The sequence below is a fragment of the Nocardia sp. CNS-044 genome (genome assembly GCF_059570515.1).
Genome location: NZ_JCANSX010000007.1, coordinates 457,922 through 573,264, shown reverse-complemented (window position 1 = coordinate 573,264; position 115,343 = coordinate 457,922). Strand labels below are relative to the sequence as shown.

The window sequence follows — 115,343 nt, the reverse complement described above, 5'->3', positions numbered from 1 at the left end:
CGGGCGCTGGCCGCGACGCTCGGCGAGGAATTCGACTTCCGCAAGCTGGTCGGCGTGATCGCGGTGCTCGGCGACAAGGACGCCGCGGGGATTCTGGAGGCGCTGGAGCCGGTGTTCGACGAGATCGTCGTCACAACCAACGGCTCACCGCGCGCCATGGACGTCGACAGCCTGGCGAACCTGGCGGTGCAGCGCTTCGGCGACGAGCGCGTGGTCACCGCCGACACGCTGCCCGACGCGCTGGAGACCGCGATCGCCATCGCCGAAGAGGTCGGCGATCCCGGCGAGGCTGTCTCGGGGGCGGGTGTCATCGTCACCGGTTCGGTCGTCACGGCGGGGGCGGCGCGCGCACTGTTCGGAAAGGATCCCGCGTGAGTGGCGGCGAAAACCACGAAGGGGCCGGTGAACACGGCATGAGTGAGCCAAGCGAGCGCGACAAGGACGCGGCCGCGCCCGAACAACCGGCCGCGGCGTCCGCGCCCGATCCGTGGAAGGGTCTGCGCGGCGTCATGGCGGGCACGCTGGTCCTCGAGTCCATCGTGGTGCTGCTCGCGCTGCCGGTCGTCGCCGACGTCGGCGGCGGGATCAGCTGGCTCTCCGGCAGCTATCTGGTTGTCCTCGCGCTGCTGATGATCCTCGGCGCCGGTCTGCAGCGCCGTCCGTGGGCGCTCGGGTTCAACCTCGGTCTTCAGGTGCTGGTGATTCTCGGCGCGTTCATCCACATCTCCATCGGCGTCATCGGCTTGCTGTTCTTGGCCGTCTGGGCATTCATTCTGATCCTGCGTTCCGACGTCAAGCGCCGTATGGACCAGGGGCTGCTGCCCAGCCAGCGGATGAACCGGCGGGCGTAACCGGCTGCGCTGCTATAGTTTTCGCCGTACCGTCCCCCTGGCGGATCCCCCTCGTCGAGCGTTCTCGACCGAACACCGGAGATTCGTCATGCCCGATTTCGTCATCCGTTCCTTCCGCCGCGACGATCGCGACCAGCTGACCAGGCTTGTCAACGCGCACATCGCGGCCGTCATCCCCGGCGTATCCGTTTCCGTCAACACCGTGTTGAGCCAGATGGAACGGCGTCCGACCGAAACGATCATCGATCCGTGGGTCGTCGAACGGGTCACCCTGGTCGCCGAACAAGCCGGTGCGGTGGTAGCCGCGGCGCATCTGCTGCGGTACGGCGTGGGCTCGCAGGTGTCCGACAGTTACCGCGATGCCGGAGTACTGGAGTGGCTCGTCGCCGCCCGTATCCGCCGATCTCGCGGTCCGGCGCAGCATGGGCGAACTCGGCACTCGCTACACCGCGCACCGCGGCGGCGCGGATCTCGGTTACCTCGAGATCGACACCGATCTGGCGCCGCCGGAGCGGATCTCGCGGCTCGGCGGCTGGGCAGACGTGTGTCGGACAGAGGGTGAGCCGGAGGTAGTCCGGTGGCTGTTCGGCCAGGTCGCGTCCTGGTTGCGGCTCGGCGGGATCGACCGTCTGCTCGATTACCTCGACCCCGGCGACGAGTCGCTGCCGCTGCTGCTGGACTGCGGTTTCGTCGAGCTGACGCGCACGGAACGGGGATGGGAGCATCGCGGCTGACGCTGGTTCGGTACCGGGAGTAGTAGTCAATTAGGCTGTGCGCCGTGACTGAGCAGACGTTGGTACTCATCAAGCCGGACGGCGTGGCCCGTGGCCTGGTCGGCGAGGTGCTGGCCCGTATCGAGCGCAAGGGCCTGAAGATCGCGGCCCTCGAGCTGAAGCAGGTGTCCGAGGAACTGGCCGGGGAACACTACGCCGAGCACGCCGAGAAGCCGTTCTTCGGCTCCTTGATCGAGTTCATCACTTCCGGCCCGGTCGTCGCCGCAGTCCTGGAAGGCCCGCGTGCCATCGCCGCGTTCCGGCAGATCGCCGGCGGCACCGACCCCGTGGAGAAGGCGGTGCCGGGCAGCATCCGCGGCGATTTCGCCCTCGAGACCCAGTACAACCTCGTGCACGGCTCGGACTCCCCGGAGTCGGCCAAGCGCGAGATCGGACTCTGGTTCCCGGAGTTCCCCGCCTGAGCTTCCCCGCGTAACTCGCCGCGCCGCCGCACCACGTCGGCGCGGCGAAGCCCGCACGGCCCGCGCACCGCATCGGCCCTTGTCGCACTGGGTCGAAGCGAGGTGGCAAACCCCGAGCATCGGGCCGCTCACGCGCCGATGGCGAACCACTGGCGCGCGGTGTGGGATACTGGCAGTGGTCGTCAACGACACCGGCAGTTCGCGCAGGTACGCGAATCGTGGGTGGCGATGCCGACCGGATGACACCGCGGTTCGATGCCGATCATCGCTGCCACGGACAGCCGCGCCCGGTTGCTGAGGGTGTGGGAGTTCGCGTCGGCACGCTGGATGAGCGCTCGTTTCCGCGGAGTTCAGCCAACAGCCAGGCGCCGCGTGACCAGTTAGCCCGAAGACGAAGAACCAGGTGACTACCGGGCACGCGGGGCGAGACCACAGGACCTCGCGTCGACGGCGTGAGGTGTACGGACAGCGCCCCCGCGTTGGCCGCGTCACTCCGTACCGGGAGGGACGCGCCCGGGGGCTCGAGGAGACTTCGTGGCCGATCAAGAGCCGCTGGAAACAACATCACAGGATGCCGATCAATTGCCGGAGCGAATCCGAGTTCACGCGCTTGCCAAGCGGCTGGGAGTGACGAGCAAGCGCATCCTGGCCAAACTCACCGAGCTGGGCGCCGACGCGCGCAGCGCGCAATCCAATGTCGACCGGGCGGTCGCGGAATCGGTACGCGACGCACTCGTCGCCACCGAACCCGAGACGACGACGCCCGCCGCGGCAGCCGAACCTCCGGCCCCAGCAGCCGAGGCGGCCGACGCGGCCGAGCCGGAGCCGGCCAGGCAGCCGAGCGGGTTGCTCTTCTCCGCACCGGATCAGCAACACACCGGACACCCGACCGCGGCGAGCACGCCGGCACAGCCGACCCAGCTGTTCACTCACGCCGCCCAGCGCGAGCCGCAAGTCGAGGCGCCGCCGGTCTTCGAAGCGCCGTCCGTCGCCGCGCCGCTGTTCCTGTCGCCCGACGCGGCGGTCGCCGAGGATATGCGCAAGCGTCGCCGCGCCGAACGCGAGGCCAAACGCGCCGAGGAGACCGCGGCCCCCGAGGTGGTCGAGGAGGAACCCGACACCACCGAGGACGAGCAGGACACCGCCGAGCAGCAGGGCGAGGGTGACGGGCAGCCGCGCCGCAGGCGACGGGGCAGGCGTGGTCGTGGCCGCGGCCGTGGCGAACAGCACGCCGACTCCGACGTCGAGGGCGACGAGGGCGAGCAGGCCGAGACCGACGCCGAGGACGAGGGCGGCGCCGAGACCGCCGAGGGCGCGGAAGCCGCCGAGCCGACCGACGAGGCCGACACCGACACCGAGTCCGACGAGTCGGTGCCGGAGGGCGCGAGCCGCCGTCGCCGTCGCCGTCGCCGCAGGAAGGTCGGCGGTGAGGGCGGCGACGCCGAGCCCGCCGACGACGACCCGCCGAACACGGTCGTGCACGAGCGCGAGCCGCGTAACAAGAGCCGCAACCGCGCCGCCTCGGACGAGGTGCAGGGCATCACCGGCTCCACCCGCCTGGAGGCGAAGCGTCAGCGTCGCCGCGACGGTCGCGAGGCCGGTCGCCGCCGCCCGCCGATCCTGACCGAGTCGGAGTTCCTGGCCCGCCGCGAGGCGGTCGACCGGGTGATGGTGGTGCGCGAGAAGTCGTTCTCCGAGCACCCCACCGCCACCCAGGTCGCGGTGCTCGAGGACAACGTCCTCGTCGAGCACTTCGTCACCAACACCGGCCAGGCGTCCATGGTCGGCAACGTGTACCTCGGCAAGGTGCAGAACGTGCTGCCCAGCATGGAGGCGGCGTTCGTCGACATCGGCCGTGGTCGCAACGGCGTGCTGTACGCGGGCGAGGTGAACTGGGAGGCCGCCGGGCTCGGTGGCAAGGAGCGCAAGATCGAACAGGCGCTCAAGCCGGGCGATCAGGTGCTCGTTCAGGTCTCCAAGGATCCGGTCGGCCACAAGGGCGCCCGGTTGACGACTCAGATCAGCCTGGCCGGTCGCTTCCTGGTGTACGTGCCGGGCGGCACCTCCACCGGCATCAGCCGCAAGCTGCCCGACACCGAGCGCAAGCGGCTCAAGGAGATCCTGCGCGACATCGTGCCCGCCGACGCGGGCGTGATCATCCGCACCGCCTCCGAGGGCGTCAGCGAGGCCGAGCTGGCCCGCGACGTGGAGCGGCTGCAGAGCACCTGGCGCAGCATCGACGAGCAGGCCAAGAAGGACGGCGGCGCGCCGAAGACCCTGTACGAGGAGCCCGATCTCCTGGTCAAGGTCATCCGCGACCTGTTCAACGAGGACTTCTCGCGGCTGGTCATCGAGGGCGACCGGGCGTGGAGCACGGTCGAGAACTACATCCGCACCGTCGCGCCGGACCTGCTCGCGCGGGTCTCCCGGCACGAGAACAACGGCGTGGACGTGTTCGAGACCTTCCGCATCGACGAGCAGCTGGCCAAGGCGCTCGATCGCAAGGTGTGGCTGCCTTCCGGCGGCACCCTGGTGATCGACCGCACCGAGGCCATGACCGTCATCGACGTGAACACCGGCAAGTTCACCGGTTCGGGCAACAGCAACCTGGAGGAGACCGTCACCAGGAACAACCTGGAGGCGGCCGAGGAGATCGTGCGCCAGATGCGGCTGCGCGACATCGGCGGCATGATCGTCGTCGACTTCATCGACATGGTGCTGGAGTCCAACCGCGACCTGGTGCTGCGCCGCCTGACCGAGGCGCTCGGCCGGGACCGCACCAGGCACCAGGTCTCGGAGGTCACCTCGCTCGGCCTGGTCCAGATGACCCGCAAGAAGCTGGGCACCGGTCTGGTCGAGGCTTTCTCGACCACCTGCGAGCACTGCCACGGTCGCGGCATCCTGGTGCACACCTATCCGGTGGAGCCGTCGGCCGCCGAGGACACCTCGACCCGTCGCGAGAGCGGTTCGCGTCGTCGCCGCGGCAAGGACAAGAGCGCGGCGGCCGTGTCCGCAACCAACGGGACGCCGCAGCCGAGCGAGTCGCTCGAAGAAGAGGCCGCCGTGCGGCGGGCGCACCCGGTGGCGCTGGCCATGGCCGCCCACACCGCCACGGACGCCGAGCCGGAACAGGCCGAGGTCGCCGAGGTGGAGGTCGTCGCGACCGATGCCGACGCGGTGGCGGCGAACGTGGCCGACGCCGTGGCCGCCGCGCAAGAGACGCTGGCCGAGGAAGCCGCCGAGGTCGAGACGGTGTCCGAGCCGGTCGCCGAGGTCGAGGCGCCGGTGTCCGAGCCGGTGGCGACGGTCCCCGCCGAGACCGGTCCGGTTTCGGTGGCGGAGGTCGAGCAGCCCGCGGCCGAGCCGGCGCCGCCGGTGCGGGAGGAGCCCGCGGTCGCGGAAGCCGCTGTCGCCACCGCCGATAGGTCGGTTGCCAACGGTGAACCGGCGCCTCCGCAGACGGGTCGCCGTCGCCGCGTGGCGCGTTCGGCGGCCGCTCCTTCGGCAGACAGTGCCGGAGCGGTCTTCGTGCTGTCGAGTGGCGATCAGGACACCGCGCCCGCCGTCGACTACTCGGAACCGGAGCCGGTCGAGTTGCCGCAGCGCGCACGTCCGCGGCGCAGGGCCGTCGGCCGTCCCGCGGGCCCGCCGCCGGTCGATACGCCGAACTGAGAAGAGCATGGCGATTCGGCCGGTCGGACCCGAGAGGGGCGACCGGCCGAAACCGTTCCGGCGCCGGTCCGCTCGGTGGAAACCGCGCGTGGCGTAGGTTGCCGGGAGGCTGCCGACCAGCGAATTGGGTCGTAGACCTGGGGTCTGGTAGCCTTGGACGGTCGCTGCCTGGCGATGCGCCCGAAGCTGCTGACGCAGCGAGGTATGCGCCCCGTGCAGCACCAGCCAAGAGAATTCACGTCGCGACTTGCGGCGTGAGTGAAGCACGAGAAGACATCGAGTGGAGGAAGCCGACCGATGGCAACGTACGCGATCGTCAAGACCGGCGGAAAGCAGTACAAGGTCGCGGTCGGTGACCTGGTGAAGGTCGAAAAGATCGAGGGTGCGCCGGGTTCCGCCGTCGAGCTCTCGCCCGTCCTCGTGGTGGACGGCGCCGAACTGACCACCGACGCGGCCAAGCTGGCCGAGCGTTCGGTGACCGCGGAGCTGGTCGAGCAGACCAAGGGCCCCAAGATCCGCATCCACAAGTTCAAGAACAAGACCGGCTACCACAAGCGCCAGGGTCACCGTCAGCCGCTGACGGTCCTGAAGGTCACCGGCATCAAGTAAGACATCCCGAGGAGACTCAGCTATGGCACACAAGAAGGGCGCGTCCAGCTCCCGGAACGGACGCGATTCCAACGCCCAGCGACTCGGCGTCAAGCGCTTCGGCGGCCAGACCGTCAAGGCCGGCGAGATCCTGGTGCGTCAGCGTGGCACCCACTTCCACCCCGGCGTGAACGTCGGTCGCGGTGGTGACGACACCCTGTTCGCCCTCGAGGCGGGCGCGGTCCAGTTCGGCACCAAGCGCGGCCGCAAGACCGTCAACATCGTCGTCCCGGAGCCGGTTCAGGCCTGACCGCCTAGCCGTCCAGACACAAGCCGAGCGGGTCAGGGTATGTCACCCTGGCCCGCTTTCGCGTTCTCGTGGCGGCGACCGCCGAAGAATCAGCGCGAGCCCTCGAAGAACGACCAGCCCAGAAGGAGGATGATTCGACCATGTCGAAATTCATCGACCGTGTCGTGCTGTACGTGCGTGCCGGGAAGGGCGGTCATGGGTGCGCGTCGGTGCACCGCGAGAAGTTCAAGCCGCTCGGCGGACCGGACGGCGGCAACGGCGGCAACGGCGGCGACGTCATCCTCGAGGTCGACGCGAACGTGCACACGCTGCTCGACTTCCACTTCCACCCGCACGCCAAGGCGGGCAACGGCAAGCCGGGCGAGGGCGGCAACCGGGACGGCAAGACCGGCGGCGACCTGTTGCTGAAGGTGCCCGACGGCACCGTCGTGCTGGGCAAGGACGGCGAGATCCTGGCCGACCTGGTCGGCGTGGGCAACCGCTATGTCGCCGCGCGCGGCGGACGCGGCGGACTCGGCAACGCGGCGTTGGCTTCGAAGGCGCGCAAGGCGCCCGGCTTCGCGCTGCTCGGCGAGGAGGGCGAGGAACGCGATCTCGTCCTGGAACTCAAGTCGGTCGCCGACGTCGGCCTGGTCGGCTTCCCGTCGGCGGGCAAGTCGTCGCTGGTCTCGGTGCTCTCCGCGGCCAAGCCGAAGATCGCCGACTACCCGTTCACCACGCTGGTGCCCAACCTCGGCGTGGTGGCCAGTGGCGACACCACCTTCACCATCGCCGACGTGCCCGGCCTGATCCCCGGCGCCAGCGAGGGCCGCGGCCTCGGCCTGGACTTCCTTCGCCACCTGGAGCGCTGCGCGGTGCTCGCCCACGTCGTCGACTGCGCGACCCTCGAACCGGGCCGCGATCCCGTCTCCGACGTCGACGCGCTCGAGGCCGAGCTTGCCGCGTACAAGCCCGCGCTCGCCGCCGACGCCGGTCTCGGTGATCTGGCCGACCGACCGCGCGTGGTGATCCTGAACAAGACCGACGTCCCCGACGGGGCCGAGCTGGCGGAGATGGTGACGCCCGAGTTCACCGCGCGCGGCTGGCCGGTCTTCGAGATCTCCGCGGTGAGCCGAGCGGGCTTGCGCCCTTTGACCTTCGCGCTCGCCGACCTGGTGCGCGAGTACCGCGAGGCGCACCCGAAGGCGGCGCCGAAGCGTCCGGTGATCCGGCCGATCGCGGTGGACGAGTCCGGCTTCAGCGTGATCGCCGATCCGGAGGAGCCGGGCGGCTTCATCGTGCGCGGCGCGCGCCCCGAGCGGTGGGTGCGCCAGACCCAGTTCGACAACGACGAGGCCGTCGGCTACCTGGCCGACCGGCTGGCCCGCCTCGGTGTCGAGGACGAGTTGGTGCGGCTCGGCGCCGAACCAGGCGCTCCGGTCACCATCGGCGACGTCAGCTTCGACTGGGAGCCGCAGATCTCGGCAGGCGTCGACCACGTGCCGACCGGGCGCGGCACCGATATCCGCCTGGAGCAGACCGACCGCGTCAGCGCCGCGGAGCGCAAGCACGCCTCGCGCGTGCGCCGCGGTCTGGTCACCGAGGACGAGGATTGATCGTGCAAACCGTTGCCGCCGAACGGTTTCGATCGTTCGGCGGCGGGTTCGGGCGGACGGCCCTTCGGACAGCACATTCGGTTGCGGTACAGGGAGTTCTGTTGTGACGCAGGTGAATTCGGGGCTAGCGGACGCGGTGTCGCCCGGCGGGCTCAGCGACGCGCGGCAGGCGATCGCCGCGGCGCGCAGCGTCGTGGTGAAGATCGGCTCGTCGGCGTTGACCAGCCTGAAGGGCGGTCTGGACACGACGCGGCTGGATCGGCTCGCCGACGCCGTCGAGGCCCGCATGCGCGCCGGTTCGGACGTGGTCGTCGTCTCGTCGGGCGCCATCGGTGCGGGTCTCGCGCCGCTCGGATTGTCCAGTCGCCCACGGGATCTGGCGACCAAGCAGGCGGCGGCGAGCGTCGGCCAGCTGGCGCTGGCGCACGCGTGGGGCACCTCCTTCGCCCGCTACGGACGTACGGTCGGCCAGGTGCTGCTCAGCGCCGACGACTTCTCCCGTCGTGAGCACCACCGCAACGCCCAGCGCACCCTGGACCGCCTGCGTTCGCTCGGCGCCGTCGCGGTGGTGAACGAGAACGACACGGTCGCCACCGAGGAGATCCGGTTCGGCGACAACGACCGGCTCGCGGCCCTCGTCGCGCACCTGGTCGGCGCGGACGCGCTGATCCTGCTCTCCGATGTGGAGGGCCTCTACGACGGCGACCCGCGCAAGGGCGCCGCCAACTTCATCCCCGAGGTCCGCAGCAGCGCCGACCTCGACGGCGTCATCGCGGGCAGCGGCGGCGCGCTCGGCACCGGCGGCATGGCCTCCAAGCTCTCGGCCGCACGACTGGCCGCCGACGCGGGGGTCCCCGTGCTGCTCGCGGCCGCCGAGGAGGCCGCCACCGCGCTCGCCTCCGGCACCGTCGGCACCGCGTTCGCCGCGCGCCCGGTTCGCCTGTCGGCCCGCAAGTTCTGGGTCCGCCACGCCGCCGACAGCCGCGGCGCGCTCGTCCTCGACGACGGCGCCGTGCAGGCCGTCGCCCACCGCCGCCGCTCCCTGCTCGCCGCGGGCATCACCGCCGTTCGCGGCCGCTTCTACGGCGGCGACGTGGTCGACCTCCTCGCCGCCGATCACCGCCTGATCGCCCGCGGCGTAGTCGAATACGACAGCACCGAACTCTCCACCATGCTCGGCCGCTCCACCACCGAACTACCGGACACCATGCAGCGCCCGGTGATTCACGCCGACGACTTGGTGAAGGTCTGAGTTTCCCGCGAGGCATGCAGCGCCACACACCGTTCGTACTCCTCACATAGGCAGCGGCTTTGTGAGGCGTGCAAGCGGTGTGTGGGACCTCGGTGGCGGTGGTCATGTTGGGGTGGCGAGTCTTTCGTGCGCGCCATCACTGGGGAGTGGTGTGGATCCGGCGCGCTAGCTGGTTGCGCCGGATTGGGGAACCACGCCCGGTTGGTCGGTGTGGGAGGAGCCTTGGTTCTGCCCCTCCGGGATGGGACCGGTGACGCCGGGCTGGCCGCCCGGGTCGGGGAGCGGTCCGGGTTCGCCGGGCGGCGGAGCCGGTTCCGGTGACGGCGGGGGAGGTGGTGCCTCCTGGGTCGGCGGGGGCGCAGGCATCTCTTGGGTGGGCGGGGGTGCCGGGGTTTCTTGGGTCGGTGGTGGTACTGGCGATTCTTGGGTGGGCGGGGGTGCCGGGGTCTCTTGCGTGGGTGGTGGCACCGGCGGCTCTTGGGTAGGTGCGGGCGTCTCCTGCGTGGGCGGAGGGACGTCCTGCGTCGGCGGCGCCTCGGTGGGCGACGGTGCCTCCTGGGTGGGCGGCGGTGTCGGAGCTTCCTCCGTGGGAGGCGGTGCGTCCGAGGTCGGTGGCGCCGGGGTCTCCGGGGTCGGCGAAGGCGTTTCCTGTGTCGGCGGCGCGGGGGTCTCCTGCGTGGGCGGAGGAGTCTCCTGGCTCGGCGGCGCGTCCGGGGTCGGCGGCACATCGGGTGTCGCGTCCGGGGTCGGTGCGGTGGGGGCGTGGGATTCCGGCGGCGACGGCTCCGGCGTGGCGTCGGTGGGTGGCTCCGGCGGCGAATCCCCGCCCGGCGGAACGTTTTCCGGCACGTTCGGCGAATTTCCCGTCGACCCGTTCGACCCATCGGGCCCGTACTTCGACGACCCATTCGGCGACTGCGGAATCGCCTCCGCGTCCGAAAGCGTCGACAGCACAGGCGGTTCCGGCAGCGCGGGCACGCCATTCCCCGCCATCGAATAGGCGGGCTTGTAGACCATGTTCATCGCGAGCACGGCTTCCTGCCGCAGCGCCTCCTGCGCCATCTGCGCGTCGATGACGTTCGCCGCCTCGAGCAGTTGGGCGATGGCGCCGATCGGACCCGAGCTGCCGGGCGGCACCACGGCCAGTTTGACCGCTTCGGCTGCCGCCGCGACCCCGCCGAGACGCGCGCCGACCTGGCCCATGACGGCGCTGAGTTCGTCGATGGACGCGGCGAAGCTGCGCGTGCTCGCGTAAGCGGCGTTCGCCGCCGCGCCTTCCCATTCCATGCCGTTCATGACGCGGTCCGCGCTGCCGCGGGTCAGCGGCATGGAGGTGGCCAGCGCGGCGGCGACCTCGAGCCAGGTGACCGAGGCGCGCAGGATCTCCCCGGCGTCGATCTGCTGGGTCTTGGCGTAGATCTCCTCGTGCGGCATCGACTCGAAGTGCTCCATCGAGTTGATGTAGGTGGGGTCGGTGCCGGTCATCGGGGCAGCCTCGTTTCCACCGCGCGCAGCGCGGCCGCGTTGGCGGCGTCGGCTTCTTCGTAGAGTCCGGCGCTGATCAGGAACGCTTCCTTCATGCGGTAGGCGGCCTCGATGTAGTGATCGAGCAGCGCCGCGGCGTCGCGCGCCTTGTGCCCGAATCCGGCCTGCAGTTGCTGCGCGGAGACGAAACCGCCGAATCCGTGCAACTCGGCTGCGGATTCGAGGCGCTGCTGCAGGTAGATCAGCCGGTCGGCCTGGTTCTCGTAGATCTCGGCGCACCGCCGCGCGGCGTCCGGATCGAACTTGACGGTGCCTGCCTGCGCTTCCTGCTTGAACCGCGCTATTTCGGCTCGGCTGCTCTCGATCGTCATGCGCACCCCCCGGGGATCGGTCGGTTGGCTTCAGCCTAATGGTTACAGCCGGACGGAGTCCGCCCAAAACCCGCGCATGGCGCTCACCTCGCCTGTGCCGGAATGCGTTTCTGGAGCTGGGCGGCGATCTGTTCGGGCGATGCGGGCACGATGTGCACGGTCTCGCCCGCTTTGATCAGGTACCGCCCGTCGCCCTGCACATCGATCCAGGTGTAGTGGATCGGCGGGACGGGTTCGTCCCGATCGAGCCGAGCTTCGATGCGTAGATGTCCCTCGGCGGTGTGCGGTTTGAGCAGCAGCCTGCGGATGGGGTTCGCGGCGGGCTGGGTGGCGACGACGGTCTCGGTGTCGCGGACCGCGGCGGCGCTCGCGGCGCGGGCCGGTTCGCGTCCGGCGGGTGTCTTCGGCAGCAGCGTGGCGATGCGGCTGCCCAGCTTGCTCGCGTGTCCGATCGAGATGCGCACCCGTCCGCCGAAATCGGGGCGGGTGCCGGGTTCCTGAATGGCGAGCACCGCGCGGTCGTATACCGCGCAGGCCAGTAGCCGCAGCTCGCTGTTCGGGATGTGCGCGCCGCCGATGGCGACGATCCTGGTGTGCGGTTCGGCGAGGATCCGCAGGCAGGCGGACAGGTCCGGGTCCGCGCCGAGCGGCAGGCGCTGAGTCAGCTGGGCGCGCAGCGCCTCGGCCTCGGCCTCGGTGCGCGGCGTCTCCAGGATGCGCAGCGGATAGGGGTGGCGATCCACCTGAGTTTCCCGCCAGACGTGGGCGAACTCGTCCGGGGTGAACGTCCAACCCACGCCGAATCACTCCTCACCGAACCCACCGAACTGCCCGCAGCATATCGGTGACCCTGGCCGCGCGACGAACTGTTCGAGAACTGGTACCACTGGATCAGGGGCTAACGCCGCGGCGACAACTCGGATATACCCAGACGAACCCTTGGTTCTCGCGCGGCTGTACGCGGGCCTGGAGTGCCCGGCTCCGACGCGTCGATCAGGGGCGATGGGAGAGATGCCGTGCAGGTACTCGGGACGTGGGACCAACCGGCGACGATCGCCGCGCTGGCGGGCGGCAAGGCGCGCGGCTTGCACGTCGTGCACAACGGAGGCTTCCGTGTTCCCGAGTGGGTCGCGCTCGGCACCGACGCGTTCGAGCGCTTCCTCGCCGAACACGGGTTGGCCGAGCGAGTTTCCGCGTTGGCTATGGCGGACGATCCGGACCGGGCGCTGGCGCTTGCCGCCGACCTGCGCGCCGCTATCGTATCCGCTCCGTTGCCCGCCGACCTGCGAGAACTCGTCGCCGACGGTTACGAACGGATCGGCGGTGGACCGATCGCCGTGCGCTCCTCGACGGTCGTGGAGGACGGCGCCGAACACTCCTACGCGGGACAGTTCGACTCCTTCCTCAACGTCAACGGCGTCGCGGCGGTCACCGACCGCGTGCGGGACTGCTGGGCCTCGGCGTTCTCCGAGCGGTCGATACGGTACGCCTTCGCGCGGTCGCGCCCGGTCGGCGGCGCGCCGGGCGTTGTGCTGCAACGGCTGATAGCCGCGCGGGCCAGCGGCGTGCTGTTCACCGCCGATCCCCGTACCGGTGCGTCCGATCGACTGGTGATCAGCGCGGTGTACGGGCTCGGTGAGGGGCTGGTGTCGGGCGCGGTGGACGCGGACACCGTCACCGTCGACAAGGCGACCGGCGTCGTGCTCGACACGATCGTCGGCGACAAGGACAGCAGCTACCACCCCGCCGCGGCGCAGGGCTGCGAGGTCGGCGAGGTAGCGGCGGCGCTGCGTGAACGGGCCGTGCTAGCCGACGACGAGATCGCCGAACTGGTCGATCTCGGTCGCAAGATCGGAATCGTCTGCGGCGCATCGCAAGACATCGAGTGGGCGCTGGACGACGTGGGACTGTGGATACTTCAGTCTCGCCCGATCACCACCGAGCCCGCACCGCCCGACGCGGCGGACGCGTCGTTGCGCGGGGCGGGTGAGACGCTCGCGCCCGGCGAACTGCGAATCTGGGACAACTCCAACATCATCGAGAGTTTCAGCGGCATCACCTCCCCGCTGACGTACACCACCGCGGTGGGCATCTATGGTCGCGTGTACCGCGGCTACGCCGCCTCGCTGCGCGTGCCGCCCGCCCAGCTGCGTCAGACCGACGCGTGGACTCCGGTGCTGCTCGGCTGGTTTCACGGCCGCGTGTACTACAACCTGCTGCACTGGTACCGGATGGTGGGCATCGCGCCGGGCTATCCGCTCAACCGCCGGGTGCTGGAGGCCGCGCTCGGCGTCGCCGAGCCGCTCCCCGATGACATCGCGAAGACATTGCGGCCCTTCACCTTCCGCAACCCGCTGGCCCGGCTGCGGTCCCGCGCGGTGACCACGGCCACCTACCTGCGGCGGCTGTTCGGCATCGACGCGATGGTCGAGGATTTCCTCGCCGACTTCTACCGCGTCTACGACGAGTACGACGGACTCGACTACACGTCGCTCTCCGGCGAACAGGCCTATGCCGCCTACCGCACGGTCGATCGCGATCTCGTCGAACGCTGGGGCCCGCTGATGGTGCTCGACGCGATCCTGCTGACCTGCACCGGCCTGCTCTACGCATTGACCAAGGCGCTGCTGCCGAACGCGCCGGAGTGGTTCCTGTACGCGGTCGTCGGTCCCGGCGCCGACGTCGAATCGGCCGAGCCCGCCCGGGCGATGACCGCGCTCGCCAAGACCGTGCGGGCGGATGCGGAGCTGACGGCGCTGGTGCACGCGACCGCGCCGGACCGGCTGTACGACGCCCTCGCCGACCATCCGAAGTTCCGCGCCGAGGTCGACGCCTACCTGGACAGCTACGGCTATCGCAGCCTGGACGAACTGAAGCTGGAGACGCCGGACCTGCGCGAGGACCCGTCGGGTCTGTTCATCATGCTGCGCAGCGCGCTCGGGCGGGTGCACGAGCAGGAAGCGCCATCCGACCGGCGCGACGAGGCCGAGGCCTACCTCGACGCCCACCTGCGCGGCCCGCGCCGTCGCGTCTACGAACGTCTGCGCGCCAAGGTATCTCGGTGCGCCGCGCACCGCGAGCGCCTGCGGTTCTGCCGCACCAGGGCCTTCGGCATGGTGAAGCGGATGATCCGGGCGATGGGCCGGGACCTCGTTCAGCGCGGCGTGCTCGACGAATTCGCCGACGTGTTCTATCTGACCGTTGACGAACTGCGCGGCTGCTACGAGGGCGCCGACACCGAGCCGCTGCGCGCGCTGGTCGCCGCGCGCAAGGCGCAGCGCGCCGCCGACGCCGATCTGGTCGCGCCCGCCCGGTTCGTCACCCGGGGCGGGACGTTCGGGCGCGCGGAACTGGCCGCGCAGGGCTGGGTGCCGGTCGGCGAGACGCCCGCGGCGACCGTCGGCACCGTGCTCGGCGGTACACCGTCGGCGGCGGGGATCGTGGAGGGCGAGGCGGTGGTCGTGAGCGAGCCGAACGATGTCGCGGGCGGCATCCTGGTGGCCTACCGCACCGACCCGGGGTGGGTCGCGGCGCTGCCCTCGGCTTCCGCGCTGGTGATCGAACGCGGTAGCCCGCTCACGCACGTGGCGATCGTGGCCCGCGAGCTCGGCGTGCCGACGGTCGTTCAGGTCAAGGACGTCACGAAGAAAATACGGACCAGTATGCGAATTCGGGTGGACGGAACGGCCGGAACGGTTACTGTGCTGTCCGAAGGAGTTGACCGCGATGGCACCTGACAAAGACGTTGCGGCCGTGCGAGATTGGCTCCTGCGCCCGGCGCGGGAGACCGGCATTCACCTGGCCGCCGAGGTCGACGGCTGGGAGTTCCGCAGCTATCGGGAACTGGCCGAGCAGTCCTGGTCCATCGCCGCGCTGATGCGCGAGCACGGACTCACCGACGGTGCGGGCGCGTGCGTCGTCATGCCCACCGGATTCGCCTGCACCGCGGCGTTCTACGCGGTGTGGGCCTGCGGCGGGGTGTTCACCCCCATCGCGCCGCCGATGTTCGGCGACCTCGACCAGATCGTCGCGCATATCGCCGCGATCCTGACCGCCGCCGCGCCGCGGCTGGTGGTCACCGCACCGGAATTCGAGGATCTGGTACGCCGGGCGGCGGTGGCGGCAGGGCGGCGCGACGAGCCGCTGGTCATCGGCGCCGACATACCGCAGCCACCCGCCGAGCGCGAACTCGGCGCGCCCGCGGATTGCGCACTGCTGCAATTCACCTCCGGCTCGACGGGGACGCCACGGGGTGTGCGGGTCAGCTGGCGCAACCTGGCCAACAACATCGCCATGATCTCCGGACTCATCGATTGGCGCCCCGGCGAGGCCATGGTGTCGTGGTTGCCGCTCTATCACGACATGGGCCTGGTCGGCGCGTTCCTGACGACCGTCACGAACCAGGGCGATCTCTACCTGATGCGGCCGGACCAGTTCGTCCGCGACCCGGCGCGCTGGCTGCGCGCGATGGCCTCGGCCCAGCACTCGCCGTCGCCCTCGTTCGCGCTGGGCTATGTGGCGCACCGGGTCCGACCGGAGGAGATCGCCGATCTGGATCTGTCCGGCTGGCGCACCCTCGCCGTTGGCTCCGAGCCGGTGGAGGTCGCCGACCTTCAGGCGTTCGCCGAGCTCACCGGACCGCGCGGCTTCTCGATGGACGCCTACACGCTGGCCTACGGCTTGGCCGAGGCCACGCTGATGGTGACGTCCTCGGCCCGGCGGCGGCCGATCACCGCGCTGCGCCTGGACACGCCGAACCTGCGCTTCGGTCATCCGGTCGGAGTGCTGGCCGAGGCGCGGCTGGACGACACCCACCGCGTCGACGGCGCGGGCTGGATCACCGGACTCGGCTACTCGACGCCGGAATCGACCGTCCGCGTGGTCGACGAAGATGGGCGCGAGCTGCCCGACGGTGTGCTCGGCGAACTGGTGGTCGTCGGCGACTCCGTCGCCATGGGTTACACCGGTGCCGACGACGGCGGCGCGACCCGAATCGTGGACGGCGAGCTCTACACGGGAGACGCTGGATTCCTGTACCACGACGAGGTTTTCGTGCTCGGCAGGATGGGCTCCAGCCTCAAGGTGCGCGGCCGCTCGGTGTACATGGAAGACGTCGAATCCCGGGTGGCCGGTGAGACCGGCCTGACCAAAGGCAAATTGGCCGCCGTCGCACTCACCGACGTAGGCGCGCCGGGCATCGCGCTGTTCGCCGAAGCACGGCCCGGCGCGTGGATAGCGCAGGCGCGCAAGGTGATACGCGGTGAACTGGGTCCCGCGGCCGCGATCGCCATCGTCACCGGCCCGCGCGGCACCATCCGCCGTACGTCCAGCGGCAAGCCGCGCCGCCGCCATCTGTGGCAGCTGTTCCGGGACGGCGGACTCGTCGGGGTGCAGGTGCACGAGGCGGACGGAACAACCGCGCTGACCGCCGGTTCGCGCACGACGGAGACGGGCGGACAAGCGCTCGGCCGTACCGAGTTCCGGCCCGCCGCAGCAGCGGACCGCCGGAGACCGGTGGACATGGGCGACCCTGTCGCGATGCCCGCGCGCGATGGCCGAGGCTCCGGTGACGTGATCCCCTCGGGCGATGGCCCGGTGGTTTCGAGTGCTGACGGGGTGGTTTCCGTCGGCGACGCGGTCGCGCTGGGCGGCCCGCGAAACACGGAGCCGAAATCCGTTGCCGCCGAGGAAGGCCGATCCCCAGGCGCGGACGGCCGATCCCCAGGCGCCCCGCCTGCGGTGGGCGCGGACCGCCGGGAAACGGTTCACTCGGTCGACCCGGTCTCGGAGCTGTCCCGCGTCGGCCTTGGCTCGGAGGGCGACGCGCTGGCCTGGGGTGGGCCGCGAAACACGGTGTCGGGATCCGCTGCGGCCGAAGAAGGCCGATCCGCGGGGGACGGCCAGGGCTCCCGTCCGATGGCGTTGGACGGCTCGCGATCGACGGCGTCACCCCGCGCCGAGAACGATCGACCGGTGCCGGATACGCCGGTGCCCGCTCTGCCGATCGAGCGTGTGCGCAGACTCCTCGAAGTGTCACTGGAAACCGTTGTGCTCCATCCTGATTCGGCAGTCCTGTTCGAAGGCTCACTGGCGGAGGGCTTCGGTAACGAGGGTTCCGATGTAGATTTCCTTGCCGTCGTCCCCGGCGCCGAAGAACTCCCGACCCTCCCGACGGTCCTGTTCATCGACGGCCGTCGGGTGGAGGTCCGCACCCGCTCGGTGGCCCAGCTGCGCCGCCAGCTCGAGCGGGCGGCACGAGGCGTTCCCGCCGAGCTGGACGAGGACCTGCTCAACCGCTGCCAGCGCTTCCTGCGCGCCACTGTGGTCCGGCCTGGCGCGGTGGATATCGACGGCTTGCGCGCTCTGCTCCCGCACGACGACTTCCGAACCCTGATGGCAGAGTGGTGGACGGCTCGCGCGGTCCAGGCGCTGCGCTACGCGGTGGCGCTGCGTGCGCTGAGTGCCGCCGACGAGGCGAGCGAGTGGGCCCGCGACGGACTGCTGCAAGCCGTGAAGGCGTGGGCGGCCCGCCGTGGCGAGACCTACCTCGAGACCAAATGGCTGCCGCGCCAACTCGATCGGATCGGCGGCCACGACGTCATCGACCGTTACCGCGAGCTGAGCGATCCCGCAGCCTGGACGTTCGAAAGCCCGCAGGGGTTCGACGGCGACGCCTCGACCGAGCCGACGACCAATGGACACCGCCGCGGGAAGCCGATGGCGGTCCTGGAACCGTTGTCCGACAGAACATCCGGATCATCACCGACCCCTTCGCGCCTCGACGCCTCCGCCTTCCTCCCGGATACCCAGGCCCGCCGCTTGGCCGAAGACACCACCTGGCGACAACTCTGGCGACTCGTCGCCGATCTCGGCATCGAGGACACGACCGACGACCCACACCGCATCCTGTTCGCCCGCCGCCCGGCCGTGACGACCTGGACCATCGGCGGCCGCATCCACGTCGTGCGCGACGATCGCGACGTCTTCGCGCTCTCGGACACCGCCGCCCGCGCCTGGCGATCGGTGGTCTTCAAGCACTCCGTGCGCGACGTGCTCGCCCGAGCTCCGCGCGACATCGCCACGGAGCTGGCGGAATTCGTGCGCCTCGGACTCGTCGGCTTGCAGTGGCGGGATGCGGGCGCGATCGAACCAGCGCTCGCCATGTGCAAGCCCGTCGCGCCCTACACGCCGGTGCCGAGCGCGTGCAGTCCCGCGCTCGGTCTGGCCGGCGCGGCTCGCGACGACGCGATCGCGACCCTCGCACCGCTGCCCGCGCGTCGCTTCACCGAGTGCGCGCTGCACCTGGTCTGGTCGAACATCGTGCTGGAGAACGCCAGGGAAGATCTGGCGGGCGCGGTGAAGAACGGTCAAGGCGGCGTCGCCGACATCGCCGCGCACCGGTTGATCGCCATGGCGGTGCGAGTATTGCTGTCCGCCTTCGGTATCCACCCGCTGCCCGCCGACGTGGCGCCGTCCGCCACGGTCGCGCGACTGCTGCCGCCCGGCGCGTGGCGGCGCGCGGAGGTGCTCGCGCAGCTGGACGCCGCACGCGGGGTGCGGTTCTCGGAACCGCTCGGCCGCGGCGGCGACACCCTCGCCGGACTCGCGGTCCTCGACGACTTCGTCGCCTTGGTGCGCACCGTAGCGGGCGGCGCCGACGCGGCGCTCGTCTTCCCCGCCTCGTTCGACTCGCGTGAGCAGTGGCGGCGCACCCTGGCGATCGGCTACGACTGGCTGCGCCTCGCCGCTTATCTCGACACCGACCTGCCGCTGGACGAAGCCCGCGACCTGCTCACCACCGGTGGCCACCAGCCCCATCTCCGGGAAAGCGAACCGTCATGACCGCCGCCGCCGACACCACCCTCGCCGCCCGGGTGCGGCGCCTCGTCCAGGCCATGGCGCCGGAACCGCCCGTCGACCTGGCCGACGAGCACCGCCTCGTGGAGGATCTGGGCTTCGACTCGCTGCGTCTGATGGAGCTGACCGTGGCGCTCGAGCGGGCATTCGAGCTACCGAGGCAACGGCCGGAGGACCTGGTCGGGATCCGCCGGGTCGGCGAGGTGATCGCGCTGGTCGGCAATGGCATGCGGGGGAGCGATCATGTGTGAGCGCGAGACCGTGCTGGTCACCGGGGCGACCGGACTGGTCGGCGCGGAAGTGGTCGCTCGGTTGTCCGCGGCGAGCAGGCCCGTCGCCGCGGTGCTGCACAGCAACGCCGACATCGTGCGCAACGACGGCACGGTGCTGGAGGCGGGCACGCCCGTGGCCGGGGACATCCGCCGCCCCGGATTCGGCCTCTCGGCGCGCGACAGCGAAGATCTCGCCGAGCGGGTCGGCGTGATCGTGCACTGCGCCGCCACCACCGCATTCGACGCCGCCGACGCCGACTACGTCGAACTCAACGTGCGCGGCACCGAGCACGCGATCGCGCTCGCGCTGGCGTGGGATGTGCCGCTGGTGCACGTCAGCACCGCCTATGTGTGCGGCATGCGCGGCGGCACGATCGGCGAAGACGAACTCGACGCTGGTCAGTCGTTCGGAAATCGCTACGAGCGCAGTAAGTTCCGCGCCGAACAGCTCGTGCACGCGGCGGGCGAGCGTGGATTGCGGTGGGCCATCGTGCGGCCCGGCATCGTCACCGGCCACGCGGCCACCGGTGAGATCCGCGAATACAAGAACCTGTACACCGTCGTGAAGTTGATGGTCGAGGGCAAGTTGCGGAACCTGCCCGGCCGCTACGACGCCACCCTCGCGCTGGCCCCGGTCGACCACGTGGCCGATGTGATCGCCGCGGCTGTCTTGGATTTCGACTCGGCGGACTTCCGCACGCTGCACGCGCTCGGCCGGGACGCGCTCTCGCTGCGCGAGGTGTCCGACGTGCTCGCCGAGTATCCGTCGTTCGAGGTGGCGACCTTCGTACCGAAATCCACCTTCGCCGAGTCGGATCTGGATCCGGTCGAGCGCGAGTACTACCGCCGGATCGGCGCGCTCTACACCAGCTATTTCGAGCGCCGCCTCGACTTCGACACCACGCGCGCCCAGATACTGCTCGGCCGCCCGGCGCCGCCCACCGGCAAGGACTACCTGCGCCTGCTGCTGGACTACTGCCTGGAATCCGGCTACCTCGGCGTTCCGCTGCCCTCGATCGCTGAAGTCCTGGCCGCCAATGGTTTCGACGGGGCGATCCGATGACGGCGACGCCAGCGGAACAGAGTGGCGCGTCGCTGCACGCGCTGTTGGACCGCCTGACACCCGCCGCCGCGAAGATCGATGCCTACGCGGACGACACCTACGTGCAGGAGGCCGTCGACCAGCTCGAGCGGCTCGGCATCGATCCCGTCGCCTTCGCCAGGCAGCATTCGCTGCTGCTGCTGAAGCCGGACGCGATCGTGGCGCGCGCCGTCGAGCCGACACTGCAATGGTTGCCCGCCAATGGATTTCGCGTGGTAGCCGCGCACCGGATGCGAGTGAACCGGCACCTGGTGCGCGCGCTGTGGTACTTCGCGTGGAACATCGCCTCGCCGGAACGAAGGCGCCTCGCCGACCTGCTCGTCGACATCTCCGATGTGCTGGTGCTCGTCGTGCACGGCGCCGACGACGCGCTGCCGGTGCCGATCCGCCTCACCGAGGCCAAGGGCGCCACCGACCCGCGCAAGCGCAACCCGGGCGAACTGCGCTACGTGCTCGGCAGGCACAACTTCTTGCTGAACCTGGTGCACTCGCCCGACGACCCGGCTGACGTGCTGCGCGAACTGGCCATCTACTTCGACGAAGACACCCGCGCCCACCTGCTCGCGCAGGTGACGGCGGGACTGGATCGCACGGCGGCGGTCAGCGCGTTGGCGGCCGACCTGTACGCGCGGGTCCCGGCCCGCAGCTTCGACCGGGACGACGCGCTGCGCACCGTTCTGGCCGATCTGCGCCGCGCCGGAATCGACGCGGCGGAGGACGCGGACGGCGCGCGGCTGCTGTACTCGGCATGGGCTGCGGCCGCGGAGCTGGATCCCTGGTCGGTCTTGGTGCTCGGGTCTTATGTGCTTCCGATGCGGGTCGGTACGCGGTCGCAGACGCTGCCGCCGGTCGCCGCGCGAGAATGGTTGGAGGGCCGATCGTGACAACACACGCGGCAGTCGAGAAGACCGCCACGCACAACCGCACCATTCCCAGGCAGTTGGCGCACCGCTGCGCGGTCTCGGAGGTATTCGTCACCTCGCTGGACACCCTCGGGCCCGACGCGTTCCTGGTCGGCGCCCAGCTGCCGCGCATGCACGCCTATTACGGTGACCACGCCGGATCGCTAGGCCTGCGCCACGATCCGCTGCTGGTGATGGAGGCCGCGCGGCAGGCGGCGATCTCGGTCACCCACGAGTTCTACGGTGTGCCGGAGAATATGGCGTTCATCGTGCGAACGTTCAACGGCACCGGCTCGGACACCCCGGCGTGGGAGACCGGTATCGCCCCCGCCGATCTCGTGATGCACGTGCGGGTTCCGCGCAGGCACCGCCGCGGTGAGACGCTCCATGGCCTGGACATGGTGCTGGAGATCTTCTCCGGCGGCGAGGCGATGCTCACCGTCGACGGGTCCTTCTCCTGGACCACGCCGCGGCAGTGGACCGGGTTGCGCGATCAGTTCCGGAAAAGTCTGGGACTCGGCGCTTTCCACGGTGCGTCGGCCCTCGGCGAGCGCGCCGATGCGGCGGCGGTCGGCCGGGAGAACTGGCGCAACGTCGTGATCGCGCCGCCGGACACGGACGGTCGCGTCGCCCGTGCCGCACTGGTCCCCGACCTGTCCCACCCTTTCCTGTTCGATCACCAGCTCGACCACGTGCCGGGCAGCCTGCTGATCGAGGCGTGCAGACAGACCGCGCTGAGCATGGTCCTGCGCGATCTGCCCCGATTGGTCTGCGTGGCAAGCACCTTCGACCGGTTCGTGGAACTGGATCTGCCCGCAGAGTGCGTCGCCGAGATCACCGAACCCGGACTCGACACCACCGTCGTGCACTGCGAGATCCACCAGGCGGGCGCTGTCGCGGCGCGCCTGGATCTCGAATTCGACGTGGACGCTTTGGATTCCGAGACCATCGCCGAATCCCGATGACCGCCGACCCGATGACCGCCGCCGAGCTGCTTCGGACGACCCGCGCGTTCCGCAGACGGCTGGATCTCACCCGCCCCGTCGACCGCGCGGAGCTGCTCGGCTGCCTCGACACCGCCGTGCACGCGCCAAGCGGCACCAACCGACAGCCGTGGCGCTTCCTGGTCGTGCAGGACCAGCGCGCCCGGCAGCAGATCGCGGAGTACTACCGCAAGGGTTTCGCGGCGTACCTGTCCGCTCGCACACCGCGACCCGATCAGCTCGGAGATCTCGCCTCCGGCCGGTATCTGGCCGAGCGTATGCACGAGGTGCCCGCGCTGGTGCTGGTCTGTTCGCTCGGCCGCCCACCCGCGACCGGTTCGGCCCTGCACCTGGCGAGCTACTACGGCTCCGTCTATCCGGCTGTCTGGAGCTTCCTGCTCGCCCTGCACGAGCGCGGGCTCGGCGGCACCATGACGACCGCTCACCTGGCCTACGAGCGCGAAGTGGCCGACCTGCTCGGGATTCCGTTCGAGGAGGTCGCCCAGGTCGCGCTGGTTCCGGTCGCGCACCTGCGGCCGGGTCCGTCGAAGGCGGCGCCGCGCAGGCTGCCCGCCGCCGAGGTCACCGCGTGGGAACGGTGGGGCGGGTTATGAGAAGCGACGTGCGGTCCCCGAGCCCGCTCGGCTCCGCGCGGCGCGTCGCGCGCTTCACCGCCGTCATGTACAAGCCGCACTACCTGCTGTACGGCGTCCTCTTCGTGCTCGCCCTCGAGGGCACGGCCGCCCGTGTGTCCCAACCGGATACACCGTGGCGGCCGGGCTGGGGCACCATCCTGCGCATCGTCGTCGTGGCCTTCGTTCTGCTGTATCTGCGGATGGTCGACGAGCAGAAGGACTTGGACTACGACCGCGTCCACAACCCGGACCGGCCGCTGGTGACCGGCGCGGTGAGCGCGGGCGAACTGCGCGCGGCCATGGGCGTGATCGCGGTGGGGGCGATCGGCGCGAGCCTGGCTCTGTCGGTGTCCTCCGCCGTGGCGATCGCGGCGGTGTTGGCGTACGGGGTGTTCCTGTGGGCCTTGGAGCGGCGCTCGGCCGCGGTGCGCGACGACATTCTGCTCAATCTCGTTGTCACGTACCCGGTTCAGCTGCTGGTGGCCGCGTATGTCCTCGTCTCGGCCAGGGATACCGGGGAGGTCGCCGCCGGATGGCAGACCGGGGCTGTCGTCGCGATCTTCGCGGGCGCGTTCCTGCACTTCGAGTTCGCGCGAAAGACCGCGCGGGAAGAGCGTCCGGCGCACCTCTATTCGAATCAGCTGGGCGTCGCGGGCAGTGTGGCCGCGATTCTCGGTTTCGCCGCGCTCGCCGTGGCGGTCGAACTCGCGCTGGCCCAGCCCTGGGAGTTCAGCGGAGCGCGAGCCGCGGTCGCGTGGATACCCCTGGTGCTTTTGCTGATTCCGGCGTACGGAGAGTGGCGGTTCCTGCGATCGGACGAACCCGAGCACCCGGTCCTGCCCGCGGTCGCATTCGTTCTCGCCCTCTACCTCGCGCTCATCGCGCAGGCATTGCTCTGCGTCACCTGACAGGTCACGCACCGTAGCGCCGGATGAAGTCCTGATCGGGGTCGAAGGCGGGTAGGGCGTGGTCGGATGCGCTCGGGCCGACGTGGATCTCCTCGATGTGTGTGACGGGCTCCGGCGGCAGCTGCCGCCAGTGCGCGCGCGGGTCCTCGGCGCGATCGGCTTCGTCGTGTGCCATGGCGTCCCCCTCCTGAAGCGTCACCTCGAAGGCTACCGTTCGGCCGGGCACGCTTCGAGGATGTTGTCGGGAGACACCGTCGGAACGACGCGCAGCAGGGTGAATCCGTTGCGCGCCAAAAGATCTCGGTACTCCGACTCGGTGCGCTCGCGTCCGCCCGCGTTGACCAGCATCTCGATGTCGATGTACTTACCGGGGTGCGGCCGATCGTGTTCGGGCAGTACCAGTCGACCAGCAACAGCCGGGAGTCCCGAGGCATGGCGGCGCGCAAGGTGCGCAGGATGCGGCCCGCATCGTCCTCCGGCCAGTCGTGGATGATGTGCTTGAGCAGGTAGGCGTCCCCGCCTTCCGGCACGGCCTCGAAGAACGACCCGGCCGTCACGGAGCAGCGATCGGTCACGCCGCGCTCGGCCAGGTACGGCGCGGCGTCCGCGACCACCTCGGGCAGATCGAACAGGACGCCGCGGGAGCGCGGTGCGCGGCGCAGGATCTCGGCGAGCAGACTGCCGTGGCCGCCGCCGATGTCGACGACGGTGTCGTAGCGCGCGAAATCGTGTGCGGCCAAGAGCGGTTCGAGCGCGAGCGTGCTGATGCTGGTCATCGCGTTGTCGAACAGCTCGCCGAGCTCGCGGTCGGTCTGCACGTAGTCGAAGAACGGCATGCCGTTCAGCGCCGGGCCGACCGGCAGGCCGGTGCGCACCGCGTCGGTGAGATGCGACCAGTGCCCGCGGTGCTGGGCGGATCCGAAGAACAGGAACGCGTCGCGCAGCGAGACCGGGGCGTCCCGGCGCAGCGCCCGCGCCTGCGGGGTGAGCCGGTAGGCGCCGTCGCGCCGCCTGGCGAAGATGCCGTGGCTGATCAGCAGTCGCAACAGCCGGTGCAGCGCGTCCTCGTCGGCGCTCACCGCGGCGGCCAGCTCCGCGCCCTGCCGTGGACCGCGGGCGAGCTCGTCGGCGATGCCGAGTTCGGCGGCCGTCGCGATGGCCTGCGCCAGCCAGCCGGAGGTCATCATCTCCATCAGCGCGATATGGCCGGGAACCAGTTTTCGGTGCAGCACCGCCAGCGCGCCGCGAAAGCGATCGACCGCGCGCAGGAGGGGGAGTGGCGGCATCATGGGTCGTCCGGAGGCCATGGCGGTCCATTCCATCGGTCGGTGGTCGGCACACACTTGTCGAGCAGGGTACGTCGCCTGCCCGGTCGCGCGATGGAAAAGCGCTGGTAGATGACCGGAAACGACGCCGTTCACCGGTGGTTCAGGACCACCGGAAGCTTGGCGGGCGATGGCACGAAATCGAGGGTGGCCGGCCGCACCCGGTACCTCGGGTCCGGTTCCGGCCGCCAGCGGGCGAACAGCGCCGCCGTCGCGAGGGTGATCGTCATGACGGCGAAGTTGTTGCCGGGGCAGCGCCGCGCTCCCACGCCGAACGGCAGGATCGCCTTCTTGTCGATCTCCTCGACTCGCCCGGCGAACCACCGGTCCGGATCGAAGGTCTCCGGTGCGGGGTAGTAGCGCTCGGTGTGGTGCACCAGGTACGGGCTGTAGACCACCATCGCGCCGTCGGGCAGGGTGATGCCGCCGATGGTGACGGGGCCGTCCGCGGTCTGCGTGCTGACCCACGGTCCCCAGAACCGCAGGGTCTCCAGCACCACCAACCGCAAGTAGGGCAGTGCGACGAGGTGATCCGGCCGTACCTGTCCCGAGGCGACGAAATCATCCAGTTCCCTGCGTAGTTCGTCGCCGATATCTTGGTTTCGCATGGTCTCGTGCCAGACCCACGCCATGATCGAAGCCGTCGATCCGACGCCCGCCGCCAGCATCAGGATGAGCTCGTCGACGATCTCCTCGTCGGACAGCCGCACACCGGTGTCCGGATCGGTGTTCCGGACGAGGGCGGAGAGCACGTCGTGGAAATCCCGGTCGGCCCTGCGGTATTCGGTGACGACCGCGGAGATCTGCGCGCGCAACGCGGCGGACTTCGCGGCGAACCGGCGATTCGCGACCACCCGCAGCCGCCGTACGGATCGCGGCAGCGCGGCCCGCTGGATCACCTGACCCAGCAGCCATGGAACATTCTCGCGCACTTCGCGTTTCGCCTCCGCGCCGAAATCGGCGGTGAACAGGGTGGCCGAGATGATGTCCAGGACCAGCCGATGTGCTTCATCGACCAGATTCAGCGGACGGTTCGCGGGCAAGGCGTCGGCCCACGCATTGGCCAGATCCGCGGCCACGGCGGTGTACTCGGCCAGCCTGCGCTGGCGCAGCGCCGGGGCGATCATGCGACGGCGCAGCTCGTGCGGTGTCCCGCTGAGCACATTCGAAGCCCCGCGAATCACCTCGTGCATCGCTTCCCGCAACTCTTCGCGATGGAACGACCCGGCATCGCCGAAGCCGACTTCGCGGACGAGCTCGGGCGTGGTCAGAACGTAGGCCGGGCGCGGGCCGAGATAGATGCGCACGATCGGCCCGATCTCGGCCAGGGAGGCGACGAACGGCAGTGCGCCGCGCAGCGCGGCGAGGCTGTGGCCGAGCACCGGCAGCCTGCCCGGGGCGGTCGGGATGTCTGTGACACGCTCGTCGCCCCGTGCGGCCGTCAGCTCGGCGTACTCGGCGGTGACCTGCGCGATCAACCGGGATTGCCGCGCTGTGTCCGCATACTCGCGCAGGGCTTTCCGCATCGGGATCAGCTGCGCCGGATCGGCGGCCAGATCCCGCAGCGCCGCGGCGATCGAAGCGACCGAGGGGTCACGCGTGCGAATACCGCCGCCCGGCGGCACCGTCTCCGCGAGATCGGGGTCGCAGTACACCACGGGCAGTCCCATCGCCACGGCTTCCAGCAGCGCCATGCCTTGGGTGTCGAATCCCGAAGAGGGGAACAGTAATACGTCGTGCGCCGCCATCGCGGTGAGGCAGTCGAGCTGGGGCACGCCGCCGTGCAGGCGTATCCGATCCGCGAGGCCGCCCGCCGTGATCGCTGTCCGGGCGGCCGCCTCCTGATCGCCGCTTCCGTACACGTCCAGCGTGCAGCCCGGTGTTCGGCGGACGGCCTCGATCGCTTCCAGTAGCCGCTTCTCCGGTGACAAACGCGCGCACCACAGCACGCGCAGCGGAGTAGCCGCTTCCGGCATGAAATCTAATGCGGTACTGCGAGATTCGTCGGCGCCGGCAGCCGCTGCGGCGCGCGCCATGTCGAGTAGTTCGTCATCGATGCCGTTGGAGATGACCCGAATCGGGCGGTCCAGCCCGTGCGCGCGGAAGCGGTCGGCGAAGTGTTCGGTGGGCACGATCACCCGATCGGCGGCGCGCGCGTGGTTCACCATCGTGTGCCACGCCTGCCGGGCGGCGCGCGATTCTCCCTTGTGCGGCACCGTCTTCCGGTGCGGAACGAAGCGCCCGTGCAGCAGACGCACGGCGAGCGCGGATAGGTACGGTGTCGGCGAGGTGTGCTGGATGAACGCGTCGTCGCGACTGTGCACCGTCTGCACGACCGGAATGCCGTGGCGGCGCGCGGCGCGCAGCCCGGCGATCGCGACGCCGTAGGTGGTCTGCACGTGCACGATGTCGATCGGGCCGCGGTCGGCGAAGGCCGCGTCGATTCGCCGGGTGTTGTCCGGCGTCGGCAGCACCATCGCGAATCCGTTCACCCGCACGCCCGCGAGTGCCGAAAGGACCACGAGGTCCGGGTCGGGTTCGGTAGATTCCGGCGTGGGTGCGGCGAACACCGTGACCCGGTGACCAGCCCGTTCCAGGCCGCGCCGCAAGGCGTTCACCGAAGTCTGGATCCCGCCGAGAGTGGCGGGATGGAAGTCGGTGAACAACGCGACGTGCATGGCCACCACCGTACGGACGCAGGAGGTCCGATGAGGGTAAATCGCGCCGAGCGGGAGGCGACGGCATGAAGGTGGCGATACCGCTGACCGGCACCCGCGGTGATGTGCAGCCCGCGGTGGCGCTCGGTCTCGAACTGCGCCGCCGCGGCCACGAGGTGACCGTCGGCGCACCGCCCAATCTGGTCGACTTCACCGCCCGCGCCGGACTGACCGCGACACCGTGCGGTCCGGACGTGCAACAGCTGTACGCCTCCGACGAGGGCCAGCGGGCGCTGGCCGCGGGCAGCAGTTTCCGTCTGATGCAGCTGGTCGGCAAGCAAATGGCCGACTACGCCGAGCGGATGAACCGCGAGGTCGTCGAGGTCTGCCGGGACGCCGATGTCATCGTCTCCACGTTGCTCACCGAGGATCGGGCCGCGTCGGTCGCCGAGGCGATGGGGGTGCCGATGGTGACCATGCACGGTTTTCCCGGCCGCAAGAACGGGGCGTATCCGTTCCCCGGCGCGCTGCCGCCGCACTGGCGTCCGCCCGCCGCGATCAACCGCGCCACCTGGGCGCTGGCCGAGAACCTGCGTCGCGTGGTGTTCCTGCGCTACCTCAACCAGTTGCGCCGCGAACTCGGTCTGCCCAGGTCGGCGACGAGCCCGGCCGCGATGCTCGAACGCCGCGGCGTGCCGGAGGTGCAGATCTACGATCGCGCGCTGGTGCCCGGTCTTGCCGAGGAGTGGGGTGAGCGCAGGCCGCTGGTCGGTTTCCTGCCGCTCGAGCGGTCGGCGCGCGAGGCGATCGGTGAACTCGCCGCCGACCACAGTGCGGTGCTGGACTGGATCGCGGAAGGTGAGCCGCCGGTGTACTTCGGATTCGGCAGTATGCCCATCCGGGACACGCACGCGGTGCTGGCCATCGTCGAGCAGGTGTGCGGACGGCTCGGCAGGCGCGGTCTGGTCAGCGCGGGGTGGAGCGATCTGGACGCCGCGAAAGCCGAGACCGGTCCGAACGTGCGGGTCGTCGGACCGCTCGCGCACGACATCGTCTTCCCGCTGTGCGCCGCGGCCGTGCACCACGGCGGGATCGGCACCACCTTCGAGAGTCTGCGCGCGGGCTTGCCGACGCTGGTCTGCTCGGTGTCGTTCGATCAGCCGATGTGGGGCGGGCAGGTCGAGCGGCTCGGGGTCGGCGCGCACGTGCCGTTCCAGCGGCTGGACGCGGAGAGGTTGACCGAGGGCGTGCGCACGTTGCTCGCGCCGGAGACGGGTCAGCGGGCGAAAAGCCTCGCGGTGCAACTGCATTCGAGCTCGGACGCGACCCGGCGCACGGCCGATATCGTCGAGCGGGCGGCGGAATGATCCGGCACTCGTTCCGCCCGCTGCCGAGCCGCGCCACAGCACGGGACTGATGAGGCGGGTCGGCGCGGCCGTCGCGGATTCCGTCGTCATGTTCCGGCGCGCGGCGCGGCGCACCGTACGCGGCCGCGACACCCTGGTGATCTCGCTGGCGCTGCCGATCCTGATCATGCTGCTGTTCGTGTATGTGTTCGGCGGAGCGATCCGGGTCGGCATGCCCTACCTGGACTATGTGCTGCCGGGAATCATCCTGCTGTGCACGGGTTTCGGCGCGTCCATCACCGCGACAGCCATCTCGGCGGACATGGTCTCGGGAGCGGTGGAGAGGTTTCGGACGCTCCCCGCCTTCCGGCAGGCACTTCTCGCTGGGCACGCGGGGGAAGGGGTCGTCCGGAATCTCGCCGCCGTCGGCATCGTACTGCTGATCGCTTTCGCGCTCGGATTTCGTTCCAGCGCGGGACTGTTCGACTGGATGGCGGCGCTCGGGGTGATCGCGCTGTTCGTGCACGCGGTCACCTGGATCGCGGTCGCGCTCGGCGTAGTGGCGAAAAGTCCAGAGGCGGCGGGCGGTTTCACCTACGCGGTGATGTTCGTTCCCTACATCAGCAGCGCCTTCGTCCCGATCGACACCATGCCGAGCTGGTTGCGCGGGTTCGCCGAGAACCAGCCCGCCACGCCCGTGATCGGCACCGTGCGGGCTCTCCTCACGACCGGCGGAGGTGGGCAGGCCGTCGCCGCCGTGCTATGGTGTCTCGGGCTGACGCTTCTCGGATATGTCTGCGCCGCAGCCCTTTACGCGCGGCGCTGAGTCAGGCGCCTTTGCCGGTGCGCTTGGCTTCCCGCTCGGCGGCGGTGGCGAGGTAGTCGCCGAGCTCGCGGCGCAGCGTCACATCGAGCGAACGGGCCAGCGTGGCGTGCACCGAAGTGGTGGCAAGCTCCCGCATCTTGTTCAACATCGTTGTGGTCTCCGCGATTTCGGAGCTCGTCTGCGGCAGCCAGCCCGGGCCGTGCTCGTCGATGATGTGCTGCTTGGCGGCGGTGATCATGATGTGGGTGATGTCGTCGATCCGGTCGGCGACCTTGGCGTAGATCTCGATGAGCGTGCGCAGCTCCAGGCCGTACTCGTGCAGCTCGGCGAACGAGGCCAGCAGGTGGGTGTCGGTGAACACCACTGTCTCGCCCTCGACGCGGACCAGCTTCATCTCGGTCAACCGGTCGACGAGGTCGGCGGCCTCGGCGCCGAGCAGCGTGTCGATCAGTTCGCGCGGCACCTCGAAGGTCTCGGCCTTGGCCCACGACGCGGTGACGGCGTGTTGCAGCCCGAGCACCTCGGTCAGGTCCTTGCCGGTCTCCCAGCTGGTGATGAAGTCGGCGATGTGCGCGGTGGTGAAACCGCGCTGCAACAGCGCGTCGATCAGCCGCAACCGGTCCAGGTGCGCCTCGCCGTAGATGCTCGCCCGGCCGTCCTTGCCGATCGGCGGCGGCAGCAGGCCCCGCTCCTGGTACGCGCGCACGTTGCGGGTGGTGGTGCCCGCCGCGCGGGCCAGATCGTCGATCCGATACTCGGCCACCGCGCTCACCTCCTCGCCCGCCGCGGCGCATCGGACGGCCGCGACCTTGATCGTCGAAAGACCGAGTCTATCGAGACGAGCCCGGCGGCACCGGTGTGGGCGCGCGCCGGACTCGTGTCGTTGCGGCGGGTCGACTCAGGAGACCGCCGCGATCCGCGCCGCCCGCGTGCCCGCGTCGGCCGACACCACGTGGTAGTCCTCGAGCCGCAGGCTGCGCAACTGGTTGACGTACTGCGTCGCGAAGCCGGGATACATGGTGGCGTTGAAACCGTCATCGGTCAGATACCAGCTGTGGCAGCCCGAATTCCAGGTGGTCCCGGTGAGCCTGCGCTGGATGGTCTCGTTGTACCGGTCCTGGCGATCCCTGCGGACGTCGAGCATGCGCAGGTCGTGGTCCAGGATGGTGCCGATCGCCCGGACCAGGTAGTCGATCTGGGCTTCCATGTACACCAGCGCCGAGTTGTGGCCAGGTCCGGAGTTCGGCCCGAAGGTGAAGAACAGATTCGGATAGCCCGACACGGCGACGCTCTTGTACGCGAACGCGCCGCGCGACCACTCCTCGGCGAGCACCCGGCCGTCGCGGCCGACGATCGGAATCGGAGTCCCGGCCTTGGACACCTCGAACCCGGTCGCGAACACGATGCAATCCGCTTGGTGCTCAACACCTTCCGCGGTGCGGATACCGTGCGGCGCGAGGCGCGCGATCGGCCAGGTGATCAGTTTGCAGTTGTCGCGATGCAATGCCGGGTAGTAGTCGTCGGTCATCAGCAGGCGCTTGCACCCGGCGCGGAAGTCCGGCGTGAGCTGGCGGCGGAGCCAGGGATCGCGCACCTGCCGGTGCAGCTGGGCCCGCCCGACCAGCTCGACGACGCGGGTCAGCGGGGTGTTCCACACGACGCCGAGCGCCACCGACTCGTGCCCGTAGAACCACGCGCGCCTGGCCAGCGACTCCGCCGCGGGCACGTGCCGGTAGAGACTCTTCGTGAGCGGGTTGGTCCGCCGGTTCACCCGGGGCAGCACCCATCCCGGCGTACGCTGGAACACCTTGACCGAGGCGGCCTTCTCGACCAGCTCGGGAATGATCTGCACCGCGCTCGCGCCGGTGCCGATCACCGCGACCCGCTTGCCGGTGAAGTCGTAGTCGTGATCCCAACGGGCACTGTGGATCTTGTGCCCCTCGTAGGTCTCGATGCCGCGGATGTCGGGGAAGCCCGCGTTGGCCAGGGGGCCGGAGGCGAGCACCACGGTGCGCGCCCGCACCGGCGCGACGTTGCCCTCGATCGCTATGTCCCAGAGCCCCGCGTCCTCGTCGAACGCGATTCCGGCCACGGTGCAACCGAATCGGACGTGCGGGCGCAGCCGATACCGCGCCGCCATCGACTCGATGTAGCCGAGTATCTCCGCGCTGCCCGAATAGGTCTGCGACCAGTTCGGATTGGGGGCGAAGCTGTAGGAGTAGAGCCGCGACGGAATGTCGCATGCGGCACCGGGATAGGTGTTGTCGCGCCAAGTGCCGCCGAGCGCGGTGCTGCGCTCCAGGATGGCGAAGTTCTCGATGCCGTGCTGTTTCAACCGGATCGCAGCGCCGATACCGGCGAAGCCGCCGCCGATCACCGCGACGTCGAGCGTCTGTGCGTTGGTCATGTCGTCCCTCATGCCGCGGGTTCGTAGGTGATTTCCTTGGCCCAGCTCGGGTCCTTGCGCAGCAACCGCTTCGGCACCCGCGCGGTGATCTTGACCAGGGCGTCGGCCAGCAGGTGGTAGGGATGGTCGCGGTCGACCACCCATCCGCCGTGCATCTTCACGATCTGATACATCGGCAGCCTGCGCGCGAAATCGCTGCGCTCGCCGACATTGCGGTAGCGCTCGAGCGCCTTGTAGAGCTTGTTCTCGTCCACGCCCATCGCGACGATGTTGTCGCGCATCTTGTTCAGCAGCGGCACATAGCTCAGCACGCCGATCAGGAAGGTCGGCTTGACCCAGCCGCCGACCAGCTCGATGAGCAGCTTGCGCATCTCGGCGTGGCCGAGCAGATCCATGACCGCGAAATCGACCGCCAGATGCCGGGATTCGTCGGCGTTGATCCGCTTGAACGCCTCCTGGCAGACCGGATCGTCGATCTCGTCCATGATGAACTTCACCAGCGCGCCGTCCAGCGCCACCTCGAGCATCGGGATCACGGTGCCGAGGAAGGACAGCGACATGTCGTCGGAGTACTTGTCCAGGAAGTCGATGACGAGCTTGACGTTCACGTTCGGCTGCGGGATCTCGTCGCCCTCCAGCATGCCCCAGCGGCGCATCAGCGCCAGTTCGGCGTTGGCGTGCTTCTGTTCCTCGGCGTGGAAGTAGCGGTAGATCTCGCGCAGGGTCTCGGTGGGCGCCTTCTTGGCCATGGCGGCGAAACCGCGCGCGCCGACGTTCTCGATCCACATCAGGTCGGCCATGAAGGGCTTGAGGCGGGCGTGCAGTTCCGGGGTGATGGTCTCGGCGCCGGGGGCGTCCCAGTCGATGTCGGCAAGGGCCCACTGGCGGTCCTTGATCTTGCGGAGCATGTCCTCGAAGTCCATCGCGATGGCGGCCATGTCAGACTCCTGTTCTGTCGGTGACCGCTGGGCGGTCCGGTGTGGTCGAATCGTCTTGCGGCAGGAGCCGTTCCAGCAGGCCGAGGACGAAGGTGTACTGCGCGGGGAAGTAGCGCTTGAGGCGCCAGATCAGGTGCGCGTCGAGTTGCGGCAGGACGTAGAGGCTGCCGCGGTCGTTGGCGTCGAGGGTGACGCGTGCGACGTGTTCCGGGGTGAAACCGGTCCAGCGCATGAGGGTTTCGGCCAACTTCATGGACTGCGCGGTGATGCGACCGTCCTTGGCCACGTTGGTCTTGACGAAGGTCGGGCACAGCACGGTGACCGCGACTCCGCTGCCGCCGAGCTCGGCGGCCATGGTCTCGGACAGCGAGAGCACCGCCGCCTTGGAGGTGTTGTAGACGGCCATGGACGGCGCGGCCGCGAAACCGGCCGCCGAGGCGACGTTGATGATGCCGCCGCGACCCGCCTCCCGCAGCATCGGGGTGAAGATCTCGCAGCCGTGCACCACGCCCCACAGGTTGATGCCGAGCGCCCACTCCCAGTCGGCGAAACCGATGGCCCCCACGGGCTTTCCGCCGATGCCGACACCGGCGTTGTTGATCACCAGCGAGACCGGCTCGTCGAAGACGGACTCGGCGAAACGGGCGAGGACCTCCACGTCCGCGCGCCGGGAGACATCGCAGCGGAAGGCGTGCGCCGCGCCGGGCCGGGTGCGCTCGATGAGGGCGACCGTCTCCTCGGCGCGCGCCTGGTCGATATCGGCGCAGATCACCCGACCGCCACGAGCCGCGATTTCGACCGCGAAGGCGCGACCGATGCCGCTGCCAGCGCCGGTCACCACGGCGCGCGCGCCGTGACTGCGGCGCGCTCGAAGACTCAGCGGCACAATTCTTTCCAACATTCTCAGCTCACCTGTTCCACATCGGTGCGCGCGGCCAATGCCGCGCCGAGGAATTCCGCGGCCCGGCGCAGCGCCAGGTCGGCCTCCGGAACCAACCGGGGCAGCGCCTGGAAGACGTGCACCTGGCCCGGCCAGATCTCCAGCTCGCACGCGCTGCCCGCGGCGCGCACCATCTCGTGCAGTCGCCGGGCGTCCGCGCTGAGCATCTCGGCGCCACCGGCTTGCACCAGGATCGGCGGCAACTCGATGCCCGAGGGCACCGTGAGCCGCAGTCGCGGTGTGTCGGCGGGTAGGCCGCGGGTGTATTGGCGGGGGAGTCGAGCGGCGGCGCGTGCGGAGATGACCGGATCGCGTTTGCGCCGTTCCTGTTCCGCGGCGAGCGTCAGAGTGAGGTCGAGCAGCGGGGAGAACATCGCCACGGCGGCCGGTTGCGACACCGATCGAGTCCCGTTCTGCACCAGGAGATCCAGAGCGAGATGCCCGCCCGCCGAATCACAGGCGACGGCGATGTCTTTCGCCGCGAAGCCGTGCGTCAACAGCCAGTCGTAGCCAGCGGCCACGTCGTCGGCCGCGGCGGGGAAGCGGTGCTCGGGCGCGAGTCGGTAGTCGGTGAGGAATACCGGCAGACCGGTCTCGCGGGAGAGCCGCGCGGCGAGCCCGCGATGCGTCCGCGCCGAACACAGCACGTACCCGCTGCCGTGGATGTAGTAGATCGCCCGCTTCCCGAACTCGACACCGTCGGCCCGCACCCACTCGCCCCGCACCGCACCCGCGCGGACCCGGCTGACAGTCGTGCCGGATAGCGGTGGCCCACCGGCCGCCATGATGGTCGCGATCAGCTTGCGCGCGAACCAGATACCCGGCGTGTTCAGCGGAATCGCGCAGTTCAGCGGCCGCAATCCGTACTCGGCGGCCGCGGCGGCAAGCCCGGCGCGCAGCGAGGGCGCGGCGGGTACGCCGGGGACCGAGGTCTTCGTTGACCTTGTCATGGAGTTAAGGATCATCTTGTAATGTGCCATTTGTCAATGGCGAATTGGGAACACTGGTGTCACGGTGCGGTGGCTTCAGGTCCGAGGCAGTGCCGTGCATGTGTGGCAGCGCCATGTCGGGAGCCTCAGTAACCGCCCGGGGGCGTTCGGCCGCGGGCGGCGGCGAGCTCAGTAGCCGCGCGCGGGATCGATCGAGGCCAGCAGTGGTCGTCCCTCGACGAAGCGGACGACGTTCGCCTCGACGTGGTCGGCGAAGGCCGCGAACCGCAACTGCGGTGGGTTCGAATCATGCGGCGTCACAATCGCATTCGGCAGGACCCAGAGTGGATGTCCGTCGGGGAGTGGCTCCGGGTCGGTGACGTCGAGTCCGGCGCCGCCGATCGCGCCGGAGGCGAGCGCCGCGACCAGCGCGTCGGTGTCGACCAGGCTGCCACGGGCCACGTTGATCACCCACGAGGAGGGCTTCAGCCGAGCCAGGACGTCGGCGCTGATCAGGTGCTGGGTGTCGGCGGTCGCGGGCGCGGCTACCACCACGTGATCGGTGCGCGGCCACACCTTGGACACTTGTTCGGCGGAGATCGTCTCGACGGTCGGTGGAATGCCGGGGCCGGTGACCGGTCGTCCGGACCGATTCACCGCGATGATGTGCGCGCCGAGCGGCACCAGCATCGGGATGAGCGCGCGACCGATGCCGCCCGCGCCGACGATGGTGACCGTCTTGCCGCGCAGGGTGCCGACGTGCGGGAAGAAGTCTTGCTGTCGCCAGCTGCCCGCGCGCAGGTGTTCGGGCAGATAGCGCACACCGGCAAGCAGCATCATCAGCGCGTGCTCGGCTACGCTCGCGGCGAAAGCGCCTGCGGCGGAGGTGAAAAGGACATTCGGATGACGGGCGATCAGACCTCCGGTGAACCAGTCCTCGACGCCCGCCGCGGGCAGCTGCACCCACTCGATGGTGCCGGGCAGCTCCTCGGGAAACTCGCCGGGGCCGCCCGCCCAGATCAGCGCCCTGGCATCGGCGAGGTCGCTCAGCGTCGCGCCACCTTCGGTGACCGCCTTCTCCAGCAAGGTCGGCGCGGGCTGGGTGGGGCCGATCGCGATCGGTACTGCCATCTCATTCACGACTGCGCCTCGCTGACGCTCGGCTCCGTCGTGCGCGAGGGCACGCTGTGTCGTCGGTTCGCTCGCCGGCGCTCACCCATGATCGCGGACCTCCTTCACCCGGTACCGGCGGCCCGCGCGCGGACCGACTGCTCGCCACCGCGACGTTAGCACCAGGGAAGCTATGAGCACGCCCGTCCGCGAATCCCTACGAGTCGTCCTCCGGCGGGTCCGCTTCGATCCGGTCCCGGTCGGCCCATTCGAGCAGTGGGTCGATGGCGAACACGGCGTCGTCGATCCCGGCGTGCAGATCGCCCAACTCGGCGTAGCGAGACGGCACGGTCTTCATGGTGAAGTCGCGTGGGTCGATGTCGGGGATCTCGTCCCAGCGGACCGGGGTGGAGACGGTCGCTTCCGGCACGCCGCGCACCGAGTAGGCCGCGGCGATGGTGTGATCGCGTGCGTTCTGGTTGTAGTCGACGAACAGCAGGTTCGGATCGCGATCACGGCGCCACCAGGTGGTGGTGACGTCGTCGGGCGCCCGGCGCTCCACCTCGTGCGCGAAAGCCAGTGCGGCCCTTCGCACATCGGCGAAGCCCCACTCCGGCGCGATCCGCACGTACACGTGCAGACCCTTGCCGCCGGAGGTCTTGGGCCAGCCGACGGCGCCGAGTTCGTCGAGCACCTCGTGCACAACCCCCGCTACCCGCTGCACCCGCGACCACGGACAGTCCGGCATCGGGTCCAGGTCGATGCGCCACTCGTCGGGGCGTTCGGTGTCGGCGCGACGGGAGTTCCACGGGTGGAACTCGACCGTCGACATCTGCACTCCCCAGATCACGTCGGCCAACTCCCGCACGCACAGTTCGTCGGCGTGGCGGCCATAGCGCGGGAAGAAGACCCGGACCGTTGGAATCCACTCTGGCGCGCCCTGCGGCAAGCGCTTCTGATGCACCTTGTCGCCGGCCAGCCCCTTGGGGAAGCGGTGCAGCATGCAAGGGCGGTCGCGCAGCGCGTTGACGATGCCGTCGCCGACGCTCAGGTAGTACTGCACGAGGTCGAGCTTGGTCGCGCCGGTCTCGGGGAAGTAGACCCGATCCGGGTTCGAGATTCGCACCGTATGGTCGCCGACGTCCAGCTCGACGGCGGGTGTCGCGGACTTGCTGGCCACGGTGCGAGCTTAACGGGGCGGACCGGTCGCGGCTGGTCGAAAGCCCGCAGATCGCGGCGGTTCCGTGCGGTGCACCGTTCTGGTATGCATGAAGGTATGAGCAAGGCGACGCGCATCACGGTGACCCTGGATCCGCAGGTCGCCGAATGGGCCAAGCAGGCCGCCGAGCGCCAGAACCGCAGCCTCTCCTCCCTGATCAACGCCTCCCTGCGGACCGCTCTCGTGCACGAAAGCCTCACCAGCCTCCCCGTCGACGACGCCGCCGACCGCGCTGCCGCCCAAGACGAACTCGACCTCACCGAGTCCGCCGCCGCCGATGCCCGCCGCCGCTCCCGCGGTGCCGCATGAGGCGCGGCGAAATCTGGAGCTACGCACCGACCCTCAGCGACGGCACACCCTTCCCGCGCCGCAGCACAGTGGTGCTGGTCTCCGACCCGGCCGTCATCACCTCGCCGTACCGGTGGCTGCATGTGGTCCCGGTCATCGCTACCGATCCGGGGCACGTGCTGGGCGTCTACACCGAACACGGCTGGGCCGACGCGCTGGAACTGCATCGCGCGTACCGTCCGTGGCTCGCCGAAAAGCTGGGGAAATTGACGGCCGCGGAGACCGAGTCGCTGGATGCGAGTTTGCGGGCGACGTTGAGTTTGTAGGTGGTCGCGTGTAGCTGGTAGTCGGAGTTGCCCGCGCATGGCGGAACCTCTGGTACCGATGGCGAAATTCGGCGTGGTCGGTGGGTTTTGGCGCGCGGAAGCCTTTGGTGCCGACGGCGGGCTCCTCAACGTGGCCGGGGACTGTGGCACGCGTGGCGGAACATTCGGCGCGGGCGGCTTTCGGGGACGAGTTCCGGATGTTCGCGTGCGAGAAGGTGCGGTTTCCCCAGGTTGCCTCGAACGGTGCTGGGCGCGGTTACGTGACCGAAGCCAGGGCGAACGGAAGAACAGCAGGCGCTCCCGCGCGCCGTAGTGCGTGGGCGGCGAGTGTGAGCGTCCAGCCGGTATCGGTCAGGGCGTCGACCAAGAGCACCGGCCCGTCGAGCCCGGAAAGATCGGGCACGTCCCACGAGTCGTAGAGCCCCGCGACCCGGTGGGCGGAGTTGGCGGCCGAGACCGGCGGATGGCCGGGGCGGGTCGGGAGCGTACCGAGATCGCGCAGGCGTCCGATTTCGGCCAGGCGCGCGGCGAGGGTGGCGGTCAACACGGGGTGGCGGTCGGGGGCAAGTGCCATGACCGAGGTGGGGCGGGTGGACCAGTCCCAATCTCGCAGGACCGCGATGCAGGCGTCGAAGACGGTGTCGGGAACGGGGTCGTCGGGTGCGTCGAGAAGGGCGCGGAGGCGCTGGCCCCAGCCGAGATCGGTGAGCCTGCCGAGCACACGGCCGGTCTCCGGACCGTCGCTGATCTTGCCCGATAGCGGGATGCCGAGCTTGGCCATGCCGGTTGGCCACTGTTTGCGCGGCGCGAGGTCGAGGCCGGGACGGTCCAAGCGGGCGCGGGTGGCCGCGACGGCGTCGGCATCCACCGTGGCGTCCGGACGCGTGCCGGTGCAGTTGTCGCAGCGGCCGCAGCCCGGGGTTCGGCCGTCCAATGCGGGGAGGCCGGGGTCGTCGAGTTGGCGGCGCAGGAAGTTCATCCGGCAGCCGGTGGTCGACTGATAGTCCAGCATCGCCTGCTGTTCGACCTCGCGGGCGGCGGACAGACGTTCGTAGCGCTCGGTGTCGTAGACCCACGGCTCACCGGTGGCGATCCAGCCGCCGCGCACCCGGCGCACGGCGCCGTCCACGTCCAACACCTTGAGCACCATCTCCAGACGCGAACGGTTCAGCTCCACCAGCGGTTCGAGCGCGGCGGTCGAGAGCGCTCGGTCGTGGTCGAGGGCGTCGAGCACGCTGCGCACGATGTGCTCGCGCGGGAAGGCGACCGAGGCGAAATAGCTCCAGATCCGGGTGTCCTCCGGGCCGGGCAGCAGCACCACTTCGGCGCGCTCGGTGCCGCGACCGGCGCGACCCACCTGCTGGTAGTAGGCGATGGGCGAGGAAGGCGCGCCGACGTGCACCACGAACCCGAGATCGGGTTTGTCGAAGCCCATGCCCAGCGCGGAGGTCGCGACGAGCGCCTTCACCTCGTTGCGCAGCAGCGCCGATTCCAGCGCCTCGCGCTCGGCCGGATCGGTTCGACCGGTGTAGGCCGCGACGTTGTGGCCGTGCGAGTTCAGCACGTCGGCCAGATCATGGGCCGCGGCGACGGTGAGCGTGTAGACGATGCCGGAGCCGGGCAGCCGGGGCAAGTGACCGCTCAGCCAGGCCGTGCGTTCTACCGCGTCGTCGAAGCGCACCACCGACATGTGCAGCGATTCCCGGTCGAGGGTGCCGCGCAGGACGAGGGTATCGGTGCCGATCTGGGTCGCGACGTCGGTGACCACGCGGTCGTTGGCGGTCGCGGTGGTGGCGAGCACCGGCACATCCGAACCGAGGTCGGCGATGAGGGTGCGGATGCGGCGGTAGTCGGGGCGGAAATCATGGCCCCAGTCGGAGACGCAGTGCGCCTCGTCGATGACGACGAGGCCCGCGTCGGCGGCCAGCTTCGGCAGCACCTGATCGCGAAAGTCCGGGTTGTTCAGCCGTTCCGGGCTCACCAGCAGCACGTCGATCTCGCCACGGGCGACTCGCTCGTGGATCTCGTCCCATTCGGTGACATTGCCGGAATTGATGGTCGCCGCGACTACGCCGGCGCGCTCGGCCGCCGCCACCTGATTGCGCATCAGCGCCAGTAGCGGCGAGACGATCACCGTCGGACCCCTGCCCTCGGCGCGCAGCAGTTTCGCCGCGATGAAGTACACCGCCGACTTACCCCAACCGGTGCGCTGCACGACCAGAGCCCGGCGCCGGTGGACCGCAAGCGCCTCGATCGCGGTCCACTGATCCTCCCGTAGCCGCGCCTCTGCCCCCGCCAGCTCGCGCAACAGTGCTTCGGCCCGCTCCCGCAGGTCGGAAGTGGTGCCGTCGATCGCGAAACTCTCCTCGGCCGTGGTCACGCGCTCCATCGTGCCCCACCCCACCGACACCTTCCACGGCCCGCCCCTCCCCGGGAGACGGGACGGCGCCCGCCCGCCGCCCCGCCATCTGTGCGGCAGGCAGCCCGCCGTTCTTCGGACCGGGGGCCCGGGAGCAGGACGGCGCACCGCCCGCAGCGCTGCGGGTCGAGCGCCAGCCAGCCGCCCTTGGGCCAAGGGCTGCGGCATGCCGGTACATAGGACGGCGCATCACTCGCCGCGGGTTGTTCGTGCGGGAACCAGCACGCCGTTCTTCGGGTAGTTGCCGCGGCAGACCGGGCGACGGTCACCCCTTGACGCAGAGCACCTGACGCAGTGTCGCCACCACATCGACCAAGTCGCGCTGCGCGGCGATGACCTCATCGATGTCCTTGTAGGCGGCCGGGATCTCGTCCACGACACCGGCGTCCTTGCGGGACTCGACGCCCTCGGTCTGGGCGATCAGGTCCGCGACGGAGAACTGCTTCTTCGCCGCGGTCCGGCTCATCCGGCGACCCGCGCCGTGCGAGGCGGACTGGAACGAGTCGGGATTTCCCTTGCCTCGCACGACATACGAGCGCGTCCCCATCGAGCCCGGGATCAGCGCGAGATCACCTTCGCCCGCACGAACGGCGCCCTTGCGGGTTACCAGCATCGGCATGCCGTCGATGATCTCCTCCGCCACATAGTTGTGGTGGCACGAGATCGGGTCGTCGAAACGCACGGTGCGACCGGCGAATTCGTCGCGCACCGCACGACAGACCAGGGCCAGCATCACCGCGCGGTTGCGCGCCGCGTATTCCTGAGCCCACGTCAAGTCGTGGCGGTAGGCGTCCATTTCCGGAGTGCCGGAAAGGAATACCGCCAAGTCTCGGTCGGGCAGGCCCACGTTGTGCGGCAACGAACGCGCGACGCTCATATGCCGTTCCGCGAGTTCCTTGCCGATGTTGCGGCTACCGGAATGCAGCAGGATCCACACCGTATCGTCCTGATCCAGACACACTTCGATGAAGTGGTTGCCGCCACCCAAGGTGCCCATCTGCTTGTGCGCCTTGGACTCTCGCGCGAAGACACCCTTGTCGAGAGTGGTGAACGATCCCCAGAACCGATCCCATCCCGAACGCAACGTAGCGGTGCCCGCGCCGAAGGCCGAGGCCTCGGCGCCGATCTTGCCGACGTTGACCGGGTCGTCGTGCGCGTGGAAGCCCACCGGGACGGCGGCCTCGATCCGCGACCGCAGCGAATGCAAGTTGTCGGGCAGGTCGGCGGCGGTCAGGTCCGTCCGCACGCTCTCCATACCGCAGCCGATGTCGACGCCGACGGCCGCGGGCGCCACCGCGTTCTTCATCGCGATCACCGACCCGACCGTCGCCCCCTTCCCCAGATGCACATCCGGCATCACGCGCACTCCGTGCACCCACTCGAGTTGCGCGATGTTCCGCAGCTGCCGCAACGCGGCAGGCTCGATATCGTGCTCGTTGGCCCACATCAGCGTCTGCGCTCGGGTACCGCGCAGCTCGACGGGAAACATCGGTCTACCTTCTTTCTCTCTCGATGATTCCACCGTAAAGACTGGTTGACCGCTCCGCACTCGATTAAAACGCGCCGTCACCGGGCATCGACGCACCCGAGCGAGCGCCGGCGACCGGCAGCAACCGGGACCGATGTCGAGCGAGTCGATGCCGCCACTTCGTCGCCGGACCTACCCTGGATCGCAGGATGCCGTTCGGCGTAGGGGGATGACCTGTTCGGGAAGCTGCGACGCCTGTACCAGCGCTATGGGAATACCTGCAACGTCCTGCTGACCGATATCACCTGCCCATCGGCGTCACGCTGGCCACCTCGGGCAGCGGAGACCTCGCGACTATTATCGGTGCATTCCACCGGGGACCAAGAGGTCGCCGAATTGCACTGGCTCGCCGTGGACACCGGATGGCGCGGTCACGGCATCGGCAACGCCTTGGTACGCGCTGCCTGCGGCTTCGCGATTTCACCCGGGTATGTCCGAATGACTTCGCGTACCTAGGATTTCCGTGTCGCGGCGATCGCGCTCTACCGTGGCCTGGGCTTTCGTGAAGTATCCGAGGACGGATAGATCCGCTCCGCATTCCCATGGGCGAGACCGGAGACGAGGGCTTCGGCGTCGGCGATCGTGATCACATCGTCGCCGAGCCATTCGTCCACCAACCTGCCGAGCGCCTCACGCCACAGCGCCGCGCCGAGGTAGTGCAGTTCCGGAAGCCCGTACCCGTCCGACGAGTACAGCAAGGAGCGAAAGGGCGCGAGCTCCAGCGCCTCGCCGAGCACGGCCCGCGCGCCACGTCCGACGTGCGGGATGGCGAGGCCGAGGTCCATGTGGACGTGCTCGAACACGTGGCTGAGATAGGCGGCGTTGCGGTGGAACGGCCAGCAGTGCAGGAGCACGACGGTGAGGCCGGTGTTCGCGCGTAGGAAGTCGGTGAGCAGCAGCGGGTCGGCGCGGTGCAAGCGCAGGTCGGGGTCGCCGAAACCGGTGTGGATTTGCAACGGCAGGCCCAGTTCCGTGCCGAGCCGGGCGCCGAGTCCGACGAGCCAGCCGAGCGTAGCGGGGTCGGTGAGGCGGTGTTCGGGCGCGAGCGTGGGCGGCGGCGTGCTCGCGAGCGGGAAGTCGAGGCCGACTCGATAGGCGACGACGGTCTTGAGTCCGACCGCGCCGACGGCCCGTTCCCGCACCGCGGCTTCGATGCGGTCGAAGACCTTGGCGGTGCCACCGACCTCCGCGATGACCTGTTCGGCGACCTGTTCGAGCCGCACGATCTCGCCGACCTCGCCACCGGCCAGCGCGCCGAACTCGGGCAGATCGGTGAGCCCGCCGGGCAGTCCGGTGTCGACCAGCCAGCGCGCCGTCCCCGCCGCGCCGAGCAGTCGCGCGGCCACCTCACGCCAGCCGAGATCGACGCGGCGCGCCAGGTACGCGTCCGCCCCGGTGTGCGGCGGCAGGTCGAGCACCGGCGTGCACCAGCGCCGCACCGCGAGTCCGAGGGCGGAGTCGAAGCTGCCGCGTGGACCTTCGCCGAGCAGCGCCTCGAAGCCAGGACGGTCCAGGTCGGCTGCCGTGACTCCGTGGCAGTGGTGGTCGGTGAGCGTGACGTCATCGGTGAGCATGATCAGCGCCCTCCACGGCTCGAGCGGCCGCGCCGACCGGCAGTCGGGGATCCATGCCGTCGCGGTCGACGGGGTGGCGCGCTGAAGGCCGTCCATCGACGCCCCTCGCAGCCCGGGAGATGATCATCAGAACCGCCAGAGAGTGAGTTCGACGAGCTCTTCCGGAGTGGCGTCACGGTACCGATAGGCCTCCGCTCGCCGCACGGTGAGCAGCGCGTCGTGCAGCTCGGGCCCCAGCGCCTCGGCCAGCACGGTCGAGGCGGCCAGATGATCGGCCGCTTCCGCGGCATTGGTCGGCAGTCTGCGCACCTGATTCTTTCGTCCGAAAGTCGCTGGATCACCGATGATTTCGTTTGGCAGCGCCAAGCCTTCGGCGATGCCCGCGAGCCCGGCGGCGATCACCGCGCCGACGATGAGATACGGATTGCCCGTCCCGTCGAAGCATTTGACCTCGGCATTGGCGGCCCAGCGCTCGGTGCCACGCACACCCGTGACGAAACGCACTGCCGCTTCGCGTGTTTCACGCCCCCAGCACTGCCAGATCCCCGCCCACCGGGAGGGTTGTAGCCGCAGGAAGCTGGCCGGATTCCCGGCGCCGATCGCGACCAATGCGGGCAGTTCCCGCAGCACGCCCGCGAGGAACGACGCGCCTTGCTCCTTCATGCCATAGGGGCCCGGCCCATCGGCGAACAGCGAACCGCGTTCGTCGTGCGCCGAAAGATGCAGGTGCGCACCGGAACCCGCGCCATTGGGAGTGAGGCAGGGCGCCAGCGTCGCGCGCCATCCGTACTTCGCGCTGAGCTGCCGAATCGTGTGCCGCAGCAGCACCGCCCCGTCGGCCGCCGCGAGCGGATCGGTGGGCGCGATGGAGATCTCCAGCTGCGACGCGGCGTATTCCGGGTGGAACTGTTCGACCCGGAGGCCCTGCTGAATCAGTAAACCCACCAATTCGCGCGCATACTCCGCTACTTGGCCGAGCCGGATGATGCCGTAGCCGGGTCCGCGTATCGCGGGGGTGAAGCCGATCTCGTCCTCGGCTCGGCCCAGCGCCCACTCGGTCTCGAAGGCCATCGACAGCCGCAATCCCGCCCGCCGCGCCGCCTCCACCTGTCGCGCCCCGAAACCGCGCTGACAGGCCGCGAACCGCGTGCCGTCCTGGGTGTACTTGTCGGCGGGCGCCCACGCCCAGCCGGGCTGACCGGCGAGTTCGGTGAGCGCGGCGAGATCGGGGACGAGCCGCAGGTCTCCGTCGGGTCCGCCGAGATAGCGGCCGACCGTCATCAGATCGTCGAAGCCGAAGGTCTCGAAACACGGCGAGACGCCCACGCCGAAGCGTGCCGCGTGCGCCAGACGCGCGGCCGGTACCGTTTTCACCCGCGTGATGCCCGCGTTGTCCACGAAGGACAGCGCGACCATCTCCGGGTCGACGCGGGCGATGAGCTCCGCTGCTTCCCCGTCGGCCGGAATGCGCTCGGGCATAGTGGGCATGAATCCCAACGATAGGCGCTGTGCCGCGCGGTCGTGGGGACAACGCGGGGTGACGCGCCGGTGCCCGACGAGGCCCTTTGCGGGCTGCCGGAGCGGCGAGGGAAACCTGGCTAGGTCGTGTGTTCACCCAGTAGGGCCTCGATGTGCTCGCGGTCCGGAATCGCACTGCTCGCGCCGAGCCGAGTGGTGGCCAGAGCCCCTGCGACGCAAGCCCATTGGAGCGCATGCCGCGGTCCGCGATGCCACGCGGCGGCGAGCGCTCCGGTGAAGGTGTCGCCCGCGCCGGTCGTGTCGACGACCTCCACCGGGACGCCGGGAACCGACAGCTCCGCACCGTCCGGATCGCGATAGGTCGCGCCCGCGGCCCCACGGGTGACCACGAGGTGTGCGACTGTGTCCAGCGCGTCACCCAGCTCGGCTGCCTCACCCGAATTGACCACGGCCACATCGACGTCCTCCCACAGTTCCGGCGGAAGACGTTGCACTGGAGACGGATTCAGCATGACGACAGTGTCGTTGGCTCGCGCATGCCGCGCCGCGGCGGCGATGATCGGCACGGGAATCTCCAACTGGCACAGCAGAATATCGGACGCGGCGATCACCGCGAGATCGTCCGGCGTCAGCTCGGTCAGCGCCGCGTTGGCCCCGCCGACCACGACGATGCTGTTCTCACCCGTGCCGTCCACCACGATGGCCGCGATCCCGCTCGGCCCCGGCACCGTGCGCAGCCGGTCGGCGCCGACGCCCGACGCGGTGAGCGTCCGGCGCAGATCGCCCGCGAACACATCGGATCCGACCGCGCCGAGGAACGACACCGCGCCACCCGCCCGCCGCGCCGCGATCGCCTGATTCGAGCCCTTGCCGCCCGGCACCATGGTGAACCCGCTGCCGAGCACCGTCTCGCCGGGCGCGGGGCGTCGCCGCGTGGTGGTGACGAGATCCATGTTGATGCTGCCGAGGACGGCGATCGCGGGGGCATCAGCGGTCATACCGCCGGACGGTAGTCCCCGGTCGCCGTGCCCGCACGCAACCGAACGGTACGCCCGCGCGCCGGGTGCTCGAGCAGGTGGAAAGCGCCGCCGACCCGGTGCGTAGGCTGTACCCATGACGGTAGGAACGACGACCGAGCTGGATGTCCGCGAGGCGGTACACGACGCCGCGCGAAAGGCCCGCGTCGCGTCCAGGGCGCTGGCCCAGCTGACCACCGCGCAGAAGAACGAGGCGCTGCACGCCGCCGCCGACGCGCTGCTCGCGGCGGCCGAGGAGGTGCTCGCGGCCAACGACAAGGACATCGCGACCGCCGAGGCCGCGGGCACCGAAGCCTCGCTGCTGGACCGGCTGCGGCTGACCAAGGCGCGCATCGACGGCATCGCCTCCGGATTGCGTCAGGTGGCCGGTCTGCCGGACCCGGTCGGCGGCGTGGTGCGCGGCTCGACGCTGCCCAACGGCCTCGAGGTCCGTCAGGTGCGGGTGCCGCTCGGTGTGGTCGGCATGGTGTACGAGGCACGGCCGAACGTCACCGTCGACGCCTTCGGTCTCGCGCTGAAATCCGGCAACGCCGCGCTGCTTCGCGGTTCCTCCTCGGCCGCCGAGTCCAATGCGGCGCTGGTCGAGGTGCTGCGGAAAGCGCTGGCGGCCCAGGGCATTCCGGCCGACGCCGTGCAGCTGCTGCCCAGCCACGACCGTTCCAGCGTGACCCACCTCATCCAGGCGCGCGGCTTGGTCGACGTGGTGATCCCGCGCGGCGGCGCCGGGCTGATCAACGCGGTGGTGCGCGACGCGACCGTGCCGACCATCGAGACCGGCACCGGCAACTGCCACGTCTACGTGCACGCGGCCGCCGACCTGGAGATGGCCGAGCAGATCCTGATCAACGCCAAGACCCGCCGCCCCAGCGTCTGCAACGCGGCCGAGACGGTGCTGATCGACAAGGCCATCGCCGACACCGCGCTGCCCAAGCTCACCGCGGCGCTCGAGCGGCACGGCGTGACCATCCACGGCGACCTGCCCGGTCAGGTGCCCGCGACCGACGCCGACTGGGGCGAGGAGTACCTCACCCTGGACATCGCGCTCAAGATCGTCGACGACCTGGACGCCGCCGTCGAGCACATCAACACCTGGGGCACCGGCCACACCGAGGCCATCGTCACCGCCGAACTGGCGGCGGCGCGGGAGTTCACCAGCCGGGTCGACGCCGCGGCGGTGATGGTCAACGCGTCCACCGCGTTCACCGACGGCGAGCAGTTCGGCTTCGGCGCCGAGATCGGCATCTCGACCCAGAAGCTGCACGCGCGTGGCCCGATGGCGCTGCCGGAGCTCACCTCCACCAAGTGGATCGTCTGGGGCGACGGGCAGACCCGGCCGGTGTAGTCCGCTGCGCGCGGGCTTTTCGGAGGCGACCGCCTCCTGCTTTTCGAAGGAAGGAATGACCAGTGGCCGATGCACCGCAAGAGCCGATCTTCACCTCGGTCGACGATGTGATCGAGCGGCTCGCCACCACCGGCTATCTGGCCGACAAGGCCACCGCCACCTCGGTGTTCCTCGCCGACCGGCTGGGCAAGCCGCTGCTGATCGAGGGCCCGGCCGGTGTCGGCAAGACCGAGCTGGCCCGCGCCGTCGCGCAGACCGCGGGCGCGGAACTGGTGCGGTTGCAGTGCTACGAAGGTGTCGACGAGGCCCGCGCGCTGTACGAGTGGAACCACGCCAAGCAGATCCTGCGCATCCAGGCCTCCAGCGAAAACGATTGGCAGGAGACGAAAGCCGATGTCTTCACCGAGGAGTTCCTGCTCTCCCGGCCGCTGCTGACCGCCATCCGCCGCGCCGACCCCACGGTGCTGCTGATCGACGAGACCGACAAGGCCGACGTCGAGATCGAGGGCCTGCTGCTCGAGGTGCTCAGCGATTTCGCCGTCACCGTCCCGGAATTGGGCACCATCACCGCCAGCCGTAAGCCGTTCGTGGTGCTGACCTCCAACGCCACGAGGGAGCTGTCCGAGGCGCTCAAGCGACGCTGCCTGTACCTGCACCTGGACTTCCCGGACGAGGAACTCGAGCGCCGCATCCTGGCCAGCCGGGTGCCGGAGCTGTCCGCCGCGGTGTCGGCCCAGCTGGTGCGCATCGTGCACGTGCTGCGTGGGATGCAGTTGAAGAAGCTGCCCTCGGTCGCCGAATCCATCGACTGGGGCCGCACCCTGCTGGCGCTCGGCCTGAAGGATCTGGACGACTCCACCGTGCGCGCCACCCTCGGCGTCGTGCTGAAGCACCAGAGCGATCACCAGCGCGCGCTGGCCGAGCTGAAGCTGGCCTGAGCCGTGGTCGCGGGATCGGGCCCGGCGGATTCGGTGTCGTTGGACGCCCCGCACGGGCTGCCGGGCCATCTCGTCGGTTTCGTCGAGGCGCTGCGGGCGCGCGGTATCCCGGTCGGACCGTCGGAGACGGTGGACGCGGGCCGGGTGATGACGGTGCTGGATCTGCTGGATCGGGAGGTGCTGCGCGAGGGCCTGGCCTGCGCGCTGCTGCGTCGCACCACCCACCGGGCGACCTTCGACGGGCTGTTCGACCTGTGGTTCCCGGTCGCGGTGGGTCAGCGCGGCGTGGCCGCCGACGAGGTGGCGATCCCGCGTACGCCCGCCGGTGAGGTGGACATTCCCGCGCTGCGGGAAATGCTCGCCGAACTGCTCGCGCTCGACGATCCCGGCCAACAGTTGGAGCAGTTGGCGGGGCAGCTGGTCGAACAACTCGGCCAGTACCAGTCCGCGCGTGGCCCCTCCTTCTCGGCCTATCAGGCGCTCAAGGAGGTTCAGCCGCAGACGCTGCTGGCCAAGATACTGGCCGGGCTCGCCATCGGACCGGACACCAGCGAGTTCGACACCGAGATCGCCCGGCGCGCGGCCCGTCAGCGCATCGATGGCTTCCGCGCCGCCGTCGAGGCCGAGACGCGCAGGCGAGTGGCCGAACGCATCGGCCGCGAGCGGGTCGCCAGCTACGGTGTCGCGCGGCAGGCCGAGGACGTGGACTTCCTGCGCGCCTCCGACCGCGAGCTCGCCGAATTGCGGCGCAGCAGCCAGCGGCTGGCCCGCATCCTGGCCTCGCGACTCGCGGTGCGGCGCAAGCACGCTCGCCGCGGCGAGATCGACCTGCGGCGCACCCTGCGCAAGTCCATGTCGACCGGTGGCGTGCCGATCGATCTGGTGAACCGCAAGCCGCATCCGGGGCGGCCGGAATTGGTCCTGCTGTGCGACGTCTCCGGTTCCGTTGCCGGTTTCAGCAACTTCACCCTGCTGCTGGTGAGCGCGCTGCGCGAACAGTTCTCGCGGGTACGGATTTTCGCGTTCGTCGACAATACCGACGAGGTGACCCGGTTCTTCGACCCGAGCACGCAGCTCGACGAGGCGATGGCCAAGATCTTCACCGAGTCCGACGTCGTCGGCTTCGACGGGCATTCCGACTACGGCGGCGCGCTGACCGCGTTCGCCAGGGAGTTCCCCGACGCCGTCACCAGCCGCAGCTCGTTGCTCATCCTGGGCGATGCCCGCACGAACTACCGTGACCCGCAACTGGATACGCTGCGCGCACTCGTCGGGGTCGCCAAGCACGCGCACTGGCTCAATCCGGAACCGCGAACCCAATGGGGCTCCGGTGATTCCGCCGCCGACCGCTATCGCGAGGTGATCGACATGTACGAATGCCGTTCGGCCAGACAGCTGACCGACGTCGTCTCCCGACTCCTGCCGGTTTGAGATGGACGACGCACAACTGCTGGCTTACTGCCTCGCCAAGCCGGGGGCATGGCAGGACGAACCGTGGGAGGGCGACGTCGTCGTGAAGGTCGGCGACAAGATCTTCGCGTTCCTCGGCGGCGGCGACTCGGTCGGCCTCAAATGCGGTCGAAACCGCGAGGAGGCCGACGAACTCGTGCGCATCTACCCGGACGACGTCACCGCCTCGGCGTACATCGGCCGCTACGGATGGAACAGCATCCGCGTCGGCGGCGCCGTCCCGGCCGACGAACTGCGCGAACTCGTCGACCAGTCCTACGACGCGATCGTGAGCAAGCTGCCGAAATCCAAGCGCCCCAAGCCATGACCGAGCCCATCAGGATTCGTTAAGCGTTTCTTTGGCGGTCCCGCGAACGATGCCCCGCATGGGGAACGAAGCGCCGGAAGGCGTCGGGTCGGGGTGTGCCGAGCAGAGTGGCGACGGGGAAGGGGACGAACGGGGCGAGGAAGCCGAGCGCCTGGCCGAACTGGCCGCGGCCCGGCTGCTCGACGCGCCCGCGGAGGCGGAGGAGTACTTGCGTAAGGCGCTGGCGCTCGGCGCGGGCGCGCTACCCGCCGAGACGCTCGCGCGGTGGCATTCGCAACTGGTCATGGTGCTTTCGGGCAGGGCGGGGCGGGAGCTGGAGCTGGCGGAGACGGCCCTGCACGCCGCCGCGCGCTGGGGCGGTGTGTCCGACGCGGACGCGGTGCATCTGACCTTGGTCGCGGCGCGCGCGCTGCACCGGGCGGGACGGCATGCCGAGGCCGTCGAACTCTTCGAGCCGCCGCTCACGGTGGGAGCCGCGCCCTACCCGGCCGCCGAAATGGCGGTGCTGCGTGGGCAATTCGGCAAATCGCTGCGAGTCGTCGGCAGGTATCGCGAAGCGGGCGAGCAGTTTCTCGAAGGCGCGCGGCTGGTCCGCGCCGATCACGCGCGCGTCGAACTCCAAGCCGAGCTGGTCTGGTCGGCCGCTTCCGCGTTGGACGCGGGCGGCGCGGAGGACCAGGCCCGGCTCGCGTACCTGCGGGCCGCCCAGCTCTGGGGCGAGCTCGACCGGATCGGTCCCCGCGCGCGCTGCCTGCGTTCGGCGGCCTGGCTGCGGTATTGGTCCGCCGATTCGGAGACCGAGCGGGAGGACGGGATCGCCGCGCTCGGCGAGGTGCTCGCCGAACTCGAGGCGCTGGCCGAACGCGAACCCTCGGCCCAGGTGAGCCTCGAACTCGAATACACGCGCAACCAGCTCGCGGACATGCGCGAGCGCTGACGGCGTTCTTCAGCGGATGCTCAGCCGTTCTTTGGCGGCGTGCCGGACCGTAACCGAAGACACCGAGATCGCCTCGGTGCGTCGCGAATTCGGAGACCGGAATGAGGATCTATGCCACCGCCGCCGCCATCGTCGCGGTGCTGGCCGGGCTGCTGACCACCTGCGCGGCGGGCATCGAGCCGGACGCCGTCGCGGCGCCGCCGAGCGTCCCGGTGCGCGTCGCGACTTCGGAACTCGTGACGGGGCCGGGATACGTCCTCGACGTCCCGCGGGTCGCGGGTGACGATCCCGCCGCGGCGGCGTTCAACGCCGGTATGCGTGCGGCGGCGCGATTCTGGATCGATCAGGTGGATTCGCGGACCACGCTCGCGCCAGGTCCGGGACAGGTCACCTACGTCGGGACGCGGGTGCTGAGCGGGCTGCTGTCGGTGTCGGTGAATACCGGCGATACGCAGGTCGCCCTGCGCACGAGTCGCGTGACCGACGCGCGCACCGGTCGTACGATCACCCTCGCCGACCTGTTCACCGATCTCGACCGTGGCCTCGACACGCTCGCCACCCGGGCCGCGGCCCTTCTGCCGCAGAACGCCGAGCTACCCGTCAGCGCGCTAGAGCCCGCCGAATACAACTACCGCGTCTGGCTGGCTACCCCCGCCGGAATGGAAATACATTTCGGCGCGCCCGCCGAGCGGATTTCCGGCGACGTCGTCGTCACGGTGCCCTGGTACCAGCTGGAAACCGTTCTCACGCCGGGCATTCGGGATATCGTCGGCAGCTGAGCAACACCGTGGTCGTCCAGTCGCAAGGTATGCGGCGAAATTACTGATTGCCCGAACGAAAGATGTCGGCATTCGGCTCGCGTAAATCACTGAGCCGGAGAGTAATCCATCGATTACTCTTTGCGCTACGACCGAGGTCGCGGGGGAGATTCGTATGGATGGGGAATACGGCGGGAGCCACCGCGTCACCGTCGGCGGCAGTGTCGCGGGGCAGGTTGTGGTCGGCGAGCACAACGTCGTGATCAACGCGCACGGATCACAGGTCTTCGTGCGCGAGGGCCCGCCGCCCACGGTGCGGCGGCGCAGCAGGCCGGTCGGGATGCCGATCCCGCGGGCGCGCGGCGACATGATCGGGCGGCTGCGTGAATTGCACAGCGTGGCCACGTCACTGGATCGGTCTGTGCCGGTGGAGATCTCGGGACCACCTGGGGTCGGCAAGACGACGCTGCTTCGCCGTTTCGCGGCCGACCGTGCGCGGGGCGGTCATCCCGTCGTGTACCTGTCGGCTGCTGGGCTCGCCGTCGAGGATCTGCTCCACTCCTTGTTTCAGGCCTGCTACGACGCGGTCGACTACCGGCCGGATCCCACAGCGTTGCGCAGGCTGATGGGATCGATCCGCGCGCTGATCGTCATCGATGACTTCGAGGGTTCCGCCGCCGACCTGGAAAGCCTGCTCGACACGGTGCCCTCTGGTGATCTGATCGTCGCGACGACGACGAGAATGCTGTGGGGCCACGGATATTCGCTGGAAGTACAGGGTCTGCCCGAGCCGCAAGCCATGGCGCTGATCGCCCGCACGCTCGGTCGCGGTCTCGGCCCCCACACGGACGCGGCGAGGCGGTTGTGCCGGGCGGCGCGCGGGCATCCGCTCGCCCTGGTGCGCGCCGCCGCGTGGGTCGGGATGTCGGGTTCCGACGAGCTCTTCGCCGATCCCGGCGTGCTCCAGCGGGCGATGGTCGCCGGTTTGGCCGGTCACGTGCGCGATGCCCTCCGGGCCCTGTGCGCACTGGCGGGCGCCACGGTGACGCCCGCCGCGCTCGGCGTGCTGATCCGCAGGCCGGACGCGTCGGCGGCGCTGACCGCGTTCGAGCGCATCCACCTCGCCGAACGGTTCGCGTCGGGTTACCGGCTGACCGGCAGTCCGGCCGCGCTCACCGCCGAGTGGCAGGGGCCCCCGCCCGACCCGTCCGATTACCTTGTCCCGCTGCGTGATTGGGTGGTCGGGTCGGCGACGCCCGCCGAGATACTCGAGGTCGACATCGTCGTCGTGCGGGTGCTGCGGGCCGGAATGGTCCGCGGACGGCACGATCCGGTGCGCGAGCTGGCCAGGGCCGTCTCGCCGGTGCTCGGCCGGTCCCTGCGGTGGGGATGCTGGAAAGAGGTGCTCGCGCTCGGCTCGCAGGCGGCGACCCACGTGGGTCACGCCGCCGATCTCGCGTACTTCACCAGGGAGACGCACGTGCGCGAGCAGGCGCTCGGCATGGCGGTCGGAGCGACCGTCGGCGTCGGGGCGAGCGCGACGGTCGTCACGGCGAAGCAGGTGGGGTCGCACACGGTGCGGGAGGCGTTGCGTTCGACCGCGCTGGGTCATCCGGTCGCGACGGGCGCCGTGGTCGCGACGCTCGCGGTCGCCGCGACGGTCACCGGAGTCCGCCTCACCTCTGGCGACGCCCCGCCCGCAGTTGGGCAAGCGCCGATCACGACGGTCCTGGCCACCGCGACGACCGGTCCGCTCCCGGTCACCTCGACCCCGGAAAAAACCAGCGGCCCGGCCCAGGCTCCGCCGCGGACACCCCCACCGCCGCGGGCAGACCCCGGGCCGGGGGCCACCGACTGCGCTCCCCAGACCTATCTGGTCACCTTCGAGGCGATCGTGGGCGGGGAACCCGTGACCCGTTCGGCGGGATTTCCTTGGTTGACCTGCGACAACGAGGCGGCCGCTGCTCTCTCCGGCGATCCGGTCTTTCGGGCGACGCCCAACCCCTGCCCGCCCGTCGGAGCGGGCGGATGCGTCTACGACTTCACCTTCAGCCCCACCGAGCCCGGTGACTACGCCGCGAAGCTGGTCATCCCGTCCGACTCAGGTGGTTCGGCCATCACCTTCGAACTGCGCGGTGTCGCGGTGCTGGAACCGTCGGAGACCACCTCGCCGAGCGACACCAGCACGCCGTCCACCCCGCCTTCGACAACCACGATCCCGCCGACCACGACCACGCCGACGGTGAGCGTGCCGTCACCGTCCACCGCCCCCACTTCCGATCTGCCCTTCCCCACCAACTGAGAGGACACCACCGTGACCGAGGCATCAGGAGCCAACTACCACCTGAACGTCGGCGGCGACGTGCCGGGGCAGATCGCCGTCGGGCACCACAACACCGTCAGCCGGGTGGAGGCAGGCGGGGACTCGACCCAGAACGTCGGCGTCGACCTCGCCGGTCTGCGCGCCGAGTTCGAGCGGCTGCGCGCCCAGCTGCCCACCGACGGCCCGCTGCGGGACCAAGCCGCCGAGCGGGTGGACGAGCTGGAAGAGGCGGTCACCGCGTCCGAGCCGGACCTGTCGACCATGGAGTACGTACGCAACTGGTTCGCCCGGCGGCTGCCCGAGCTCGCGGGCGCGGTGACGGGGCTGATCGTCCATCCCGCCGTCGGGGCGCTGGTCGCCGCGGCGGGCACGGGACTGGCGGGCGAGTTCGTGCGCCGCTTCGGTTCGACCGACGGGGCGTGAGCTGCGCCGCGCCGGGGTCGTGATCCAGTCGGCCGGGTGCAGCCGCCGTTCGCGCCCGGCGCCGATGAACCGGACGCTTGCCCAGCAGTCGGGCGTCCGGACGGTGGCCGACGGCTGAGCATTAAGCTCGGCACTCATGCAAGAGACAGGCCGGACCGGACGCAAGCTGGGGGTGATGGGCGGCACCTTCGACCCGATCCACCACGGGCACCTGGTCGCCGCCAGCGAAGTCGCCAACCGGTTCGACCTCGACGAAGTGATCTTCGTCCCCACCGGACAGCCGTGGCAGAAAGCACACAAAAAGGTCAGTCCGGCCGAGGACAGGTACCTGATGACCGTCATCGCGACGGCCTCCAACCCGCGGTTCTCGGTGAGCAGGGCCGACATCGACCGGGGCAAGGTCACCTACACCGTGGACACCCTGCGCGAGATGCGCGCGCAGTATCCGGACGCCGAGCTGTACTTCATCACGGGAGCGGACGCACTGGCCAACATCCTCTCGTGGCAGGATTGGGCGGAACTGTTCGAACTGGCGAAGTTCGTCGGGGTGAGCCGTCCGGGCTACGAGCTGAACGCCGATCATCTCCAGGAACATCTGCGTGATCTTCCGGCCGATGCGGTGACGATGATCGAGGTCCCGGCCCTGGCCATCTCGTCGAGTGAGTGCAGGCGACGCGCCGCCGAGAATCGGCCGGTGTGGTACCTCGTCCCCGACGGCGTGGTCCAGTACATATCGAAGCGGCACCTCTACGTGCCCGGAGCAGCGGAAGGTAGCTAAAAGGCATGAGCGCATCTGTCGAGGCGGTCGAGATGGCGCAGGTCGCCGCGCGGGCGGCGGACGAGAAGCTGGCTGCCGACGTGGTCGTGCTCGACGTCTCCGAGCAGCTGGTGATCACCGACTGCTTCGTGATCGCCTCCGCGCCGAACGAACGCCAGGTCAACGCGATCGTCGACAATGTGGAGGAGCGGCTGCGGCAGGCCGGTCACAAGCCTGTCCGCCGGGAGGGCACCCGCGAGGGCCGCTGGGCCCTGCTGGACTACGTCGACGTCGTCGTGCACATCCAGCACAACGACGAGCGCAATTTCTATGCGCTGGAACGGCTGTGGAAGGACTGCCCGGTGGTTCCGGTGTCAGGTGTCGGTGATCCGCGCGCCGTCGAGGGTGACGAGGGGAACGGCGCCGAGTGAGCAAGTATGCCGGTGTGCGCACCCTGATCCTGTTGCGGCACGGGCAGACCGAATGGAATGCCTCGGATCGGATGCAGGGGCAGATCGACACCGATCTCACCGAGCTCGGTCGCAGACAAGCCAAAGAGGCGGCGCGCGAGCTGGTCTCGCGCAATGCCATCGCGATCGTCTCCTCCGACCTCAAGCGCGCCTACGACACCGCGCTCGCCCTCGCGGAGCACACCGCGGTGCCCGTCGTGCGGGACCCGCGCCTGCGGGAAACCCACCTCGGTGACTGGGAAGGGCTCACTCACCTCGAGGTCGACGCCGATTATCCGGGCGCGCGGGTCGCTTGGCGGCTCGACGCCACCTATCGGCCGCCCAACGGCGAGAGCAAACTCGAGGTGGGCGCGCGCTCGCTTCCCGTCGTGCGGGAACTGTTCAGCGAGCGACAGGATTGGCCGGGCCGGACTATCATCCTGGTGGCGCACGGCGGGCTGATCGCCGCCCTGACGGCCGCGCTGCTCGACCTGCCGCCGCAGAACTGGCCGATCCTCGGAGGACTGGCCAATACCAGCTGGGTGCAACTGAGCAGCCACGGTCCAGGCATCGAACAGCCCGGGTGGCGCCTCGATGTGTGGAACGCAGCGGCAAAGGTAGCTCCCGATGTCCTCTGAAGAGCCGATCAGGTCGGTGCCGGACGAACTGTTCCAGCAGGTGACCGCCAAGCCGGAACGCCGGCTTCCGGACGCGCTGTTCGGCGGTCCCGCCGACAAGCCCGCGCGGTCCGCGAAGAGCACCGCGAAGGGTGAGGAACCCCTTCGCACGGTGCCGGACGAGTTGTTCAAGCAGGTGACAGCCAAGCCGGAACGGCAGCTGCCGGACGCGTTGTTCGGTGGACCGCCGAATCGGGATGTCGAGCCTGCGTCGGGCGCGGTCGACGGTCCGTTGGGCGGAGATGCCGCGGACGCGGGGGCCGAGGACGACGTCGAATCGGGGCAGGAAACCGGTGCCGTCGAAAACGGCGCCTCGGGAACCGAAGTCGCCGAGGGTGATTCGGGTGCCGCAGTGGTGTCCGATGTCGCGGTGGGTGCGGTGGGCAGCGAGGTTGTGGCGGATTCCGGAGAGGCGGGTCCGAGCGGGTCGTCGGAGACCATCGATGGCCCGCTGGGTAGCGAGCGTTCGGACGAAGTGCGGCGTGCCGTCGAGGACGATTCGGCGACGCACGGCTCTGTCGACCCCGAGACGGAAGTAGCTGCGGGCGAGAGCGTTCCGCGCGTCGCGGAGGCCGATAGCGCGACCTCGGCCCCTGGACCGGCATCGGTCTCGGCCGACGCGCGGGAGCATGCTGGCGCGCCTGCGAATTCCGCGCTGACCACTGAATCGGCGCCGGTGGATCCTGCGAAGTCCGATGGCGCAGCAACGGTCGAGGTGTCAGCGCCGCAAACTCTGGCGGCACCGGCTGCGATGTCTGCTCCCGCTGCGGCATCGGAGTCGACTCCATCTGCGGCGTCGGCGGCGTCCGTCTCGGCGCTGATCCCGTCCGCGGCAGCAGTTTCGGGCGCGTCCGAGCTTGCGGCCGAGCGGGTGAACGCAGACGCCAGTGTGGCGACGGCCGGTGAAGTCGTTCCCGCGGCCGCGGAGGTTCCGGCCAAGCGCCCGGTGCTCTTGGTCATCGCCGACTCGCTGTCCTACTTCGGTCCGAACGGCGGCCTGCCCGCCGACGATCCGCGAATCTGGCCGAATCTCGTCGGCGCCGAACTGGATTGGGACGTGGAGCTGGTCGGCCGGATCGGCTGGACCTGCCGCGATGCCTACTGGGCGCTGATCGGCGACCCGCGGGTGTGGGCGGCCGTGCCGAACGCGGGCGCGGTGGTCTTCGCCGTCGGCGGCATGGACACCCTGCCGTCGCCGCTGCCGACCGCGCTCCGCGAGCTGATCCGCTATGTGCGTCCGCCGGGTCTGCGCAGGCGCGTCCGTTCCCTGTACAACTGGCTGCAACCGAAGCTGTCGAAGCTGGGTCGCCCGGTCGCGCTGCCGCCGAAGGTGAGCGTCGATTACTTGGAGCAGTCCCGCGAGGCGCTCGCGCAGTTGCGTCCGGATCTGCCGTTCGTCGCGGTGCTGCCCTCGGTGCACAACTGCGAGGCTTATGGGCGGGTGCATTCCGGCAGGCCACGCGCGGTGAAGGCGCTGCAGGCGTGGTCGGCGCGGAGTTCGGTGCCGCTGGTGGATCTCGGTGAAGCGGTGCGGGAGAACATCTTCTCCGGCGACGCCAATCCGGATGGGATCCACTGGGGTTGGGCCGGGCACACCGCCGTCGCCAACGCGATGGTCAAGACCTTGCAGGAGGTTCGGTAGTCCGTGGCCGTCGTGGTCGTCACCGATTCCTCCGCGAGCCTCCCTGCCGAACTCGTCGACGAGCTGGATATCGCCGTCGTTCCGCTGCACGTCCTGGTCGGTGACCGCGCCATTCGCGAGGGCGTGGAACCGATCGACATCGACTACGCCGCCGATACCGTGACCACGTCGGCGGCCTCGCCCGGCGAGTTGCGTGAGGTCTACGAGCGGGCGTTGGCGCGCAGCGGCGGCGATGGGGTTGTCGCCGTGCACCTTTCGCGTCAGCTGTCCGGAACCTGGGAGGCGGGCAGGCAGGCCGTGCGCGACATGGACGCCGCCGACCGCGTTCGTCTCGTCGATTCCCTCGGCGCGGGCCTCGCCACCGGACTTCCCACCCTCGCGGCGGCACGTAGGGCGCGGGCCGGTGCGCCGCTGGACATCGTCTACGACACCGCCGTCGCCACCGCCAGCCGGGCGCGCACCTTCTTTCTGGTCAACCGCACCGAGCAGCTACGCCGCGGCGGGCGGCTGAGCAGCGCGGCGGCGTTCTTCGGCAGCGAGTTGGTCACCAAACCGCTGTTGCAGATCGTCGAGGGTCGGCTCGAGCTGCGTGAGAAAGCGCGGACGCGTTCCAAGGCGTACGCGAAACTCCTCGCCGCGGCGGTGGACGCGGCCGGGGAAGACGGCGCCGCGGTGGCCGTGCAGCACCTGGAGGCGGCCGAGGCCGCGGAGACCCTGGCCGGGCAACTGCGCGAACTGATTCCGGGAATCCGCGAACTGATCGTCGCGGAGTTCGGTCCGGTGCTCGGCGTGCACCTGGGTCTCGGCGCGGTCGGTGTGCTCGTGGTGCCCGGCGGGTGCGCGTGAATGCCGATCACGGTGATCGCAACCGGTTCGCCGAGCCGCCGCGCCGGATAACGTCGCGACGGTGACGAGTTCGACACTGACCGTGGCGACGGTCGACTGGGCGCATCCCGACGCGGTCACCCTGCGCGAGGAGATGGCCGCCGAGGTCGGACCGCGCTACGCCGATCTCGCCCGCTCGGTGCGCGGCAATCCGAACGCGGTCGACGAGGCCACCGTGCATCGCACGTTCGTCGCCTATTCGGACGGGGCGGCCGGTCACGCGGCGCTGCGCTGGAACGCGGGCGAACTCGAGCTGAAACGAATGTTCGTTCGCCCCGCCCACCGCGGCTCGGGCGTCGCCGCCGCGCTCCTCACCGCGGCCGAGGACGCCACCCGCGCCGCCGGTCTGCCCCGGCTGATCCTGCAGACCGGACATCTTCAGCCGGAGGCCGTGCGGTTCTATACCCGCAGCGGGTACCACCGAATTCCGATCTTCGCGCCGTACGAGGTGCTGCCTCTGTCGAATTGCTTTGCCAAGCGGTTGAACTGAGCGTCAGGCCCGCGGAACCGCCTTCGCACGGGAGTTGGCGGTCCGGACTGGCACGTGCGGGTCCGGGGCTTTGGCGGGTGGGTTGTCCCCAGGGGCGGGGTTATCAACAGGGCTGACGAAATGCCTGGTCGCAGCGGGCTGTTCGGTCTGGCGGCTGCGTACGGTCGCGGGCATGGGACGACACGACGAACGCGAGCGGATACGACGGCAGCTCGGGGCGCTGACCGTCCGGGTAGGGGCGAGTCGAGGGGTTGGGTTCGGATCGGATGCCTCCGCGACGTCCGGTGGCAGTGCCCCGAAAGCTGCTCGTGGGGAGCCGCATGCCTTCGCGTCACCTGAGAGCGAGACGGCACATCCAGCCGACGTGACCGGGAAAAGCTCGGGCCGTTGGCATTTGGAGCGGCTACCGCCGGATCCTCGCTCCACGGAAACCAGCGCGGCGGTGGACGACGAAGAGCCGGTCGGTGAGGTGCATACCCCGCGCTGGTTGGACGAACCGCCACGCGGTCCGGGCTGGCGGGAACGTCTTTTCCCGGAACGTTTTCACGGTGCGCGAATCAACCCCGGCCGCCGGGGGGTGCTGACTCTGGCGATGGTCGGTGTGGCGGCCGTGATCGTCGCGATGGTGATGGTTTTTCAGGAGCGTCCGGTGGCGCACGCGGTGCCGCCGTTGCCTGCGGTACGCACCAGTGCGACTCCGCTTGGTACGCCCCCGGTTTCGGCGCAACCGGTTCCCGCCGCGACGGGAGCGCTGCCCGCACCCGAGGCCGCCGAGCTGGTCGTCAGTGTGGTCGGCCTGGTCCAGCGCGGTGGATTGGTGCGGCTGCCCGAGGGTGCTCGGGTGGCGGACGCGCTCGCCGCGGCGGGCGGCGCCCGCGACGGCGCGGATCTGACCGGTATCAACCTGGCCCAGCGCGTTCAGGACGGCGACCAGATCCTCGTCGGGGCCACCGCCCCGGCTCCTGGAACGCCGCTCCAGCCCGGCAGCACCACGATCACCGCGACCGGCGGGGCTGCCACCTCCCGTCCCAACGCCGGACCGACCGGCAAGGTCGACCTCAACAAAGCCACCGAAGCGGAGCTGGACGCCCTGCCCGGCATTGGGCCCGTCACCGCCGGTGCGATCACCGCTTGGCGCAAGGCGAACGGCCGCTTCACCGACCTCGAACAGCTCGGTGAGGTCGACGGCATCGGTCCGGCCCGCCTGGCTCGCCTGCGCGATCTGGTGACGGTATGACCTCCGCACTCGATTCGCGGGAGGCCGAACGCGTGAAGATCGTGGACGCCCGTCTGCTTCCCGCCGCACTGTGCTGCTGGGCAGTGACGATCGTCGTGCTGGTCTCGGGCTGGTTGGTCGGTATCGCGGTGGCTCTCGGATCGGCCGTGGCAGCAGCCGGGTTGGCGGCGATGTCGCTGGCCTGGCGTTCGGAGCATTTCGTGCGACGGGTCCTGGCGGTAATGCTTCTCGCCGCCGTGTTGCTCGGAGTCGGAGCCACCGTCGTGGCGGGTGTTGGGGCCGCGATGGCAGTCGCGGTGAGCGTCGCGGTCGTGTCGGTTGCGGCGGCGGCATCGACGGGAAGGCGGCGCGAGAGTTCCACGGTGCATCGGGCGGTGGCCTTGACGTTGCTGGCTGCTGTACTTCTCGGCACGGGTTTCGCGGTGGCGGCGGCGTGGCGGGAATATCGCGTCGCGACGCATCCGATGCGTGCGGCGTACGGCCTTTCGATGCGAATCGTCGCCACGCCGACCGATGATCCGAAACCGTTGCCGAGCAGTTCCTTCGGTGGGGAGCGGCGCTGGGTCGTCCGGGCCGCGCTGCGGGAGTATCACCGCGCCGATGCGACGGTGCGTTCCGGCGGCCGGGTGGTCGTCTTCGCCTCGGGGCCGGAGTGGGCCGACCTGTTGCCCGGACAGCCGGTCGAATTCCGGGCGCAGCCGCAGCCGCCGCAGAACCGTGATCTGACGGTCGCCGCCCTGCACGCGCTCGGGCCTCCCAAGCCTGTCGCACCACCGCCGTGGTGGCAGCGAGCGGCCGCGTCGGTGCGTCACGACTTCGCGGACGCGGCCACCGCCGCGCTGTCCCCGGATGCCGCCGGGCTGATTCCCGCGTTGGTATTGGGTGATACTTCGGGCCTACCCGAACCGGTGCGTGAGGACTTCAAAACCGCTGGACTACAGCACCTTTGCGTGGTGAGCGGAGCGAACTTCACGATTCTTCTCGCGGTCGTGTTGTTCGTCGTGCGCACACTCACGTTGGGTCCGCGCGCGGCGGCGGCGACCGCAGTGGGCGCGATACTCATGTTCGTGGTCGTCGCTCGGCCGGACCCGAGTGTTCTGCGCGCGGCCGCGATGGGCGCGGTCACACTGCTCGCGCTGGTCACGGGCCGTCGCAAACAGGCACTTCCCGCCTTGTGCGTAGCGGTGATCGGTTTGCTGTCGATCTGGCCGGAACTCGCGGTGAACGCCGGATTCGCGCTGTCGGTGCTCGCGACGGCCGGGCTGATCCTGCTCGCGCCGAGCTGGGCCGATTGGCTGCGGGACCGCGGCTGGTGGCGGCTGCCCGCCGAGCTGGTCGCTGTCTCGGCAGCCGCCTTCACGGTCACCGTGCCGATCATGGTCGCCCTGACCGGCCGCGTCAGCGTCGTCGCGATCCTGGCGAATGTGCTTGTCGCACCGGTGATCGCGCCGCTCACCGTAGTCGGCGCTCTCGGTGCCGCCTGCGCCTCGGTGTGGCCACCGCTCGCCGAACTGGTCCTGCGTTGTGCGGGCCCGCCGCTGTGGTGGTTGCTCACCGTCGCCGAGCACACCGCCGCACTACCGGGGGCGACGCTCACCGTGCCCGGCGGGTTGATCGGCGGTCTGACCGCCGCCGCGTTCGTCATCGTCGCGGTGTGTGCGCTGCGCAGCGCTCTGGTGCGCCGAATCACGGTCGTCATCGTGCTGTCCTCGACGGCCGTCCTGCTGCCCGTCCGGCTCTGGAATCCGGGCTGGCCCCCGTCCGATTGGGTTCTCGCGGCTTGCGACATCGGCCAAGGCGACGGCTTGGCCCTCTCCGTAGGCCACGGAACGGCCATCGTCATCGACGTCGGACCCGACCCGCGCACCATGCGCACCTGCCTGGACCGCCTCCGCATCCGCCACATCGCCCTCCTCGCCCTCACTCACCCCCACGCCGACCACATCGGCGGCCTGACCGGCGCGATCCACGGCCGCACCGTCGCCGCGATCGCCATCGCGCCCGGCGAACTCGACGGACACGAAAGGTCCTCACGAACCGCCGCCGACAGCAAAAGTGCTGAGCACCAGGCGACCCGGAGCGTGCAGTCGAAATCGGGGGAGGTCGACCTACCCGACGCCCAGCGCCTCGATGTGGACAGCCCCGGGGCCGATCGCCTCGGAGAAGCCGCGACCAACCTCGATGCAGACGGCAACGCCGCTCCGAGCCAGCACCCACGCGCCCCCGACGACCGCACGCCCATCACCGCGCCCGCGCAGATCGCCGAGATCGCGACCGCGGCAAAGATCCCGGTACTCGAACTGTCAGCCGGTCATGTAATGCGGTTCGGCGCAGTCGAATTGACCGTCCTGTCACCGATCGCCACCCAACCCCGCCCACGACACCCCACCGCCGAACCGAACGACCGCTCCCTCGTCCTCACCGCCGCCACCCCGGCCGGTCGAATTCTGCTCACCGGCGACATCGAATCCCCAGCCCAACTCCGCCTACTCCGCAACCCCACCCCCTTGCGCGCCGACATCCTCAAGGTCCCCCACCACGGATCCCAAACCACGACAGCAGAATTCCTCACCGCCGTCCACCCCCGCCTGGCCATCATCAGCTCCGGCACGAACAACACCTTCGGCCACCCCCACCCCAAAATCCTCACCGCCCTCCACTCCCTCGGCACCACCATCGCCCGCACCGACCAACACGGCGACATCCTCATCGCCGGCACCCCACCCCACCTGCGCATCCACACCCGCAATCCGGGTTGATACCGAATCATCGACGACGGCTGTATTCGGCTAGGCACTCGGTCGGTCGCTTCCTCTCGGGACCCCTGGCTAGCGTGGCGCAGCGGTAGGCATCGGATTTGCCTCGACTCGATTGGGTCGCGTAGAACTCCCTGGCCCACTTGTAATCTGCGCCCTGCCAAGGAATCAGGAGGTCCGGTGGCGTCGGCTGGTCCCAGGAGAGCGGACATTGCTCGCTTTCGCGAGTACCGCGAGTACGAGGCTCGCAAGATCGATGCGAACAATGCCATGATGGCGCTGCTGGCCGGCGCCCAGCTGGCCGCGCATCTCTTGAAGCTGACCGAGGGCTCGGATCATCTACTGCCGCAGGTATTCCCGGGCGTCGAGCACATCAAGCGTTTCAACCTGAGAACCGCGCAGGCCACCGAGATCCTCCTCGCTGCCGATCCACACTTGGGAATGATGGGCGTGCCCTACGTTCTCGCCCTGCACGAAGACTATTTACGGACATGTGTACGGCTGCTCGCCGGGGAAGGGTTGTGCCGGGCGAAAGAGGCGAAGGCCAACCTCGTGGAGCTGCACGGAATCATCGAAAAGACCACGGGCTACAAGTATTCAGCCGACCTCATCGCCTACATCGACACACTACGGCTGATGCGCAACTGCGTCATCCACAACGGTGGGCTGCTGAGCCAACCCCTGTATGACCAGCTGAAGTCCTGGACGCCCGCGCAGGAGCTGGGCTGGGAAGCGGTCGCCGTTCGAAACCCGCGGCACCTCCGCCTAGGCGACCGTCTCCTGCTCGGTCACGGCGAAATGCTCGCGGCGTTGGCTTTCACCAAACGGCTCGACCGCGAGACCAATCTCGGCTTGCAGGTAGCGCTGCCGCGCAGTTGCTGGGCGAAACTGGTAGTCGACGAGGTTGCGGATCAGCATCCGTCGTTGGTCAAGGATCGGAACCAAGCCTTGCGGAAGGCGCGGGGAGTGGCCCGACATCACTACGGGGTGCTGAAACTGACCGACGCAGAACTCCAGTCGGAAATCAGCCTGCGATAGAGATGGCGGGCACACCTGTGAAGATGCCCGCCATTTCGGATGTAACAAAGCGGGGCTCTACTGCTTGAGCTATCGGTTTGGCGAGCCAAACCGATCGGGATGTCAACCCCGAATCTCCACGCTTCTGTGGAACGCCCGGTTGCGAACCGGTAGGACCAAGTCCCGCTCCTGTCGAAAACGGTATCAGATGAGCACGTCGGCGGGGGTGTCGGTGGGGGGACGTAGGATCGGGCGCGTGAGTGAACGGTCTGCGGCGGTGCATCTGGTCCTCGGGGAGGAAGAGCTGTTGATCGAGCGCGCGGTGGCGGGGATTACCGCGCAGGTCAGGGTGGGGGCGCCGGATCCGGAGGCGGTGCCGGTCGATCGGCTGCGGGCGGGGGACGCGAGTACCGCGGAGTTGGCGGAGCTGTTGAGTCCGTCGCTGTTCGCGGAGGACCGGGTGATCGTTCTGGAGTCGGCGGCGGAGGCGGGGAAGGACGCCGTCGCGGTGATCACGGAGGCGGCGGCGGATCCGCCCGACGGTGTGGTGCTGGTGGTGCTGCACTCGGGTGGCGGACGGGCCAAGGCGCTGGCGCCCGCGCTGCAGAAGGCCGGGGCGACGGTGCACAACTGTGCGAAGCTGACCAAGGCCGCCGAGCGGGTGGAGTTCGTGCGCGGTGAGTTCCGTGCCGCGGGGGTGCGGGTCGCGGGGGACGTAGTGCAGGTGGTGTTGGAGGCGGTCGGCTCGGACCTGCGCGAATTGGCCGCCGCCTGTTCGCAATTGGCGGCCGACACCGGCGGCAAGATCGATGTCGCCGCGGTGCGGCAGTACTACTCGGGCAAGGCGGAGGTGTCGGGATTCGACGTGGCGGAGCTCGCCGTCGCGGGCGACCGGCCCGGCGCGATGGAGGCGCTGCGGTGGGCTAACGACCGCGGTGTTCCGCACGTGCTGCTCGCCGACGCGCTCGCCGATTCGGTGCACACCATCGCGCGGGTCGGCTCGGCGGGGCGCGGCGACCCGTTCAAGCTCGCCCAGCAGTTGGGCATGCCGCCATGGAAGGTGAAGAAGGCGCAGGCCCAAGCGCGCGGCTGGACCCCGGCCACCATCGGCTCGGCCATGCAGGTGGTCGCGACCTTGAACGCCGACGTGAAGGGCGGCGCGGCGGACTCCAGCTACGCCTTGGAACACGCTCTCACGAGCATTCTCGACCTGCACGGCGCGGGCTGATCGGGGATAGCCGCGCAATCGGCGAATACCTAGTTACCCGATCCGTGTCAAACTGGATTGGGTGGACGAGCCAACAGCGCGAGTTCCCGGCGTCGACGCTTCCGGACGACGTCGTGCGATCGGCGGCGCGCACCGGCTGCCGACCCCGCGCCGCGACGTCGTCCGCACCGTGGCGAAGGCGGTCGCGGGCGGGCTGTCGGCACTCGTCCTCGCGGGCACCGCGGTGGGCTGGACCACCGAGAACGGCTTCGACGACGGTTTCGGCCGCTCCCACGCGCTGGACGACGCGCCGCGATCGCTGGACGGCGCGATGAACATTTTGCTGATCGGCCTCGACACCCGAAAAGACCAGAACGGCAACGACCTTACGCGAGAAATACTCGATCAGCTGCACGCGGGAGACGGCGATCAGGGCGGTTACAACGCCAACACGCTGATCCTGGTGCACATCCCCGCCGACCTGAAGAAGATCACCGCGGTCTCCATCCCGCGCGACAACTACGTGGCCGTCTCGGGCATCCCTGGCTACACCCACATGAAGATCAAGGAGGCGTACGGCCTGAAGAAAGCCGTGGTGCAGGAGCGGCTCGAGGCCCAGGGCGTGACCGATCGCGCGAAGCTGGAACGCGTGGGCCGGGAGGCGGGCCGCGCCGCCATCGTGCAGGCTGTGCGCAATCTGACCGGCGTTCCGATCGACCGGTTCGCCGAGATCACCCTCGCCGGTTTCTACGATCTGGCCAAGGCGCTGAACGGCGTCGAGGTGTGCCTGCGCAAGCCGGTCCAAGACGTCGAGTACTCCGGCGCCGATTTCCCCGCCGGTCGCCAGCGCTTGGATCCGGCCCAGTCGCTGGCCTTCGTTCGTCAGCGTCACGGCCTGGAGAACGGCGATCTGGACCGCACCCATCGGCAGCAGGCCTTCCTCACTTCGGTCGCCAAGGAGCTGCGCAACGCGGGTACGTTCACCGACGTCGGCAAGCTCTCGGCCTTGATGGACGTCGCGCACCGCAACATCGTGCTCTCCGACGGCTGGAACCTCGTCGACTTCCTGCGCACCGTCGGCTCCGCAGCCAGCCCCACCGTCGAGTTCCGCACCCTGCCGGTGCTGCGCTACGACGTGATCAACGGGCAGGACGTGAACATCATCGACCCGGCCGCCATCCGCCGCGAGGTGCGCCGCGCCTTCGGCGAGCCCGAGCCGACCGCGTCGCAGAGCCCGTCCAGCACGATCGACGTATTCGACGCCGGAAGCGAAGAGGGTTACACCGCAAAGGTTTCCACCGCCCTGGCGAGCCGCGGCTACCGCAAGGGGACGGTCGGCTACGCCGCGTCCTCGGACGGCTGGGCCTCGGCGGTGTACTACGGCCCGGGCGACGAGACCGAAGCCGCCCGGCTCGCCGACACTCTCGGTCTCCCCGCCCTCGAGTCCGTGACCGTGCCCGAGGGCCGCATCAGGGTCGTCCTCGGCTCGGACTTCACCATGCCCCCGGCCCTGACCGGCGCCTCGACCACCGGCACGGCCACGCCGACCACCCGACTCACGCCAACCACTCAGGCGCCGACCTCGACACCGGACGTCGGCAAACCAGTGGACGCCACCATCACCGGCAGCGACATCCCTTGCGTGAACTAGTGCCGCGTCCACAAAGGTTGGACACGCGATCCGACCGAAGGTCACCGTCGGTCGGCCCACCGCGATCAAGGTCACCCTCGATCGGTTCCCCGGGCACGTAGGTCGGGTGAACGAAGGTCACCTCTGGCGGTATGAAGGTGGTCTTCGGTCGGTTACCGCATCGACCGTTCTTGGCGCGGTACTGGTCATCGAGGCGGGCGGTCGGAAGGTATCGCGGTGCCAAGGGAAAACTCAGACCCGCGCCTCGATCTTCAGATCGCCGAAGGTGACGCTCCTGGTCAGCGGCCGGGCCAGGAACTCGTGCGGAAACCCGAGATCGATGGACGTGGCGCGCTCCAAGCGGTCGATCTGATCCGCGTCGAACTCGATGTCGAGCGCGCCGAGGTTGTCCTCCAGTTGCGCCGCCGTGCGGGCGCCGATGATCGGCGAGGTGACGCCGGGGTTGTGCAGGGTCCAGGCGATGGCGACCTGGGACGGCGTCCTTCCGAGCTGCGCCGCGACCTCTTTCACCACGTCGGCGATGACGAGACCGCGCTCGGTGAGCGCCCCGCTGGCGGCGGCCACGTTCTTGCGGGTGCCCGCGGCGGACGCCTCGGTCCGCATGCCGAGATCGGCGCGCCCGTACTTGCCGGTGAGCACGCCGCTGCCGAGCGGCGACCACGGGATGACGCCGAGACCCAGCTCCCGCGCCATCGGGACGAGATCGCGTTCCACGGTCCGCTCGATGAGGCTGTACTCGATCTGCAACGCGATCAGCGGCGACCAGCCGCGCAGGTCGGCGATGGTCTGCATGCGGGAGATCTGCCAGGCGGGCGCGTCGGAGATGCCGACGTAGAGCACCTTGCCGGAGCGGACCAGGTCGTCCATGCCGCGCAGGATCTCCTCGACCGGGGTCAGGAAATCCCAGGCGTGCAGGTAGAGCAGGTCGATGTAATCGGTGTTCAGCCGCCGCAAGCTGGCCTCCACCGAGGCGAACATGCTCTTGCGGTGGTTGCCGCCGGAGTTGGGATCGCCAGGCCTGCGCAGCATGGTGTACTTCGTGGCGAGCACCAGGCTCTCACGGTTGTCCGCGGTGAACTCGCCGAGCAACCGTTCGGAGGTGCCGTCGGTGTACTGGCTGGCGGTGTCGATGAAGTTGCCGCCGCGGTCGACGTAGGTGTCGAAGATCTTGCGGGCCTCGTCGCGGTCCGCGCCCCATCCCCAGTCGGCGCCGAAGGTCATGGTGCCCAGCGAGAGCGGGGACACCCGCAGGCCCGAGCGGCCGAGCAGGCGGTAGGTGTCGAGGGTCCGTGTTCCGGACATGGTCGCTCCTGTCGTGATGTTTCGTCGTCGTTCGAAACACAGTCTGGAGCGGGGCGAATGCGGCGGTAAGGGAAGGAATTTCCTGGGAAAGCCAGTACCACCCTGGCCGTACCATCGAAGACGATGACCCGCACCGTGAACGCGACCCAGGAACTGGCGGCCTTCCTACGCGCCCGCCGCGCGCGCTTGCACCCCGACGACGTCGGCCTGCCGGTCCGTCGGCAAGTTCGCCGCACGCCGGGTCTGCGCCGCGAGGAGGTGGCCGAGCTGGCCGGGGTCAGCACCGACTACATCGTCCGGCTGGAGCAGGGCCGCGGACTCCGCCCCTCCGCCGAGGTCGTCGAGGCACTGGCGCGGGCGCTGCGATTGGACGCCGACGAACGCGCCTACCTGTTCGACCTGGCCAGACAGCGGATGCCTGGCAACGGCACACCGGCCACCGCCCCCGATCCGGCACTGCTCATGCTGGTCGAGCACCTGTCGCCGCTGCCCGCCATGCTGGTCGACCACCGCTACGACATTCTGGCGTGGAATCGCGAAATGGCCTGTCTGATCACAGATTTCGAGGCGCTACCGGAACGGCGGCGCAATTCGATGTGGTTGTGCCTGCTCGATCCGGCGCTGCGCGAGTTGTACGCCGAGCGCGAGCGCATCATTCGGGAGGGCGTCGCGGACCTGCGCGCGGCATGGGCGGCGCATCCGGACGATCGGCGACTGGCCGAGCTGATCGACGAGTTCGCGGCGTACAGCGAGGAGTTCGCGCGGGCATGGGACCGGCACGACGTGAAGGTGCAGGGGCGCGGGAACAAGCCGCTGTGCCATCCCGAGGTCGGGCCGCTGGTCGTCACCTACGAGGTGCTGATGCCCGTGCAGGATCCCGACCAGCGGATCATCATCTATCGGGCCGCCGACGCCGACTCGCAGGTGGCGCTGGACCGCCTGACGGCCGGAGTCGCGGCAAGGGAGCCGAGCGCGGCGGAACTGAGCCCGCCGAGCTGAGCTGTCTGTAGAACCGAGACCTGAGGAGCTGAGCAGCCAGTCGCTCAGTCCGCCGAGCTGAGCAGCAGCTCGTCGTCGTCCTCGTCCGACTCCTCGAATCGGCCTTCCCATTCGTCGTACACGGGCACTTCGTCTTCCCGGGTCACGATCCACTCCAGCGAGTAACCACCGTCGTCGTCGGGGACCATGACGTTCTCGATCTTCAGGCCGAGCCCGAGCACCTCGGCGGCGCGGATGACCTCCGGCAGGTCCTCGCCTCTGACCACGGTCTGATTCGCGTACACGGTTACCATGCGCGGAATCGTAGCCCCCGACACCGACATCTCGGCTACGGTCCGGTGAACTCGTCGACGAAGCTCGGATTCGAAGCGGACACGACAAAAGCCGCCGTGGTCATCGAGGCCGCGGCGGCTGGCGTCAGAAGAATTCGATCCCGGATGCCGGGACCGGCGAATCAGCCGAGCTTGTTGTAGGCCAGCGCGAGCGCCGACTTCTTGTTGGCGGCCTGGTTGGCGTGGATGACGCCCTTCGAAGCGGCCTTGTCCAGCTTGCGGCTGGCGAACTGGAGACGCGCGCCGGCCTGCTCCTTGTCGCCGGCGGCAGCGGCTTCCCGGAAGCTGCGGATCGCGGTGCGCAGCGCGGACTTGACCGACTGGTTGCGCTTGCGCGCCGCCTCGTTGGTACGGATCCGCTTCATCTGGGACTTGATGTTGGCCACGCCTGTTTCCTCGTGTTCCTGTCGCTGGTGGTATGTACTGAGAAGTCTTGCGCGTGCGACACACCCGGTGTGAACGGGTATCGCGACGCCGAAGATCGAGGGTACCAGCCGCCGCGCGGCACACGAAATCGCCGCGTCGGGTCGGTCGACCGGTACCGAGCGCGATGCGGGCCTCGGGACGAGTCGGCGACAATGGGCGAGCAACCTCGGGGCATCCCCTCCCACCTGCGCGACCGGGAGCATCCGGTCGCGGCTGCGAAGTCGTTGTAGAGATCACCCGTCTGGCGTAGCGTCCCCACTGCAAGCACCGCTTGATCTTGAATGGTCGGAGTTCGCGGCAATACCTCGTCTACCGGTAGCAATGGCTCGAGATGGCGGAAGGTGTGTCTGTATGTCTCCCACGGCGCAGGAAGTCGTCGAAGAACTGGCCGAGGACAGGCCGATTCCCGACGTGAAGAAATGGGCGGCCGAGGCGCTCGGCACGTTCGTTCTGGTGATGGGCGGTGTCGGCACCGCGGTGCTGGCCGGTGAGCGGGTCGGCGCGCTCGGGGTGGCGCTCGCCTTCGGTCTCACGCTGATGTTCCTGGTCTACGCGATCGGGCCGATCTCGGGCTGCCACGTCAACCCGGCGGTCACCCTGGGCCAGCTCATCATGGGCAGGCTGACTCCGATCAACGCGGGCGGCTACGTGATCGCGCAGCTGGTCGGCGCGTTCATCTCCGGGCTCGTGCTGTTCGCGATCGCGAAGAATCTGCCCTCCTACGACCGCAAGGTAGACGGCCTCGGCGCCAACGGCTGGGGCGCGCACAGCCCGTCGGCCAAGACCGGGCCGCTGGGCCAGGTCGTCGTGCAGAACGGCTACGGCATGGCCGCGATGATCATCATCGAGGTGATGTTGACCGCACTGCTGGTCTTCGTGGTGCTCGCCTCCACCGACCAGATCTCCGACGTCCCGCTGGCCGGTCTGTCCATCGGCGTCACTCTCGCGGTGATCCACCTGATCTCCATCCCGGTCGACAACACCTCGGTGAACCCCGCGCGCAGCCTCGGCGTCGCGTTCTATCAGGAGGGCGCCGCCGGGCAGGTGTGGGCGTTCATCGTCTTCCCGCTGATCGGCGGCGTGCTCGGCGCGCTGGTCTACGGCCTGCTGTACGGCCGGAGCCGGGAAATGATCAGCTGACGCCTCGTAGACATCTTCCGACCGAAGGTGACCGCGAGCCCGCTATATCGACTGGACGTCACCTTCGTTCGGGAAATGCCTGCCGACCGAAGCCGGCCTTCGGTCGGGTCGGGCGGCTGACGGTCCCTTCGGTCGGCAGCCGACCGGCTCGCGCGCTAGCTCCAGTGGTACTCGACGACGAGCCGGTGGGCGACCAGATCGAAGGTCTTGCGGGCAAGGATGGCGCCCTCACGGCGAATGCCCGCCTCGGGAACGTCGAGCACCCGGTCCAGGCGCACCCAGCTCGGCCGGCCGTCGTGATCCCAGCTCCCGCTGCCTATGCCGAGCCAGTTGCGGTCGTGTGCGCGTTCGGGATTCGACGAGAGCATCAGGCCCAGCAGCGTGCGGCGATCGCGGCCGACCACGAGCACCGGGCGGTCCTTGCCGTTGCCCGGGTCCTCCTCGTAGGGCACCCAGGTCCAGACGATCTCGCCGGGATCGGCACGTCCGTCCAGGTGCGGGCAGTAGACGATCTGCCTGGCCCGCTGCGCAGTCGGCACCGGCGTCGACGCGGCGGGACGCACGGACACGCCTCCGTTGCGGCGCTGCGCGAGCGGGCCGACCAGTCGATCCACCAGTCGAGGTCCCTGCTGGCGGACGATCTTGGGACCCTGCTCCTTCGCGATCAGGCTCAACTGCTTGCCGAGAGAGTTCCAACTTCGGGCCATCGTTGGAGGATAACGGTGTGGTGACGACTTCTCATCCGGCACGCAATCGACTTGGCACAGCTGAGGATTTGCGGTAGGGATCGCGGGCGCTCGGACGACTAGAGGCAGCGGGGGACAGTCACGGGAAAACCGCGCGTGGCGGTGCGAACCGGGACGGCGCGTCGCCGGGGACGGACCAGTGGACCGCGTCCGCCCGCACCCATGGGACGATAGAGGGCAGTTTGCCGATACCCAGCTGAGGAGTGGAGTGCCCGCCAGCTTCGCCGACAAGACGTTCACCGATCCGTCCCGGATCCGGAACTTCTGCATCATCGCGCACATCGACCACGGCAAGTCGACGCTGGCCGACCGGATGCTGCAGCTCACCGGTGTGGTCGAGGAGCGGGCGATGCGCGCCCAGTACCTGGACCGGATGGACATCGAGCGCGAACGCGGCATCACCATCAAGGCGCAGAACGTGCGGCTGCCGTGGCAGGTGGACGACACCGAGTACGTGCTGCACCTCATCGACACCCCGGGCCACGTCGACTTCACCTACGAGGTGTCGCGCGCCTTGGAGGCCTGTGAGGGCGCGATCCTGCTGGTCGACGCCGCGCAGGGTATCGAAGCGCAGACCCTGGCCAACTTGTACCTGGCCATGGAGCGGGATCTGACCATCATCCCGGTGCTGAACAAGATCGACCTACCGGCCGCCGATCCGGATCGCTACGCCGCCGAGCTCGCCCACATCGTGGGCTGTGAGCCGGAGGACGTGCTGCGCGTCTCGGGCAAGACCGGAGTGGGCGTGCCGGAGCTGCTCGACAAGGTGATCGAGCAGGTCCCGCCCCCGGTAGGCCAGGCCGATGCGCCCGCGCGCGCCCTGATCTTCGACTCGGTCTACGACACCTATCGCGGCGTGGTCACCTATGTGCGTGTGGTCGACGGCAAGCTGACCCCGCGCCAGAAGATCAAGATGATGTCCACCGGCGCCACCCACGAGCTGCTGGAGATCGGCATCGTCTCGCCCGAGCCCAAGCCGACCCAAGGCCTCGGCGTCGGCGAGGTGGGTTATCTGATCACCGGCGTGAAGGACGTGCGTCAGTCCAAGGTCGGTGACACTGTCACCACCGCGCGCGAGGGCGCGACCGAGGCGCTGACCGGTTACCGCGAACCGCGGCCGATGGTCTACTCCGGTCTGTACCCCGTCGACGGTTCGGACTACCCGGATCTGCGTGACGCTCTGGACAAGCTGCAGCTCAACGACGCCGCGCTGACCTACGTCCCGGAGACCTCGGTGGCGCTGGGCTTCGGCTTCCGCTGCGGCTTCCTGGGGCTGCTGCACATGGAGATCACCCGCGAACGCCTGCAGCGGGAGTTCGGTCTGGACCTGATCTCCACCGCGCCCAACGTGATCTACCGCGTGGTCATGGAGGACGGGCGCGAGCACATCGTGACCAACCCCTCGTACTGGCCGGAAGGCAAGGTGCGCCAGGCCTTCGAGCCGGTCACCAAGTGCACCGTGATCGCGCCGAGCGAGTTCATCGGCACCATCATGGAACTGTGCCAGTCGCGGCGTGGTGAGCTGCTCGGCATGGACTACCTGTCCGAGACCCGCGTCGAGATGCGCTACATGCTGCCGATGGCGGAGATCATCTTCGACTTCTTCGACTCGCTGAAGTCGCGCACCCGCGGCTACGCCAGCCTCGATTACGAAGAGGCGGGCGAGCAGGAGGCCGCGCTGGTGAAGGTGGACATCCTGCTGCAGGGTGAGGCCGTGGACGCGTTCAGTGCCATCGTGCACAAGGACGCGGCCCAGGCCTACGGCAACAAGATGACCACCAAGCTGCGCGAACTGATCCCACGACAGCAGTTCGAGGTGCCCATCCAGGCCGCGATCGGCTCGAAGATCATTGCCCGCGAGAACATCCGCGCCATCCGCAAGGACGTGCTCGCCAAGTGCTACGGCGGTGACATCAGCCGTAAGCGCAAGCTGCTGGAGAAGCAGAAGGAGGGCAAGAAGCGCATGAAGACCATCGGTCGCGTGGACGTCCCCCAGGAAGCCTTCGTCGCGGCCCTCTCCTCGGATGCTCAGTCGGACAAGCCGAAAGAGAAGAAGTAGCAGCGTTTTCGGGCGCGGACTGAGTGGTCGTCCAGTCCGCTATGCCCGTGAAAAGGGGGCTTCCGTTCGGGTTGGCAGGATGGCAAGGTTGTTGTGCTCGTCACCGTCATACGCTCCGCTGTCCTGGAGAATGTGACAACTGGGTTTTCCGGAAATATCCTCGAGTGATCTTCACTCGGTCTTCCCGGTGTGGTGAGGATTGCTGGAAACCCGAGATGTGGAGCTTGCATGACGCGTGACCTGCCTTTCGACGACGACACCGAGATCGCCGAGCCCGAGGGGGACACCGCCTACCGTGTGGCGACCGGCGTCGCGCGCGTCGCGCGGGCCGGAGCGTATGTGACCGGTGGCGCGCTGATCGCCTCCAACGGCGGCGGAGTTCCGGCCCAACCGGATGGCCAGCGTCTGGACAGCTGGAACGCGGGCTGGGCGCAGACCACCGATCCGGAACCCGATCTGCCGAGCCCGGTGGTCACCTTTCCGGATCCGGACCCCGATGCCATGCCGCCCGCGCAGCCGTTCACCGCGGGTCCGCCCAACGCCGTGACCGCGCCGCAGCCGTCCGTGCCCGAGTTCCGCCTCGAGCCCGCGCCACGGCCGTCCGAGGACTACTGGACCAACAACCGCCCCGGCGAAACGGAGACCGAGTCGCCGTACGAGTGGTGGGACAGCCAGGGCACCCCGAGCCCCGGCTTCGCCCCGACGCCGAGATTCTCCGAGACTCCGGAGTACGGGCAGCCCAACCTGAGTCCGAGCGCGCCCGCCGAGTCCGCGCCCGGTTCGGCGTCGCCGTACGAATGGTGGGAGCAACAGGGTTTCGGCCTACCCGGTCACGGGCTCGGCCCGGCCGGACACGGTTTCAATATGCCGGGTAGCGACGGCTTCCTCGCGCCGGGTTCCAATCCGTTCACGATGCCGAAGGTGCCCGCCGCCATGGAGGCGAGCGAGAGCGCGTCCGCCGGTGACAGCACCCTGTCCGCCGGCGACCCGTTCCGGCCTGGCGACATGTTCGACGGGGTTGGGGCCGCGCCGGGGGACGTCGGCGTGTACCTGGGTGTCGATGCGGGTGTGGAGATCTGGTCCCACTTGGACATCGATTTCGGCATCACCCCCGAAGGCGTGTACCTGACGACCGATTTGGGGATCGAGGCCTCCGCTGGACTCACCGTGAAGACGGCGGCGGGCACCAACATCGGCGACCAGCTCGACGACTTCTCGGACTGGCTGGAGGGCTCGCGCCCGGAGAGCGGCGCCGCCCGCGGTGCGGACCAGCAGCAGCCCGGCGCGACCGCCGGTGGCACCGGTTTCGCGAGCGGTCTCTCGACGCCCGCCGCAGCCGCACCCGCGCCGGTCGCGCACGCGGCGCCCGCGCTCGCGGCACCGCAGCCGGTCGCTCCCGCGGTGGCCGCCGCTCCCGTCGCACCCGTGGCTCATGCCGCGGCGCCCGCGCCTGTGGCGCCCGCGGTGGCCGCGCCGGTGGCCGTCGCCGCGCCCGCCGCTGTCGCCGCTCCGGTGGCGGCCACTCCGCTGCAGACCACCATCCAGCCGGAGGCCGCGACGACGCCCATCGCCAACGTCTTCGGCACGCCCGCGGGTCCGTCCCCGCTGACCGCACCCGCGGCCGCGGTGCCCGCGCTGTTCGATCAGCACGTGCGGCCGACCACCAGCCCGTCGCCGGTGACCGACATCCCGATGCCGACCGACACCTACCCCGGGACCACCGCGCCGACCACGATCACCAATTCGGTGCCGACGCCCGGCGTCCCGACACCCACCAAGCCGGACACCGGCACGGTGCCGACCCTGGAACCGGGCGTCACCAAGGTGCCGGGCGTGACCGTCCTGCCCACGCCGGGCACCGGCTCCGACGTGACCAAGCTGCCCGGCGTCACGGTGACCCCGAAGCCGTCCACCCCGGACCTCGACGTCACCACCCCGGGTAGCGGCACCGGAACCACCGGCGGCAGCACCGGAACGACTGGCGGCAGCACCGGAACCACCGGCGGCAGCACGGGGACAACGGGCGGCAACACCGGTGGCGGCGCCGGAACCGGCACCGGCGGCACGACCAACCCGGGCACGACCTACCCGACCGGCGGCCAGGGGACCCCCGACGTCCCCACGGTCTCGGTGCCTTCGCAGCCCCCGACGTACGACGCGCCGACGCAGGCGCCTACCGTTCCTTCTGTCGATGTCGACGCGCCGTCGGTCGTCGTGCCGACGCCGGTCACGCCGGTCAAGCCGCCGGTCCTGGTCGATCCGCCGAAGACGCGCCCGATCAGCGACGAGCTCGACCACGCGAGCTACCACCAGGTGGTCGCGCAGATGCCGATCGAGCACGGCGGACTGGGGGCGGGACTGCTGCCGGGGACCGCCATGGCCGAGACGCACCACCCGATCGCGGGCCCGGACGTGACGCTGGTCTGAACCGGATCAGCGGTCCGGGAGCACGCACGCCGCATTCGTCGAGCGCGAGAACTAGAACGAGGAGTTAGGAGGAGGCTTGTCTGCCGCAGCCGGGCTGGAGTCCGCGACGGTGAAACACCCGGACGCGATGGCGCCGCTCATCCGGATACTGGACGAACTGCGGGAGATGGCTCGCTCCGCGGGCCGCGACGACCTCGGCGGTCGGCTGAGCATGGTTCGCGCCAGAATCGGCGACCCTCGGGTCCGTCTCGTCGTCGTCGGCGATCCGAAGAACGGCATGAGCACGCTGGTCAACAGCCTGGTCGGGGCACAGGTGAGCGCCACGGAGACCGCGCTGAGCGCACCGGTGATCGTGGAGTACGGCCCCGAGCCGACCGCCACGCTGGTCAGGTCGACCGGGACGGGCCGCACCGAGCGCCAGCCGGTGGACCCGCTGAATCCCGGACCCGCGCTGGCCGCGCACGGTGTGATCCGCGCCGAGTTCACCGAGCCGAGTTCGCTGCTCGCCGACGGCATCGTCCTGATGGACGCGCCGGGCTCCGGCGACGAGCACACCCGCTGGTCGATGATCGCGGCCGCCGACGCGGTGCTCTACGTCGCCGAGGCGTCCGCCGAGCTGAGCCCGGCGCAGCTGGAGTATCTGCAACGGGTGCAGCAGCTCTGTCCGACGGTCATCTGCGTACTCAACAAGATCGACGTGCACCCGCAGTGGTCGCACGTGCAGCAGCGCAACCGCGATCTGCTCGACGCGGCCGGTCTCGGCTTCGCGGTGGCGCCGGTGTCCGCGCTGCTGCACCGCCAAGCGGGCAACTACCAGCGCGATATCGAGTCCGGTGTGCCGCAGCTGGTCGACCACCTACGCGACTACGTGGTGGCGCGCGCCGACGCGGTGGCCCGCGACGCGGCGCTGCGCGACATCCGGCTGGTGGCCGACCATCTCGCGGTCACCCTGTACACCGAGGCCGAGGCGCTGCGCGATCCGCGTCGCCGCGCGCAGATCACCGAGCAGCTGATCGCGGCCCGCGACGAGGCCGACCAGCTGCGCCAGCGCACCGCCAACTGGCAGGTCGCCCTGGCCGACGGCGCCACCGAGCTGATGGCCGATATCGAGCACGACCTGCGCCACCGGCTGCGCAGCCTGGTGCGCGACGCCGAGGCCGAGATCACGCAGACCGATCCGGCGCGCGGCTGGAAGGACTTCGGCGCCGACCTCGACGCGCGCATCTGCGAGGCCGTCGAGGAGAACTTCGTCATGGCGCACTACCGGTCGGTGGAGCTGTGCGAGCAGGTGGCCGCGAAGTTCCCCGCCGACAACCGCACCCCGCCGCTACCGGACCTACGCCTGACCAACCCGGGCGAGGTGCTGGAGGCGGTGGCTCCGCTGGAGTCGCTGGACAGCGCGAAAGCCGGTGTGACCGAACAGGTTCTGTCCGGTCTGCGCGGTTCCTACGGCGGTATCCTGATGGTCGGTCTCGCCACCAGCCTGCTCGGCATGTCGCTGGTGAACTGGTACTCGGCGGGCGCGGGCGTGCTGCTCGGCGTCAACGCGATCTGGGACGACCGCAAGAACCGCAAGCTGCGCCGCCGCGCCGAGGCCAAGGTCGCCGTGGCCAGGCTGATGGACGACGTGATCTTCCAGGTGAGCAAGGAATCGCGAAACCGGTTGCGCGCCATGCAGCGAACGCTGCGCGACCACTTCACCGACATCGCCACCGACACGCTGCGAACGGCCGACGAGGCGCTGCGCGTCGCGGAGGACGCCTACGGCAAGTACGGCGATCGTCGCGAGGACCGGATCGCCGAACTCGACAGCAACCTCGGCAAGCTGCGGGCCGTCCGCGATCGCGCCGACACTCTCGCCGCCTGAGCCGCACTGCCGGGGGAAATGGCCCCGGCCGGAGGCGGTGGTCCGCCTACACGGGACTGATCGGCGGGGAGTGCGCGGGCTGGAACTGCCCGGCCGCGCGCTGGTCCTCGGCCCTGATCACGTGGGTGACCGCGTTGATCAGCGCCAGGTGGGTGAATGCCTGCGGGTAGTTGCCCAGGTGCCGTCCGCTGCGCGGGTCGATCTCCTCGGCGTAGAGCCGCAGCGGACTGGCGAAGCCGAGCAGGCGCTCGCACAGGTGCCTGGCCCGCTGTAGTTCTCCGATCTCGACCAGCGCGGAGACCAGCCAGAACGAGCAGATGGTGAAGGTGCCCTCCTCGCCGCTGAGACCGTCGTCGGTGGTCTCGGTGCGATAGCGCAGCACCAAGCCGTTCTCGGTGAGGTGGTCGGCGATGGCCAGCACCGTGGCGCGCACGCGGTGGTCGTCGGGCGGCAGGAAACGGGTCAGCACCACGAGCAGCAGCGAGGCGTCCAGCGTGTCCCCGCCGTAGGTCTGGGTGAAGACGCCGTCGCTGGTCACGCCGTTGGCGAGCACGTCGTCCCGGATCTCCTCGGCGATCGTGTACCACTCGTTGGCGCGCTCGAACTGGCCGTGCAGCTCGGCGAGTTTGCCGCCGCGGTCCAGCGCCACCCAGCACATCACCTTCGAGGAGGTGAAGTGCTGCGGTTCGCCGCGCACCTCCCAGATGCCGCGGTCCGGCTCGCGCCAGTGCGCGATCGCGGCGTTCACCTGCCGCTCGAGCAGCGGCCACAGCGTCTCGGGCACCTGCTGGCGCGACTTCACGTGCAAGTACACCGCGTCCAGCATGGTGCCCCAGATGTCGTGCTGGTTCTGGTTGTACGCGCCGTTGCCGATGCGCACGGGCTGGGCGCCCTCGTAGCCCTTCAGGTGGGCCAGTTCGCTCTCGACGAGCTCGCGTTCCCCGCCGATGCCGTAGAGCACTTGCAGCGGAACGGGTTCGCCGTTCGAACCGGTCGTCGCGTCGTTGAGGAAGCAGAAGAAGTCGTCGGCCTCGCGGTCGAGCCCGAGCGTGTACAGGCCCCACAGCGCGAAGCTGGAGTCGCGGACCCAGCTGAAGCGGTAGTCCCAATTGCGTTCGCCGCCCGGGGTTTCCGGCAACGAGGTGGTGGCCGCCGCCATCAGCGCGCCGGTCGGGGCGTAGGTCAGGCCCTTGAGCGTCAACGCGCTGCGCTGTAAGTAGTTGCGCCACGGATGATCCGGGAATTTTCCGAGCGTGATCCACTGCCGCCAGCACTCGGTGGTCATCCACATCTTCTCGGCCGCTTCTTCGAATGTCTTGGGGGCGGGCAGCTCCGCCCAGGTGAGCGCGACGTAGATCTGGTCGCCCTCGCGCATTCTGGTGCGGGCCCGCGCCTCGCGTCCCTCCAGACCGAGGCGCAGATCGGTGGTGAGCACTAGGTTGGGGCCGGCGCTGGAATCGACGCCCCGGACCGCGGTGGCTTCTTCGTAGACCTTGCCGGTGTACTCCCAGCGCGCGGTGGCGCGGTGGTAGTCGAAGGACGGTTCGCAGCTCATCTCCAGCTCGACCGTGCCGTTCACGCACTTCACCGTGCGCAGCAGCATGTGCTCGGCGTCCCAGTCCATCGGAGTGCGGCGGTGCGTCTTGCTGCGCTGCACGTTGTTGTGCCACGGCCCGAGCACCAGCGCGTCGCGCACGATGAGCCAGCCGGTGTCGGTCTGCCAGGTGGTCTCCAGGATCATGCCGCCCGGCAGGTAGCGGCGCGCGGCGGGCACGTTCACGCCGTACGGGCCGATCCGGAAGTGCCCGGCGCTGCGATCCAGCATCGCGCCGAAGACGCTGGGGGAGTCGGGGCGCGGCACGCACATCCACTCGACCGCGCCGTTGCTCGCGACCAGGCAGTTGGTCTCGCAGTCGGAGAGGAAGGCGTAGTCATCGATGGGCGGATGGGCGCCGCGATGCCTGGACTGGGTGAGCGCGCTGAGCACAGGCAGATCGTCGGGCTCTTCGACGGTCAGATCATCCGTTGACGCCATACCCCATGATGTGTGCCATCCCCGCCCGCCGTCCACCGAATGCGCCGGTCGGTTGCCCGGCTCGGGCCAGTAGGCTGGTATTCGTGCATCGCGTTGCAGGTTGGTGGGACGGTTTCGAGCTGTGGGTCGCGGGATTGCCGTTCATCCCGCAGTTCCTCGTGGTCCTCGTCGGCATGGTCCCGGTGAGCTTCGCCATCGCGTACCTGCTCGATCGCGCGCTGCGCGCCGCGCTTCAGGCGCTCGGGCGCGACAACCGGGTCGCCGACGCCGCGGTGCTCGCCGAGCCCGCCCCGGTCCTGGTCGAGGAGCCGGTCGTCGACCGCAGGCCCGTGCAGAGCGGAGCGCGTTGATGCCGCGCTCCCGGGTCCAACTGGCCCTGCTCGCCCTGCTCGTGCTCGTCGTCGTCGCCTGGTTCTTCACCCGCTGACACTTCCGAGGTCTTTCGACACCTCGCAGACCGTCCGGGTGTACCGCATGCGCGGACTACGTCCGGCTTTGTCGTCCAGATCTGCGAGGCGTGCGAAAGGCCCCGGCGCTCAGTTCTGCCCGTCGCCGTTGCGCCAGTCGGCCAGCCGCTTGCCGATCTTGGACACCGTCTCGCCGACCTCTTGCCCGACCGTGCCGACCGCCGCGCCCACATCGCGGCCGAGGTTGCGCACCGTGCGGACGAGCGCATCCTCGGACTGGTCGAAGTTCTGCCGGTAGGTGCGCGCCGCCTCCTTGATCTCCGCGCCGATGCTGGCGTTCTTGTCGTGCTCGCGGCGCGGGTAGTCGCCCGCCAGCACGCGGTTGTACTCGCCGCTCTGGATCCAGCGGCGCAGTTCGGCGGCGCGCAGCACCGAGAACGGATGCGACTGGAGTTCCAGGTTCAGCAGCTTGAGCACGCCGTCGCGCAGGTCGCCGGAACGCTCGTAGTCGTCGGCCTGGGCCAGGAACGCGCCGTGGTTCATCTCCCGCACCCACGCGCCGCCCGCGGTCTTCATGTGCACTCGCACCGACGCCTCGACGTCCTGACCGCACAGCAGTCCCGCTCGATCGCCGGACAGCTCCGACTTGCGGCTCCATTCCATCAGCGCGGCCACGATGGCGCGCAGCGCCCAGCCGCCGACCGGCATCCAGCCGACGCTGGCGGTGAGGCGCAGCAGGTGCATGAGCATGGTGCGGTACACCGCGTGCCCGGACAGCGCGTGCCCGAGTTCGTGGCCGACCACGAAGCGCAGCTCCTCGGTGTCCATGAGGTCGATGAGCGCGGTGGTCAACACGATGAACGGCCGGTCCATGCCGATCGTGAAGGCGTTCACGTGCGGGCTCTGCAGCACGAACATCTCCGGCGTGGTGCGCGCGTCCAGGATCTCCACGCAGTCCGCGCGCAGGTCGTGCAGCGTGCGGAACTGGCGCTCGTCGACCCGCACCGCGGTAGCCAGGTAGAGCAACCGGTGCTGGCGTTCTTGGAGCAAACCGGACAGGGTCCGCAAGACGGTGTCGAATCCCGCGAGCGAGCGCAGCGCCACCAGGGCGGTGCGGTCGGCGGGATGTTCCCACGCGCGGGTGCTGATGCCGGGCAGCCGCGTGCGGACCCGATCCGGACTGATCGTCATGGGATGAAACCCCCCTCTGTTCAGGAATTCTACGATTCGAACTCGTGCGCTGAGCTCTGCTACAGTCTGCCCGTGTCTTCGAGTGCCGTCCCGCAGGTCCGCCATGAATTGGCGTTGATCGCTGTCGGCAATCTCGCGGTCGCGGACATTCTCTGTCGTTGATCGGTGACCGGGCACGTCCGCGCGTCCCTGCCCCGTAGACTGGCGTGCAATTTTTCGCAGACGTCCCCGACCCTCCCGTCGGCCGTTTCCGGCCGGTAGTCGCGCCACTGCCGCGTTCATCGGCGGCAGGTCTACCACGATCGACACGAAATCTCAGCCCCCGCGGTTCTTTTCGATCCGTGTGGTGGTCCGCAGGAAAGGTCCCACCCCGATGTCTCGCAACACTTGGCTCTCCTCGCGCCGACGCTATGCCGCCGCCGCGCTGACCGTGGTAGCGGCGGTCGTGCTCACCGCCTGCGGCGGCGGAGCCAGCGACACCGTGGGCGGGGGTGGGGCCGACGGCAGCGGCGGCACCCTGAACCTGTACGCCTACGCCGTCCCCAAGCCCGGATTCGACAAGGTCGTGCCCGAGTTCAACAAGACCGAGGCGGGCAAGGGCGTGCAGATCCAGCCGTCCTACGGCGCCTCGGGCGACCAGTCGCGCAAGGTCAAGGACGGCGCCGAGGCCGACGTCGTGAACTTCTCGGTGGAGCCCGACATCACCCGTCTCGTCGACGCGGGTCTGGTCGACGCCAACTGGAATGCCGACGCCAACAAGGGAATTCCGTTCGGCTCCGTGGTCGCGATCGTGGTGCGCCCCGGCAACCCGAAGGGCATCAAGGACTGGGACGACCTGCTGAAGCCGGGCGTCGAGGTGGTCACCCCCAACCCGTTCAGCTCCGGCTCCGCCAAGTGGAACCTGCTCGCGCCCTATGCGGCCAAGTCCGACGGCGGCAAGAACCCGCAGGCCGGTCTGGACTATCTGAGCCAGCTGGTTTCCCCCGAGCACATCAAGGTGCAGCCCAAGTCGGGCCGGGAAGCCACCGAGACCTTCCTGCAGGGCACCGGTGACGTGCTGCTGAGCTACGAGAACGAGGCCCTCTTCTCCGAGCGCAAGGGCGACCCGATCGAGCACGTCATCCCGCCGACCACGTTCAAGATCGAGAACCCGGTCGCGGTGCTGAAGACCAGCAAGAACCCGGAGAAGGCCATCGCCTTCCGCGACTTCCTGTTCACCCCCGCCGGTCAGCGCGCCTGGGCCGAGGCCGGTTTCCGCCCGGTCGACCCCGCGGTCGCCAGTGAGTTCGCCAAGGACTTCCCGACCCCGCAGAAGCTGTGGACGATCGACGACCTCGGCGGCTGGAAGACCGTGGACAAGGAACTGTTCGCCCCCGACACCGGCAAGGTCGCGGTCATCTACGACAACGCCACCAAGTAGCTGGGTGACCCACAGCACACGGGATACTGGACGATTGTGACTGACAGCAGTACCGCCGGGACCGAGGCCGCCCCCGGTCCAGGCGTAACCAAAGAACCGGCACGTCCCAGGCGCTCGCCGTGGTCGTGGCTGCGGGTGAGCGGCTCGGTCGGGCCGCTCGGCATCGCGACCACGGTGCTGTGGCTCAGCATCATCGTGCTGCTGCCGCTGGCCGCGCTGACCGTGACCTCCTTCGAGGAAGGCTGGTCCGGCTTCTGGGACGCGGTCACCGCGCCCGCCGCGCTCGACTCGCTACGCATCACCGTCTTCGTCTCGGTGGTCGTCGCGCTGATCAACGTGGTGATGGGCACCCTCATCGCCTGGGTGCTGGTACGCGACGACTTCCCCGGCAAGGGCATCGTCAACGCGCTGATCGACCTGCCGTTCGCGCTGCCGACCATCGTCGCCAGCATCGTGCTGTTGTCGCTGTACGGCCCGCAGAGCCCGATCGACATCCACCTCAACGCGACTCAGCCCGGTCTGGTGGTGGCGCTGGCGTTCGTCACGTTGCCGTTCGTGGTGCGCTCGGTGCAGCCGGTGCTGATGGAGGCCGACCGCGAGGTCGAGCAGGCCGCGCTCTCGCTGGGCGCGGACAACTGGACGACGTTTCGCCGGATCGTGCTTCCGACGTTGACGCCCGCCATCATCAGCGGCGGCGGCCTGGCCTTCGCCCGCGCCATCGGCGAGTACGGCTCGGTCGTCCTGATCGGCGGCGCGATCCCGCGCGAGACCGAGATGGCCTCGCAGTACATCCAGAAGCAGATCGAGATCGACCGGCCGGTGAACGCCGCGGCCGTATCGGTGGCGCTGCTGGCGATCTCGTTCGTGACGCTGCTCGTGCTGCGTCTGCTCGCGGACCGCAGCGCGCGTAAGGAGCAGGCGAGCCGATGAAACCGTCCGCCCTGACCCGCATCTCGTTGCGGACGGTGGCACTGGGCTACCTGTTCGTCCTGCTGCTGCTTCCGCTGATCATCATTCTGTGGCGCACCTTCGAGAACGGCATCGGCGCGTTCCTCGATTCGATCACCACGCCCGCCGCCATCTCGGCCTTCCAGCTGTCGCTGCTCATCGTGGCGATCGTGGTGCCGGTGAACGTGGTCTTCGGTGTGGTCACCGCCATCGCGCTGGTGCGCGGCCGATTCCCCGGCCGCAATCTGGTGCAGGGCATCGTCGACCTGCCGTTCGCGGTGTCGCCGGTCGTCGTCGGTGTCGCGCTGATCCTGTTCTGGGGCGCGGGCGGCTGGCTCGGCGGTATCGAGGACCTGGGCCTGAAGGTCATCTTCAACCTGCCCGGCATGGTGATCGCCACCATCTTCGTGACGCTGCCGTTCGTGGTGCGCGAAGTCGAACCGGTGCTGCACGAGATCGGCGACGACCAGGAGCAGGCCGCGGCCACTCTCGGCGCGTCACGGTGGCAGACGTTCTGGCGGATCACACTGCCCGCGATCCGGTGGGGCCTGACCTATGGCGTCGTGCTGACCGTCGCGCGTGCGCTCGGCGAGTTCGGCGCGGTCATCATGGTGTCCTCGGCGTTGCCCGGCCAGTCGCTGACCCTGACGCTGCTGGTGCACGGCCGCTACATCAACGACCACAACAGCTTCGGCGCCTACTGCGCCGCGACGCTGCTGATGGGCATGGCCCTCGTCGTTCTTCTGCTCATGACCCTCCTCGAACGCAAGCGGGACGCCAAATGATCACCGTGACCAACGCCCGAAAGAACTACGGCAGCTTCGCCGCGCTGGACGACGTCACCATCGACATCCCGTCCGGCGAGCTGACCGCGCTGCTCGGTCCGTCCGGTTCCGGCAAGTCGACGCTGCTGCGCTCCATCGCCGGGCTGGAGTCGTTGGACGCCGGCATCGTCACGATCGCTGGCAAGGACGTGACCAACGTGGCGCCGCAGAAGCGCGACATCGGCTTCGTCTTCCAGCACTACGCCGCGTTCAAGCACATGACCGTGCGCGACAACGTGGCCTTCGGCCTGAAGATCCGCAAGCGCCCCAAGGCCGAGATCGCGAAGCGGGTCGACGAGCTGCTCGGCATCGTCGGTTTGGACGGCTTCCAGCACCGCTATCCTGCGCAGCTCTCCGGCGGCCAGCGCCAGCGCATGGCGCTTGCCCGCGCGCTCGCGGTGGACCCGCAGGTGCTGCTGCTCGACGAGCCGTTCGGCGCGCTGGACGCCAAGGTTCGCGCCGATCTGCGCACCTGGCTGCGCCGCCTGCACGAGGAGGTCCACGTGACCACCGTGCTGGTGACCCACGACCAGGAGGAGGCGCTCGACGTCGCCGACCGCATCGCGGTGATGAACAAGGGGCGCATCGAGCAGATCGGCACCCCCGAGGACGTCTACGACCGGCCGTCCAACGAGTTCGTCATGTCCTTCCTCGGCGATGTCGCCCGGCTGAACGGACATCTGGTGCGCCCGCACGACATTCGCGTCGGCCGCGACTCGAGCATGGCGCTCGCCGCGCACGAGGGCACCGCGGAATCGGTGGGCGTCACCCGCGCGACCGTCGAGCGGGTGGTGCACCTCGGCTTCGAGGTGCGGGTGGAGCTGCGCAACGCGGCCACCGGCGATCACTTCGCCGCGCAGGTCACGCGCGGTGACGCCGAAGCGCTGCGGCTGTCCGAGGGTGAGACGGTTTATGCCCGCGCCACTCGGATCCCGGAGCTGCCCGAAAGCTGATCCCCGCGCGGGGCCGGGTTTTCGCAACCTTCCGCGCGCGTCGCCAGGTTGTGCGGTGCGCGAAGCGTGCGGATGGTGTGGGCGGTAGCGGCGACTCCTTGTCCGGCACGGGCGCACCGGTGAGTCGCGGATACGCCGTGACGGGTATCGGCGTGGGACACGCTGTGCGAGAACGGGTTCGAGGCGGTTCGGACGGTTACCGCGGGCTGCTAGGGCATTGCTGGATCAGCTGTAGCGCGCGGTGAGTTGATCGCGGTTCTGCCGAATCGCCTGTCGCCCGGCAAATGTCGACCGGCGATCGGCGGTTCGGGACACGCCCGGATGTATTCCGTACTACGTGCGTGTCTCAGGGCAGATCGGGCAGGTCGGATGCCATCGGGACCCGGACGGCGGCTAGCACGCGGCAAGCGGCGGGGTGCGGACAACCGGCTGTCCGGTGGTTGGCACGGCGGTCGCGGGGTGGTTGCGTGGTCGGTGTTCGAAGCACATCGGCTCGTCGATCGGGTGAATCGCGATGGCAGTTGGTCTTGGTTTGAGCATCGGCACGGTCAATTCGGTGACCGCGCTGGCGGACACGGCATCGGCCAAAGCGCCGCCGGGTCTGCTCGGACACCGACGGCACCCGCGCCCGACGCCCTCCGTCGCCCGGCGCACCACCTTGACCTTCGACAGCAGCGGCTCGGCGCGCGTCGGCCTGATTCCCCGGCACGGCCGCGCCATCACCGAATTCGCCGATCTCGGCCTGCGCGACGGCACGACGGCCAGGGTCGGGCACCGCACGCTCGCGCCCGCGGATCTCGTCGCGGTGGTCACCGACTGCCTCATCACCGAGGCGATGAACGACCGGAAGGCGGTCGGTGCGGAGGTAGTGCTGACCCACCCGGCGGCCTACGGGGCCGAGGTGCTTGCCGAGCTACGCGGCGCGCTGGACGCGATCGGACTGCATCACGTCGCGCTTGTCGCCGAGCCGGTCGCCGCGGCGGCTTGGCTGGAGGCGGCGCACGGTCCGCTGATGCCCGGCCTCGCCCTGGTCTACGACCTCGGCGGCGCGAGTCTGGATGTCGCGCTGGTCCGGGTCGGCGCGGGCAGGCCGCGCGATCCGATCGTCGGAGTGCCGTTGCGTTCCGCGGAGTTCGGGGGGCGCGCGTTCGGCGCGCTGCTCGCGGCGCGGGGGAGCGGCGAATCCTCGGTGGCGGGAACCGGTCTCGCCGACCAGTCGCGCGCCGAGCACGCACGCGCGTCGCTCGAGCTGGTCTACCGCTGCCTGAGCACGGCCGACGTCACCATGGCCGACGTCGACTGCGTGCTGGTGGCGGGCGGCGCGGCCCGGCCGCCGGAGGTCGCCGGCGTGCTCGCCGCGGAATTGGCGCGACCGGTGGTGGTCGCGCCCGATCCGGAACGCACGATCGCGGACGGCGCGGCGCTGCTCGCGCGGCAGACGGCGGCGTCCGCCGAGGATGCGGGCGCGCCCCGCAGGGCCAAGGGCCTGCTGCGCTCGCGGCGCAAGCCGACCAGGGTGGCGTCGGCCGCGGCGTTGTCCGCGGGCGGTGCCGTGCTCGCTTTCGCGCTGCCCGCAGACGGCGCGGTCGCGGGGTTGGCACCGTTCGGACTGCTCTGACCCTGGTCACAACGGCGGCGGTCGGGTAAATCACCCGGCCGCCGCCGTTTCATGTGCGCGGAGCGACATCGTGAGTTGACGTCACTCGTCGTAGGTGTAACTATGGGGTACAGGTAATACGTCCCCCGAGGAAGGCAGTGACGACGATGTCGACAGCCGAGAAGCACGCTATCGATCCCGATCTCGAGCAGGCGCAGAAATACGCCGCGAAGCTGCTGCTGCTGTCCGAGGGCTCGGTGAACAAGCACTTCGACCCGTTCGAGGACATCGACTGGGACAACCCCGACTATGCCGCCGACGCGGGCGAAGAGCGCTGGATCCTGCCGCACTCGGCCGACCCGCTCGGCCGCCACCCCTGGTACCTGGCCCTGCCGAAGGATCAGCAGATCGCGCTCGGCAAATACCGCCAGGCCAACGTCGCCAAGGTCGGTCTCCAGTTCGAGTCGATCCTGATCAGCGGCATGGTCATTCACAACTTCGGCCTGCCCAACGGCTCGCCCGAGTTCCGCTACTGCTCCCACGAGATGATCGAGGAGCACAACCACACCCTGATGTTCCAGGAGATGGTGAACCGGATCGGCATCGACGTGCCCGGCATGGGCCCGCTGGTGAGCATGTTCAAGTACCTCGCCGCGCCGGTCGCCGCGAAGATGCCGAACCTGTTCTTCATGGCCGTACTCGCCGGCGAGGAGCCGATCGACCACATCCAGAAGGAGATCCTGCGCTCCGGCGAAGAGGTCCACCCGATCATGCTCGGTGTGATGGCCATCCACGTCGCCGAGGAGGCGCGCCACATCTCCTTCGCGCACGAGTTCCTCAAGAACCACGTGCCTGAGCAGGGCAAGCTCAACCGGTTCGTGCTCTCCCTCGCGATGCCGGTCATCATGTGGATCCTCGGCCGTTCCATCGCGACCCCGCCGAAGACGTTCTTCAAGGAGTTCGACATCCCGGAGAAGGTCCGCAAGGAGCTGTTCTACGGTTCCAAGGAGGCCAAGCAGGTCTTCGCCGACTACTTCGTGGACGTGCGGGCGCTGGCCAAGGACCTCGGCCTGATCAACCCGATCTCCAAGCGGGTGTGGAAGCTGCTCGGCATCGACGGCCCGATGAGCCGCTACCGCTCGGAGCCGCTGCGCGTCGTGCACGCGAGCTGAGCGGCGGTCCACCATGCCCTACGTCGTCACCCAATCTTGTTGCAGCGACGCGTCTTGCGTGTACGCCTGCCCGGTCAACTGCATCCATCCCACGCCCGACGAGCCGGACTTCCGCACGGCGGAGATGCTGTACGTCGATCCGAAGGCCTGCGTGGACTGCGGCGCGTGCGCCACGGCCTGCCCCGTCGACGCCATCACCTCGTCGAAGAAGCTGACCGAGGAGCAGAAGCCCTTCATCGAGATCAACGCCGACTTCTACCGGCAGACCCGGCCGCGCCCGTTGCTGGCCCGGCCGGTGCCCGCCGCGGAGATTCGCGCGGAGCGCGCGCCGCTTCGGGTGGCGATCATCGGTTCGGGCCCGTCGGCGATGTACGCCGCGGACGAACTGCTGACCCAGCCGAACGTGTCCGTCACCGTGTTCGACCGGCTGCCCGTGCCCTACGGTCTGGCCCGGCACGGCGTCGCGCCGGACCACGCCAAGACCAGGCAGGTCAGCAGGCTGTTCGACGTGATCTCGGCGCAGCCCGGCTTCGGTTCGTACCTGAATGTCGAAGTCGGCTCGCACGTGACGCACGAGGAGCTGCTCGGCCACTTCCACGCGGTGATCTACGCCGTCGGCGCGTCCTCGGACCGCAAGCTCGGCATCCCCGGTGAGGGCCTGCCCGGCAATGTCTCGGCCACCGACTTCGTCGCCTGGTACAACGGTCATCCCGATCACGCCGACGCCCGGTTCGATCTGTCGCAGAAGCGCGCGGTGATCGTCGGCAACGGCAACGTGGCGCTGGACGTGGCCCGCATCCTGGCCAGCGACCCGGAGACTCTGGTCGGCACCGACATCGCGCCGCACGCGCTGCGGGCATTGCGCGAGAGCAAGATCGAAGAGGTGGTCGTGCTCGGCCGCCGCGGTCCGGCCGAATCCGCTTTCACCGTCCCCGAATTCGTGGGTCTGCTCGGCTCCGATGTGGACATCGCGGTCGAGGGCGAGCTGCCGGAGATCACTGCGGACCTGCCGTACAAGATCGAGCAGAAGCTGCGGCTGCTGCACAGTGTCGCCAATCGCCCGTTCGGCGACCGCAAGCGAATCGTGTTCCGCTACTTGGCCGCGCCCGCCGCAGTGCTCGGCGACGAACGGGTGACCGGTCTGGAGATCGGCCGCAACGAGCTCGTCACCGAGGCCGACGGACACACCACGGCCGTCGCCACCGGCGAGACCGAGCGGATCGAGGCCGGGCTCGTGCTCACCTCGGTCGGCTACCGCGGCGTGCCGTTGCCCGGGCTGCCCTTCGACGAGCGGGCGGGTGTGATCCCGAACGAGAACGGCCGGGTGCTCGGCGAAGCGGGTGGCGCGGTGCTATCCGGCGCCTACGTCACCGGCTGGATCAAGCGCGGTCCCACCGGCTTCATCGGCACCAACAAGTCCTGCGCGCAGGAGACCGTGCGGCAGCTTGCCGACGACTACAACGCCGGTCGCCTGCCCGAACCCGCGGGCAGCGCCGACGATTTCGATCGGTTGGTGCGCGGCCGCAGGCCCGAGGTCGTCGCGGGCGGCAACGTGGTCGCGCAGCCGAAGCCATTGCGCAGGCTGCTCGCCCGGGTCTGACGGCCCGCGGGCTCGGTCGCGCGATGAGGTGCGTCGTACCTTTGCCGCTGCGGCAATGCGCTGGCTGAGGGCGGTCTACGTCCAGCAGCGCCGATCAGGACAGAGCCGATTTCCGTCGAACGCCACGACAATGCGATGTGTATCGTCGTGGCGTTCGGCGTTCGGCGTTCGGCGTTCAGCGTGCGGTGAAGCCGCCGTCGATCGCGAGGGCCGCGCCGGTGACGAAGCTCGCCTCCCTGCTCAGCAGATAGGCGCAGAACGAGGCGATCTCGTCCGGTGTGGCGATCCGGCCGAGCGGGTGCAATGCCGCGATGGTCGCCTCGCCTTCGGGTGTGGCGCCCATCGACTGTCGAAACGCTGGGGTGTCGACCGCGCCGGATACCAGCGCGTTCACCCGAACGCCCTGTTCGGCCGACTCCAACGCGACGGCCTTGGTCAGCCCGACGACGCCGTGCTTGGCGGCCACGTACGGCGCCACCGACGCCATGCCGACCACGCCCAGGTTCGACGCGTTGTTCAGGATCGCGCCGCCGCCCGAGGCGACGAGCGCCGGAATCTGGTGGCGCAGGCCGTAGAACACGGCCGTGAGGTTGAGTTCCAGATCCGCGCGCCAGCCGGTCTCGTCGATCTCGGCCACCGGACCGAACGCCCGCACCGCCCCCGCGTTGTTGAACGCCACGTCCAAACGGCCGTATTCGCCGACGGCCGCTTCGGTCAGCCTGGCGACGTCGGCCTCCACCGTGACGTCGGTCGGGACGAACAGCGCTTGGCCGCCCGCCCCGCGGATCTCCTCGGCGACTCGCTCACCGGCGTCCTTGCCGCGCGCGCCGAGCACCACCGCGGCGCCCTCGGCGGCCAGCCGCAGTGCCACCGCTTTGCCTACACCCGAGCTGGCGCCCGTGATCACCGCGACCTGCTCCGCGAACCGTGTCGACATCTGTGCCCACTTTCCTTCCCGTTCTCGCCTTTTCGCTGTGGCGGACGTTGCCGCCGTAGTCAGTCAACCGAGGGTGCGACGGCATCTCTGGCGGTAAACGGACGTGACGTTTGATGTGTCATCTATTCGGGCGGGATGCCGCGCTGCGTGAAGTTGATGACTCTGGCTAAGTATTGGTTACCGACCAGTCGGTGTGTGCCGACCGATATGCCTGTCGCGCCCCGATGGTCCGTTTCGGCTAGTTTCCGGTAGCGACACGAAGTCGCTGTGCGGTAGCGGAATCGGGTGTCGCGCAGGCGTTCCCCGGCGTGTCGAGGGGGCTGAATCGTTGTCCGAAGGCCCGATCTACCTGGGCATTCGAGTCATTGTTGCCTAAACCCAAACGTTCCATATCAATTCGGCATCCGGATAGTTCCCTCAGCAGCTAACCTGTGGGGGCTGTTTGGAAGACGACCGCGGCCACACGGCTCGACTGTGTGCTGGACGTGGTCACGGTGCGTTGACGGGATAGCGAATGACTACATGTCTGGGTTTCAGCATCGGTTCAGTGAACTCCATAGCGGCTTCCGTGACCGAAGGTCTGATTCGACCCACGGTGCGCACCAGGCGCACGGCACTCACGTTCGACGACGCGGGCGGCGCCCGAATCGGCGGCATTCCCCAGTTCAGCTCGGCCATCACCGATTTCGCCGACCTGGCGCGCGACCCGGAACCCTTGGTCGTCGGCGGCAGGATCTTCTCCCCGGCGAACCTCGTCGCCGCGGTGGTGACCGGACTGCTGGAGGCGGCCGAGCCGAGCGCGGGCGTGGTGGCCACCTATCCGGCGATCTACACCGACAAACAGCTCGCTCTACTACGCCAGGCGCTCGATCTCAACGGCGCCCGACACGTCATGCTGATACCCGAGCCGGTGGCCGCGGCCGAATGGCTCGAATACGAGCAGGGTCCGCTGGAGACCGGCTTCGTCCTCGTCTACGACCTCGGCGGCACCAGCCTCGACGTGTCCGTCGTGCGCGTGGGGCCGGACTGGGACAACCATCCCATCGTCGGAAAACCGCAGCGCTCCTACGATTTCGGTGGTCGCCCGCTCGGCGACATGATCGCCCGGTACGCCCGCACCGGCGTGCCCGCCACCACGGTGTCGATGACCTCCATCGTCGACGTCGACGGCCTGCGCGCCGAACACATCAGGGATTCCTTCGAGGTGGTGCGCGCGTGCCTGCGCTCCACCGGCCGCAGCCTCTCCGACATCGGACGCGTCCTGGTGGTCGGCGGCGCGTCCCGTCCCGCCGAAGTAGCCGGGACCCTGGCCGAACTCGGCTGTCCGGTGGTGCGGTCGGCCGATCCGGGTCAGATGATCGCCGTCGGGGCCGCGCGGTTCGCGGCCCGCACCTTCGCCCCGGCGAGCACGGGGGAACGGCCCGCCCCACGCGTGGCCGTATTCTCCAGCGCCGCCGTGGCTTCGGCGCTCGCCATGTCGGCGGCCACCGTCTTCGGCGGCTCCGGCGACACCGGTCTGCTTCCGGTGCTCGATCGCTTCCCGGCCGCCGCGCCGCTACCCGGCGACGCGCTGCTCTACGAACCCAACGGCGACACCGCCTTCGACCAGGCGGTGCGGCAGGGCCTCCCGGCGCCCGCGGCACAGTACGCCTCCTACGCCTTCTCCGGCGGCGGTTACGGCCGGTTCGTCTCTGCGGTCGGGTACAGCGCGCCGATCGGACCGTCGATCGACGAGTCGCGCGGCGGATCGCACAACGATTCCAGAACCTGCTGCGGGGGCGCGGGGACCCAGTACGCCAACCCCGCCCAGTTCAGCAACCCACTGCCCTTCACCAAGCGCGTGCCGCGGGTGAGCCTCCCGTCGTGGGAGCGGCTGAACCCGTCGCTTCCTGGCGTCGGTCTGCCGTCGGAACCCAACACCAATCCGGCCCCGAATCCGCCCGCTCCGAACCCTTCGACGCCGGTGGATCCCTCGGCCCCGGGCAACACTCAGCCCGGCTCGGGCACACCGTCCACGCCCGGATCGGGCGGGCCGACCACCGGGGGCTCGACATCGCCCGGTGGGACCGATACGCCGACGGACGGGTCCGGCTCCGGTGGAACGGACGGGAATTCGTCGCCGGGCGGGGACACTTCCGGCGGCACGGGTGGGGCGTCTTCGGGAGGAACTTCCGGCGGCGACGATGGTGCGGCCGGGGGCGGCACCGGGGGAGCGTCGGACGGCACAGGCGGTGCTGACGGTAGCTCCGGTGGCGCCTCGTCGGGTGGTGCGTCCGGCGGTGGTTCGGACGGCGGTGCGTCCGGTGGTGCTTCGGGCGGCGGTGCGTCCACTGGCGGAGGAGGAGCTTCGTCCGGCGGTGACTCTTCGAGTGGCGGAGCGTCTTCCGGGGGTGGAGCGTCATCGGGCGGTGCGTCGGGTGATGGTGCTTCGGGTGGTGGAGCGTCTTCCGGTGGCGGTGCGTCTTCCAGTGGCGGAGCGTCTTCCAGTGGCGGTGCGTCGTCCGGTGGCGGAACGTCATCGAGTAGCGGTGCTTCGTCCGGCGGTGCTTCCGGTGGCGGTGCGTCTTCCCGCGGCGGCACGTCGTCGGGCGGCGGTACCTCCGCGGGCGGCGGCGCCTCCTCGAGTGGAGGCGCATCCTCCAGCGGCACCTCCTCCTCGGGCCGCTCCGGCGGAATCTCCTCCGGCGGTGTGTCTTCCGGCGGCTCGGGCGGCAGCTCCAGATCCGACTCCAAGCCCGGCGGTTCCGGCCGTTCCGGAGGTGCGGGCGGCGCGGGCGGTTCCGGTGGCGCGAGCGGCGGTTCCAAGGTCGGTGGCGGCTCCAAGGTCGGCGGGGGCGCTGGCGGTTCCGGCGGTGGTGGTGGTGCTGGTGGCGGCGGGGGCGCGCGCCGCTGAGCAGCCAGTGGCCGCGACATCGAGTCCATTGTCGTTGTCCGCGAACGAAGTGCCGGTCGGCGGATCCGAGGACGCCGTTGGCGCGGGCGAGGGTTCCAAGCCCGGCGGCCCCGGTGGTGCGGCCGGTTCCGGCGGCGCGGGCGGCGGCTCGAGGTCTGTTGGTCGCGCAGGTGGCGGCGGTGGTGCGCGCCGCTGAGTATCTGGTGACCGCCACGTCGAGTCCATTGTCGTTGTCCGCGAACGAAGTACCGGTCGGCGGATCCGAGGACGTCGTTGGCCGGGGGCGAAGGTTCCAAGCCCGGCGGTCCCGGTGGTGCGGCCGGTTCGGGTGGCGCGGTCGGCGGCTCGAGGTCCCGCTGGCGGCGGGGGAAACTCGCGCCGTTGATCAGCGGGACCCCACGGCCAGGCATTGTCGTTGCCGTCGACAGAAGCCTCGGTGGGTTCGACGCACGCCGTCGCACGCGCGTGCGGCCCTGCGGGGCAACGACTGTCATCGCGCCACGATGGACCCGCACGGCATCGGACCCTGCTCGAACCGCGGACGCGCGTTCGCCCCACACGGCACAATGGGCAGGTGAAAGCGCATGGGGGAGGGCCGCGGCTGATCGCGTTGGATGTGGACGGCACGCTGCTCGAGACGGGATCGCCGGTCAGTGCGCGGGTGGCCGCGGCGGTGGCGGCAGCTGTCGCGGCCGGGGCGCACGTCGTGGTGACGACCGGACGCACGCTGTTGACGACGCGTCCGGTGCTCGCCGAACTCGGGTTGGTCGAGGGGCACGCGCTGTGTTCCAACGGCGCGGTGCACATCGATGTGGCCAAGGGCGTGCCGGTGGCGGTGCAGGCGTTCGATCCGGCGCCCGCGGTCGCCGCGTTGCGCGCCCTGTTCCCGAAGATGATCTTCGCGGTGGAGAAGGTCGGGGTCGGCACCTGGGCGACCGGTGACAGTCCCGGCGAATTCTCCATCGGCGAATACCTTCTCGTGGACCACGGCGCACTGAGCAGCGAGCCGACGCCCCGCCTCAACGGCTGGTGGCCGGACGGGACGCTGGACGAGATGCTGGCTCTGTTGCAGACCTTCAAGGTGCCCGACGCGAGCTGGGTTCACGGAGAATTCGGCCCGTGGCTGACCGTGTCGCGGCGCGGGGTGTCCAAGGGATGGGCTCTGGAACGACTGCGCCTCGCCCTCGGCATTCCGCACGCCGCGACGCTGGCCATCGGCGACGGCTACAACGACCGCGAAATGCTGCGCTGGGCCGGGTATTCCGTCGCCATGGCCAACGCGGCGGACGACATCCGCGCGCTGGCCGACGAGGTGACCGGCGACGTCGCCGCCGACGGTGTCGCCACCGTGCTGGAGCGCTGGTTCCGCTGACCTACACGCCGCCGGTCTTGGCGACGACCTCGCGGTAGTGCGGGTTGGACATGATCCCGATGATGTTGCCGAACGGGTCCACCACCGCGGCGGTGACGAAACCTTCGCCGTTGCCGCGCGGGGTGATCGGGTCGTACTCCTCGGCGCCGAGATCGAGCAGCCGCTGGAAGGTGGCTTCCAGATCGTCCACGTGCCAGTTCAGGATGCCGCCGCCGCCCGGCTCGTTGTGCGCCCCCCGCGGCGCGTAGGCGCGGTTCACGATGCCGAGCTCGGCCTGGTAGTCGCCGATGCGGAACTCGTAGTACCCGTTCGGTACGTGGTAGTACGGCGCGACGCCGAGGAATTCGGCGTACCAGTCCTTCGCGGCCTCGAGGTCGTCGGCGTAGTAGGTGACGGTGGCCATTCCACGCAACATGTCGGTGCTCCTTCGGTTCGTCTTCACTGATCTGTTTTCGCTGGTGAAACCATTCTCGCGGGTAAAGTGCTCACCAACTGAGCACTTTTTGCGGCAGAATCTCGGATATGCGAGCGGATCGTCTGGTGGCCACTTTGCTGCTGATGCAGGCCCGCGGCCGGGTGACCGCCGCGGAGGTCGCCGAGGAGCTGGAGGTCTCGGTCGCGACGGCTCGCCGCGACCTCGAGGCGCTCTCCGCGGCGGGCATCCCGGTCTATCCGCAGCCGGGCCGGGGCGGCGGCTGGTCGCTGATAGGAGGTGCGCGCACGGATCTCAGCGGTCTGTCCGAACCCGAGGCGCGGGCGCTGTTCCTGCTGGCGGGCGCGTCGGCCAGCGCGAACCCGGAGGTGAAATCCGCGCTGCGCAAGCTCGTTCGGGCCCTGCCGCAGACCTTCCGCGCCGACGCCGAGGCGGCGGCCGACGCGGTGATCATCGATCCAGCGCGGTGGGGGCAGCGCGACCGGAACCGGCCCGGCGTGGTGGATCTGTTGCAGCGCGCGGTTGTTCAGCGGCGCCGGGTGCGGCTGGAGTACGAGCGGGCGGGTGTGCGCACCACGCGGATGGTCGATCCGTGGGGCTTGGTCGACAAAGACGCCATCTGGTACCTGATCGCGGGCACCGAACGGGGCAGCAGGACCTTCCGGGTGGACCGGATCGTGGACGCGTCCCGCACCGACGAAACCTTCGACCGTCCGTCCGAATTCGACCTGTCCGGGGCATGGGAGGAGGTCGTCGGGGCGATGGAGCAGCGGCGCGCGGCCACCGCGGCCACGGCCCTGATCGCGCCCGAACTGCTCCCGGTGCTGCGTGATCAGCAGGGCAGGCACTGCGAAGTCGACGGTCCGGTGGCCGACGGGCGGGTCCAGGTTCGGGTCACCGCGCCGACGCCGCGGATGATCGCCCAGCAGCTGGCGGGATGGGGTGCGGACATCGAGGTGCTCGGCCCGCCGGAGGTGTGCGAGCAGCTCGCGTGGCTCGGTGCGAAACTGGTCCAACGATACGGGTCGGCCCCGTAGCCTGAACCGGCTGCGAACCAACCCTTTTCAGCCGAAGCGGGCGCTGCGTGGCCAGCACTCGAGGCGCACTTCGGGGCCACCGACCGGCTGCTCGGCGCTGGTTCGGGCGTTCGCGCCGGTCGTGCGCCGCTCGCCGAGCCGGTGCGGTTCCTCGCGGTACCGCGTGCCGCCTTCATCGGCAACTCACCGTTGCTGTACGGTTACCAGCGCTGAACCCGATCGATTGCGTGCCCTTCCCGCACACGCCGAATACGATCCGCGGTCGTTGTGCGAGTTCGTTTGTGAAAGTTCCGTTTCGATGACGTTCGACTGGAGCGCGATGAACCGCAAGCATTCACATGTCCTGGCCGGGATCACCGCGGTGATGATGGCCTTCGCAGGCGCTTTCACCGTTTCCGGCAGCGCGGCCTACGCCGAACCGGGAGAGGCCAGTGGGGGAGGGATGCGACTGGTCGCGGCGGTGGACACCAATGTCGTCGTGTCCACCGGTGATCTCGCCTTGGGGGTGCCTTTCGCGCATTCCGCCAAGGTATCCGGAAACTTCACGGCTACTCTCGACGGAGCCTCGACGCTGCGCGAGGGTCTGCTCGTGGCCGGATATCTGGTCGGCTGCGCGGTCGACATCTCCGAGGGCATCGATATCAGCATCGCCGCGGCCACCGGCGCCGACATCCAGGTGACGCCCGGGCTTCTCGGTCTCGGTCTCGGCCTCGATCTGGACATGCCGCCCGATATCGCTCTCGATCTCGATCTCGGTGGGGAAGTCTCCTTCGGGGTCTTCGGTGAAGTCGGCGGTGAGATCACCGTGAGCTTGAACCCGGGCAGCGTGACCGTCGTGCCGATCGTCGAGGCGGAATTGGAAGAGGATTCGATATTCCCCTTTACTTTCACGCACTCCAACACCGCGCTGAATGTCAACGGATGCCTGTCCCCGGCATCGGCCATTCCTTTCCTCACTGTGCGTGCCGACGCCCGCAACGGCATCGTGCAAACGACTGGCTACGGCCCGCACTTCGTGTTCTGAGCCGCCCGGCAGGATGCCTGCATGACCGACTACGCCCGTCCCTAAACCTTTCCCAACCGTGATCCGCATCACTGTTTTTGCGCTCCTGGGGAATGCGGCGACAAGATGATCTTGCTCCGCCTCGCTCCAAGTCGAGGCGGAGCAGTCATGTACCGCAATGACATTCGATATCTATCGGGGGTCGGGGAGAGATGGGAACCAATATGGTCCGTGGGACCTTCAAGAACGCAGGCCGCAAGATGATCGCCGGTGTGCTGCCGTTCGCGGCCGCAGTCGCACTCGTCGGGGTCGCCGCCCCCGCGCAGGCGGCTCCGGTGCAGGCGCCCGCTCCGGTCGTGCAGCAGGTCGCCGAGCCGGTGCAGTTCGTCGCGGCGGGTTCGGGCATTCCGCTCGAGGAGATCGCGACGAACCCGGAGGCGAAGAACTCCGACCCGCTGGCCAACGGCGCGGCCGCGGGCGCTGCCGCAGGTGCGGCGGGTTCGGGTGTGCTCGCCGCGGCGTCGTGCCTGCCGGGCTTCCTCGTCATGGCGGTGCCGTGCGGCATCGCGGGCGCGATCAACGGTGCGATCATCGGTACGGTCGTCGGCCTGCTCGTCGGCGCCATCGCGCCGGAGTCGGTGCCGCAGGTGCTGCCCTGATCGAGGGCTGAGCGCGGTTCCGCAGAACCGTGCGGACCACTGGGCCGTGTCCCGGGGCGAAAAGCCCTGGGGCACGGCCCAGTTCGTTGTCGGCGGCTCAGTTCGCCGCGGCGTCGGCGAGAACACGCGCGCTCAGCGCGCGCACCATTTCCGTGGCGACCACCGCGTGGCCGCTCGTGGTGAAGTGGATCAGGTCGGCGCTCATCAGCTGCGGTCGCAGCCGCAGGGGGTGCTCCCAGAAGTCGACGAGCACCGCGTCGTAGCGATCGGCCACCTCCCGGATGATGTCGTTGAGCACGGCCATCCGCTCGCGCATCGGCCGCATCGGCGCCATCCGCTCGACATCCCAGACGTCGGCGAGGGTGAACGTCGAGACCTGCGCGCCGCCGCGGCTCACCGCGGCGAACAATCCGTCGAGGTTCGCCCGCATCTCGTCGACATCGCCGCCGGGCAGGAACAGATCGTTGCCACCGCAGCTCACGTGGACCAGATCCGGCTCGAAATCCAGTACCCGCTGGAGTTGTTCGTCGCGCACCTGGGTGGTGGTCGCTCCGATGCGTCCGGTGTTGAGGTAGGCGAGACCGGGCCGCACGGCCCTGAGCACGGCGGCGAGGCGATCGGCCCAGCCCATGGCTTCGTATCCGGGACTCGGGTCCCCGACGCCCTGGGCGATGGAGTCGCCGAGTACGGCGAAGCGGCGCCACGGCACGTCCCTGAGCAGTGTGTGTGCGGCGTCGGGGCTCAGCAGCATCGGGTCGTCGGCTTCGGTGTGAATGTCGTTGTGCGTCACGAGGACTCCTAGTCGGCGGGGACAGCGGTGGCGGCCGGATCGGGCTGCCGGGTCGGTACCGCGCACAGGCAGGCCGCCACCACGGCGATGCCCGCGCAGACCGCGAAGAGGGTGTGGAAGCCGGCGAGCGCGTCACCGGGATGGGCGGCGAACACCGCCGCGAGCACGGCGACGCCCAGCGCGCCGCCGACCTGCCGCGCCGTCAGGTTCATACCGATGCCCGCCGCGAACTGCTGCGGCGGAAGCGAACTCGCCGCGGCGGTGCCCAGCGTCGTCACCACGATGCCGACCGCGCCGCCGCCGAGCAGTCCGGCGGGGATCCACGCCGACCACAGCGCGGGCGTCGGCCCGAACGTGTCGGTGCTCATCCAGACGAGGGTCGCGGCGAACATCAGCGCACCGAGCACCCCGACCCAGCGGCGCGCCGCGGGCGCGGTGACCCGTCCCGCCAGGGTGGCGCCGACCATCGACGCGACGGCGCCGACGGTCAGCGCGGCCGCCGAGCCGAGCACCGAGTAGCCCCAGATCCCGTCCAGGAACAGCGGTCCGGCCAGCAGCCAGGCGAACATCGCCGCGCCGAAGACGAACGACGCGGCATTGGCCAGCGCGTACGGCCTGCTGCGCCAGAGTTCGACCGCGATCGCCGGATTGTGGTGTCGCGCCGAACGAACCAGCGCGGCGACGAGCAGCGCCGCACCGATGCCGAGGACGGTCAGCGTGCCCGGTGCGGACCAGCCCCACCGCTGTCCTTCGGTGACTCCGGCGACCAGTCCGCCGAATCCGAGCGCGACGGCCACGGTGCCGAGCGGGTCCGGCAGCGCGCTGCCGACGGTTCGCGGATCGGACACCGGAATGCGCACGCCCGCCAAGACGAGCGCGAGCGCGACCGGCACGTTGATCACGAAGACCGAGCGCCAGCCGAAGGCCTCCACCAGGCCGCCGCCGATCGCAGGGCCGACGACCGCGGCGAATCCGCCCGCGGCCGACCACGCGCCGATGGCCGCGCCGATCCGCTCGCGCGGGGTCACGCTCAGGACCAAGCCGAGCGCCGCGGGCACCATGAGCGCGGCCGTCGCGCCCTGGAGCAGGCGTCCGGCGATGAGCCACGCCGCGGTCGGCGCCAGCCCGCACAGCAGCGAGGTGAGCGCGAAACCGGCCAGCGCGACGAGGAAAAGCCTGCGCCGCCCGAGCGCGTCGGCGAACCGACCGCCGGGGGTGAGCAGTGCGGCGAACGCGACGGCGTAACCGCTGACGACCCAGGTCAGCGTGGTCGCCGCGGTGCCGGAGTAGTCGCGCGCGATGGCGGGGAAGGCGATGTTGACCACAGAGAGGTCGAGAAAGGCGATGAACGCCGCGCCGCAGGCGATCAGCAGCGTGGTTGTGGCGCTCGTCGCGGGGGGACTGGCGGTCCGGGTGGACATCTCGGTCATGGGGAGATCCTTCGGCAGCAGAGAGAACAAAACGTACGACCGTTCGTGTAAATAAAGTACGACCGACCGTTCGTATTTGCAAGACTGTGGTGGAACAATGGGGGCATGGCCGAGACGACAACCGATCAGCGCCTGGCCAAAGGCGCCCGCTCCCGTGCATCGATCGCCCGGCACGCCGCCGATGTGGCGTCCGTCGAAGGGCTCAACGGTGTGAGCATCGGGCGACTCGCCGCCGACCTCGGGATCAGCAAGAGCGGCATCGCCACGCTTTTCGGGTCGAAGGAATCCCTCCAGCTCGCCGCGGTGCAGGCCGCGCGCGAGGTCTTCACGGCCAGGGTGATCGAGCCGAGTCTCGGCGTGCCGCGCGGTGTGCCGCGGCTCCGCGCGTTGGTCGACCGCTGGTTCACCCACGTGACCGAACCGGTCTTCCCCGGCGGCTGCTTCCGCACCGCCACCCTGGTCGAATTCGACAGCAGGCCGGGCCCGGTGCGCGACGCTGTCGCCGCCGACCACGAGGACTGGATCGAGTTCCTCACCACCGAGATTCGCAAAGCCCAGGATCAGGGTGAGCTGCCCGGCCGCGACGCGGACGCGCTCGCTTTCGAACTGGACGCCGTCATCAGCGCGGTCAGCACGGCGCGCCAGCTCGGCGACGAAACCACAGTGCACACCGCCCGCGCGATCGTCGACCGCCTACTGACGTGAAAGAGTGTCGGCGCGAAGGGGAAACGGCTGAAGAGCGCCCGTCCGCGACGCTGCCACGCACTTGCGCTGCGGAAGTCGTGCCGAGGCTCAGGCGGAGAGGGAGAGGGTGGCGGCGCGTGCCGCGTCGTAGCGGTCCCAGACGATCTCGGTCATGGCGGGGTGCGCGCCGATGACGTTCGCGTGCACGAGGTCGGGGGCAGCGGTCGCCAGCCGGTCGGTGAGCAAGCCGGGGGCGAGGAACCACGGGGCGAGCAGGATGCGATCGGCGCCGCGTGCGCGCAGGCGGGAAACCGCTTCGTGGACGGTGGGTTCCGTGGTGGCGAAGCAGATTTCGGTGGGCCAGCCGGTCATCGCGGACAGGTGGCGGGCGACGTCGGCGCTGCGTGCGTTGGCGGCGTGGGACGAGGAGCCGACGGCGGCCACCGCGATGCCGAGGCGTGTGTCTTGTTCCGGAACAGCCTGGGACCGAGAGGTGTTCGGGACGTCCGATGCCGCCGGAGTGTTGTGACCGTCCGTTGTCCCGAGGGCTTCCACCGCGCGATCCTTCAACGCCTCGATGAGGCGCGGATCGGGGCCGAGAACGTCCGCCTGCGTGAGCCGCAGTCGCGGGTGCCTGGCGCGGCACTCGTCCAGCAGACCGGGCAGGTCGATCCGCGCGTGAAAGGCGCTGCCCAACAACAGCGGCGCCACGATCGCATGGGTATGCCCCTGCGCCGCGACTGCGTCCACCACCTGCTCGACCGAGGGCGCGCTCAGATCGAGAAAAGCGAGGTGGACATCGAGATCGGGCCGGGCGGCCGCGATCTCGGCGACCACGGCCGCCATGGTGGCGGCCGAGCGTGGATCACGGCTGCCGTGCGCGACCGCTATCAACGCGGGTGCGGTAGCGATTCGCGCTGGAGCGGTGAATCGACGGTCGCCGCGCGGCGGCACCGGCGGCGCGCCGATGCCGCGCGCGGCGAACACGTCGGTCATCCTCAGGCTCCGGTGCCGACCTCGACCGCGGTCAGCACATCGCCGACCAGGCCCGCGCCGAGCGTGTTGCCGCCCGCGGGGTCGATCAGCAGGAAGCTGCCGGTGTGCCGGTTTGCCCGGTAGTCGTCGGCCGCGATCGGCTCGGCGACCCGCACCGAGATGCGCCCGATGTCGTTGAGCTCCAACGCTTCCGGGTTCGGGTCCGCGGCGAGCCGCTGCTCGTCGAAGCGTTCGATGAGCGCCCCGACGATGGCCTGGGTGGTGCGGGTGCCATGCTTGACCAGCAGTCGGGCGCCGGGGCGCAGCGGCTTGTCACCCAGCCAGCAGACCGTCGCGTCGAAGCTGTCGATCGGCTCCGGCGCGTCGGCCACGGCGGCGATGATGTCGCCGCGGGAGATGTCGACCTCGTCGGTCAGGATCAGCGTCACGCTGCGCCCGGCCTGCGCGACGGCGAGCTCGCCGTCCGGGGTGTCGATGCGCTCCACCGTCGTGCGCACACCGGAGGGCAGCACCACGATCTCGTCGCCGGGCGCCACCGAACCGGCCGCGATCTGACCCGCGTAGCCGCGGTAGTCGGGGTATTCGGCGGTGCGCGGGCGGATCACGTACTGCACCGGGAAACGCAGACCGAGGGAGTGCGCGCCGGTGCTGTCGGCGTCGACCGGCACCGACTCCAGGTGCTCGATGAGCGACGGCCCGTCGTAGTACGGGGTGTTCTCGGAGCGGCTGGCGATGTTGTCGCCGTGCAACGCGGAGACCGGGATCTCCAGCACGTCCTCGGCCGCCCAGCCCAGGGTGCTGGTGAGCTTGTTGAACTCGGCGGAGATCTCGGCGAACACCGTGGCGGGGTCGTCCACCAGATCGATCTTGTTCACCGCGAGCACCAGCTTCGGCACGCCGAGCAGCGCGAGCACCGCCGCGTGCCTGCGGGTCTGCTCGATGACGCCCTTGCGCGCGTCGACGAGCAGGATCACCAGCTGCGCGGTGGACGCGCCGGAAACGGTGTTGCGGGTGTACTGCACGTGCCCGGGGGTGTCCGCGAGCACGAAAGACCGCTTGGGCGTTGCGAAGTAGCGGTAGGCGACATCGATGGTGATGCCCTGCTCCCGCTCCGCGCGCAGCCCGTCCACGAGCAGCGAGAGATCCGGGGTGGCCAGACCCTTGTCCACCGACGCGCGGGTGACAGCGTCGATCTGGTCGGCCAGCACGGACTTCGTGTCGTAGAGCAGCCGTCCGACCAAGGTGGACTTACCGTCGTCGACAGAACCGGCGGTGGCCAGCCTCAATAGGTCGGACATGTCAGAAATAACCCTCTCGCTTGCGGTCTTCCATCGCGGCTTCGGAGACTCGGTCGTCGCCTCGGGTGGCGCCACGTTCGGTCAATCGGGACGCGGCTACCTCGGCGAGGATCGCCTCGTTGTCGGCCGCGTCGGAAATGATGGCGCCGGTGGTGGATCCGTCGCCGACGGTGCGGTACCGCACCGAACGGGTCTCCAGCACTTCGCCCTCGCGCGGGCCGCCCCAGACGCCCGGCGTCATCCACATGCCGTCGCGCTGGTACACCGGGCGCTCGTGCGCGTAGTAGATGGTCGCGAGTTCGACGTTCTCCCTGGCGATGTAGCGCCAGATGTCGAGCTCGGTCCAGTTGCTCAGCGGGAACACGCGCACGTGCTCGCCAGGAGCGTGCCTGCCGTTGTACAGGTTCCACAGCTCGGGGCGCTGGCGCTTCGGGTCCCACTGACCGAAGGCGTTGCGCAGCGAGAAGATTCGCTCCTTGGCGCGGGAGCGCTCCTCGTCGCGGCGGCCGCCGCCGAACACCGCGTCGAAACGGTTCTCGGTAATGGCGTCCAGCAGCGGCACGGTCTGCAGCGGGTTGCGGATGCCGTCCGGGCGCTCGGTGAGCCTGCCGTCGGCCAGGTAGTCCTCGACGCTGGCGACGTGCAGGCGCAGCCCGTACTTCTCGACCACCTTGTCACGGAACTCCAGCACCTCGGGCAGGTTGTGGCCGGTGTCCACGTGCAGCAGCGCGAAGGGCAGCGGCGCGGGCCAGAAGGCCTTGAGCGCCAAGTGCAGCAGCACCGTGGAGTCCTTGCCGCCGGAGAACAGGATCACCGGCCGCTCGAACTCGCCCGCCACCTCGCGGAAGATGTGGATGGCCTCCGACTCCAACGCCGCGAGGGTGTCGAAGTCGGTGATGCCAAGGGAGCGTTCACTGATGATCTCGGTCATGATTGGTGCAACCCGCATTCGGTCTTGGCGAGGCCGGCCCAACGGCCGCTTCGCGGATCGGATCCCGGCTCCGGCTTCCGTGTGCACGGAGCGCAGCCGATGGACGGATATCCCTCCTCCACCAGGGGATTGACGAGGATGCCGTGCTGTTCGATGTAGGACTGCATCTCGTCGTCGGACCACGGCGCGATCGGATTGATCTTCACCAGGCCGAAGGCTTCGTCGTAGGAGATCAGCGGCGCGTTGGCGCGGGTGGGAGCCTCCACCCGGCGGATACCGGTGACCCAGGCGTTGTAGCCCGCCAGCGACTTCTTCAGCGGTACGACCTTGCGCAGGCGGCAGCACTCGCCCGCGTCACGCGCGAACAGGTCCTTGCCGAGCAGTTCGTCCTGTTCGGCGACGGTGTGCTCCGGGCGGACGTTGACCACGTTGACCCCGTACACGGCCTCGACCGCGTCGCGGGTGCCGATGGTCTCCGCGAAGTGGTAGCCGGTGTCCAGGAACAGCACGTCGACGCCGGAACGGACCTGCGCGGCGAGGTGCACGAGCACGCCGTCCTGCATGTTGGAGGCGACGATGTAGCTGGAGCCGAAGGTCTCCTCGGTCCAGCGCAGCAGGTCGGCCGCCGAGGCGTCGGGGCCGAGTTCGGCCGCACCGCGTTCGGCGATCGCCCGCAGCTCGTCTTCGGCGAGCTTGTTCGCGAGTTTGGTTGTCACAGTTGATCTCCCGTCAGCCGAGTCACGATCGTGCTCATCGCAGGTCGGCCTCGTCGGCGCGCACCGCCCATTGGGCGAACCGCTCGTCCGCGTTCCGGTTCTTGACGAAGTTGCGCACCACGCGCTCGATGTAGTCGCCGAGTTCGGCGCTGGTCACCTTGTGCTGGCGCAGCTTTCGGCCGAAGCCGCTGTCGAGTCCGAGGCTGCCACCGAGGTGAACCTGGAAGCCCTCGACTTGATTCCCCTCGCCGTCGTCCACCAGCTGGCCCTTGAAGCCGATGTCGGCGATCTGGGACCGGCCGCAGGAGTTCGGGCAGCCGTTGATGTTCACCGTGATCGGCACGTCCAGCTGGGCGTTGACGTCGGCGAGCCGCTGCTCGAGCTCCGGCGCGAGCACCTGGGAGCGCTTGCGCGTCTCGACGAAGGAGAGCTTGCAGAACTCGATGCCACTGCACGCCAGCAGGTTTCGCCGCCAGATGGACGGACGGGCCTGCAGGCCGAGCGGTTCCAGTTCGGTGATGAGCTGTTCGATCTTGTCGTCGGCGACGTCGAGCACGATCAGCTTCTGGTACGGGGTGAAGCGGATCCGGTCGGCGCCGATCTTCTCGACGGCGTCGGCCACCTTGGTCAGGACGGTGCCGGAGACGCGACCCGCGATGGGGGAGAAGCCGACGGCGTTGAGGCCGTTGCGCAGTCGCTGCACGCCCACGTGATCGATCGGCTTGGCGGGCTGCTCGGGCGCGGGGCCGTCGATCAGCTTGCGCTTCAGGTACTTCTCCTCGAGCACCTCGCGGAACTTCTCGATGCCCCAGTCCTTGACCAGGAACTTCAGCCGCGCCTTGGTGCGCAGGCGACGGTAGCCGTAGTCGCGATAGAGGGAGACGACGGCCTCCCACACGTCCGGCACCTCGTCCAGCGGAACCCAGGCGCCGACGCGCTGGGCGAGCATCGGGTTGGTGGACAGGCCACCGCCCACCCAAAGATCCAGTCCGGGACCGTGTTCCGGGTGCTCGACGCCGATGAACGCGACGTCGTTGATCTCGTGCACCACGTCCTGCTGACCCGAGATCGCGGTCTTGAACTTGCGCGGCAGGTTCGAGTACTTCTTGTCGCCGATGTAGCGGCGCACGATCTCCTGGATCGCCGGGGTGGTGTCGATGATCTCGTCCAGCGATTCACCGGCCAGCGGCGAACCGAGCACGACGCGAGGGCAGTCGCCGCACGCCTCGGTGGTCTGCAGGCCGACCTCCTCGAGCCGCCGCCAGATCTCCGGCACGTTCTCGATCTCGATCCAGTGGTACTGGACGTTCTCGCGGTCGGACAGGTCGGCGGTGTCGCGGCCGAACTCGGTGGAGATCTGGCCGAGCGTGCGCAGCTGCGCGACGTTCAGCGCGCCGCCGTCGCAGCGCACCCGCATCATGAAGTACTTGGCCTCGAGCAAGTCGATGTTCTCGTCGCCGGTGAAGGTGCCGTCGTAGCCCTGCTCGCGCTGGGTGTAGAGGCCCCACCAGCGGAACCGGCCGCGCAGGTCGGCCTTGTCGATGCTGTCGAATCCGCCCTTGGCGTAAATGTTCTCGATGCGGGCGCGGACGTTGAGCGGGTTGTCGTCCTTCTTGCTCTGCTCGTTCGGGTTCAGCGGCTCCCGGTAGCCGAGGGCCCACTGACCCTCCGACTTGCGGCGCACGGGCTTGCCGGTGCGGGCGCGCGGCGCCGTCGACGCCTCGGGACGCGGGCGGTCCGGCCGTACGCGGCGCTCGGTGGCCGGGCGTTCGGGACGCGCCTGCCGGGGGGTCGGCTGATCGCTGGGACCGGCGTCGGTGCTCGACGTCATGAGGTCGCTCCTGCTGGGTGGGTGGTACATCCGTGCTGAGGGCGCATCGGGGATGGCAGCCGGCGAAGCCGGCGGGGCGGGTAGGGGCTGGGCGGAACTCGCGTCCGCGGTATCAGCGGACCGATGCGATGGGATCGCCGGGAGACCGGAAGAAGGGCGCCGCTGAGCTACCGGTGAGAGCCGGGCAGACAGCAGGCGCTACAGACGCGCTTGTAGTCGACGTGGCGACGTGCCACAAGTCGTACTCCCGATGCGCGCATGAAGGCCATTGTGCCACGTCAGAAAGGGCGTTCAGACCGTCATCCCGGTATTCCCCGCGAAATAGGGGGAAATTCCCTGGACCGCGGGGTCTATTTGTGACGGTCGTCATATTTCCCGGCGCGAATGCGGCCGGTGATTCGCCCGAAGTGTCCGATGTGAACCGCGGCACGCTCCATTGACCTCGAGTTACCTCGAGGTACGAGTGTGTGTCCCATGAGTACCGCACCTGTCGACGCAGAAGTCGAAGTAGCCGCCATCCGTCAGATCGTCGCCACTGTGGAGCACGTGCAGCAGCACGAACTCGTCGACGAATTCGTCGCGCTGTTCCGCGAGGACGCCATCTGGACCACCGGTCACGGCAAGCGCCTTTTCGGCCGCGACGCCATCGCCGAGTTCACCGCCGCGGTGCTGCCCGGCGCGACCGCGCACGGCAAGGCGACCTACGAACTCGAGCACGTGCTGTTCATCCGCCCCGACGTGGCCGCGGTGAAGGTGCGCCAGCGGTACTTCACCAACGATGGCGTTCTGGAGAGCGAGGGCACCCCGATGTACGTGATGGCCAAGGAAGACGGCCGCTGGCTGCTCACCGCGAACCAGAACACGCCGATCATGGCGGAGTGAACCCGGTTCGTTCGTGGTCGCGCGGCGTCGTTCGGTTCGCGCGGCCACGGCGCCGTGTCATGTGGGAGGGTGGTGTCGCGTGAGTTCGGTCGTCAGGACGCTGAGCGCGCGTCAGGAACTCGGAGCGAGGAGCGGCTTGGTGGAAGCGACGTTCGATGTGGCCGGACTGGTAGGGCATCGCTACCGTACGGACGACTACTACGAAGTGGGTCGGGAGAAGATCCGCGAGTACGCGCGAGCCGTGCAGGACTTCCATCCGGCGCACTGGAGCGAGGACGCCGCGGGCGATCTCGGGTACGCCGGTTTGATCGCGCCGACCACGTTCATCTCGACTCCCGCGATGCTGGCCAACCGCAAGCTCTTCGAAACGGTCATCACCGGCTACGACGTGTTCGTGCAGACCGATCAGGTCTTCGAGATGTACAAGCCGGTGCTCACCGGCGACCGGCTGGTCAGCGATGTCGAACTGTCCGGTGTTCGCCGCATCGCGGGCAAGGACCTGCTCACCGTCACCAACACCTTCGTCGATCAGACCGGCGAGGTCGTGCAGATCATGCATACGACCATCGTCGGCATCACCGGCGACGACATCGACGCCGGTATCGGCGAGGCGATCGATCGTGTGGTCATGCACGGTATCGACATGGCTTCTCGTCCCGCGGCCTCGGCGGCACCAGCGCAAACCGGGGCGAACCCGGTTTCCGAGACCGGCTCACTCCTGTCCTCGATCTCGCGGACGCGCGTCCCGCATACCGCGATCCGATTCGAGGACATCGCCGTCGGTGACGAGCTTCCCAGTCGGATCGTGCGGCTGACGCGGGGCGATCTGGTGAATTACGCCGGAGTCTCCGGAGATGCGAACCCGATCCACTGGCACGACGGGGTGGCCGCGCTCGCGGGTCTGCCCGATGTGATCGCGCACGGCATGCTCACCATGGGCCTGGGAGCAGGCTTCGTCACCGGTTGGCTCGGTGACCCGGGCGCGATCACCAAGTACGCGGTCCGGCTGTCGAACTACACCGTCGTCGAAGCCGGTTCCGCAGGGAGCGTCGAGTTCACCGGGCGTATCAAGTCGGTCGACCCCGAGAGCAGGAGCGCTGTCGTGGTCATCGTCGCGAAGTCCGCGGGGCGCAAGGTGTTCGGTCTCGCCACCGCGGACGTTCGCTTCGCGTAGTCTTCGGTGCCGCATCGGCCGGGGCGCTGTCCGCGCCAGCCCGGCGACGCGGTGCCGCAAGGCCTTTCGAATCGGAGGCGGCGCGAGGTGTTTCGCGCCGCCGTGCGCTCAGGCCGCCTCGTCCTGATGGGTGCCGCCGAGGCCCTGGCCCCAGCCGCCGTCGACCGGCAGTTCGACGCCCGTGGTGAAAGTGGCGTCGAAGGCGAGGAACAGCGCTGCCTTGGCGACCTCATCGACGGTGCCGTTACGGCGCAGCGGCGTGCTCTGCTCGCCTTGCCGCAGGAAATCGGCGCGCTGTTCGGCGGTCAGGCCGACCACGCCCATCGTGGGGGTCTCGATGAAGCCCGGCGCCACGGCGTTGACCCGGATCCGGCGCGGCAGCAGCTCGGCGGCCAGCACCTGGGATATCGCGCGCAGCGCCTCCTTCGACCCGGAGTACGCGCTGAGGCCGGGGAAGATGACGTCGTTGGCCACCGTGGTGAAGACGATCGAGCCGCCGTCGGCGAGCAGCGGGGCCAGCCTGCGCACCGTGAAGAAAGCGCCCTTGGTGTTGATGGCGAACTGCCGGTCGAACGACTCCTCGGTGGCCTCCTCGAGAGTCTGGAACTCGGCGGTCCCGTGATTGACGAACAGCGCGTCGACGCGCCCGAGCCGCTCCTCGACCAGAGCGCCGAGCGCCTCGATGTCGCCCATGTCGGCCGCGTCGGAGGCGACCACGTGCGCCTTCCGTCCGGCCAGCCGCTCGCGCGCCTGCTCGATCGTCTTCTGATTGCGGCCGGTCAGCACCACCTCCGCGTTCTGGTCGAGCAAGGCCTCGACGATGGCCAAGCCCATTCCGTGGGTACCGCCCGTGACCACTGCCTTCTTGTCGCCGTGCATTGCCGGTCCTTTCTCGGTTCCTGATGAGCATCTCGGTTACTTCTGGTAACCGAGATGATCTTCGGGCACCGCGTCTGAACTGGGAAGAAGGCACTTTTTTGTCAGTCGGTTACCGGGCGGATACCGGAGATCGTCGGCACATCCTGGGCGCCCGATGGTCCCCGGCCGGAGGGTCTGGCGGTTCGGCGGGCACACTGGACAGGTGAGTTCCGCCGTACCCCTCTCGGAGATCGACGCCGACGCGCCCGAGCTGCGCGACTTCGGCGGCGGCCCGTTCGGCGTGTACGTGCACGTGCCGTTCTGCGCGACGCGCTGCGGATACTGCGATTTCAACACCTACACCGCCGGTGAGCTGGGCAGTTCGGCCTCGCCGCAGTCGTGGCTCGCGGCGCTGCGCGGCGAACTGATCGAAGCCGCCGAGCAGTTCGGCAGGCTGCCCTCGGCCACGCCCGAGGTCTCGACCGTCTTCGTCGGCGGCGGCACGCCGTCGCTGCTCGGTGGCGATGGTCTCGCCGAGGTGCTCGACGCCGTCCGCTCGGCGTTCACCCTCGCGCCCGACGCCGAGGTGACCACCGAATCGAATCCGGAATCCACGTCGCCGGAGTTCTTCGCGCGCATCAGGGCGGCCGGGTACACCCGCGTCTCGCTGGGGATGCAGTCGGCCGCCCGGCACGTTCTCGCCGTGCTGGACCGCACCCACACGCCGGGCCGCGCGGTCGCCGCCGCCCGCGAGGCGCGCGCCGCGGGCTTCGAGCACGTCAACCTGGATCTGATCTACGGAACGCCCGGCGAGCGCGACGCCGATCTCGACGCCAGCCTGGACGCGGTGCTCGAGGCCGGAGTCGATCACGTCTCCGCCTATTCGCTCATCGTCGAGGACGGCACCGCGCTGGCCCGCAAGGTGCGCCGCGGCGAACTGCCCGCGCCGGACGAGGACGTGCTCGCCGCCCGCTACGAACGCATCGACTCCCGTCTCACCGCCGCAGGACTCGGCTGGTACGAGGTATCCAATTGGGCGGCGAACGATTCCGCTCGGTGCAGGCACAACCTCGGCTACTGGGACGGCGGCGACTGGCTCGGCGCCGGTCCGGGCGCGCACAGCCACCTCGGCGGGGTGCGCTGGTGGAACATCAAGCATCCGGCCCGGTACGCCGAGCGCGTCGCCCGCGGTGGACTGCCCGCCGCAGGCTGGGAAGCCCTCACCGACGACGAGCGCTACCTCGAACGCGTCATGCTGACGGTGCGCCTCCGCACCGGCCTCCCACTGGCCGATCTCGCCCCCTCCGCCGCGCCCGCCGTCGACCGAGTCATCTCCGGCGGCTTGGCCTTCCGGTCCGACGACCACCTGGTCCTCACCGACCGCGGCCGCCTGCTGGCCGACGGTGTGGTGCGCGACCTCCTCGCCTGAACCCCGCGGCCACAACACCTTCGCTCCGCCTGCGCGACAGGCTCGCCGATCACTCGCTCGCGCAAGCGTTCTTGCAAGCCTGGACGCGCAGCAGTAGAGATGCCGGAGGCCGAAGGGCCGCAGCTGTTCGACTGGCCTAAGGCTTCAAAACCTGCACGGCCGCAGTGCATTTCGCGGCGACTACCGCGCCGGGTACTTGCGGTCCAGCCATTCGTCGAACGTCGGCCCCGCCAGGATCGCGTTCGGTCCGGGGAGCAGCGCACCCGCGGCTTGGAGCTCGTGGTCGGGGTCCTCGGTGTCGACGATCTCCTCGACGCGGGACGGTTTGCCCAGGCGTGCGGCGAGTTTCGTCACTGCCGCGGCGAGGTTCAACTCCTCGGGGCCCGCGATCTCGACTAGGTCGGACGACTCGTCGGCGACGGCGAGCGCGGCCAGTTCTTCGGCGACGACGCGCGCCGCGACGAGCTGTGCGCGGTAGCGCGGCACGTAGGCCGCGTCGTCGCGGGTGGTCCAGTCGAGCATCATCTCGGTGAACTCGTGGAACTGCGCCGCGCGCAGCACCCGCACCGGCACCGGTCCTTCGCGGTAGGCCGCCTCGTGCGCGAGCTTCCCGGCGTAGTGCCCCGCGGTGAACTCATCGATGCCGATGATCGAGAGGACCGCGATCCGCCGCACGCCAGCCGCGGCCGCTTCCTGCTGCACGTTGCGCGCGATGGTGCGGAAATAGTCCGTCACGGCCGCGGTGTCGGTGGTGTTCGCGTTGACCGCGTCGACCACGATGTCCACCCCGGCCAGTGCGCCGGCCAATCCCGCGCCGGTGTAGACGTCCACGCCCGCACCACGACTGATCGCCACCACCTCGTGGCCCTGGTCCCTCAGCACGTCGACCACTTCGTGGCCGATCCGCCCGCTCGCGCCCACTACTGCGATTCGCATCCGGTGACTCCTCCATGTCGATTCCTACGCCGAGACGACGATGTGGTGACCCGAGGTGTGACACGTGTCCGAGAACGTCCTGTTGTGAGAACTATCGCAGATCGGAGAACCCGCGTAGGCTCCGGCTCGACACCGAGGAGTCCTATGCCACAGGCACGAGACGTCGATCAGTTTCCGGTTCATGGTGAATTCGCCGAGGCGAGAGCCGCCGAAAAGGCGGAGAGCGCACGCCAGCACGCCATCGCCGCCCGCACGGTCGCCGGATACGCCCACGATGCCGCCGATTGCGAGTCCCTGCTCGCCATGCTCGGGCTCGACGCCATGGCGGGCAAGCGCGCCAAGGGTTTCGACAGCCGCTGAGCGTCGCGAACCGGGCGGCACTACCGTCCGATGCCCGGCGTGGGCGCCCGGGCTGTCCGACCGTGCCCGTTGCGGTTCGCGATATCTTCGCCGACAATGCCTGCTTGCGGCCCTGTCGCGTGCCTGGCGGACGGGCGATTTGCGGGTCGGCAACTAAACTGGATACTCAGACGACCGGGAGGCCGCGGCGTTTCACGCGCCCCCGAATGCGTCGGCGGGCCCGCGGAGTATCGAGAAGGCGAGGAGGTGGGGCCGATGTCGAGCACCGAGGATCGGCGCTTCGAGGTCCTACGCGCGATCGTCGCGGACTATGTCGCCACCAAGGAGCCGATCGGCTCGAAAACCTTGGTGGAACGGCACAATCTGGGTGTCTCCAGCGCGACGGTCCGTAACGACATGGCGGTGCTCGAGGCCGAGGGCTACATCACCCAGCCGCACACCAGCTCCGGGCGCATCCCGACCGACAAGGGCTACCGGCAGTTCGTCGACCGGATCTCCGAGGTGAAGCCGCTCTCGCCCGCCGAACGGCGCGCGATCATGGAGTTCCTGGAATCCGGCGTCGATCTCGACGACGTGCTGCGCCGCGGCGTGCGGCTGCTCGCTCAGCTGACCAGGCAGGTCGCGGTGGTGCAGTACCCGACGGTGTCAGCGTCGACGGTGCGCCACATCGAGGTCGTCGCGCTGAATCCGGCGCGGCTGCTGCTCGTGGTGATCACCGACACCGGCCGTGTCGATCAGCGCCTGGTCGAGCTGGGCGCGGTGATCGATGACGAGGACCTGGCCGCGTTGCGCGCCATGCTCGGCGGCGCGATGGACGGCAAGCGCCTGGCCGCCGCCTCGGCCTCGGTCGCCGAACTTCCCGAGCGCGCCCCGCGCCAGCTGCGCGACGTGCTGATCCGGGTGTCGACCGTGCTGGTGGAGACCCTGGTCGAGCATCCCGAGGAGCGGCTGGTGCTCGGCGGCACCGCGAACCTCACCCGCAACGCCGGCGATTTCGGTCTGCCCGGCTCGCTGCGTCAGGTGCTGGAGGCGCTGGAAGAGCAGGTGATCGTGCTGAAACTGCTCGCCGCCGCACAGCATCCCGGCACGGTGACGGTGCGGATCGGCGAGGAGACCCAAGTCGAGCAGATGCGCACCACGTCGGTGGTGTCGACCGGCTACGGCGTCGAGGGCACGTTGCTCGGCGGTATGGGTGTGCTCGGCCCCACGCGGATGGACTATCCGGGCACCATCGCCTCGGTCGCGGCCGTGGCGCGCTACATCGGCGAGGTGCTGGCCGAGCGCTGACGCCGAACCGTGCCAACGGCGCTGCTACCCTCGAACCTCTGGCCGGATAAAGTTGAGTGCATCCGACTAATGCCGATGGTGTCGGCATTCGGTTGGAGCGGCACAGGCGAGTCACAGCGACCAAGGACTAGAGAACTCAAGTGGCACGGGACTACTACGGACTGCTCGGCGTCGCGAAGAACGCGACGGACCAGGAGATCAAGCGCGCCTACCGCAAGCTGGCCCGCGAACTCCACCCGGACGTCAACCCCGACGAGGCCGCCCAGGCCAAGTTCAAGGACGTGTCGGCGGCCTACGAGGTGCTCTCCGATCCGGAGAAGCGCCGGATCGTCGACATGGGCGGCGACCCGCTCGAGTCCGGCGGTGGCGG

General features: G+C 69.4%; 102 protein-coding genes (2 of these 102 running past the window's edge). 67 read left to right on the top strand and 35 right to left on the bottom strand.

All coding sequences use genetic code 11. The features are described from left to right. The 9 genes from folC to proB all read left to right on the top strand — a co-directional run. Positions 1 to 375, top strand: the end of a protein-coding gene (folC, locus tag T333_RS17365; RefSeq protein WP_496425092.1) for a bifunctional tetrahydrofolate synthase/dihydrofolate synthase. Its footprint begins 1,083 nt before the window's first position; only the last 375 of its 1,458 coding nucleotides appear in the window; its start codon lies off the left edge, out of view; it ends in the stop codon at positions 373 to 375. 38 nt (positions 376 to 413) lie between these two features. Then, positions 414 to 851 carry a DUF4233 domain-containing protein gene (locus T333_RS17360; protein WP_355000845.1) on the top strand — a complete coding sequence of 146 codons (438 nt, stop codon included), beginning with the start codon at positions 414 to 416 and terminating at the stop codon, positions 849 to 851. A 359-nt stretch (positions 852 to 1,210) separates the two neighbouring features. Then, a complete protein-coding gene (locus T333_RS17355; RefSeq protein WP_496425091.1) occupies positions 1,211 to 1,585 on the top strand; it encodes a hypothetical protein in 375 nt (124 codons plus the stop codon). A gap of 44 nt (positions 1,586 to 1,629) precedes the next feature. Next, a complete protein-coding gene (gene ndk, locus T333_RS17350; protein WP_355000843.1) occupies positions 1,630 to 2,046 on the top strand; it encodes a nucleoside-diphosphate kinase in 417 nt (138 codons plus the stop codon). Between the two features lie 534 nt (positions 2,047 to 2,580). After that, positions 2,581 to 5,718: a translation initiation factor IF-2 N-terminal domain-containing protein gene (locus tag T333_RS17345; protein ID WP_496425090.1), complete on the top strand. Its 3,138-nt coding sequence runs from the start codon at positions 2,581 to 2,583 to the stop codon at positions 5,716 to 5,718. Between the two features lie 297 nt (positions 5,719 to 6,015). Next, positions 6,016 to 6,327 (top strand): 50S ribosomal protein L21, encoded by a 312-nt coding sequence (gene rplU / locus T333_RS17340; RefSeq protein ID WP_068065454.1) that lies wholly within the window; start codon positions 6,016 to 6,018, stop codon positions 6,325 to 6,327. Positions 6,328 to 6,349: 22 nt separating this feature from the next. After that, the gene (rpmA, locus tag T333_RS17335) at positions 6,350 to 6,616 is read left to right on the top strand and encodes a 50S ribosomal protein L27 (RefSeq protein ID WP_068065451.1); all 267 of its coding nucleotides are present in this window, start codon (positions 6,350 to 6,352) and stop codon (positions 6,614 to 6,616) included. Between the two features lie 140 nt (positions 6,617 to 6,756). Next, entirely contained in the window at positions 6,757 to 8,211 is a 1,455-nt protein-coding gene (gene obgE, locus T333_RS17330; RefSeq protein WP_355000841.1) for a GTPase ObgE, read from the top strand. Positions 8,212 to 8,347: 136 nt separating this feature from the next. After that, complete coding sequence (gene proB, locus T333_RS17325) at positions 8,348 to 9,463, top strand: glutamate 5-kinase (RefSeq protein ID WP_496425317.1); 1,116 nt, start codon at positions 8,348 to 8,350, stop codon at positions 9,461 to 9,463. 165 nt (positions 9,464 to 9,628) lie between these two features. On the opposite strand, the gene T333_RS17320 is transcribed toward proB, so the two are convergent. The 3 genes from T333_RS17320 to T333_RS17310 form a co-directional block, all read right to left on the bottom strand. Continuing rightward, a complete protein-coding gene (locus tag T333_RS17320) occupies positions 9,629 to 10,948 on the bottom strand; it encodes a hypothetical protein (protein ID WP_496425089.1) in 1,320 nt (439 codons plus the stop codon). Then, on the bottom strand, positions 10,945 to 11,319 hold the full coding sequence (locus T333_RS17315; protein ID WP_355000839.1) for a hypothetical protein: 375 nt from the start codon (positions 11,317 to 11,319) through the stop codon (positions 10,945 to 10,947). The genes T333_RS17320 and T333_RS17315 overlap by 4 nt, the downstream gene beginning before the upstream one ends. Positions 11,320 to 11,402: 83 nt before the next feature. Beyond that, entirely contained in the window at positions 11,403 to 12,116 is a 714-nt protein-coding gene (locus T333_RS17310) for an ESX secretion-associated protein EspG (RefSeq protein WP_355000838.1), read from the bottom strand. A gap of 219 nt (positions 12,117 to 12,335) precedes the next feature. Between T333_RS17310 and T333_RS17305 the strand changes: the two genes are divergently transcribed. Genes T333_RS17305 through T333_RS17270 form a run of 8 tightly spaced genes read left to right on the top strand, consistent with a single transcriptional unit; the run spans position 12,336 to position 23,978 of the window. Further along, positions 12,336 to 15,056 carry a phosphoenolpyruvate synthase gene (locus T333_RS17305; protein WP_496425088.1) on the top strand — a complete coding sequence of 907 codons (2,721 nt, stop codon included), beginning with the start codon at positions 12,336 to 12,338 and terminating at the stop codon, positions 15,054 to 15,056. Next, positions 15,046 to 19,161, top strand: coding sequence for an AMP-binding protein (locus T333_RS17300; protein WP_496425087.1), 4,116 nt, complete (start codon positions 15,046 to 15,048; stop codon positions 19,159 to 19,161). Before T333_RS17305 ends, T333_RS17300 begins: the two co-directional genes overlap by 11 nt. Continuing rightward, complete coding sequence (locus T333_RS17295) at positions 19,158 to 19,427, top strand: acyl carrier protein (RefSeq protein WP_496425086.1); 270 nt, start codon at positions 19,158 to 19,160, stop codon at positions 19,425 to 19,427. Before T333_RS17300 ends, T333_RS17295 begins: the two co-directional genes overlap by 4 nt. Beyond that, on the top strand, positions 19,420 to 20,511 hold the full coding sequence (locus T333_RS17290; RefSeq protein WP_496425085.1) for an SDR family oxidoreductase: 1,092 nt from the start codon (positions 19,420 to 19,422) through the stop codon (positions 20,509 to 20,511). Before T333_RS17295 ends, T333_RS17290 begins: the two co-directional genes overlap by 8 nt. Further along, entirely contained in the window at positions 20,508 to 21,434 is a 927-nt protein-coding gene (locus tag T333_RS17285) for a nucleoside-diphosphate kinase (RefSeq protein WP_496425084.1), read from the top strand. The genes T333_RS17290 and T333_RS17285 overlap by 4 nt, the downstream gene beginning before the upstream one ends. Next, positions 21,431 to 22,417: a ScbA/BarX family gamma-butyrolactone biosynthesis protein gene (locus tag T333_RS17280; protein ID WP_496425083.1), complete on the top strand. Its 987-nt coding sequence runs from the start codon at positions 21,431 to 21,433 to the stop codon at positions 22,415 to 22,417. Before T333_RS17285 ends, T333_RS17280 begins: the two co-directional genes overlap by 4 nt. Continuing rightward, positions 22,414 to 23,049, top strand: coding sequence for a nitroreductase family protein (locus T333_RS17275; RefSeq protein ID WP_355000831.1), 636 nt, complete (start codon positions 22,414 to 22,416; stop codon positions 23,047 to 23,049). Before T333_RS17280 ends, T333_RS17275 begins: the two co-directional genes overlap by 4 nt. Before the next feature lie 8 nt (positions 23,050 to 23,057). Next, positions 23,058 to 23,978 carry a UbiA prenyltransferase family protein gene (locus T333_RS17270; RefSeq protein ID WP_496425082.1) on the top strand — a complete coding sequence of 307 codons (921 nt, stop codon included), beginning with the start codon at positions 23,058 to 23,060 and terminating at the stop codon, positions 23,976 to 23,978. Here T333_RS17270 and T333_RS17265 read toward each other — a convergent pair. Both T333_RS17265 and T333_RS17260 read right to left on the bottom strand, forming a co-directional pair. Next, positions 23,936 to 25,300 (bottom strand): methyltransferase, encoded by a 1,365-nt coding sequence (locus T333_RS17265; RefSeq protein WP_496425081.1) that lies wholly within the window; start codon positions 25,298 to 25,300, stop codon positions 23,936 to 23,938. The two genes, T333_RS17270 and T333_RS17265, sit on opposite strands and share 43 nt — an antisense overlap. A gap of 95 nt (positions 25,301 to 25,395) precedes the next feature. After that, positions 25,396 to 27,981, bottom strand: coding sequence for a cytochrome P450 (locus T333_RS17260; protein WP_496425080.1), 2,586 nt, complete (start codon positions 27,979 to 27,981; stop codon positions 25,396 to 25,398). Between the two features lie 65 nt (positions 27,982 to 28,046). On the opposite strand from T333_RS17260, the gene T333_RS17255 reads away from it, so the two are divergent. Together T333_RS17255 and T333_RS17250 are read left to right on the top strand one after the other, a co-directional pair. After that, entirely contained in the window at positions 28,047 to 29,327 is a 1,281-nt protein-coding gene (locus tag T333_RS17255; RefSeq protein WP_496425079.1) for a glycosyltransferase, read from the top strand. Between the two features lie 49 nt (positions 29,328 to 29,376). Continuing rightward, the gene (locus T333_RS17250; RefSeq protein WP_355000825.1) at positions 29,377 to 30,132 is read left to right on the top strand and encodes an ABC transporter permease; all 756 of its coding nucleotides are present in this window, start codon (positions 29,377 to 29,379) and stop codon (positions 30,130 to 30,132) included. A gap of 1 nt (position 30,133) precedes the next feature. Here the strand turns inward: T333_RS17250 and T333_RS17245 are convergent, their stop codons facing one another. From T333_RS17245 to ligD, 7 genes are all read right to left on the bottom strand, one after another. Then, the gene (locus tag T333_RS17245) at positions 30,134 to 30,895 is read right to left on the bottom strand and encodes a MerR family transcriptional regulator (protein WP_355000824.1); all 762 of its coding nucleotides are present in this window, start codon (positions 30,893 to 30,895) and stop codon (positions 30,134 to 30,136) included. A 135-nt stretch (positions 30,896 to 31,030) separates the two neighbouring features. Beyond that, positions 31,031 to 32,539, bottom strand: a complete 1,509-nt coding sequence (locus T333_RS17240; protein WP_496425078.1) for a flavin-containing monooxygenase — start codon at positions 32,537 to 32,539, stop codon at positions 31,031 to 31,033. 8 nt (positions 32,540 to 32,547) lie between these two features. After that, a complete protein-coding gene (locus tag T333_RS17235; RefSeq protein WP_496425077.1) occupies positions 32,548 to 33,477 on the bottom strand; it encodes a ferritin-like domain-containing protein in 930 nt (309 codons plus the stop codon). Position 33,478: 1 nt separating this feature from the next. Continuing rightward, positions 33,479 to 34,378, bottom strand: coding sequence for an SDR family NAD(P)-dependent oxidoreductase (locus tag T333_RS17230; RefSeq protein ID WP_496425076.1), 900 nt, complete (start codon positions 34,376 to 34,378; stop codon positions 33,479 to 33,481). 2 nt (positions 34,379 to 34,380) lie between these two features. Then, a complete protein-coding gene (locus T333_RS17225; RefSeq protein WP_496425075.1) occupies positions 34,381 to 35,367 on the bottom strand; it encodes an alpha/beta hydrolase in 987 nt (328 codons plus the stop codon). A gap of 168 nt (positions 35,368 to 35,535) precedes the next feature. Continuing rightward, positions 35,536 to 36,477 (bottom strand): D-isomer specific 2-hydroxyacid dehydrogenase family protein, encoded by a 942-nt coding sequence (locus T333_RS17220; RefSeq protein ID WP_496425074.1) that lies wholly within the window; start codon positions 36,475 to 36,477, stop codon positions 35,536 to 35,538. A 196-nt stretch (positions 36,478 to 36,673) separates the two neighbouring features. Continuing rightward, a complete protein-coding gene (gene ligD / locus T333_RS17215) occupies positions 36,674 to 37,636 on the bottom strand; it encodes a non-homologous end-joining DNA ligase (protein WP_496425073.1) in 963 nt (320 codons plus the stop codon). A gap of 96 nt (positions 37,637 to 37,732) precedes the next feature. On the opposite strand from ligD, the gene T333_RS17210 reads away from it, so the two are divergent. Continuing rightward, the gene (locus tag T333_RS17210) at positions 37,733 to 37,984 is read left to right on the top strand and encodes a DUF6364 family protein (protein WP_355000819.1); all 252 of its coding nucleotides are present in this window, start codon (positions 37,733 to 37,735) and stop codon (positions 37,982 to 37,984) included. After that, positions 37,981 to 38,289: a hypothetical protein gene (locus T333_RS17205; protein WP_355000818.1), complete on the top strand. Its 309-nt coding sequence runs from the start codon at positions 37,981 to 37,983 to the stop codon at positions 38,287 to 38,289. Before T333_RS17210 ends, T333_RS17205 begins: the two co-directional genes overlap by 4 nt. 256 nt (positions 38,290 to 38,545) lie before the next feature. Here T333_RS17205 and T333_RS17200 read toward each other — a convergent pair whose 3' ends face one another. Together T333_RS17200 and T333_RS17195 are read right to left on the bottom strand one after the other, a co-directional pair. Next, a complete protein-coding gene (locus T333_RS17200) occupies positions 38,546 to 40,678 on the bottom strand; it encodes a RecQ family ATP-dependent DNA helicase (protein WP_496425072.1) in 2,133 nt (710 codons plus the stop codon). 295 nt (positions 40,679 to 40,973) lie between these two features. Then, positions 40,974 to 42,197, bottom strand: a complete 1,224-nt coding sequence (locus T333_RS17195; protein WP_496425071.1) for an RtcB family protein — start codon at positions 42,195 to 42,197, stop codon at positions 40,974 to 40,976. A 342-nt stretch (positions 42,198 to 42,539) separates the two neighbouring features. Here T333_RS17195 and T333_RS17190 point away from each other — a divergent pair, with 342 nt between their 5' ends. Continuing rightward, positions 42,540 to 42,692, top strand: coding sequence for a GNAT family N-acetyltransferase (locus T333_RS17190; RefSeq protein WP_496425070.1), 153 nt, complete (start codon positions 42,540 to 42,542; stop codon positions 42,690 to 42,692). Between the two features lie 26 nt (positions 42,693 to 42,718). Here T333_RS17190 and T333_RS17185 read toward each other — a convergent pair whose 3' ends face one another. The 3 genes from T333_RS17185 to T333_RS17175 all read right to left on the bottom strand — a co-directional run bounded on the left by T333_RS17185 (position 42,719) and on the right by T333_RS17175 (position 46,287). Then, positions 42,719 to 43,906 carry an amidohydrolase family protein gene (locus T333_RS17185; protein WP_496425069.1) on the bottom strand — a complete coding sequence of 396 codons (1,188 nt, stop codon included), beginning with the start codon at positions 43,904 to 43,906 and terminating at the stop codon, positions 42,719 to 42,721. Between the two features lie 30 nt (positions 43,907 to 43,936). After that, entirely contained in the window at positions 43,937 to 45,298 is a 1,362-nt protein-coding gene (locus T333_RS17180) for a type I glutamate--ammonia ligase (RefSeq protein WP_496425068.1), read from the bottom strand. A 110-nt stretch (positions 45,299 to 45,408) separates the two neighbouring features. Continuing rightward, positions 45,409 to 46,287, bottom strand: a complete 879-nt coding sequence (locus T333_RS17175; protein WP_496425067.1) for a ribokinase — start codon at positions 46,285 to 46,287, stop codon at positions 45,409 to 45,411. 115 nt (positions 46,288 to 46,402) lie between these two features. Here T333_RS17175 and T333_RS17170 point away from each other — a divergent pair, with 115 nt between their 5' ends. From T333_RS17170 to T333_RS17080, 19 genes are all read left to right on the top strand, one after another. Continuing rightward, positions 46,403 to 47,668, top strand: coding sequence for a glutamate-5-semialdehyde dehydrogenase (locus T333_RS17170; protein ID WP_496425066.1), 1,266 nt, complete (start codon positions 46,403 to 46,405; stop codon positions 47,666 to 47,668). A gap of 62 nt (positions 47,669 to 47,730) precedes the next feature. Next, positions 47,731 to 48,606: an AAA family ATPase gene (locus T333_RS17165; protein WP_355000808.1), complete on the top strand. Its 876-nt coding sequence runs from the start codon at positions 47,731 to 47,733 to the stop codon at positions 48,604 to 48,606. Between the two features lie 3 nt (positions 48,607 to 48,609). After that, positions 48,610 to 50,037: a vWA domain-containing protein gene (locus T333_RS17160; protein WP_496425065.1), complete on the top strand. Its 1,428-nt coding sequence runs from the start codon at positions 48,610 to 48,612 to the stop codon at positions 50,035 to 50,037. A 1-nt stretch (position 50,038) separates the two neighbouring features. Further along, positions 50,039 to 50,383, top strand: coding sequence for an MmcQ/YjbR family DNA-binding protein (locus T333_RS17155; RefSeq protein WP_496425064.1), 345 nt, complete (start codon positions 50,039 to 50,041; stop codon positions 50,381 to 50,383). 58 nt (positions 50,384 to 50,441) lie between these two features. Next, a complete protein-coding gene (locus T333_RS17150; protein WP_355000805.1) occupies positions 50,442 to 51,320 on the top strand; it encodes an ATP-binding protein in 879 nt (292 codons plus the stop codon). A gap of 101 nt (positions 51,321 to 51,421) precedes the next feature. Further along, positions 51,422 to 52,099, top strand: a complete 678-nt coding sequence (locus T333_RS17145; protein ID WP_496425063.1) for an RsiV family protein — start codon at positions 51,422 to 51,424, stop codon at positions 52,097 to 52,099. A 154-nt stretch (positions 52,100 to 52,253) separates the two neighbouring features. Then, positions 52,254 to 54,380, top strand: coding sequence for an ATP-binding protein (locus tag T333_RS17140; RefSeq protein ID WP_496425062.1), 2,127 nt, complete (start codon positions 52,254 to 52,256; stop codon positions 54,378 to 54,380). Positions 54,381 to 54,392: 12 nt separating this feature from the next. Continuing rightward, entirely contained in the window at positions 54,393 to 54,824 is a 432-nt protein-coding gene (locus T333_RS17135) for a hypothetical protein (protein WP_355000802.1), read from the top strand. Between the two features lie 136 nt (positions 54,825 to 54,960). Continuing rightward, a complete protein-coding gene (gene nadD, locus T333_RS17130) occupies positions 54,961 to 55,602 on the top strand; it encodes a nicotinate-nucleotide adenylyltransferase (protein ID WP_084483097.1) in 642 nt (213 codons plus the stop codon). A gap of 5 nt (positions 55,603 to 55,607) precedes the next feature. Next, positions 55,608 to 56,012: a ribosome silencing factor gene (gene rsfS / locus T333_RS17125; RefSeq protein WP_355000801.1), complete on the top strand. Its 405-nt coding sequence runs from the start codon at positions 55,608 to 55,610 to the stop codon at positions 56,010 to 56,012. Further along, entirely contained in the window at positions 56,009 to 56,668 is a 660-nt protein-coding gene (locus T333_RS17120; RefSeq protein WP_355000800.1) for a histidine phosphatase family protein, read from the top strand. Before rsfS ends, T333_RS17120 begins: the two co-directional genes overlap by 4 nt. A gap of 790 nt (positions 56,669 to 57,458) precedes the next feature. Continuing rightward, on the top strand, positions 57,459 to 58,349 hold the full coding sequence (gene octT / locus T333_RS17115) for a diglucosylglycerate octanoyltransferase (protein WP_496425316.1): 891 nt from the start codon (positions 57,459 to 57,461) through the stop codon (positions 58,347 to 58,349). Positions 58,350 to 58,352: 3 nt separating this feature from the next. Further along, the gene (locus T333_RS17110) at positions 58,353 to 59,195 is read left to right on the top strand and encodes a DegV family protein (RefSeq protein WP_355000799.1); all 843 of its coding nucleotides are present in this window, start codon (positions 58,353 to 58,355) and stop codon (positions 59,193 to 59,195) included. 61 nt (positions 59,196 to 59,256) lie between these two features. After that, a complete protein-coding gene (locus T333_RS17105; RefSeq protein WP_355000798.1) occupies positions 59,257 to 59,724 on the top strand; it encodes a GNAT family N-acetyltransferase in 468 nt (155 codons plus the stop codon). A 364-nt stretch (positions 59,725 to 60,088) separates the two neighbouring features. After that, entirely contained in the window at positions 60,089 to 60,961 is an 873-nt protein-coding gene (locus T333_RS17100) for a ComEA family DNA-binding protein (protein ID WP_355000797.1), read from the top strand. Further along, complete coding sequence (locus T333_RS17095; RefSeq protein ID WP_355000796.1) at positions 60,958 to 63,720, top strand: ComEC/Rec2 family competence protein; 2,763 nt, start codon at positions 60,958 to 60,960, stop codon at positions 63,718 to 63,720. The genes T333_RS17100 and T333_RS17095 overlap by 4 nt, the downstream gene beginning before the upstream one ends. Before the next feature lie 177 nt (positions 63,721 to 63,897). After that, the gene (locus T333_RS17090) at positions 63,898 to 64,755 is read left to right on the top strand and encodes a hypothetical protein (protein WP_355000795.1); all 858 of its coding nucleotides are present in this window, start codon (positions 63,898 to 63,900) and stop codon (positions 64,753 to 64,755) included. Between the two features lie 235 nt (positions 64,756 to 64,990). Continuing rightward, a complete protein-coding gene (holA, locus tag T333_RS17085) occupies positions 64,991 to 65,962 on the top strand; it encodes a DNA polymerase III subunit delta (RefSeq protein WP_355000794.1) in 972 nt (323 codons plus the stop codon). A gap of 118 nt (positions 65,963 to 66,080) precedes the next feature. Continuing rightward, the gene (locus T333_RS17080; protein WP_496425315.1) at positions 66,081 to 67,592 is read left to right on the top strand and encodes an LCP family protein; all 1,512 of its coding nucleotides are present in this window, start codon (positions 66,081 to 66,083) and stop codon (positions 67,590 to 67,592) included. 231 nt (positions 67,593 to 67,823) lie between these two features. On the opposite strand, the gene T333_RS17075 is transcribed toward T333_RS17080, so the two are convergent. Further along, complete coding sequence (locus T333_RS17075; RefSeq protein WP_355000793.1) at positions 67,824 to 68,894, bottom strand: aldo/keto reductase; 1,071 nt, start codon at positions 68,892 to 68,894, stop codon at positions 67,824 to 67,826. 123 nt (positions 68,895 to 69,017) lie between these two features. Here T333_RS17075 and T333_RS17070 point away from each other — a divergent pair, with 123 nt between their 5' ends. Continuing rightward, the gene (locus tag T333_RS17070; RefSeq protein WP_496425061.1) at positions 69,018 to 69,893 is read left to right on the top strand and encodes a helix-turn-helix transcriptional regulator; all 876 of its coding nucleotides are present in this window, start codon (positions 69,018 to 69,020) and stop codon (positions 69,891 to 69,893) included. 44 nt (positions 69,894 to 69,937) lie between these two features. Here T333_RS17070 and T333_RS17065 read toward each other — a convergent pair whose 3' ends face one another. Together T333_RS17065 and rpsT are read right to left on the bottom strand one after the other, a co-directional pair. Next, entirely contained in the window at positions 69,938 to 70,186 is a 249-nt protein-coding gene (locus T333_RS17065; RefSeq protein WP_245668855.1) for a hypothetical protein, read from the bottom strand. A gap of 161 nt (positions 70,187 to 70,347) precedes the next feature. Then, entirely contained in the window at positions 70,348 to 70,611 is a 264-nt protein-coding gene (gene rpsT, locus T333_RS17060) for a 30S ribosomal protein S20 (RefSeq protein WP_355000791.1), read from the bottom strand. Between the two features lie 391 nt (positions 70,612 to 71,002). Here rpsT and T333_RS17055 point away from each other — a divergent pair, with 391 nt between their 5' ends. Further along, positions 71,003 to 71,791, top strand: a complete 789-nt coding sequence (locus T333_RS17055) for an aquaporin (protein ID WP_355000790.1) — start codon at positions 71,003 to 71,005, stop codon at positions 71,789 to 71,791. A 155-nt stretch (positions 71,792 to 71,946) separates the two neighbouring features. On the opposite strand, the gene T333_RS17050 is transcribed toward T333_RS17055, so the two are convergent. Continuing rightward, a complete protein-coding gene (locus T333_RS17050) occupies positions 71,947 to 72,498 on the bottom strand; it encodes a type II toxin-antitoxin system PemK/MazF family toxin (protein ID WP_355000789.1) in 552 nt (183 codons plus the stop codon). A 247-nt stretch (positions 72,499 to 72,745) separates the two neighbouring features. Between T333_RS17050 and lepA the strand changes: the two genes are divergently transcribed. The 3 genes from lepA (at position 72,746) to T333_RS17035 (ending at position 78,890) form a co-directional block, all read left to right on the top strand. After that, positions 72,746 to 74,596, top strand: coding sequence for a translation elongation factor 4 (gene lepA, locus T333_RS17045; protein ID WP_355000788.1), 1,851 nt, complete (start codon positions 72,746 to 72,748; stop codon positions 74,594 to 74,596). A 228-nt stretch (positions 74,597 to 74,824) separates the two neighbouring features. Then, positions 74,825 to 77,023, top strand: coding sequence for a hypothetical protein (locus tag T333_RS17040; RefSeq protein ID WP_496425060.1), 2,199 nt, complete (start codon positions 74,825 to 74,827; stop codon positions 77,021 to 77,023). 76 nt (positions 77,024 to 77,099) lie between these two features. Then, a complete protein-coding gene (locus tag T333_RS17035; protein WP_496425059.1) occupies positions 77,100 to 78,890 on the top strand; it encodes a dynamin family protein in 1,791 nt (596 codons plus the stop codon). 46 nt (positions 78,891 to 78,936) lie between these two features. Here T333_RS17035 and T333_RS17030 read toward each other — a convergent pair whose 3' ends face one another. Further along, positions 78,937 to 80,925: a glycoside hydrolase family 15 protein gene (locus T333_RS17030; protein ID WP_355000785.1), complete on the bottom strand. Its 1,989-nt coding sequence runs from the start codon at positions 80,923 to 80,925 to the stop codon at positions 78,937 to 78,939. A gap of 83 nt (positions 80,926 to 81,008) precedes the next feature. Here T333_RS17030 and T333_RS17025 point away from each other — a divergent pair, with 83 nt between their 5' ends. Continuing rightward, positions 81,009 to 81,275 carry a hypothetical protein gene (locus tag T333_RS17025; protein ID WP_496425058.1) on the top strand — a complete coding sequence of 89 codons (267 nt, stop codon included), beginning with the start codon at positions 81,009 to 81,011 and terminating at the stop codon, positions 81,273 to 81,275. A 186-nt stretch (positions 81,276 to 81,461) separates the two neighbouring features. On the opposite strand, the gene T333_RS17020 is transcribed toward T333_RS17025, so the two are convergent. Continuing rightward, positions 81,462 to 82,523 carry a M48 family metallopeptidase gene (locus tag T333_RS17020; protein ID WP_496425057.1) on the bottom strand — a complete coding sequence of 354 codons (1,062 nt, stop codon included), beginning with the start codon at positions 82,521 to 82,523 and terminating at the stop codon, positions 81,462 to 81,464. A gap of 72 nt (positions 82,524 to 82,595) precedes the next feature. Between T333_RS17020 and T333_RS17015 the strand changes: the two genes are divergently transcribed. The 8 genes from T333_RS17015 to T333_RS16980 all read left to right on the top strand — a co-directional run bounded on the left by T333_RS17015 (position 82,596) and on the right by T333_RS16980 (position 91,037). Beyond that, positions 82,596 to 82,685 (top strand): Ms4533A family Cys-rich leader peptide, encoded by a 90-nt coding sequence (locus T333_RS17015; protein WP_309546086.1) that lies wholly within the window; start codon positions 82,596 to 82,598, stop codon positions 82,683 to 82,685. A 211-nt stretch (positions 82,686 to 82,896) separates the two neighbouring features. Further along, positions 82,897 to 83,943, top strand: coding sequence for a sulfate ABC transporter substrate-binding protein (locus T333_RS17010; protein WP_496425056.1), 1,047 nt, complete (start codon positions 82,897 to 82,899; stop codon positions 83,941 to 83,943). A gap of 36 nt (positions 83,944 to 83,979) precedes the next feature. Further along, positions 83,980 to 84,873, top strand: coding sequence for a sulfate ABC transporter permease subunit CysT (cysT, locus tag T333_RS17005; protein WP_496425055.1), 894 nt, complete (start codon positions 83,980 to 83,982; stop codon positions 84,871 to 84,873). Next, positions 84,870 to 85,676 carry a sulfate ABC transporter permease subunit CysW gene (gene cysW, locus T333_RS17000; RefSeq protein ID WP_355000781.1) on the top strand — a complete coding sequence of 269 codons (807 nt, stop codon included), beginning with the start codon at positions 84,870 to 84,872 and terminating at the stop codon, positions 85,674 to 85,676. Before cysT ends, cysW begins: the two co-directional genes overlap by 4 nt. Beyond that, positions 85,673 to 86,668 (top strand): sulfate/molybdate ABC transporter ATP-binding protein, encoded by a 996-nt coding sequence (locus tag T333_RS16995; RefSeq protein ID WP_496425054.1) that lies wholly within the window; start codon positions 85,673 to 85,675, stop codon positions 86,666 to 86,668. Before cysW ends, T333_RS16995 begins: the two co-directional genes overlap by 4 nt. Before the next feature lie 514 nt (positions 86,669 to 87,182). Next, positions 87,183 to 88,286 (top strand): Hsp70 family protein, encoded by a 1,104-nt coding sequence (locus tag T333_RS16990; protein ID WP_496425053.1) that lies wholly within the window; start codon positions 87,183 to 87,185, stop codon positions 88,284 to 88,286. Between the two features lie 137 nt (positions 88,287 to 88,423). Continuing rightward, on the top strand, positions 88,424 to 89,437 hold the full coding sequence (locus T333_RS16985; RefSeq protein WP_496425052.1) for an AurF N-oxygenase family protein: 1,014 nt from the start codon (positions 88,424 to 88,426) through the stop codon (positions 89,435 to 89,437). 13 nt (positions 89,438 to 89,450) lie between these two features. Continuing rightward, positions 89,451 to 91,037, top strand: coding sequence for an FAD-dependent oxidoreductase (locus tag T333_RS16980; protein ID WP_496425051.1), 1,587 nt, complete (start codon positions 89,451 to 89,453; stop codon positions 91,035 to 91,037). A gap of 175 nt (positions 91,038 to 91,212) precedes the next feature. Here the strand turns inward: T333_RS16980 and T333_RS16975 are convergent, their stop codons facing one another. After that, complete coding sequence (locus tag T333_RS16975) at positions 91,213 to 91,974, bottom strand: SDR family NAD(P)-dependent oxidoreductase (RefSeq protein WP_496425050.1); 762 nt, start codon at positions 91,972 to 91,974, stop codon at positions 91,213 to 91,215. A 568-nt stretch (positions 91,975 to 92,542) separates the two neighbouring features. On the opposite strand from T333_RS16975, the gene T333_RS16970 reads away from it, so the two are divergent. Both T333_RS16970 and T333_RS16965 read left to right on the top strand, forming a co-directional pair. Next, entirely contained in the window at positions 92,543 to 94,867 is a 2,325-nt protein-coding gene (locus tag T333_RS16970) for an Hsp70 family protein (protein ID WP_496425049.1), read from the top strand. 574 nt (positions 94,868 to 95,441) lie between these two features. Continuing rightward, positions 95,442 to 96,239, top strand: coding sequence for an HAD family hydrolase (locus tag T333_RS16965; RefSeq protein ID WP_357251803.1), 798 nt, complete (start codon positions 95,442 to 95,444; stop codon positions 96,237 to 96,239). Between the two features lies 1 nt (position 96,240). Here the strand turns inward: T333_RS16965 and T333_RS16960 are convergent, their stop codons facing one another. Beyond that, positions 96,241 to 96,654, bottom strand: a complete 414-nt coding sequence (locus T333_RS16960) for a VOC family protein (protein ID WP_355000773.1) — start codon at positions 96,652 to 96,654, stop codon at positions 96,241 to 96,243. Between the two features lie 107 nt (positions 96,655 to 96,761). Here T333_RS16960 and T333_RS16955 point away from each other — a divergent pair, with 107 nt between their 5' ends. The 3 genes from T333_RS16955 to T333_RS16945 all read left to right on the top strand — a co-directional run bounded on the left by T333_RS16955 (position 96,762) and on the right by T333_RS16945 (position 99,371). Beyond that, positions 96,762 to 97,709, top strand: a complete 948-nt coding sequence (locus T333_RS16955) for a helix-turn-helix transcriptional regulator (RefSeq protein WP_496425048.1) — start codon at positions 96,762 to 96,764, stop codon at positions 97,707 to 97,709. Between the two features lie 121 nt (positions 97,710 to 97,830). Next, a complete protein-coding gene (locus T333_RS16950) occupies positions 97,831 to 98,733 on the top strand; it encodes an MspA family porin (protein ID WP_496425047.1) in 903 nt (300 codons plus the stop codon). Between the two features lie 191 nt (positions 98,734 to 98,924). After that, positions 98,925 to 99,371: a hypothetical protein gene (locus T333_RS16945; RefSeq protein ID WP_355000770.1), complete on the top strand. Its 447-nt coding sequence runs from the start codon at positions 98,925 to 98,927 to the stop codon at positions 99,369 to 99,371. 97 nt (positions 99,372 to 99,468) lie between these two features. Here the strand turns inward: T333_RS16945 and T333_RS16940 are convergent, their stop codons facing one another. Next, a complete protein-coding gene (locus tag T333_RS16940) occupies positions 99,469 to 100,161 on the bottom strand; it encodes an SGNH/GDSL hydrolase family protein (protein WP_496425046.1) in 693 nt (230 codons plus the stop codon). 8 nt (positions 100,162 to 100,169) lie between these two features. After that, positions 100,170 to 101,591, bottom strand: a complete 1,422-nt coding sequence (locus T333_RS16935) for an MFS transporter (protein WP_496425045.1) — start codon at positions 101,589 to 101,591, stop codon at positions 100,170 to 100,172. Positions 101,592 to 101,696: 105 nt separating this feature from the next. Here T333_RS16935 and T333_RS16930 point away from each other — a divergent pair, with 105 nt between their 5' ends. Continuing rightward, entirely contained in the window at positions 101,697 to 102,296 is a 600-nt protein-coding gene (locus T333_RS16930; RefSeq protein ID WP_496425044.1) for a TetR/AcrR family transcriptional regulator, read from the top strand. Between the two features lie 87 nt (positions 102,297 to 102,383). On the opposite strand, the gene T333_RS16925 is transcribed toward T333_RS16930, so the two are convergent. The 6 genes from T333_RS16925 to T333_RS16900 all read right to left on the bottom strand — a co-directional run bounded on the left by T333_RS16925 (position 102,384) and on the right by T333_RS16900 (position 108,307). Continuing rightward, positions 102,384 to 103,121, bottom strand: coding sequence for a sirohydrochlorin chelatase (locus T333_RS16925; protein WP_496425314.1), 738 nt, complete (start codon positions 103,119 to 103,121; stop codon positions 102,384 to 102,386). Between the two features lie 152 nt (positions 103,122 to 103,273). Continuing rightward, entirely contained in the window at positions 103,274 to 104,569 is a 1,296-nt protein-coding gene (locus tag T333_RS16920; RefSeq protein WP_355000765.1) for a sulfate adenylyltransferase subunit 1, read from the bottom strand. 1 nt (position 104,570) lies between these two features. Beyond that, positions 104,571 to 105,518: a sulfate adenylyltransferase subunit CysD gene (cysD, locus tag T333_RS16915; protein ID WP_496425043.1), complete on the bottom strand. Its 948-nt coding sequence runs from the start codon at positions 105,516 to 105,518 to the stop codon at positions 104,571 to 104,573. Continuing rightward, entirely contained in the window at positions 105,497 to 106,216 is a 720-nt protein-coding gene (locus T333_RS16910) for a phosphoadenylyl-sulfate reductase (RefSeq protein WP_355000763.1), read from the bottom strand. Before T333_RS16910 ends, cysD begins: the two co-directional genes overlap by 22 nt. Before the next feature lie 34 nt (positions 106,217 to 106,250). After that, positions 106,251 to 108,047, bottom strand: coding sequence for a nitrite/sulfite reductase (locus T333_RS16905; protein ID WP_355000762.1), 1,797 nt, complete (start codon positions 108,045 to 108,047; stop codon positions 106,251 to 106,253). 167 nt (positions 108,048 to 108,214) lie between these two features. Next, the gene (locus T333_RS16900) at positions 108,215 to 108,307 is read right to left on the bottom strand and encodes an Ms4527A family Cys-rich leader peptide (protein ID WP_355000761.1); all 93 of its coding nucleotides are present in this window, start codon (positions 108,305 to 108,307) and stop codon (positions 108,215 to 108,217) included. 214 nt (positions 108,308 to 108,521) lie between these two features. Between T333_RS16900 and T333_RS16895 the strand changes: the two genes are divergently transcribed. Both T333_RS16895 and T333_RS16890 read left to right on the top strand, forming a co-directional pair. Next, positions 108,522 to 108,929 (top strand): SgcJ/EcaC family oxidoreductase, encoded by a 408-nt coding sequence (locus tag T333_RS16895; RefSeq protein ID WP_357251833.1) that lies wholly within the window; start codon positions 108,522 to 108,524, stop codon positions 108,927 to 108,929. Positions 108,930 to 109,065: 136 nt separating this feature from the next. Then, positions 109,066 to 110,103: a fused (3R)-hydroxyacyl-ACP dehydratase subunits HadA/HadB gene (locus T333_RS16890; RefSeq protein WP_496425313.1), complete on the top strand. Its 1,038-nt coding sequence runs from the start codon at positions 109,066 to 109,068 to the stop codon at positions 110,101 to 110,103. A gap of 108 nt (positions 110,104 to 110,211) precedes the next feature. Here T333_RS16890 and T333_RS16885 read toward each other — a convergent pair whose 3' ends face one another. Continuing rightward, positions 110,212 to 110,982, bottom strand: a complete 771-nt coding sequence (locus T333_RS16885) for an SDR family oxidoreductase (RefSeq protein ID WP_357251837.1) — start codon at positions 110,980 to 110,982, stop codon at positions 110,212 to 110,214. 154 nt (positions 110,983 to 111,136) lie between these two features. Between T333_RS16885 and hemW the strand changes: the two genes are divergently transcribed. Continuing rightward, positions 111,137 to 112,390, top strand: a complete 1,254-nt coding sequence (hemW, locus tag T333_RS16880; protein WP_496425042.1) for a radical SAM family heme chaperone HemW — start codon at positions 111,137 to 111,139, stop codon at positions 112,388 to 112,390. A 180-nt stretch (positions 112,391 to 112,570) separates the two neighbouring features. Here hemW and T333_RS16875 read toward each other — a convergent pair whose 3' ends face one another. Further along, the gene (locus T333_RS16875; RefSeq protein ID WP_496425041.1) at positions 112,571 to 113,326 is read right to left on the bottom strand and encodes an SDR family oxidoreductase; all 756 of its coding nucleotides are present in this window, start codon (positions 113,324 to 113,326) and stop codon (positions 112,571 to 112,573) included. 144 nt (positions 113,327 to 113,470) lie between these two features. On the opposite strand from T333_RS16875, the gene T333_RS16870 reads away from it, so the two are divergent. The 3 genes from T333_RS16870 to dnaJ form a co-directional block, all read left to right on the top strand. Further along, positions 113,471 to 113,686 (top strand): hypothetical protein, encoded by a 216-nt coding sequence (locus T333_RS16870; RefSeq protein WP_496425040.1) that lies wholly within the window; start codon positions 113,471 to 113,473, stop codon positions 113,684 to 113,686. Positions 113,687 to 113,941: 255 nt separating this feature from the next. After that, positions 113,942 to 114,973: a heat-inducible transcriptional repressor HrcA gene (hrcA, locus tag T333_RS16865; RefSeq protein WP_355000756.1), complete on the top strand. Its 1,032-nt coding sequence runs from the start codon at positions 113,942 to 113,944 to the stop codon at positions 114,971 to 114,973. 140 nt (positions 114,974 to 115,113) lie between these two features. After that, positions 115,114 to 115,343: the 5' portion of a molecular chaperone DnaJ gene (gene dnaJ / locus T333_RS16860; protein WP_355000755.1), read on the top strand. The gene runs 925 nt beyond the window's last position; the window shows 230 of its 1,155 coding nt (coding positions 1-230); its start codon is at positions 115,114 to 115,116; its stop codon lies off the right edge, out of view.

Coding starts and splice junctions, on each gene's coding strand:
- T333_RS16990 (WP_496425053.1), top strand. CDS start 87,183: ATGGCAGTTGGTCTTGGTTTGAGCATCGGCACGGTCAATTCGGTGACC.
- hemW (WP_496425042.1), top strand. CDS start 111,137: ATGGTCCCCGGCCGGAGGGTCTGGCGGTTCGGCGGGCACACTGGACAG.
- T333_RS17225 (WP_496425075.1), bottom strand. CDS start 35,367: ATGACAAGGTCAACGAAGACCTCGGTCCCCGGCGTACCCGCCGCGCCC.
- T333_RS16995 (WP_496425054.1), top strand. CDS start 85,673: ATGATCACCGTGACCAACGCCCGAAAGAACTACGGCAGCTTCGCCGCG.
- T333_RS17300 (WP_496425087.1), top strand. CDS start 15,046: ATGGCACCTGACAAAGACGTTGCGGCCGTGCGAGATTGGCTCCTGCGC.
- T333_RS16925 (WP_496425314.1), bottom strand. CDS start 103,121: ATGGCGGCCGTGGTCGCCGAGATCGCGGCCGCCCGGCCCGATCTCGAT.
- T333_RS17155 (WP_496425064.1), top strand. CDS start 50,039: ATGGACGACGCACAACTGCTGGCTTACTGCCTCGCCAAGCCGGGGGCA.
- T333_RS17050 (WP_355000789.1), bottom strand. CDS start 72,498: ATGGCCCGAAGTTGGAACTCTCTCGGCAAGCAGTTGAGCCTGATCGCG.
- T333_RS17095 (WP_355000796.1), top strand. CDS start 60,958: ATGACCTCCGCACTCGATTCGCGGGAGGCCGAACGCGTGAAGATCGTG.
- octT (WP_496425316.1), top strand. CDS start 57,459: ATGTCTGCTCCCGCTGCGGCATCGGAGTCGACTCCATCTGCGGCGTCG.
- T333_RS17170 (WP_496425066.1), top strand. CDS start 46,403: ATGACGGTAGGAACGACGACCGAGCTGGATGTCCGCGAGGCGGTACAC.
- T333_RS16980 (WP_496425051.1), top strand. CDS start 89,451: ATGCCCTACGTCGTCACCCAATCTTGTTGCAGCGACGCGTCTTGCGTG.
- T333_RS16875 (WP_496425041.1), bottom strand. CDS start 113,326: ATGCGAATCGCAGTAGTGGGCGCGAGCGGGCGGATCGGCCACGAAGTG.
- T333_RS16895 (WP_357251833.1), top strand. CDS start 108,522: ATGAGTACCGCACCTGTCGACGCAGAAGTCGAAGTAGCCGCCATCCGT.
- T333_RS17285 (WP_496425084.1), top strand. CDS start 20,508: ATGACGGCGACGCCAGCGGAACAGAGTGGCGCGTCGCTGCACGCGCTG.
- T333_RS17250 (WP_355000825.1), top strand. CDS start 29,377: ATGAGGCGGGTCGGCGCGGCCGTCGCGGATTCCGTCGTCATGTTCCGG.
- obgE (WP_355000841.1), top strand. CDS start 6,757: ATGTCGAAATTCATCGACCGTGTCGTGCTGTACGTGCGTGCCGGGAAG.
- T333_RS17265 (WP_496425081.1), bottom strand. CDS start 25,300: ATGGAATGGACCGCCATGGCCTCCGGACGACCCATGATGCCGCCACTC.
- T333_RS17230 (WP_496425076.1), bottom strand. CDS start 34,378: ATGTTGGAAAGAATTGTGCCGCTGAGTCTTCGAGCGCGCCGCAGTCAC.
- T333_RS17200 (WP_496425072.1), bottom strand. CDS start 40,678: ATGGAGCGCGTGACCACGGCCGAGGAGAGTTTCGCGATCGACGGCACC.
- T333_RS16885 (WP_357251837.1), bottom strand. CDS start 110,982: ATGCACGGCGACAAGAAGGCAGTGGTCACGGGCGGTACCCACGGAATG.
- T333_RS17320 (WP_496425089.1), bottom strand. CDS start 10,948: ATGACCGGCACCGACCCCACCTACATCAACTCGATGGAGCACTTCGAG.
- T333_RS17195 (WP_496425071.1), bottom strand. CDS start 42,197: ATGTTTCCCGTCGAGCTGCGCGGTACCCGAGCGCAGACGCTGATGTGG.
- T333_RS16905 (WP_355000762.1), bottom strand. CDS start 108,047: ATGACGTCGAGCACCGACGCCGGTCCCAGCGATCAGCCGACCCCCCGG.
- T333_RS17075 (WP_355000793.1), bottom strand. CDS start 68,894: ATGTCCGGAACACGGACCCTCGACACCTACCGCCTGCTCGGCCGCTCG.
- T333_RS17210 (WP_355000819.1), top strand. CDS start 37,733: ATGAGCAAGGCGACGCGCATCACGGTGACCCTGGATCCGCAGGTCGCC.
- T333_RS17295 (WP_496425086.1), top strand. CDS start 19,158: ATGACCGCCGCCGCCGACACCACCCTCGCCGCCCGGGTGCGGCGCCTC.
- T333_RS17070 (WP_496425061.1), top strand. CDS start 69,018: ATGACCCGCACCGTGAACGCGACCCAGGAACTGGCGGCCTTCCTACGC.
- T333_RS16960 (WP_355000773.1), bottom strand. CDS start 96,654: ATGTTGCGTGGAATGGCCACCGTCACCTACTACGCCGACGACCTCGAG.
- T333_RS16900 (WP_355000761.1), bottom strand. CDS start 108,307: ATGCGCGCATCGGGAGTACGACTTGTGGCACGTCGCCACGTCGACTAC.
- T333_RS17315 (WP_355000839.1), bottom strand. CDS start 11,319: ATGACGATCGAGAGCAGCCGAGCCGAAATAGCGCGGTTCAAGCAGGAA.
- cysW (WP_355000781.1), top strand. CDS start 84,870: ATGAAACCGTCCGCCCTGACCCGCATCTCGTTGCGGACGGTGGCACTG.
- T333_RS16920 (WP_355000765.1), bottom strand. CDS start 104,569: ATGTCCGACCTATTGAGGCTGGCCACCGCCGGTTCTGTCGACGACGGT.
- T333_RS17185 (WP_496425069.1), bottom strand. CDS start 43,906: ATGGACGGCCTTCAGCGCGCCACCCCGTCGACCGCGACGGCATGGATC.
- T333_RS17290 (WP_496425085.1), top strand. CDS start 19,420: ATGTGTGAGCGCGAGACCGTGCTGGTCACCGGGGCGACCGGACTGGTC.
- T333_RS17240 (WP_496425078.1), bottom strand. CDS start 32,539: ATGACCAACGCACAGACGCTCGACGTCGCGGTGATCGGCGGCGGCTTC.
- T333_RS17010 (WP_496425056.1), top strand. CDS start 82,897: ATGTCTCGCAACACTTGGCTCTCCTCGCGCCGACGCTATGCCGCCGCC.
- rpmA (WP_068065451.1), top strand. CDS start 6,350: ATGGCACACAAGAAGGGCGCGTCCAGCTCCCGGAACGGACGCGATTCC.
- T333_RS17150 (WP_355000805.1), top strand. CDS start 50,442: ATGGGGAACGAAGCGCCGGAAGGCGTCGGGTCGGGGTGTGCCGAGCAG.
- T333_RS17205 (WP_355000818.1), top strand. CDS start 37,981: ATGAGGCGCGGCGAAATCTGGAGCTACGCACCGACCCTCAGCGACGGC.
- T333_RS17175 (WP_496425067.1), bottom strand. CDS start 46,287: ATGACCGCTGATGCCCCCGCGATCGCCGTCCTCGGCAGCATCAACATG.
- T333_RS17255 (WP_496425079.1), top strand. CDS start 28,047: ATGAAGGTGGCGATACCGCTGACCGGCACCCGCGGTGATGTGCAGCCC.
- T333_RS16870 (WP_496425040.1), top strand. CDS start 113,471: ATGCCACAGGCACGAGACGTCGATCAGTTTCCGGTTCATGGTGAATTC.
- hrcA (WP_355000756.1), top strand. CDS start 113,942: ATGTCGAGCACCGAGGATCGGCGCTTCGAGGTCCTACGCGCGATCGTC.
- T333_RS17360 (WP_355000845.1), top strand. CDS start 414: ATGAGTGAGCCAAGCGAGCGCGACAAGGACGCGGCCGCGCCCGAACAA.
- T333_RS17020 (WP_496425057.1), bottom strand. CDS start 82,523: ATGACGATCAGTCCGGATCGGGTCCGCACGCGGCTGCCCGGCATCAGC.
- T333_RS17355 (WP_496425091.1), top strand. CDS start 1,211: ATGCCGGAGTACTGGAGTGGCTCGTCGCCGCCCGTATCCGCCGATCTC.
- T333_RS16930 (WP_496425044.1), top strand. CDS start 101,697: ATGGCCGAGACGACAACCGATCAGCGCCTGGCCAAAGGCGCCCGCTCC.
- cysD (WP_496425043.1), bottom strand. CDS start 105,518: ATGCGGGTTGCACCAATCATGACCGAGATCATCAGTGAACGCTCCCTT.
- rplU (WP_068065454.1), top strand. CDS start 6,016: ATGGCAACGTACGCGATCGTCAAGACCGGCGGAAAGCAGTACAAGGTC.
- T333_RS17275 (WP_355000831.1), top strand. CDS start 22,414: ATGACCGCCGACCCGATGACCGCCGCCGAGCTGCTTCGGACGACCCGC.
- T333_RS17260 (WP_496425080.1), bottom strand. CDS start 27,981: ATGCACGTCGCGTTGTTCACCGACTTCCATCCCGCCACTCTCGGCGGG.
- T333_RS17055 (WP_355000790.1), top strand. CDS start 71,003: ATGTCTCCCACGGCGCAGGAAGTCGTCGAAGAACTGGCCGAGGACAGG.
- T333_RS17040 (WP_496425060.1), top strand. CDS start 74,825: ATGACGCGTGACCTGCCTTTCGACGACGACACCGAGATCGCCGAGCCC.
- T333_RS16935 (WP_496425045.1), bottom strand. CDS start 101,591: ATGACCGAGATGTCCACCCGGACCGCCAGTCCCCCCGCGACGAGCGCC.
- T333_RS16975 (WP_496425050.1), bottom strand. CDS start 91,974: ATGTCGACACGGTTCGCGGAGCAGGTCGCGGTGATCACGGGCGCCAGC.
- T333_RS17140 (WP_496425062.1), top strand. CDS start 52,254: ATGGATGGGGAATACGGCGGGAGCCACCGCGTCACCGTCGGCGGCAGT.
- T333_RS17180 (WP_496425068.1), bottom strand. CDS start 45,298: ATGCCCACTATGCCCGAGCGCATTCCGGCCGACGGGGAAGCAGCGGAG.
- T333_RS17065 (WP_245668855.1), bottom strand. CDS start 70,186: ATGGTAACCGTGTACGCGAATCAGACCGTGGTCAGAGGCGAGGACCTG.
- T333_RS17220 (WP_496425074.1), bottom strand. CDS start 36,477: ATGGCAGTACCGATCGCGATCGGCCCCACCCAGCCCGCGCCGACCTTG.
- T333_RS17235 (WP_496425077.1), bottom strand. CDS start 33,477: ATGGCCGCCATCGCGATGGACTTCGAGGACATGCTCCGCAAGATCAAG.
- T333_RS16955 (WP_496425048.1), top strand. CDS start 96,762: ATGCGAGCGGATCGTCTGGTGGCCACTTTGCTGCTGATGCAGGCCCGC.
- nadD (WP_084483097.1), top strand. CDS start 54,961: ATGCAAGAGACAGGCCGGACCGGACGCAAGCTGGGGGTGATGGGCGGC.
- T333_RS17145 (WP_496425063.1), top strand. CDS start 51,422: ATGAGGATCTATGCCACCGCCGCCGCCATCGTCGCGGTGCTGGCCGGG.
- T333_RS16945 (WP_355000770.1), top strand. CDS start 98,925: ATGGGAACCAATATGGTCCGTGGGACCTTCAAGAACGCAGGCCGCAAG.
- rsfS (WP_355000801.1), top strand. CDS start 55,608: ATGAGCGCATCTGTCGAGGCGGTCGAGATGGCGCAGGTCGCCGCGCGG.
- T333_RS17030 (WP_355000785.1), bottom strand. CDS start 80,925: ATGGCGTCAACGGATGATCTGACCGTCGAAGAGCCCGACGATCTGCCT.